We start from the raw sequence: 112,864 nt of genomic DNA, 5'->3' as shown, positions 1-112,864 counted from the left end.
TGCGGTTCATGGGCTTGGAGGAAGGAGAAGGCATGCACCAACCTGATTGCCTATAAAAGAAGGGACCACCGCTTTGGCCATTTGTCAATGAGCGTTTTAGTCAGTTTAGTCTGTGGGCTAGACCAACTTTAAAGCTTACAAACATGGAGTAATACTCGAGTCAGGTTACGGTGAAACTCGTTTTGACGTTGAGGATATAGGTTGCTTTGCCCACCTGGGTTACTCCACCGTCCGTTGTACGACCTTCCTCATTACACCCAATACTGCCTCTCCACCTTCCAAAGCAGAATATGACGCGAGCCGCTCAAGGGCTATACCCAGGACCGAGTGCCTAACAGGAACTGGCGTAGCATGGCCTCTACCTGGGGCTCATGAACGATGGCGCGGCCAATCGCTACGCGCTGGCGTTGCCCACCCGACAGCGCCTTGGGTTTGCGCTGCAGTAAGGGTTCGAGCTGAAGGATGCGCGCGGCCTCGCATACCTGTCGTCGATCTGGGCCTTGGCCACGCCACGGTCCGCGGGTTCCAAGTAGGTCACGTCGCGCCCGCCAATGTGGATGCCAGCAATGCCGCTACGCTTCGGGCCGCTTGCGCGGTAGATCAGCCTCGGGGACCTGCGCCAGATCAACAAGGTGATCGTGGTATCCGGTGGCCCCTATAAAGCCGCCATTCTCCGTGCCGTATTACGCCAGGGTATGCTTGAGGCCGCTTAGCCCTAGGAGTGCCCTTGATGCCCACTTACCCCACCACCCCGGACGGTCGTTATTTTGTTGTAAGGGGGCGCCTATGGCGCTGCAGCAACCCTGCTCTGCCAGAGTCTGAACGCCAGCACCAGGTGCATGCCTTGATGGACGCCCGGCGCGCGGTCAAGGCGGCCAAGGCCAGCGACAGCGCCGATGCCATGCGCCTGGCCAGGGCCCAGGTGCAGGCGGCCAAGGTTGCGTTGGGCGAACGCGGCCCGGCGTGGTGGAGCGACGGCGCACCTGATTTCAACCGCTATTTGGTCAAGAACAGCCCCTATGCGTCATGGTATGAACACCTGAGTTAGCCCACCATCCATTCGTCGGGCGTTCATCCGTGACGCATGAACCCTTTCAGCCCCGATCAGCCACACCTCTATGTACCGATCACTACGCTGGAGAACTTCATGAAAGCAATCGTCTACAACGGCCCCCGCGACGTCAGTGTGCAGAACGTGCCGGATGCCAGAATTGAAAAGCCTACCGACGCGTTGATTCGTATCACCACCACCAACATCTGCGGCTCCGACCTGCACATGTACGAAGGCCGCACCAGCTTCGAAACCGGCCGTGTGTTCGGCCACGAGAACATGGGCGAAGTGATCGCCGTAGGCCAAGGTGTGGACCGCGTGAAAGTAGGCGACCGCGTGTGCCTGCCCTTCAACATTGGCTGTGGTTTCTGCGCCAACTGCGAAAAAGGCCTGACCGGCTTCTGCCTCACCGCGAACCCCGGCAGCGCCGGTGCTGCCTATGGCTTCGCTGAAATGGGCCCGTACCAGGGCGGCCAGGCCGAGCTGCTGCGCGTGCCTTACGCCGACTTCAACTGCCTGGTGCTGCCGGAAGACGCCGCCGAGAAAGAAAACGACTACGTGATGCTCTCGGACATCTTCCCCACCGGTTGGCACGCTACCGAGTTGGCTGGCCTGATGCCAGGTGAAAGCATCGCCATTTACGGTGCGGGCCCGGTGGGCCTGATGGCAGCTCACTCCGCCATGATCAAAGGCGCTTCGCAGGTGTTCGTGGTGGACAACCACCCTGACCGCCTGAAGCTCGCGACCCAAATGGGCGCCATTGCGATCAACTCGGTAGAGGGCGAAGCGGTCGACCAGATCCTTAATTACACCAACGGCATGGGCACTGACCGTGGTTGCGAGTGCGTAGGCTACCAGTGCTGTGACAAACACGGCCATGAAGCCAACCACCTCACCATGAACAACCTCGTGGCCTCCACCAAGGCGACGGGCGGGATCGGGGTCGTCGGCGTGTTCGTGCCGCAGGACCCTGGCGCTCAGAGCGACCTGGCCAAAGACGGCAAGATGGCCTTCGACTTCGGCTCGTTCTGGTTCAAAGGCCAGTCGATCCGCACCGGCCAAGCCAACGTGAAGCACTACAACCGCCGCTTGGCCGAGCTGATCCACCACGGCCGCGCCAACCCCGCCCAGATCATTTCCCACAGCCTGAGCCTGGCGGAGGGGCCTGACGCGTACAAGCACTTCGATGCGCGCGACCCTGGCTGGACCAAGGTGGTGCTCAAGCCTGCTGCGTAATGCCGTAGGAGTGTGGACAACGCCGCCGCTTTAAGCGGCGTTGTTGTACGCGCTTGGGATAACCCAATGCGTACACCGGCTAGCGTTTTTTCTCTGAGGCGCTAGCGTCGCTTTCGCTTTCTACTACAGTGCCTATCACTATAGACCCGAAATCGCTGCCACTATTTCTATCCCCGTCGCTGTCGCTGTCAAACGCGCTCACGAGGTGCTGCGGTTCCTGCACAGTAGGCGCTCGACTCAGTTCAGGCGGCTTATTAACTGATTCGGAAGAGGAGCTTGGTGAAGGCTGGTTGCCTAACCTCTCCAGCTTTAAAAGTAATTCCTGATTCTCAGTCAAGGGCGCTGGTCGCGCACGACTAGAGCCGGTGAAAGGTGACGCCTCCACAGAGGCTCTGCCCCCGCTTTCCTCCTCAGTCTCTTTCTCTGTCAGTAAGTCCTGAAGTCCAGTAATGCCCGCTGGCCGAGGACGGACCGGTTGCACATCTTCGAACACAGTAGAACCTGAGGAACGTGATGATTTCGAAGACGCCCTGCTCTTGTTTTCTCCTCCATCCTCTTGTTCTTTCAGTGATTCCTGGTGCGCAATCAAGCCCGCTGGCTGAGAAAGGGTCGATCGTACAGATGAGCGCAAAGGGGAGGCCGTAGGAGGTAGCGGCTCCGCCAACGCTTTGCCTTTTTTTGGCTTTTTATCTTCTTTTTCTTCCAGAAGATGGTCTTCATAAAACTGTAAAAAACAAGCCGCTGGAAACTCATACGCCAGCCCTTTGGGTGTTGGTCTCTCAGCTACGCTGACAGGCGCCTGATAAGTAGCGGGTTGCCCGCCATCAGGGGCTCTATTCCTTTTCACAAGCTTAGCTTTCATCACATCCTTGAAAGCCAAAGCGTTGGCAGAAAATCCACTAATCTCTTTACCTTGGTCATGCGCTTCTTTGATTCGCTGGTCAGCACGTGCAGACGTCATATGAACGGTCATGGGCGTCAAATCAAATTTTTTCGCCTCATATTTAACATGCATGCGCGCTTTTCTGATTTCCCAATTTGAAAGGTTGGCGGGTTTGGTCGTGGCAGAGGTTGCGCTCAAACCTGTGTCTGTCTTCGATGCCGGCAGTTTTTTTGATTCAGATCGAGACAAAATCTTGCTTTGGCTGGCTTCACTCTCGTTTAAAGAAGACGCCTTGTGTTTTCCGGCAGAGACTTCAACGTGCTCAAGGTCCTGAGCATGCTCAAGCGCAAAAATTTTAACCGGGCCCGCGTCATTGTCTAAAAAACGCGTTTCCCGAAAACCCAATGCCATTAACTCTAGTTGGTCATCATGGGCAATGAAGTTTGCAAGCAGCACACCGGCACTGTGCTCCATCGTGGCGTCTATAGGTATGCCAAACTGCTTAACGGGCGCTTCCATCGCTGGATTGGGGATGAATGCGCCACTCGCTAGCGCCCCGATCGCACTATTGGCCATTTGTTTTTGCTGCAACGTGCCATGCGTCAACATGCGCAGCAAATAGTCTCTAGAGCGATCTGTTACAACATCGTTAAGCGCTTGACCCGGGGATTGGCTGGGTTTAGATGCGCCTGCTTGCTCCAGTCCGCTGTTAGTGAAAATGCCAGCACTGTGAGAGCGTTGAATGTCCATAACCTACCGATAGAAAAGAGTACGTATTGCCCTCTGAGTGGTCTGCTTTGGCTATCTGGTTCCTAACCCCTGGCCGGCGCCCGCACTGCTTTGAGCAGCGTAAAGCCCCTGCTGGGTAGCTCACTACCCCTCCCCCAACCGATACCCCACACCCGGTTCAGTGATAATCAACCTCGGCGCAGCGGCGTCATCGTTCAGCTTGCGCCTCAGGTGGCCAACCACAATGCGCAGGTAATGGCTTTTATCTGCGTGGGTGGGGCCCCACACCTCTGTGAGCAGTTGGTGCTGGGTAATCAGCCGGCCGGGGTAGCGCGCCAATAGCCAGAGCACGGCGTATTCCTTGCGCGTGAGTTCTACCTCTTCACCGCTCAGCGTCACCCTGCGCGCAGCGGCGTCGATGCGCAGGTGGCCTACCTCAACCTGGGCATCGCCAGTGGGCGAGCCGGTAGAGGTGCGCAGCAAGCCACGTACACGGGCTAAAAACTCCTGAATGCCAAACGGCTTGGTCACGTAGTCGTTGGCGCCGCCGTCCAGCGCTTCGACCTTTTGCGCCTCGCTGGCGCGCACTGACAGCACGATGACCGGCACCTCGGACCAGCCACGGAGTTCACGCAATACCGCCTGGCCGTCCAGGTCGGGCAACCCCAGGTCCAGCACCACCAGGTCGGGGCGGGCCAGTGCGGTTTGGCTGATGCCCTCTTCGCCGGTGGCCGCTTCGATCACCTGATACCCCTGAGAGGCCAGGCTGATGCGCAAGAACTTACGGATCTGTGGCTCGTCGTCGATCACCAGCACAGTGGCTTTTGCAGTCATGGAAAGGGTTCACGTGTCCATCGTTGGCTGGGAAGGTAAAGGCAGCCAGAGGGCGATACAAGTGCCATGGCCTTCAATCCCCGGCCCTACCTCCATGTGGCCGCCGTGCGCCCCCACCATGCCTTGGCAGATGGCCAGCCCCAAGCCCGTGCCCTGCCCGCCCCGGTCCCCTCGTGCGGCGGTGTAAAACATGTCGAAGATCTTCGCCCGCTCCTCGGCCGGAATGCCAGGGCCCTCGTCTTTTACGCTGAACACGACGAACGCCTCCTGTACCTCGGCCTGCACCTGAACACGGCCGTTGACGGGGGAAAAGCGCGCGGCGTTTTCGATCACGTTGACCAGGGCCTGTTCGATCAAGGCCGCATGGACGTACAGCAGCGGCAGCGACGCGGGAGCCTGCACCTCCACCTGCAAGGCGTGCAGTACGGTGCGCAAGCGCCCCACCGCGCTGGCAAGGATGTCCCCCGGCGCCACCCAGTCGCGTGCCAGTTTCAGCGCGCCATGGCCCAGCCGGGTCATGTCGAGCAAATTTTGGATGTAGCGGTCCAAGCGCTCAGCTTCGGCCTGGGTCCCTGTGAGCAATTCAAGGCGGTCGCCTGGCGTAATCATGTCACCCAGCGTGAGCAGGCTGTCGATGCTCCCGCGCATGACCGTCAGCGGCGTGCGCAGGTCGTGAGACACCGAGGCCAGCAACGCGCTGCGCAGTTGTTCAGTTTCGCCATGCAAACGAGCGGCTTCAAGGTCCTGGGCCAGGTTGGCACGGGCCAGGGCCTGGGCCAGGGGTTGGCTGAGCGCGGCCAGCAAACGGCGCTGCTCGCTGCTCAACCCACCGTCGCGCTGCTCAGCCACGGCGATCAATGCCAACACGCGGCCTTCGAGTGCCACGGGCCACCACCACCAGCGGCCTGCTGGCAGTGTGCCGGTGCCACGGCCCGCAGGCTGGTCATGCCGCCAGGCCCAGTCGGCGGCCGCGCGCTCAGTGTCCTGAAAGGCCAGTGCAGCGCCCCCTTCGCCCGGCGGCTGCTCCAGCAGGCGGATGTCCAGCCCGTCCCAGCCTTGCAGGTGATGGGTCGCAGCGCTCAGCACCGCCTGGCGGTCGGTGGCGGCGGCCAGGCTGCGGCACAGCTCCAGCAGCCGGGTGGTTTGCGCCTGAGCCTCGCGCAGCGCGCTCAGTTGCCGCCGCTGCCGCGCCGCCAGGTTGCCGGTGAGCGCGGCCATGAGCAGGAAGAACAGCAGCGTGAGCACGTCTTCCTCACGCTGTATGCGCAACGAAAAATTGGGCGGAATGAACAGGAAATCGTACGCCACGAAGGACAGTACCGCGCTGGCCAGCGCGGGGCCCAGGCTGCTGCGTACTGCCACCAACAGCACCGCTGCGAGAAACACCAGGGAGATGTTAGGCAGGGCCATGACACTGGCCACGCCCCAAGCCAAGGCACTGGCAAACAGGGTCGCCAGCAGGGCCAGGCCGTAGTCCCGCCAGCGCCAGGCCTGCCCGCTGTGCGTGCGGGCAGGTGCAACCACCTCCCCCCGGTTCAGCAGATTGAGTTCAAGGCCGGGCGCCTCACGCAGCAATCGCCCTGACAGGCTCCACCAGGAAGGCCGCCACCAGCGCCTGCGCGGCTGGCCCACCAACAGCAAGCTGGCCCGACGGTCCGCCGCATGCTGCGCCAGGGTGCGGGCCACGCCGCTGGCCCCCAATACCACCACATCGGCGCCCAAGCGCTCGGCCAGCTGCTGCGCCAAGTGCAGGTGCTGCCGTGCCGCCTCGCCCTGCGGATGGCCGTCGTCCACATGCACCACTGACCACGGCAAGTGACGGCTCTGGGCCACGCGGCTGGCATGGCGCACCAGGCGCTTGGCCTGGGCGTCGGCCTTTACCCCGACCAACAGCCGCCCCCGCACCGTGGGCGCGGCCTGCCCCAAGCGTCGGTAACCCTGGGCGAGGTCGGCGTCCACCTGCGCCGCAGCGGTTTGCATGGCCAGCTCGCGCAACGCGCTGAGGTTGGTCTGGGTGAAGAACGCCTCGATGGCCGCCCGCGCCTGTTCGGGTACATACACCTTGCCGTCACGCAGGCGCTCCAGCAGCTCACGGGGCGGCAGGTCGACCAGCAGCAGCTCATCGGCCCCCTGCAGCACCCAGTCGGGCACGGTCTCGCGCACCCGCACGCCGGTGATGCCCAGCACATGGTCATTGAGGCTTTCCAGGTGCTGCACATTGACTGTGGTGTACACGTCCAGGCCTGCGGCGAGCATCTCCTGTACGTCCTGCCAACGCTTGGCGTGTCGGCTGCCGGGCACATTGCTGTGGGCGAGCTCGTCCACCAGTACCAGGCGCGCCGAGGCCTGGAGCAGCCCGTCCAGGTCCATCTCGTCCATAGGCAGGTCGCGGTAGGTCACCCGCCGCAGTGGCTGCTGCGGCAGGCCGACCAGCAAGGCCTCGGTTTCAGTGCGGCCATGGGTTTCGACCACCCCCACCAGCACGGGTACGGCCTGCCGCAGCTGGGCGTGGGCGGCCTGAAGCATGGCGTAGGTCTTGCCTACCCCGGGCGCTGCCCCCAGGAACACTTTGAGCCGGCCTCGGCCGGTGTGGGGCAAGGCAGCTAGCAGGGCGTCGGCGCGGCCGGCGTCACTCATGGGGTAGGCTCGCTATGGTCAGGGCTGAGAGGTGATCGCTTGCAGGGCGATGTTCAACGCCAGCACATTAACCACAGGTGGCCCGAACAGTGAAGTGTCGGTGTGCTCGGCAATCAGCGCGCGTACCTGGTCGGCAGGCAGGTGGCGCGCGGCGGCCACCCTGGCTGCCTGGTACTCCACGGCTGCGGGTGACAGGTGCGGGTCCAGGCCGCTGCCGCTGGTGGTCAGCAAAGCCAGTGGTACCGGGCCCTGCCCCTCTACATAAGCAGCGGTTGCGTCGGCTTTCACCCGCTCGGCCAGGGCCGGATTACTCGGGGCCAGGTTGCTGGCGCCACTGGCTACGGTGGCGTACGCCCCAGCTGAGGGGCGAGGCTGAAACCAGCCCTCGCCGGTAAAGCCCTGGGCGATCAGTGTCGAGCCCTTGGGTTTATCCAGGGCGTCATAGACGATGCTGCCGTTGGCTTGCTCCGGAAAGGCTACCTGGCCGATGCAGGTGACCACCAGCGGGTAAGCGATGCCGGTGACCAGGGTCAGCAGCACGACCAGGGAACAGGCGGGGCGAAGTAAAGCGATCATGGGTCAATGCTCCAGTAAGGGTCAGGCCAGGCGCAGCGCGCTTAACACCAGGTCGATGGCTTTGATGCCAATGAAGGGCACCACCAGGCCGCCAACGCCGTAGATCAACAGGTTGCGTCGCAGCAGGTGAGCAGCACTGGCCGCTTTCACCCGCACCCCGCGCAACGCCAGGGGAATCAGCGCGACGATAATCAGGGCGTTGAAGATAATCGCCGAGAGGATGGCACTGCGCGGGCTGGCCAACCCCATGATGTTCAGTACGCCCAACTGCGGGTACACCGCTGTGAACAGCGCCGGCAGAATTGCAAAGTACTTGGCCACGTCGTTGGCGATGGAGAAGGTAGCGAGGGCGCCACGGGTCACCAGCAGCTCCTTGCCGATGCGCACCACGTTCAGCAGTTTGGTGGGGTCGCTGTCGAGGTCTACCATGTTGGCGGCCTCGCGAGCGGCCTGGGTACCATCGTTCATGGCCATCCCCACGTCTGCCTGCGCCAAAGCGGGGGCGTCGTTCGCACCGTCACCGCACATGGCGACCAGGCGCCCATCGCCCTGTTCGGCACGAATACGCGCCAGTTTCTTCTCGGGGGTGGCTTCAGCGATCACGTCGTCCACTCCGGCTTCTGCGGCGATGGCAGCCGCCGTGAGTGGGTTGTCGCCGGTCACCATCACCGTGCGAATGCCCAACGCTCGCAGCTCTTCGAAGCGCTCGCGGATGCCCGGCTTGACCACGTCTTTGAGGTGAATGGCACCTAGCAGGCGCTGGCCCCGGCACACCAGCAAAGGCGTACCGCCGCTTTGGGCGATAGCGTCCACTTCACGGGCCAGGGGCGCAGGCAAGGTGGCGCGGGTCAGGCCGATGTGGGTGAGCAGTGAGTCCACCGCGCCCTTACGGTACTGCTCTGGCCCATGGTCTACCCCCGACAGGCGCGTTTGCGCACTGAAGGCCACAGCCGTGAAGGTGCCTGCCGCGGGCTCATCCATGGTGTGCAGGCGCCGCAGAAACTCAACGATGGACTTACCTTCGGCGGTTTCGTCGCCCAGCGAGGCCAGCAGTGCGCCTTGGGCCAGCTCCATGGCACTGACGCCTGGGGCGGCATACAGCGCGCTGCACCGGCGGTTGCCAAAGGTGATGGTGCCGGTTTTGTCCAGCAGCAGCACGTGGACGTCCCCGGCCGCCTCTACCGCACGGCCAGACTTGGCGATCACGTTCAAGCGCACCAGCCGGTCCATGCCGGCGATACCGATGGCTGAGAGCAAGCCGCCGATGGTGGTGGGGATCAGGGTAACCAGGAGCGCCACCAGGAAGATCAGCGGCAGGCTGCCCCCGGAAAATCGCGCGAAGGGTTGCAGCGTGACCACAACCAGCAAGAAGATAAGCGTCAGGCCGATCAGCAGGATGTCCAGCGCGACCTCGTTGGGGGTTTTCTGGCGCTTGGCGCCTTCTACCAACGCGATCATCCGGTCAAGGGTGGACTCACCCGGCTCAGCCGTCATGCGCACCAGTAGCCAGTCGGACACCACTTGAGTGTTGCCGGTCACAGCCGAGCGATCACCGCCCGACTCCCGAATCACCGGTGCCGATTCGCCGGTGATCGCGGCCTCGTTGACCGCCGCGATGCCTTCGACCACTTCGCCGTCGCCGGGGATCATCTGGCCCGCATCCACCCGCACCACATCGCCTTTGCGCAGTTGGGTGGCCTGCACGCTTTCAAATACGCCATCAGCGGTACGACGGCGCGCCGTCAACCCTTCGCTGCCGGCCTTGAGGCTGTCGGCGCGGGCTTTGCCGCGGCCTTCCGCCAAGGCTTCGGCGAAGTTGGCGAACAGCACGGTAAACCACAGCCATAGAGCAATCTGCACAGCGATGCCAGTGGGCACGGCCGGGTCGGGTATTGCACACAGTACCGTGGTCAGAATGGCCGTGACTTCCACCACCAACATCACGGGTGAGCGCTTGAGCTGGCGTGGGTCCAGCTTGACGAACGCTTGCACCAGGGCCGGGCGCCAGAGCGCGCGCATGGACGTCTTGGCCGGTGCTTGAACAGCAGGGGTAGTCGCTTGGATATTCATGTTGTTCACGGCCTCAGAAACCCATACTCAGGTGTTCAGCGATTGGTCCCAGTGCCAGGGCTGGCAAGAACGTCAGCCCCCCTACCAGCAGGAGGGTCACGGTCAGCAGCACCGTGAACAGCACCCCATGAGTGGGGAAGCTATTGCCATTGACGGGGGCGAGGTTCTTGTTGGCCAGGCTGCTGGCCAGTGCCAGCACGGGCAGGATGTACCCGAAGCGGCCCAACAGCATGGCCAGCCCCAGCATCAGGTTGTGGTAGGGCGTATTGGCGCCGAACCCTGCGAAGGCCGACCCGTTGTTGGCGGAGGCAGAGGTGTAGGCGTACAGCAACTGGCTAAAGCCATGGGCACCAGGGTTGCTGACCGCCGCCGCCGGGCCAGGCAAGGCCGAGGCCAGCGCGCCCAATGCCAGCACGCCCAGCGGCATCACCAGCAGGGTAACCACCAGCAGCCGCACCTCTTGAGCCTGGAGCTTTTTGCCGAGGTATTCCGGGGTACGGCCGATCATCAAACCGGCGAGGAATACCGCGATCAGCACGTTAAGCAACATGCCATAAAGGCCCGCGCCTACGCCGCCGAACACCACTTCGCCCAGCATCATGTTGGCCATGGCCACCATGCCACTCAAAGGGTTGAGGCTGTCGTGCATGGCATTGACCGAGCCGTTGGAGGCAGCGGTGGTGGCGACGGACCAGAGCACGCTGGCGGTGGTGCCAAAGCGGCTCTCCTTGCCTTCCAGTGGCGCGGTTTGCTCTACCAGGGGCAGGTTGAGCGCGGGGTTGGGTTGGTATTCAGCGGTGAGGGAAACGGCGCCACCGATCAGCAGCAACGCGAGCATGCAGGCGATGATGGCGCGGCTTTGGCGCAGGTCTTTCACATAGTGGCCGAAGGTGAAGACCAGCGCTGCGGGGATCAGGATGATGGACACCAGCTCGAACAGGTTGCTCAACGCGGTGGGGTTTTCGAAGGGGTGCGCCGAGTTCACGCCAAAGAAGCCACCTCCGTTAGTACCCAGTTGTTTGATCGCGATCTGGCTGGCGGCAGGGCCCAGCGGGATCAGCTGATCCACGCCCTGTACCGTCACGGCGCTCACGTACTGGTCCAGGGTCTGCGGCACGCCTTGCCAGACCAGCACCAGTGCCAGCACCAGGCACAGGGGCAGCAAGCCATAAAGGGTGGCGCGGGTCATGTCAGCCCAGAAGTTGCCAATGGCCTGGGCGGAGCGGCGGCTGATCCCTCGGCACAGGGCCACGAGCACGGCGATCCCCGTGGCCGCGCTAACGAAGTTCTGCACGGTCAGCCCGGCCATCTGACTCAGGTAAGACAACGACGCTTCGCCGCTGTAGGCCTGCCAGTTGGTGTTGGTCATGAAGCTGACGGCGGTATTGAACGCCAGCGTCCACTCCATGCCGGGCAGGTGCTGATGATTGAGCGGCAGCACGCCCTGGCACATCAACAGCACCCACAGCAGCAAGAACCCTGCCGCGTTGAATGCCAGCAAAGCCAAGGCGTAATGACGCCAGTTTTGCTCAACGCGCGGGTCCACGCCTGACAGCCCGTAACACGCCCGTTCCAACGGCCCTATCACTGGCGAGAGCCAGGTGCGCTTGCCTTCCATCACGTTGTAATAAAAACGGCCAAGGAATGGAGCGGGCAGCAACACCAACGCCAGAAAGGCCACGATCAACGCATAGTCATAACCGTGCATGGCCTATCCCCGATCCGCGCGCATCAGCGCAACCAGCAGGTAGGCGAAAAGCCCCAGGGCCAGGGCGAGGGAAATCCAGTCCAATACAGTCATTGCAGTCTCCAGGGTGCGGGTTGCCGCTTGGCCTGAAGTGTCTGCGCCCTGCCCGTAAAGTCTCTAGATCAAGGCCGATGGGGCGCATAAAGAATGCGTAACGTTTGCTGGCCGGGTGCAGCGCGGCCGGTTTTCAAGGCTTTGGCCTTGCCAGTTGCCCAATCCACGCTATGCTGGCTGCCATTTTATGTCTTCAGATTGTGGTCGACGACACCCTTCCTGCTACTCCCACGGGCATCGCTATGACCTCACGCTGTTCCCTGTTTTTGCTCTGCACCGCCTTTGCCGCCCCGCTTCCAGCCCTCGCCAGCAGCATGTTGATGCCGGGTTGGGGGCCTATCGCCGACCAGTCGCTTAGCGATGTGCGGGCAGCCGTGGTGCGCCTTGAGCCCAGCGCTTCGCAAGCCGCCGACCGGGTCAAACCCGGCACCGCCCAACCGGTGATCGAGGCTTTTATCGCCGGCCGCGAGGTGGCCGCCCCAGGGCGCGACACCGATGCCCGCCTACAGGCCTTGATCGGCCCACTGAGCCTGGCCAATGCGCGCCAGGCCTCAGGCGAGGCCAAGGGCGCAGACCGTGTGGCGCAAGCCTTCAGGCTCGGCAATGCCACTACTCAGCTCACCAGCAGCGTGTACGGTGGCGCCCCGGGTGCCGCGGCCTATGGCGCCTGGTGGGCTTACCAGCAACCGGGAGCAACGCCAGAACAGGCCTTGAGCGTAGGGATGCTGGCCGGAGCAGGCGTGTGGGCCACTGACGCAGGCACCGATGGTTCGGGCGTGCCGGCAAAGGTGACCGAGCGCACCAGCCTGGCAGCGGCCTTGGGCGGCTTGGCGGTGGCAGCGGCCGGTGGCGACGAGCACCGTCTGCGTGAGCTGTTTTTCGACGCGGGCGCCGCCGTGTTAGTGCGGGATGGCAGGCAGCTGTACTGCATGTCCGGCACGGTGGAGTGCCAGGGGCTGCCCGCCAAGGCTGCCGTTGCCCTGGCGGGCCGCGTGCAAGGCTGGGCACTGAATACCCTGACGCCGCTAGTGCCCTCCGCCCCGGTGGCACCCTCGCCTGCGGAGTCACAGGCCAGCGCCCCAGCCGCCTTGCCTCACGCCGCTGGCGCCCTGTCGCTTGAAGGTGGCTGGACGCTGCTGTGGCAATGGCCTGAGCGCGTCGAGCCGGGGCTGTTCTACCCCTCGGTTGCCTTGGTGCAGGGCGCCGGCGGCCAACCGGCAGCCGTTCCCGACTCACCCGCCCCAACCGTGACGGCGGCCGTTGCAACGCCAGCGCCGGCACCGCACAAGGGCCCTAGCCGTTACACCTGCGAAAAAGGCGGTGATCGCCGTGCCATTTGGGTAGAAACGGGCAGCGCCAAGGCCGGCTACGTGTGTCGTACGCTGTACACCGTGGACCAGACCAAAGCCGTGCTGTGGAACGCCCGGCGCCACCCTCAGGTATGCGAGAGCAAGGCACAGGCGCAAGTGAGTGAGGAAGAGGCCCGTGGCTACCGCTGCCACCAAGAGTAACGGGCAGGCAGTACTCAGTAATTGACCTACCCCATCACCGCCAACACCGCCTTGGCAAACACCTCAGGGGCTTCCTGAGGCAGGTTATGGCCCACGCCAGTAATCACCTCACGCTGATAAGGCCCGGTGAAGTGAGCGGCACCGGTGTCTTCAACGCAAGGAGGCGCCACGCCATCGCTGGCGCCTTCCAGCACGTAAGTGGGTACGCTGATGGTGGGCTGCTGGGCCAATCGGGCCTCGATCGACTGGTAAGCCGGGTCGCCGGCAACCAGGCCGAAGCGGTGGCGATAGGAATGCACGACCACGCTCACGAAGTCGGGGTTATGGAAAGCGTTGGCGGTACGGTGGTAGGTGGCGTCATCGAATGCCCACTGCGGCGACCAGAGCTGCCACAGCAGGCGGCAGAAGGGCTCGCGGTTGGCTTCAAGCCCTGCGTGGCCACGCTCACCGTGCAGGTAATACTGGTACCACAGGGTGTGTTCCGTTTCAGGGCGGGCCGGCGTGTTGGCGTGCGCGATGTGTTGGATGTTGTAGCCGGTACCCGCACTGACCAGGCCTTTCATGCGCGCCGGCCATAACGCAGCCACCACACAGGCCGCGCGGCCACCCCAGTCATAGCCACCCACGACCGCCTGCTCGATTCCCAACGCGTCGAGGAACGCGAGTAAGTCCGCTCCCAGTGCGGCCTGCTCGCCCGACCTGAGCGTGTCGTCACTCACAAACCGGGTAGGCCCATAGCCACGTAGCCAGGGCACGAGGCATCGCAGCCCATGGCCCGCCAGTTGCGCGGTCACGGCGTCGTAGGCATGGACGTCGTACGGGAACCCATGCAACAGCACCACTGGCGGCCCATCGGCAGGGCCCACTTCAAGGTAGGCCACGTCTAGCACGCCAGCGTTAATGCGTTTCATGGGTGTTATCCTCGGCCTCGTCGCAGCTCAATGAACAGCGCTTCCACCTTCTCTCGCGCCCAGGGGGTTTTGCGCAGGAAGGTCAGGCTGGATTTGATGCTGGGGTCGCTCTTGAAGCAGCGAATGTCCACGCGCCGGGCAAGCTCTGCCCAGCCATGGTGGTTGACCAGCTCAGTGAGCAATGCCTCCAGGGTGACGCCGTGGAGGGGATTGTTGGAAGGTAAAGTCATGGTCGCCAGGCCGTTCAAAAGAGGCATGGAAGCGTAGCAGCACCGCTTGCGTGGGGCCAGCATTGCTGCGGTACCGCCTAATGGCCCTTTCGGCAGCTGCGTTGCCTCCTACAGGGGTTGCCGATCACCGCGCGCCGTGCGTTAACACCTGTCGGTAGGAGTGAACGCAGCCAACGGCGGAGTTCGCGAACATCCCCTTTCGGCAACTGGCGTTGCCTCCCACAAGGGCCGCCGATCAACGCGCACCGTGCGTTAACACCGGGCTATTGGACGCCGGCCCCATCACCCAGGTGATGGGGCGCTACACCGATCAGCTCAAGCGCGGCAACCTGCTCTTTATCGAACACGAACGCTTGAGCATGGGCGCTAACGTCGCCATCAAGGGTCAACTCGAAGCGGTGGCCCAGTAGGTCGGCGTCCAGGCTCTTGAGGTAGGTACGGGTATGGTCGGCATTGACCATCAGCTTCAAGGTGCCGTCGTGGCCATCGCCCAAACCGGTAAACCCCAGCCCGGATACATCGATCCTGTCGTGGGCACTGTCGAAGTCGGCCAGGCGATCGGCGTGGCTAGAGGTGCTGGTGCGGTAGCTGTCGACCATCGAAGTGAACTGGAACACATCAGCGCCCTTGCCGCCGAGCATTACATCCGCGCCGCTTCCACCGATCAACACATCACTGCCAGTGCCGCCATTGAGCCGATCATTGCCCTCCCCGCCCCATAACCAGTCCCTGCCACCCGCACCGCTGAGCACATCCGCGCTGGCCTTGCCGTTGAGAGAATCACCGGTGGCCGTACCGGTGAGCAGATCACCGCGCGCGCTGCCTTCCTGGGCGGGGGCATCGGTGTTGTTGCCCACGTGATCCTTACCTTGTAGCCACACATCGCTCAGGCTCAAATGAGCGAAAGTGTTGCCATGGATCGAGGTGTCGCCGTTCTGGCCGTTGAGTTCCTCTACACCATGGGTACTGTTGCCGCTGCCCGCGATCGTATTGCCTGTCACGATCACGTGGTCTGCCAAGTGCACCTTGCCAGAGCTGCCATGGCGGTCATCAAAAGGCAGTACTTCGACCTCCGGGTTGACCGCGCCTTGTGCATTTTCATGGATCAGGTTGCCGCGCACAGTGACGTCAGTGCTGCCATACACCCGCACGCCTGAGGTGCCATTGTGGTGGATGTCCACGTCGGTCACCTCCACACCGCGGGAGAGCTTGACCAGCACGCCCTCGGCACCATTGCCATACACTTCGCCACCCGACACCCTGAGGTGATACGGGGATGCAATGTCCTCACTGCCGCGCTGCACCACGATTCCGCCACCCTGGTTGTCGTGGGCCACGTTGTCTAGCAGCGCGAAGTCATGGGTAGTGGTTACGAGGTTGAAGCCGTGCCGATCATTGCCGTAGGCCAGGTTATTACGGAAGGTGCTGTCGATCAGGTAGTCGGCCACGAACCCGTCCAACCCGTTGCCATGCGCCACGCTGTTTTCGATGAGCATGTTGACCGTGCGCTCATGCGGGTCAAAGCCGTAGCCTGAACAGTCTCGGATCTCCACACCGCTCAAGGTGACGTTGCTGTCCTGGCCCGGTTGCCCCGGCGCAAAGCCGTTGTACCAGCCATCCACCTTCCCGGTGGTATGGGCCCTGTTGCCATCGAGGGTCAGGTTACTGACACCGAAATCGTGAGTGGCCTCTCCGCTCGCGGAGCGAATCAACCCGGTGACCGCATGGTTGGAGCCGTCCGCCAGCTTCAGCACGGTGTCACCCATGCCATCGCCTTTGATGAACACGTTGCTCTTGATCATCAGCGCGCCATCGGCGGGCTTTGCACCGGCCGTGAGGCTATAGGTGCCGGCCGGAATGTACACCTCGCCGCCCCCTGCGAGGGCAGCGGCGTCAATGGCTGCTTGGATGGCAGCGGTGTCGCTGGTGCGCCCGTCACCCACCGCCCCGAACTCCCTCACATCGAATTGCTGCGCCATGCCTGTCTCTCCGCCAACACCGATAAGTGACCGTTGTTGTACGGAGTGAACGAAGTGGCGTCCAGCGTTTGTGCGCGCGGGCGCCGCCGGGCAGCGCCACCACGAGCAGGTTTAGCCCGCCACAGGTGGGCTCACCCCTTCTACGACAATGACCTTGGCCGTGCCTGCGCCTTCTCGATACGCGGCGGCGGCTTGATACTCCGGCGAGCGGTAGCACGCCAGGGCCTGCTCGTAGGACTCGAACTCAATCACCACGATACGCTGCGCCGCCGGGCCGTTTTCAACCGCTTCACAGCGCCCGCCCCGCGCCAGGAACCGCCCGCCGTATTGGGCAAAGGCAGCAGGGCCGCGTTGAGTGTATTGCGCGTATTGTTCGGGGTCAGTCACATCGACTTGAGCGATCCAGTAGCCTTTCATAGGTAAACCCTGTGTTGAGTGATGGGCACTACGGTAAACCACTTTAACGTGGAGCGCTGCTGTCCACCTCCACCACACACACCTGCGCAGCGGTGGCTTCCAGGCTGTAGAGTCGCGGCAGGCCTGACGCCTGGCTAACCCGTAAGGTAGCCCACTGGCCAAGCACATACTGCCGCCCGCTGCTTACCGCCGTGACCTTGACCGGTGTAGCACAGGGGTTGAAAAACACCACCTCGGTGGCAGCAGAACTCACCGTAGTCGCGGGCTGGCAACTTACCCAACGCAATGCGGCGCGGACGCGACCAGGCTGGTAGATCAGGTTCAGGTCTTGGATCGCCGAGCCCAGCAGCCGGCAACTGACGTGCGCGGCGCCGTCGAAGCTGAAGGGGGCATAGGCCATGAGCCGCTCAGTCTCTACCCCATTCACCTCCAACACCATGCCATCCCCTTCAAGCACTGTGATGATCCGGCGATAGCCGGGGAACACCGAGAAGAGCCCGCTTGCGTCGACGCGGGCAATGGACAGGCGCCAGTCATACTCGCCGGCTGGGTTGGCCGGCGCCTGGAGGATTTCCAATGTAGTGCCCGCGCCGTTTTTCCAGGGCATGGCTGTGTAGTGGTCGGGGGTGTACACCTGTGCATGGGTCATCGGCGCGCCTCGCTGCCAGGGTGGTAATCAGCCAGGTACGAATGCAAGAAATCGCTCGATCAGCGCCCGCAGTACCGGTTGCAAACTGGCCACACGGGCGCCTTGTAGCGCGTAAGGCGCCGCTTCCTCCATGTAGGCACGCTGTGCAAGCTCAAGTTGCACAGCGTGCACCCCCTCGCCAGGGTTACCGTACTGGCGCGTGATGTAGCCGCCTTTGAAACGCCCGTTGAGCACGGCTGGTAGCGCCGGGGCCAGTTGCTCGGCCAGCGCACACAAGCCCTCCCCAATGCCAGGGGCGCAGGCGTTGCCGCTGGCCGTACCGAAGTTGAACACCGGCAGCTCCCCCTCGAACAAATGCGGAATGACCGACCGAATCGAGTGGGCCTCCCACAGCAAGGCATACCCATGAAGGGCCGTGATCCGCTCCAGTTCGCGCTGCAACGCCTGATGATAGGGGTGCCAGTAGAGCTCAAGGCGCCGCGCAACCTCGGCGTCGTCGGGTACCTGCCCTGGTTTGTACAGGGGCACACCATCGAAGGTGGTCAGGGGGCACAGGCCCGTGGTGTTTTGGCCGGGGTACAGGTTGGCGCCATCGGCCGGCCGGTTCAGGTCGATCACGTAGCGTGAATAGCGCGGGCGAAGGGTCGAGGCCCCGAGTTCGGCGGCGAAGCCGTACAGCTCATGAAGGTGCCAGTCAGTGTCATCGAGCGCCTGCCCTACCACGCTGTAGCATCCCTTGAGGTCATCCGGCAGTGCCGTACCAATGTGGGGCATGGAAATCAACAACGGGCCTGCGCCCTGCTGCAAGTTGAAGGTACGGTCGTGGCTCATGGGGCTTTCTCCAGTAAATCGGCCAGGGTGGCGCGGTAGCGGTGCAACGCGTCTGCTTGCAGCGCGTGCTGCCCGTCGTCGATGACCTGCCGGCCACCCACGAAGACATCGCGTACCGGGTTGTTGCCATGCTCGCAAAACACCAGCGAGGAAAGCAGCTGCGCGGGGTCGTGCAGGTGGGCAGCGGGGGCGTCCGGGCTGATCACCACCAGGTCAGCGCGCTGCCCTACCGCTAGCCCGGCCACCGCACGGCCGGTGGCCGCCGCGCCCCCGTTGACCGCCTGAGCGAAGAGCCGGTCGGCCACCCTCGGGGCGCCAGGGCTTGCCAATACATTGCGCCGGCGGTGCAGCAGCCGCTGGCCGTATTCGAGCAGGCGCAGCTCGGCCCACGGGTTGACCGCGACATTGCTGTCCGACCCTATGCCCCAGCGCCCATTGGCCGCCAGAAAGCGCTGCGCGTCGAACAGGCCATCGCCCAGGTTGGCCTCAGTGGTGGGGCACAGGCCCACGGTGGCACCGCTGCGTGCCAGTGCCGCGTATTCCTGATCGTCCATGTGGGTGGCATGTACAAGGCACCAGCGGTTGTTCACAGGCTGGCGATCCACCAGCCATTGCACCGGCCGCTGGCCTAGCACCGCCTTGCACTCCTCGACTTCGAGTGTTTGCTCTGCAATGTGAATATGCACCGGCGCGCCCGGATCCTCGGCGTCAAGCCCTTGAATCAGGCGCGACAAGGACGCCTCGCTCACCGCCCGCAGCGAATGCGGCGCCACACCGTAGCGCCGATTACCGTTTTGCGGCAGCGCCTGTTGCAGGTGCTGGCGAAGCTCCAGTATCCACTCGGGCGAACTGATAAACCGTCGCTGGTGGGGTAAAGGCTCGGCCTGGCCAAAGCCGCCATACTGGTACAGCACAGGCAGCAGGGTGAGGCCGATGCCCACCTCCTCTGCGGCGTGGGCCACCTGCAGCGACAATTCGGCCGGGTTTGCGTACGGCTGGCCTTTCACACCGTGGTGAACGTAGTGAAACTCGCACACCGAGGTGTAGCCGGCCTTGAGCATCTCGATGTACAGGTAGCGGCCAATGGCGTGCAGGTGGTGGGGCTGCACGCGCTGGGCGAATCGATACATCAGGCTGCGCCAGCTCCAGAACGAGTCGGCCGGGTCGCCCAAGGTTTCGGTCAAGCCCGCCATGGCGCGCTGGAAGGTATGGGAATGCAGATTAGGCATGCCGCTGATCACCGGCCCATGGGCCATCGGCGTGCCAGCCGAGGGCGCGGCGTCGCTGCGTACGGTGGTGAAGTCACCGTTGGCGTTCCAGCTCAGCAGTACATTACGGTGCCAGCCGTCAGGCAGCAGGGCGTTGGCGGCAAACACGCTGCCTTGGGCGTGGGCAGCAGACGCTATAGATGTATCCACAAACACCTCTGGGCAATGGGCCGAATGCGAGCGGTCACAGCACGGCCGCTGTATCGCGTGACAGCACGCTGTGCAGAAAGCTGCGGGTACGTGCTTCACGCGGCGCAGTGAACAGTTGTGCGGGCGGCGCCGCCTCGACGATAGCGCCTTGGTCCATCACAACCACCACGTCTGCCACTTCACGGGCAAAGCCCATCTCGTGGGTGACGATCACCATGGTCATGCCTTCGGTCGCCAGGGTTTTCATTACCTGCAACACCTCGCCCACCAGTTCAGGATCGAGCGCCGAGGTGGGTTCATCGAACAGCATCACCTTAGGCTCCATGGCCAGGGCGCGGGCGATGGCCACCCGCTGCTTCTGCCCACCCGACAAGGTGCCGGGGTACACCTGCGCTTTATGTTTAAGGCCCACTTTGTCCAGCAGGCCCAAGCCCTGCGCCTCAGCGGCATGACGGGAGGCGCCACGCAAGGCCATGGGCGCCAGGACGATGTTGTCCAGCACGCTCAGGTGCGGGAACAGGTTGAAGGATTGGAACACCATGCCCACTTGGCTGCGCAAGGCGTCAAGGTCACGCTCAGGCATCCTCTTGCCCTGTTCTACCACTGTGTGGCCGCAGGCGCGCAGGGTGCCGCCCTCGGCGATTTCCAGGCCATTCATGCAGCGCAGGAAGGTACTTTTGCCTGAACCGCTAGGGCCGATGACCACCACCACCTGGCTGGCCTGCACGCTGAAATCGATGTTGTGCAGCACTTGGTGGCTACCAAAGGCTTTGCTCAGGTTCCGAACCTCGATGATAGGGGTACTCATCACACCCTCCCGTCGGCGCGCAGCACCTGTTCAGTACGGCGCAGGATCAATGTGGTGATGCCGGTGAGCATCAGGTAGATGAAGGCAATGGCCAGGTACACCTCAAGCGAGCGATAAGACACGCTGATGATCTTCTCGCCTTCATGCATCACATCGGCGATGGTCAGCAGCGACACCAGCGCCGAGTTCTTGATCAAGGCGATAAACTCGTTGCCCAGCGCGGGGATCATCCGCACGAAGGCCTGGGGCAGAATGACCCGGCGCATGGCCAGCCTGTGCGGCAGGCCCAGCGAGCGCGCCGCTTCCATCTGGCCCTTCTCCACCGACTGGATCGAGCCGCGCACGATTTCCGACACGTACGCCGCGCTGTAAAGGCCCAGGCCCACAATGCCGCACACATAGGCCGGCAGTTGAATCCCAAAGTGCGGCAAGCCGAAGAACAGGATAAACAGCTGCACCAGCAGCGGCGTGCCACGCACCAGGGTCAGGTACAGGGTGCAGGCACCGTAGATCACGGTGCGTTTAGGGTTCAGGCGGCCCAGCCCAATCAACAGGCCCAGCACACAGCCCAGCACCAGCGCTGAAGCGGTAATTTCAACGGTGATGAGGGTACCGGAGGCAAGCGCACGCCAGCCTTCCCAGACCGGGGAAAAATCAAGATCCATGAGGTACTCCGTACGGGCTTACGGTTAGGGGCAGCGTGCGCACAGCCCTGCCAAATCACGCCGGCAGCTGTGCGACAGCGGCTTATTCTTTTGTGGTACCGAACCACTTCTGGGTCAGGGCGGCGTACTCGCCATTGCTGCGCAAGGTGTGCAAGGCCTGGTTCATCTGCTGTTGCAGCTCGGTGTCACTTTTTCGAATGGCGAAGCCGTACAGCTCGGTGGTCAAGCCCTCATCCAGCACGCGCACCTTGGGCTGGCGCTTGGCGTACTCCACCGCTGCCGGTCGACCGGTAACCGCCGCATCCACTCGGCCTATGGCCAGCAGGTCGAACATGGCCTGGTTCTTTTCCACCTCTACCACTGTCACGGCAGGGTAGTTGTTTTTCAAGAAGTCGATGGACTTGGTGCCCACCTGGGCGGAGACCTTCTTGCCTGCCACCAGATCAGCCGGTGCGTTGAGGCTGGCGTCCGCCTTGAGCACCAACACCGCAAGCCCTCCGCGGTAATAGGCGTCTGTGAAATTGACCACCTTTTGGCGCTCTTCAGTCATGTAAATCGCGGACGCAGCCACATCAAAACGGTTGGACATCAGGCCAGGAATCAGGCCCTTGAAGCCGATGTCGACCCACTCGACCTTTTTATTCAGCTGCTTGCCGATCGCTTCGATCAGTTCCACATCGAAGCCGGTGCGTTTGCCATCCTCCACGAACTCCATCGGAGGGAAGGTGGCATCGGTGCCCACGCGCATCACGTCATCGGCGGCCTGGGCCGAGGAACACAGTGAAGCAACGAGCGCACAGGCGGCGACCACAGGGGTGAACAACTTCAACGCTTTCATCACGAATTCCTTTGGCGGGGTAAGTCCTGACAGGACCCGGAAATGGAGTGAGCGGCAGTTAAAGACGATTGCATATGCGGCTGGCTGCTTTTCTGGTGAGGCTGATCAGCTCAGCCTCCCGTGGGCCAACGCGCAGCGTAGGTGCCATCAGGGTAATCGTGCCCTCCAGGGTACCGCCTGCGGAAATCAAGGGGGCACTCACCCCCCACACGCCCAGGTCGACCTCACTGTCGCTGGTGGCATAGCCATTTTTACGAATCCGAACGAGCTCCTTTTCCAGCACCGCCACCGCGTCGGCGCCCTGCGCAGCGTGCGCGTCGAGCAGTTGGCGCTGCACGGGCTCGGGCAAGAACGCCAACAAGCTTTTAGCGGAGGCACCTTGCATCATCGAATGGGAGCGCCCCCGGGTGAACGAGCAGCGCAATGAACTGCTGCTTTCTTCCATCGCGATGCAGACCATTTCGCTGTTGCTGTACACCAGAAGCCCTACGCTCTCCCCGGTGCGCTCGGCCAACGCGGTGAGTTCTTCACGGCTATGGCTGATAAGGCTGGAAGTCTGATCGAACCCCCATGCCAACTGCACGCCAGCAGCCCCTGGTTCGTACAGCCCGGTAGACAGGTGCTCTTGAAGCAAACCCCACTTTTTCAACGAAGCCAGATGCCGGTACACCGTGCTCAACGGCATCTGCACATGCCCAGCAATGCGCTTGGCCGCAATCGGTTTACCCGACTTGGCCACGCAGGTCAGTACTTGGAGAACGCGGTCAACCGTGCTCGTGCTCAGGGGGTCATTCATGCCTGCACTATAAAGGCGGCTTTCTCAATTCAGGAGAGACATTCTCATTGGGCGGGAAAAAACTTACAGATAAGTAGGGAAATGAGGACGTGGCCGCGTGTGTTGCGTGCTCATGTGGCCCACCGAGGGCGTGCGGGGCCTGTTGCCCTGCTCCCTCCGGTGGTGCTCACCCGACCACGCGGAGTGTGTCACGCCGGCGTATCCATCTGCCGCTTGAGCTGTTCCCGCGCCCGGGACAGCCTGGAGCGTACGGTACCGATTGGAATGCCCAGCGAGGAGGCGGTGTCCTGGTAGTTGCCGTCCATTTCCAGGCTGACCTCGATCACCCGCTGCATATTGAGCGGTAACTGGCCGATAGCTTTCACGGCGCGGGTCAACTGACGGTGGCCATCCACTTGGTGACCGATATCGCCACCGGCTGTCACGTCTGCATGGATCTGGTCTTCCCAGCTCTCCTGATAAGGCTGGTTGTACAGCTTACGGAAGTGGTTACGCACCAGGTTCAAGGCAATGCCACACAGCCAGGTCTGAGGCTTGCTAGTTCCTTGGAACTTATGCTCGTTGCGGATCGCCTCAAGGAAGGTGCACTGAAGGATGTCATCCACGTCGTCAGGGTTCATCACCCGTTTCTGGATGAATGCACGCAACATTTGAATTTGATCACTGGTGAGTTGGCCGATGCCGGCCGATACACGAGGAGTGAGCACAATATTGGTCTGCATGAGGTCTGCCTTCCACGGGATTTGACCTTTTACATAGCGACAGCCGTGCCAGTTCCATCAATACTTTTAAGGTTCTGATTTATAAGAAAAAACAGGTCAGCCCCGCAGAAGCTTTGTGCAAGATCTTGCAAAATCCCTCTCCCCGCCACGCGCTATTTGGCACAACAGGCCGCCCGAGCGGCGCCTGCGTTGAACGAATGGAACTGATCCCTGTACAGGTGCCACTCAAGGTCAGGTCCTAGTTCAGAAGCGCGCTATGAAAACCCTCCCGCTGACCAGCCCAGCTATCCCTCACCTGCCGCCGGTCATCCCGCCGGCAGCTCGGGGTACGCCGTCTGGACCGCAGCGCAAGCCAGCGGAGACCGATAAGTCATCGGCCCATGGCCAGGCGACAGCGGACAGCACCCGGGCGCAGGAAGGCCAGTTAACCGTTCGGCGTGACCAGGCCAGTGTCATGCGTGGCCTGCAATCTCTGCGCGAGCAGCAGGCTGAGCATCAGTGGTCGATGGAGCGCAGCTTCGAATCAGGGCAAAAAGCCGGCGCTCGTGATTTACGCAAGCAGTTCCAGAATCGGCTATCGCTTTCAGGCAAGGACGCACTTAAAGAATTACTCAGCCATAGCGGCGGTAATCTCAAGGTCGCCTCGGACCAGCTCAAAGGTGTCATGAGGCAGGTAGAGGATGAGCAAGGCAGTGGAAGCGAGGAGTTCGTCTTCTATCACGGCCTGCTGGGTGAACTGAGGGCAAGCGTCAGGCAAAACCTTAAATCGCCCTATGACAACGGCAAGGCCTCCAAGACACTCCGAGCGCTACAAACCAGAAACAGGCGCAACCGCACGGGTGAGCCCATCCACCGTGCCGCCGTTGAGGACCCGCTCAACTGGGGGGGCTTGGTGGATGCAATGCTCAGCGTGATGCGCGATCACGGCGAATTCGAAAACCCCTTCCGGGAGGTTCGATTTGAGATGGCGTCCGATATCGCCATGGCGGTGCCTAAAAATGCGCTCAAGTTTGCAATCCCAAGCATGACGGGTTTAAACACCACACAAACCGTGGCCAACTTGGTTAAAAACTGTGAGCAGCACTTGACGCGGATGCGTAACAAGAACCCCGGCATCAGTATTGAACCCATCGCGATGGCGCGGCATTTGCTAACCCTCATAGGCCAGCAAATGCCCACTGCACCCACCCGTTTGTTGGTCGATCTGGTGGGCGGTGAACAAACAAAGCATCGGCTGGCCTGTTTCAACGACCTCAACCGTATCCTCAGGCACAGCATGCCTATAAATGTCTGGAACAATAAGTTTCCGGCCGCCGCCATCAACTTGCGCAAGCTCAGTCACGAGCTCGTGCAGGAAGAACACCGACTCGTTTAGGAGAACAGCACCGTATGGAGTCTGTCATCAATGTGCTGAACAACATTGCTCTGTCGGCAATGCGTCGTTCGGAAATCGTCGGTGCCTTTGTGGTGATCGCGATCGTGTTCATGATGATCACGCCGATGCCCACCATGCTGGTGGACGTATTGATCGCCATCAACATCTGCATCTCGTGCCTGCTGATCATGCTGGCCATGCACCTGCCTCGGCCCTTGGCGTTTTCGACCTTCCCGGCCGTGCTGCTGCTGACCACCATGTTCCGCCTGGCGCTGTCGATTTCCACTACCCGCCTGATTCTCCTGAACCAGGACGCCGGCCACATCGTCGAGGCCTTCGGCCAGTTCGTGGTAGGCGGCAACCTGGCAGTGGGCATGGTGATCTTCCTGATCCTTACGGTGGTTAACTTCCTGGTGATCACCAAGGGCTCGGAACGCGTGGCCGAAGTGGGCGCGCGCTTTACCCTTGATGCAATGCCCGGCAAGCAGATGTCCATCGACAGTGACCTGCGCGCTAACCTCATTAGCGTGCAAGAGGCCCGCACCCGCCGTTCGGAGTTGGGCAAGGAAAGCCAGCTGTTCGGGGCCATGGACGGTGCAATGAAGTTCGTCAACGGCGACGCCATCGCCAGCTTGATCATCGTCGCCATCAACATGATCGGTGGTATCGCCATCGGTGTGGTTCAGCACAACATGAGCGCCGGTGACGCGCTTCAGCTGTACACCGTATTGACCATCGGCGACGGTCTGATCGCGCAGATCCCGGCGCTGTTGATCTCGGTCACCTGCGGCATCGTCATTACCCGTGTGCCTAACACTGACTCCACCACCCCGACCAACATCGGTCGCGAAATCGCTGAGCAGATCACCAGCCAGCCCAAGGCCTGGATCATCGCCGCCGTGGCCATGCTGGGCTTTGCGGCCTTGCCAGGCATGCCGACCACCGTGTTTATCGTGATTTCGATCATTTGCGGCACCGGGGGCCTGCTGCAACTGCGCCGCGCCCGCCCGGTAGCGGACGGCACCAGTACCGAAGCTGTGGCACCTGAAATGAACGGCAAAGAAGACCTGCGCGTGTTCTCCCCTAGCCGCCAATTCGTGTTGCAGTTCCACCCCACCCAAGACCAAGCCCTGATCGACGTGCTGGTCAGTGAGATCCGTCAACGCCGTAACCGCCTGGTGGTGGACTACGCGCTGACGCTGCCCTCCTTCATCATCGAGTACACCACAGACCTTGAGCCTGACGAATTCAGGTTCATGGTGTACGAAGTGCCAATACTCAGGGCCACGTTTAACCCCAGCCTGGTCGCCGTCGATCCGCGAATCTTCGAACATGAATACCCTGAACAGTCCTGGACGGGTTTGTTGGACCGTCAGGAAGCAGAGTGGCTGTGGTTGCCCGCCAGCGAGATGTTCGAGCACGACGATGACGTTGAGGTCGTTACCGCTCACACCCTCATCATCGAGCGCATGGAGCGTGCGCTGCATGCGTGCGGGCCGCGCTTCATTGGCCTGCAAGAAGCAAAAGCCATTCTGGGCTGGCTGGAATCGGAACAGCCTGAAGTGGCCCAAGAGATGCAGCGTGCGGTGCCACTGGCACGCTTCTCTGCTGTCTTGCAGCGCCTGGCCGGGGAATGCGTACCGCTGCGCTCGGTACGGGTCATTGCCGAAACCCTGATCGAACACGGCCAATACGAGCGCGAAGTGAGCGCGCTGACGGACTACGTGCGCATCGCACTCAAATCCCAGCTGTATCACCAGTACGCTGGCCCCGAGGGCCTGCTGGTGTGGCTGCTCACCCCTGAGAGCGAGAACATTTTGCGCGATGGCCTGCGCCAGACCCAGACCGAAACCTTCTTCGCATTGAGCAACGACACCAGCCAGCTGTTGGTGGAGCAACTGCGCATGGCCTTCCCTGTGCGGGCCTTGGAAAAGGGCGTGCTGCTGGTGGCTCAGGACTTGCGCAGCCCGCTGCGCACCCTGCTTCAAGAAGAATTCCACCACGTGCCGGTAATGTCCTTCGCTGAAATCGGCGCAACCGCTCAAGTGAAGGTAATGGGCCGCCTCGAACTCGAAGACGAGATGATGGCGCTGGATGACCCTTATGCAGCCTGAAGAGAGATCACGCGACATGTTCGAATTACGGGTATTGACCGGGTTGCACCAGGGCGCCGCACTGCCACTGATCGGCGATCAGTGGGTGATCGGTGCCAACGACACCCTGGACCTTGCCTTGCACGACCCAGGCGTGGCCCCGCGGCACTGCCGGCTGGAGCGAGAAGGCGATGCCTGGGCCTTGAATGCCGAAGAAGGCAAGGTCGTAGACAGCGAGGGGCACGCTCACGCACTGACCGCATTGCAGCCTAATAACCCGTTCGTACTGGGTGGAGTCTGGTTGGCGGTGTGTGAAGCCGAGCAACCCTGGCCGACGCTCCCAGCGCCTGTGCCCGATGCCTCGCCCAGCGAAGCCGAGCAGGCAGCCAGCGAGGCCGCCGGGCAGGTGCCGGTAAAGGCGCGGTCTTCCTTGTTCAACCGGGTAACCCTGATGGTAGTGGGCGCCCTGATCGGCGTGGTGGGCAGTGCCTGGAGCCTCTCTTACAGCACCCCGCCTGGCGCACACAATATGCCGCGCTCAGTCGCCGACGAAACCGTGCAGAGCACTGCACGCCCCGCCAAGGCCACCGATACGCGCGAGCGCCTGAATGCGGACCAGACGGTGCTCAAGCTCAAGGGCATGCTCAGCGACCGCCTTCTGAACGAGGTCACCCTTGAAGAAACCGCCCAAGGGCTGGTACTGCGCGGTAACCTTCAGGACGAATCGCGCCTGGTCTACAAGCGCATGCTGGAGCGCTTCAACGACCGCTACCACAGCGCCGTAACGCTGGTAGATGAGGTGTCGGTGGGTGGTTCATCGCTGCCATTCGCCATCGTGCAGATCATGTCTGGCCCGCAGGCGCATCTGGTGACCGCCGAAGGAAAGCGGATGTACATTGGCGACGAGCTTCAAGGGCTTCGCCTGACCAAAATCGACGACGGCCGGATTGAATTCGAAGGCGATCGCCACTACGAGGTGAACTGGTGAATGCAGCGCTGCAACACTGGGCGCAGGCGCAATCCAACCGCTTGAGCCACTACTCCTCTGTGCGAGTGAGTGGGCGCGTCAGCGCGGTGAGCGGTATTTTGCTCGAATGCCAGGTGCCGGCGGCCAAGGTAGGCGAGCTGTGCGAAGTCAGCAAGGCCGACGGCAGCACCATCCTGGCGGAAATCGTAGGCTTTACCCGCGACTGTACGCTGCTCAGCGCCTTGGGCACCCCGGACGGGATTCAGGTCAACGCGGCCATTCGGCCACTGGGCATCGCCCACCGCATCGGTGTGGACGAACGCCTGCTAGGCAGCGTGCTGGACGGCTTCGGGCGCCCGCTGGTGGGCACTGAGGGTGCCTTTGCCGGGCCCAACGACAGCCGCGACACCCTGCCGGTCATCGCCCCAGCCCTGCCCCCTACCCAGCGCCCGCGCATCACCACCGCGCTGCCCACCGGGATACGTGCCATCGACAGCGCCATTCTGCTGGGTGAGGGCCAGCGTGTGGGGCTGTTCGCCGGCGCCGGTTGCGGCAAGACCACGCTGATGGCGGAGCTGGCGCGCAACATGGGCTGCGACGTGATTGTGTTTGGGCTGATTGGTGAACGAGGGAGGGAACTGCGCGAGTTTCTCGACCACGAATTGGACGATACCCTGCGGCAACGCTCGGTGCTGGTGTGTGCGACCTCAGACCGCTCCAGCATGGAGCGTGCCCGGGCCGCTTTCACTGCCACAGCCATTGCCGAAGCGTTTCGTGCCAAGGGCCTTAAGGTACTGCTGTTGATCGACTCACTCACCCGCTTCGCCCGTGCGCAACGTGAGATCGGCATTGCTGCTGGTGAGCCGTTGGGCCGCGGCGGCCTGCCACCTTCGGTGTATACGCTGCTGCCTCAGTTGGTCGAGCGCGCAGGCATGAGCGAGGCCGGTTCGATCACCGCGTTGTACACCGTACTGATCGAGCAGGATTCGATGAACGACCCGGTGGCGGACGAAGTTCGCTCACTGCTTGATGGCCACATTGTGCTGTCGCGCAAGTTGGCTGAACGCGGCCACTACCCGGCGATCGATGTGCAGGCCAGCATCAGCCGGATCTTGAGCAACGTGACGGGGCGTGAGCACCAGCAAGCCAATAACCGGCTGCGTCGCCTCATCGCCGCCTACCGTCAGGTAGAAATGCTGCTGCGGTTAGGTGAGTACCAGCCCGGCGGGGACCCTATCACAGACTGTGCGGTCAACCTCAACGGGCCGATCAATGCGTTCTTGCAGCAGGACTTGCGCGAACCGGTGCCCTTGCAGGACACCCTTGAGGCCCTGATGCAGCTCACCTCGCAATTACCGGAGTAACCATGGAAGAGCCCCTGGAAGCTGACCCGCAACGTGTAGCACTCGAAGAAGTGGTGCATATCCTCACACCGCTGCGTCAGCACCGGCAGGCTTCGGCTGAGCGCAAGCAACGCCAGGCGGAGCACTCGCTGCAAGCCACCCGTGAACGCCTGGCACAGGCGCGCGAGCACTTGGCACAGGAGCGGGCGCACCAGGCGGAACGACGCGTAGCCCTCTCCACGCAGTACATGCAACAGGCGATGAACCTGACCCAGATCGACCGCTGGCACGATCAGGAGCGGAGCATGACCAATCAGCTGTCGCGCCTGCGTCAGGGCATTCATCAGCAGACCCAGGCCGTGGAAGATGAACAGCAGCACGTACAGCAGGCCCAGAGCGCCGCCAAGGCCGCGCAGCGGGCGGTCGAAAAGCTCGCGTGCCTGGCCGAGGCAATGAATGATGAAAGCTGAGCCGCGCCACCCTTCCCTACCGCCAAAGGCGCCTGTGCCTGCGCCTGCACCTTCAGCTCCCGCTCCATCTGCCAAGGAGCCGCCGCCGATGGCACCGCGCGGCCGTAGCGAGAGTGACCGGTCGCGCACGGCGTGGGCCGGCCGGGAAGCAGAGTCTGTGATAAACGCCGACGGCCAGCTGTTCGCGCAGTTGCTGCAACCGGTGACCGAAGACGGCGGCCAGGGCGGCTGGGGTGGTAGCGCCGTGGCGCTGACACCGCCCGCCGACGACGTACCTGCCGAGCTGATGAGCGAAGTGGCCCAGCGCCTGACCCAGGCCCCGTTGGGCCCACTGAACATAACCCTGTTGATGCCCAACCTGGGGCGCGTCGAGGTGAATGCCTCGTCTCAAGGCGGCCAGTGGCACGTGGAGCTGGGTTTCGCACGCCGAGAGGTGTATAAGCGCTTGCGGCCCCGAGAGCGCTCGTGCGAAACGGCGTTGGCCTGCGCACTGGGCCAGCCCGTGGCGTTGTCCATGCATGAGGCGTTCGCTTGAATACGTTGAAATTACCCAAGGTTCACCCGGCGCTCGCCAGCGTCACCCGTGCCCTGGGCGCGCGGGTCATCTTGCCCTACACCATCGAAGGCGCCAGCGGTGAGCTGGCATTGCAGCCCAGCACCACCGAGCCGGGCGATGACACCGGGCTATGGTTGAACAGCGCCGTGGGCGCCCTGTGGATCAGCGATGCGGCAGCCGTGCTCAGCCTGCTGACCGCGCAACCTGTGGTGGTCGCCGGTACGCCCCAACCCTGGTACTGGCAGTTGATCAGCCAGCAACTGGCCCCAGAAGTAGCGCACTGCCTGGCCCCCGTTGAATGCCTGGCCACTGAGCCACCCAGCGGGCCTCTGGTGCGGTGCCGCCTGCACGTCACCTTGGGCGATGACCACGTGTATGCCTACCTGAAGGCTGCGCCTGACACCCTGTTACGCTGGTTGCGCATGCCTGGCTGGCAGAGCGGGCAAAGCCCTATCGCAGACAGCTTCGCCATTCCCGCCCCGCTCGTGGTAGGCCGCTCCAGCCTTACCGCCGAGCAACTGGCCTCCCTGCGCCCGGGCGATGTGTTGCTGCCTCAGCAGTGCCTGTTCGATAGCAATGGCAATGGCCTGATCGAACTGGCCGGGCGTACCTGGGCATGTCACACCACCCTTGATCAGGGCCAGCTGTTCCTGACCCTTAGCCACGAGGAACAACCCTATGAGTAACCTTGAGCACGAGACGGGCCTGGCGCAGCACGCGCCCTCCGAGGAAGAGGCCTACGCCGAGGAGCAAGGCTGGGCTGATGAAGGCGAGTACGACGAAAACGCCCCGGTAGCCGACGCCGAGGATGAGTTTGACCACGACGAACAGGCCGAGGCCCCGCCTGCGGCGGCACTGGACCCGCTGAGCCACCTTCCGCTTGAGTTGACGCTGCGTTGCGGTCACCTGGCCTTGACCCTGGGTGAGCTGCGCCGACTCAGCAGTGGCACGGTCCTCGAAGTCGCTGGCGTCACACCTGGCTTCGCGACGCTGTGCCATGGCGAGCAAGTGGTGGCTGAAGGTGAGCTGGTTGATGTTGATGGCCGCCTGGGCTTGCACATCACGCGGACGGCGTCGCTCTCATGATCATGGACGGGGTGAACCCGGTTCTGCTGGCGCTGTTTCTTGGCGGGCTGTCGCTGATTCCGTTTTTGCTCATCGTCTGCACGGCCTTTCTCAAAATCTCCATGACTTTGCTTATCACCCGCAACGCCATTGGTGTGCAGCAGGTGCCCCCGAACATGGCCATCTACGGCATTGCCCTGGCGGCCACCCTCTTCGTGATGGCGCCGGTGGCCCATGAGATTCAACAACGGGTCAAGGCACACCCGCTGGACATGTCGTCGACCGACAAGCTACAGGCCAGTGCCGGCGGCATCATTGACCCGATACAGGCGTTCATGACGCGCAACACCAACCCGGACGTCTCGGCGCACCTGCTGGAAAATACCCAGCGCATGTGGCCCAAGGAAATGGCCGACAAGGCCACCCGTAATGACCTGCTGCTGGCCATTCCGGCGTTCGTGCTGAGCGAGCTGCAGGCAGGCTTTCAGATTGGTTTTCTGATCTACATCCCGTTCATCGTGATCGACCTGATCATCTCCAACCTGTTGCTGGCACTGGGCATGCAGATGGTCTCGCCGATGACCATCTCGCTACCGCTCAAACTGCTGCTGTTCGTGCTGGTCAACGGCTGGACACGTTTGCTCGACAGCCTTTTCTATTCGTATATGTGAGGCCGTCATGGAAGCGTTGGCGCTGTTCAAGCAAGGCATGATCCTGGTGGTGATACTCACCGCGCCTCCGTTGGCGGTCGCGGTACTGGTGGGGGTCGTCACTTCGCTGTTGCAGGCCCTGATGCAGATCCAGGACCAAACCCTTCCCTTCGGCATCAAGCTCACGGCCGTGGGCCTGACCCTGGCCATGACCGGGCGCTGGATCGGCGTGGAGTTGATCCAGTTCATCAACATGGCCTTCGACCTGATTGCGCGGTCTGGCGGAGCGCACTGAGTGGGAGCGCCGCTGCCGTTCGACGCCCAGTACCTGCTGCAGCTGATGATGGGTATAGCCCTGGCCATGGCAAGGCTGCTGCCGTGCATGATGCTGGTGCCGGCCTTTTGCTTTAAATACCTCAAGGGCCCGCTGCGCTATGCGGTGGTCATCACCGTGGCGTTGATCCCAGCACCGGCGATCAGCGACGTGCTTACCGGCCAGGAAGACATTATCGTCATCGCCGGCCTGGTGCTGAAAGAAGCGGTACTGGGGGTGCTGCTGGGTTGTTTGCTCTACGCACCCTTCTGGATGTTCGCCTCGGTGGGCGCGCTACTGGACAGCCAGCGCGGCGCGCTCAGCGGTGGCCAGCTGAACCCTACGCTCGGCCCGGACGCTACCCCGCTGGGTGAATTGTTCCAGGAGGCGCTTATCCTGCTGGTCATTCTCTCCGGCGGGCTGTCGTTGATCCTGCAAGTGATTTGGGACAGCTACCTGATCTGGCCCCCTACCACCTGGGTGCCGATCATGACCCAGAGCGGGCTGGATGTGTTTCTGGAACAAATCAACCAAACCTTGCAACACATGATGTTGTACGCCGCGCCCTTCATCGGTTTGTTGCTGTTTATCGAGGCGGCATTGGCCATCATCGGCCTGTATGCCCAGCAACTGAACGTATCGATCCTCTCGATGCCGGCCAAGAGCATGGCAGGCCTGGCGTTCCTGATCGTTTACCTACCTACCCTGCTGGAACTCGGTAATGGGCAGATCCACCAGCTGAACGACCTCAAGGCGCTGTTCGGCCTTCTGGTACAGGTGCCGCATGGCTGAAAAAACAGAAAAAGCCACACCCAAACAGCTACGCGACGCCCGCGAGAAGGGCCAAGTCGCTCAGAGCCAGGACTTCGGCAAGCTGTTGGTGCTGTTGGTGGTGAGCGAAGTGACCCTTGGCCTTGCCGACGAAAGCGTGCGCAAGCTCACGGATTTGCTGGGCCTGGCGTTGGATTCCACGGGCCGGTCGTTCGAGGCCTCGGTGGGCCAGGTGGCGATGGCAGGCTTTACGCTGCTGTGCGGGTTTGTCGTGCTCAGCGTGGGCGTGGCCGTGATCATGCGGCTGATCAGCAGTTGGCTGCAGATCGGGTTTTTGTTCGCCCCGAAGGCATTGAAATTCGACCTCAAGAAGATCGACCCCTTCTCCCATGCCAAGCAGATGTTTTCCGGCCAGAACCTCACCAACCTGCTCTTGAGTATTCTCAAGGCCGCAGCGATTAGCATCACCTTGTATGTGGTGGTCAAGCCGGAGCTGGGCACGCTGATTCTGCTGTCCAACTCAGACCTGACCACCTACTGGCATGCCCTGCTGGTGCTGTTCCGCCATATCTTGCGCTCCACCCTTGGGCTGTTGCTGGTGCTGGCGGCACTGGACTTGATCATGCAGAAGTACTTCCACGCCAAGAAGCTGCGCATGAGCCATGAAGACATCAAGAACGAATACAAGCAGTCCGAAGGCGACCCCCACGTTAAGGGTCACCGTAAGCAACTGGCCCATGAGTTGCTGAACCAGGCGCCCAGCTCGGCGCCCAGGCCTGTGGAAGAAGCCGACATGGTGGTGGTGAACCCCACCCACTACGCCGTGGCACTGTTCTACCGCCCTGGCCAAACGCCTTTGCCGCGCATTCACTGCAAGGGTGAGGATGGCCACGCGCTTGACCTGATTGCCCGGGCCAAGCGAGCGAAGATCCCGGTGGTGCAGAGCGTCTGGCTGGCCCGCACGCTGTACAAGGTTGACGAAGGGCGCTACATCCCGCGCACTACGCTGCTGGCTGTGGCCCATATCTATCAGGTGGTGAAACAGCTGGACGAGGTCACCGACGAGGTGATTCGGATAGAGAGCTGAATCGGTAGCAGCCCGCCTTGGCGGCAACCGGCCTCAATACCGATGTGAGGCCGGTCGCGAGAAAGCATTCGTAGAAAGGCCTTAAACGATATCCTTGACATCTTTTGGGACAGAAGGCTGCTTAGCGCTCGAGGACAAGGCTTCGTCCTCGGAGGGTGATAGTGGCTGAGCGTGCCATGGTCGACGTATAGACGTTTTAAACGCAGGGTCGGCACCGGAAGCCTGATGTCCGGGTTGTCGCAAAGACGCAATTGGCATGGGTGCCGCCGGAGTTGCTGGTTGTGCTTGAGGGTTGGTAGGCGTTTGCATAGGCATATTTTGCCCCTGAGGGGCCTGAGTTTGGGCGGGTAGGCGGCGTCGGGTCAGGTCATTACCGAAGCGTTGAGCGCCGGTCAAGAATGCTTGGGTGCCGGTAGCGATGGACGAACCGGCGGTTTCCAGCGCACCCGGCGTCTTTTTAGCAAGCTCGACGCCAGCCGCTGGCAGACCTGCTACAAATTTGCCACCGGTTTTAGCTCCGCTGCCCACTTTATTGACTCCACTCTCTACAGCCTTGGGAACATTGTCGTCGATCTTCTTAGACCATAGTCTAGGCAATGACTCTCCCAATGAAGCGGCGCCAGCATTAAGGGCGAAGGACGCGGTACTAAGGGCGTTTCTTACTCCTTGTGTCGCGAGTGTTGTCGCCATTGCCCCAAGGTCGTGCTTTGCAGCCAAGTCAGCGGTGGCCCTAACCCCGGCGCCCATCGCGGCAAACCCCATTGCGAGCACACTGTTGCCCACCACGCTGATGGGGTCAACCATAGCCTTTGTGACCTCGCCGGTAATCGCGGCCTTCATGGCCGTGCCTACACCCTCGCCCACTCTGGCAGAACCCATTTTCATCACACGCGTTGCATTCATAGCCCTCAGTGATTCGAGATCGTCGAGCCATTGAGTGTCTTCTTCAATGGGTTTGTGCGGCTGACCATGCTCAACGTCGTCTCGGCGGCCATAGAGCATCCCAGGGCCTGCCACATTGTTTTTGCGGTCTTTAGTAATGTTGTACTGTTCAATCGCCATACCTACCATAATGGCCGTCACCGGCCTCAAGGCAAGTTGCAAGGTCGAGTCCAATTTCTGCTTTTCAGCGGCCGTCATGATGATCGAGCCTAGGTACATGGAACCATCACGCACCAAGAACCCAACCAGCGATTTATTGAATGCGCTGAAGGCCTCACCCAGTGGCCCTTTGTCCAATGCCTCTAGCTTGTGTGCGAGTGAATCCTGCAACGCCGGGTGAAGCGTGCTGCTGTCTGGCTTAAGGTAAGAGCCTGGCTTAAAGCCCGCTAACAGCGCATTACCACCGGAGTCCGCCATACCTGCCCATAAGCAAGAAACAGCATTCTGCTTGGCAGCCTCCATCACAGCCTTGGGAGCAGTGCCCCCTAACTCCAAGATATGAGGCGCGAAATTGCCTGCTTCAGTAAGCGTTGCAAAGGGGGCATTTGCTATAAAGGCTCGAGCGAGCCCAAAGCACCTGTCAGCAGTGCCCGCCCGTGACTCAAGCTGCCTCAGTTCCTGGATCGAGAAATTGTTCTCGTCCAGGCGTTTTGCCCGGTCAAGGCACAGTGCATCGATTTGAGCATTGTGAGCACAAGTTTCCTCATCGACGGCTTGACCGGCCGGCGGTTCAGGCTTGCGGTCAGAACTGTAGATTTTTTGCAGATGGCCGTGCATCTCAGTGGCACGCTGGTTAAGCACCGTAGCCGGGGCCAACGCCTGCGTGGCCGGTGGCGCCGCTATTTCGTGTGAGTCAATAGTGTGGTGAGCTTGGGCTTGGCGTATACCTACACTTGCAGTATCCATGTTCATACCCTCTTAGTGATCGGCAGATGCAGATAGAAGGGTGTAGGCGACTCTGGTGGCCTACGTGCCCACCCGCCAATCACTGCCCGCTTTGAACACGCCTCAATCTGGACGCTGTAAGCGGCGACACCCTCGTGCTGAGTGACCGTGCAAGAAAAAGGGTTCCAATCTGGTTAACAAAACTGAAATAACCGCTACCGACGTTCGGCACCGTCAAGGGGGGCGGCGTTAATGGGGCTCTCTAGCCCAGCCAAAGCCAGCTGTGTATCGCGAATATGATTCAGGGAAAGGCCCGCGTTGGCGCCTCGGGGGAGCGCGTGCCAGATCATGAAGTCCTGGCGTGCGTCGAAGAAGAGAAAGTAGGCGCTGTAGCGCTCTGCATTGCGGAAACGCCGCGCCAGGGCCTGGCGCAGTTGCTCAGGCGACAGCACCGTGTGTTCGAGGCGTAACGCCAAGCCCCAGTGCCGGTGCTCGCGGCAGCTGACGAACGACACCCCCTTGGCTATCTCCCACACTGCGGCCCGTTCGGCCAGCAGGTGGGCATAGAAGGCGTGCTCGTCCGCCACCGTACGCATCGTCCATCAGTCCTTAAGCGGTACTACGGTGTAATCCACCTTGGGGTCGCGGTCGTTCAAGCCCTGACGCATGTCCTGAGGCCACCAGATCACCAATTGGCGATCCGTGGCATCCGGGCGCTCGCAGGCGTAACCGGTGCAGCCGGCCCGTGTGGAGCACCCGCTCAAGGTGGCCAGGCCCAGTACAGCGATGGCAATCGCGTAGAACTTCATGGTGCAGTGCTCCGTAGCAAGGAGGGACGACCCTGGCCAGTGTTAGTCACGGCCTGTGTAGGCTGACGCAGCGCGATGTACACCTCGCTTTCAGCCCCTGGCTGTAACCAGGCGTGCGGCCAGGCCGCTACCCCCATCGCCCAGCGACCGCCGCAGCGGCTCTCATCGATACGCAGCGGCTTGCTGGTCTGGTTTCTCGCCACTACCACCGCAACGCCCCAGTTTTTCTGGGCAAACCATTGCGAACGCTGCGCGTCGATTACCAATCCATTGGCCGGATCACAAAGGGTTTCCGCCTGGAATGGCAGCGCCTTGGACAAGGTAAAGCCAGGCGGTGATACCCCATCGAGCAACTGGGTGAACGCGGTGGCAATGTCTCCGCGAGTAGGCTGCACGAAGCCATCACGGCGGTTATCGATCCGCTTCATTTGGTCGTCCACGTCATGCGGGTTGCCATTTTCTACATACCGCGACGGGTTGATCTGGTCACCGATCAGCCGTGGGGTAAGGATGAACAAGCGCTCACGCTGGTTCAGCTCACGGCTGCGCGACTGGAACAGCAGCTTGCCGATGTAGGGAATATCCCCTAGCAGCGGCACCTTGCGGATCCGGTCGTTAGCCTCAAGCCCGTGGAAGCCGCCGATCACCAGCGAGCCGCGTTCGGCAATCACCGCCTGGGTGCTGACGTTACCTTTGCGCACTGCGGGCTGTTCGTCATTGATCTGCGACACATCTATCTGACCGTCCTCAATGTCAACGATCAACTGCACCTGGGTTTTCTCACCCTTTTCCAGCGCCCGTGGAATGACCTGCAAGCTGGTGCCTGCGGTAATGGGTTGGATATTGGCCACGCGCTCGGACAGTGCCGTGAGGTATTCGGTACGGCTGAAATCGATGACCGCTGGCTGGTTTTCCAGTGTGAGGATGGACGGGTTGCCAATGATCGAAGCAGAACCGTTTCCTTCCAGGGCATGCAGGTCGGCGGCGAACTTGCCCGCGTCCTGGATGAACAGGGTGGAAGTGGTACCGGTATCGAACAGGTTGGCGCCACCGCTGACGCTGCCTGCATTGAAGTTCCAACGGCTGGACAGCTCTGCCAGTTCGTTGCGGTCGATGTCGAGAATCACGGCGTCGATTTCGATGACGTTACGCGGCACGTCCAGTTGCTTGACCACGTCTTCATACATGGCGCGGCGCTTGGGCAAGTCATAGATCAGCACGGCGTTGTTACGCACATCGGCGCTGACGCGGATTTTCGCCCGGGTTGAGCTGCGCTCACCTGAGCCCTTACTCTTACCCGGTGAACCTCCGAGTACCTGGTCCAGGCCATCCTCCAGCGCGCCCATGTCCATGCTGTTGCCCAGGCCACCGTAGTTGAGGCCCATGGCGTTACCACCCGGCACACCGCTGGCCGTGCCCGTTCCGCCGGTCAGGTTGATGCCGTTGATGGATTCGCCGCGTGAGCGGTTTTCCAGCAACTCCTGAAGGATGCTGGCCACCCCGGCCACGTTGAGCTGCTGATCGCGGTAGCGGATCGTCCGGTCAGCGGCGTTGGCGTACTTGAGCGGCAGCACCACGATGTCCTGCTTCTCGGCTTTCTCGGGCGTCTCCACCTTGCGGCTGTAGTCGCGGATGAAATCCACGTATTTGGCCGGGCCACGCACCAGCACCAGGCCTTCGTCGGGCAATACACCCCAACCAAAGCGCGGGTCCAGCAGGCCCACATCGGTCAGTGCCTGCTGCATGTCATCGACGGCGTCGGAAGACACCTCGATACGCGCAGTGGTCTGATCGGAGGTCGGGCTGACGTACAGCGTCTCGTTGTAGACGAACCACTGGAAATGGTTTTCCTGGCCGAGACGGTCGAGGAACGCCTGGGGGCTGGCGGCACGAATGCGCCCATCCACCACAGCGTCCATCGCTGGCATGTCCAGGCTCATGCCAAATTCTTTAGCGAAATCGCTAAGGGTGGTATTCAAGCTGGTTTGCCGGGCGTCATACGCATACGCCGTACGCTTCCAGCTTTCAGGTACCGCTGCCCAACCTTGTTGGCTGATGAACAGTACTAACCAAGGCAGCCACATCACAGCCTTTCGCATTTAATGCTCCACGGGGCCAGGCATCGAAGAGGGGGGTGCGCGGCGAGGGTAAGCCTAAGGCAAGCCTTTCGCCGCGCGTCGAACGTGCAAGTGTATTACTGAATGCCGTCGAGGATCGACTTAGTGATGCCGTGTTTGGCACGCAGGGATTCGTTGAGCATGCTATTGGCCATCTGGGTCTGGCGCGAGGCGTCATTGAAGGCACGCATGTCTTCGATGTCACCGCTGTCGCTGGCGGTGAGTTCAGCCTGGTCCATATGTGACTGAGCTTTCTCGTAGAGGCGGTCCAGGCGGTCTTGCAGGGATTTCATGCTAAGCATGGGTGGCTCCTTACTGAGGGGTTCGGCCCTGAGTGGAGCCAAGAGGGGCTACAGTTCCATGGGCCTCGTGGTGAAGTGTCACATAGCCGCCACGGCAGGGCTAGCGGGAGCTAGGCGTCGGGCACCAACAGCCCCTCGTGCAGAGTGTGCCAGTCAACGTCAAAGGTGCCACTGGCATGGATAAGCGTGAGGCTGTGCGTGGGTAGCGTGTCGTTGCTTTGCACCTCCCAGAGCCGGGCGAAGCGGCTCTCTGCCAGCCAGGCGTGTACGGTGTCGAGTAACGCTGAATGGCACGTGAGCGTGGCCACGGCCGCCACGGGCTGGCTAGCGGCCAGCTCCCGAAGCAAGGCGCGTGTGCGTTCAGGCAACTCGGCCGCGTCGAGCAAACGTGACAGCGCCTGATTGAGTAACTGCTCCACTGCGCCGAGGGCTTGGTCACGAAACGCCTCCCGCTCCTCTTCGAGGCTTTGCAGAAAGGCGTTGGCGCCGGCCCAGAACTCACCCACCGCCTGTTCGACGTGCATTTGAGCGTCTTCATGTGCCTGGGCGCGGATCTGATCGGCCTGTTGCTCCGCCAGAGCGAGTACATCCTGTGCTTGCCTGGCCTCGGCCAGGTGCTCACGGCGCACGATTGGTTCTTCGAGCACGGGCAGGCCCAGCGACAGCGAACGTCTAGCCAGCATCGGCCATCTCCTGGTGAACCTGCTGATGAGTGGTAACCCGCCACAACACGGCCGGCCACAGGGTTTTAAGCTTTGCAGGCGCGGCGGCTCCCAGGGTGACCGGTGCGGCGATGGCCTCCCCTGCCCCGGGTGCGGGCCATTCCAGCTGCAGGCGTGGCCAATACCGCGTGCCCAGCCAGCCCCCGAGCAGCACAGGGCCACTTGGGGTTTGCCCTTCCAGCCATAAACCAGGCCGCAGGGCCTTGGCCAGGCTACGGCACCAAGGGCTGTGGTCGTCCTGGCCCTCAAGCAATGCATCGCTTGAGCCGCAAATGCGGGTGGCGAGTGACAGTGCGAGCGCACGCTGGTCCGGGCCCAAAGCCAGCCACTGCAACACGTCTGGGTGAGGCCCTGGAGGCTGCGTGTCGTGCAGGCCGGCAAAGCGCAAGAACACGTCAGGGCGGCCTCGCACAAGCCGTTCGCAGGCCGCTAACGTTAGCCCTGCCTCTTGGGCGAAGCGCTCATGCCAGCTGCCATGCGCCTGTTGCCAGGCGGTGCACCACCATTGCGCCCACACACCGTGAGCAGGGGTTAGCATCAGACTCGGCTCGGCAGGTTGGTACCCGATGAGCGCCCCGGTTTCACCCGACGTATGAGGCCTGCACGCCAGTCTGGCCGCAGCAGTACCGCCAGCAAGATGAACACCACCAACAGCCCTACCGGTACCAGCCACACCATGCGCTGCCAGAAACCGGCGTCTTGGCTTTCAATGCGGAAGGGGCCGAAGCTCACCCACTGTTGGGCTTCGCGATACTCCACAGCCGGTACGAATACGATTGAAAACTTACGCGCATCCGGCGCAGTACCGCTCAACATCCCAGGGATGCTGCTCGCCACCATCTGCTGAATGCGGCCTCGAACACTGTCAGGGTCCAGCGCGGCGGTATGTTTGATGAACACCGCCGCAGACGCCGGCTGCACGGGCTCGCCAGGGGCTACCCGTTCAGGCAACACCACATGCACGCGCGCGACCACTACCCCATCAATCTGGGACAAGGTCGCTTCCAACTCTTGAGACAACGCATAGATGTAGCGGGCGCGTTCTTCGAGCGGGGTTGAGATCACCCCTTCTTTCTTGAAGATTTCGCCCAGGCTGCTGCGCGCTCGCCGTGGCAAGCCAGCAGCGTCCAGTATGCGAACGGCGCGGTTAAGCTGCGCACTGTCCACTACCACTACCACACCGGTCTTTTCCATGTGCTTGCGGGCTTCGATGCTTTGCTCAGCCAACGAGGAAATCACTTCGTTGGCGTCCTGCTCGGAGAGCCCACTGAACAGGTCGGTCTGCTGACCACAACCGGTCAATAGCAGCAGGCAAGACAACAGTGTCGCAAGGGGCCATTTCACAGCGCGCACCTACTGCAGGTTGGTGAGTTTGTCGAGGGTCTGGCCCACCTTGTTAACCACTTTGGTGGTCACTGCGGTTTGCAGCGAGTAGGCCGACAACGCACGGCTCATCTCTGTGATGTCCATGGGGTCATCCCCCTTGGCGGCGGCTTTCATATGACGCATGGCGTCCTGCGAAAGCTTGTCGGTTGAATGAACGCGGTCACTGAGTGCGCCCGCGATCAGCGCTGGCAGCGGGCCTGCGCCGGCCACCGAGGCCACGTTCATAGCCGACGAAAAGAGATCGGCGTCCGCCTGTGAAGGCTCATGAACCAGCCCTTGGTCTAGATCGACCTTGGGCTCTTTGAATTTACCAACGTGAGAAATGGTCATGAAACCTCCAGTAGACGGTGCCGATAGGTGTTGCTTTACGCTGCAGCGGTCTGAGAACCCGAACCGAGGAGCTGTTGAATCAGCTTCATGATCAGTTCTTTGATGCTGTCGTCGATGCTGCCCTGGCCTTGCTGCGAGCCGGTACCTTGCGTAGCGCCTGTGCTGCCAGCACCCTCTTTGCCCTTGCTCATTTCAATCAACTTTTGCAGCATTTCCAGAAGCTCGTCAGTAGAGCCGGCGCTTGCCGTGCTATCTGTACCTTGCTGTGGTTGAGTCGCACCGGTCCCACCACCTACGCCACCCTGCTGTTGACCAGGCCCCGACATGCCGGAGGCCTGGGAGTCCAGCTGACGGCCAACCATGTCCATGGCCTTGTTCACCGACTCGGTCTCTGACTTGTCGAGGTAGCTGTCGCTCTCTTCACCGCCACTTTTGGTCAGCTCTTGAGCCCATGACCCTGAGTCCGGTTTTGGGAAGTCATCAGGATGCTGGTCCATGAACTCAGCCAAGGCGCTCATGATGTCCTCAGACCCTTTAGGCAAGGTGGACCCTTCGCCTTGGGGCTCCAGCGCGGCGCCGTCCAGCATGGATTTGGCCAGGCCAGCTTCTACGCGGGACTGCAGCTCCGCTTCGCCCGCCTTGCCTTCCGATGCGCTCGACGCACCGAAGCTATCACCCAGTTTTTCCTTGATCAGTGCCTTTAGCGCTTCTTCGATCGAAGCACCAGACCCTTTCGACTGACCAGACTCGCCCATCTTGTCGGCAATCATCTTGCCCAACGGTGAGCTTTCGTCGAGCTTGCCGTCTTTAGTCACGCTTTCAGCCAGTTTCGCTACAACCGCGTCCATGCCTTGAGGTTTCTCTGCACGGGCTTGAAGGAACATGTTCGCATTGGCCGTAGGCATCGTAGACATAGCGCCTTGGATGTTACCCATGGTATTTCCTCACTGGAGTGGTGATAGCCCGTTTACTGAGCGAAACGGGCGGGCTGGCTGCACTTAGAAGCTGATGCCTTTGGCGTTCTGTGCAGTGGCGCTGATGCTCTTGTTGGCCGAGTCTTCTTTGCCGGAACGGATGGCGTTGAGCACGTCCTGTTGCTGCTTGCGCTCGGTTTCTTTTTCTTGCATCGCGATCAGCGCGGCCTGGTTTTTGTCGGAGCTTTCAGACGCGGCACGCTGTGCGTCAAGGGCGCGGCTGTTACCGTCACCAGTGCCTTCGAGCAGTGCGTTTTGGTCTTTAACGCCCGCAACGCCTGAGCTACCTGACTGAAGCACTTGGCCACCCGCATTGATGGTGTTATTCATCATGCCAGTAAGCCCAGTGCTAGTATTTTGAACGCCAGCTACCATGATATGAACCTCTTCTAGTGTGACGAAAGACCAACCACATTGTTGGTTGCTCGATAGGTGGCAGGGGCATTCAAGTCAGTTCCAAGCAAATTTAAAAAAAATTCAATCCGGCCGATAACACTCAGGACGAACGCCCTCGCGTTAGCCTCGCGCCCTTAATAAACAAGGGAACCATCGCCTGCCACTCACCACTCAGCAGCTCACTTACAATTCACAGGACGGTGGCTGCTATGCGCGTATCCAACCAAACACCCGGCATGAGCGACGGCGGAGGCCTTGCGGAGCGCCTCCTGACAGGGCAGCCATCAACTGGCGCCAGCGAACCCGCAGGGAACAAGGGCGGCGTTCACTTCGGGGGCCCTAGCCCCACGTTGGCAGCATCTACTGGACGAGCCGGCTCGAACCCTACCAATAGCGAATTGAGTTCGATCGTTCAAACAGTAGAAAATATTATCGCTAAGCTCACGCCGAAACAGCCTGCGGCGGGTACCACGCCAAGTCAGGGCACGGAAAAGCCTCAAGCACCAGCGCGAACGGACAGCGTCCAAGGCCGCACGTCGATTCCTGAAGAGACCAAGTCTGAACCTAAAGCCGAGCCTAAAGCTGCCGACGCCTCCTTCCTGGATAACTCCAAGTACTCTTCCCCAGAAGAGTTGAAGAAGTACGACGCACTGGTCGCCGATCTTCCACCTGAGAAGCGGGAGCAGGCCGCCAAGGAGCTTAATCGCCCCCTGGCAGCGGCGAAGATGGCGGCCGAGGGCAATGTAGATGCCCAGAACTTCATCAAGGCTAACCCTGCCCTGCAAACTGCGCTGGATACGGCCAAGCACGGCGGCAAGCCAGACGGCGATATCTCCAAGAATGACTACAAAGCCTTTGCCAAGAACATGGAAAAGGCCGCTGGGGCCGCTACGAAGGACATTGAGGCGTACCAGAAGGACAACCCGGATGCCGATCCACAATCCTTGGCCATGGTGCGCCAGGCTGCAATGCTGCGGGCTAACGAGCCGTTGGCCAAGGCAGGCGCGCTAAATCAAGACGGCAAGGTCGATAAGTACATCACCGGCGACGCGCTAAAGGGGCTGCAAAGCGGTAATCCGGGGCTGTCACCTGCCCTGGCGGAAACCGCCAAAACCTTCTCTCAACCTGGTTTTCTGAGAATGCTGGACCAGGGCGGCTTCGAGGGCGAGAGCCTGGCAACCCACAACCCCGACAAGAAAATCAGCACCAAGAACATCGACGAGTGGATCAAGAAACAGGCACCCAAGTCCGGCAGCGAATTCGCGTCCATGATGAGCGATGCGGCAACGCGTAACGCAGTGGCCAACGTCGATATCAGCAAGCTCAACGAAGATGTCTTCAAGCACCCCGACCGATACACCGGCGATCAAAAAGCTGCCGTGATGGTCAAGCTCCAGGAAACCCAGGAGCAGGTCGATGGCGGCAGCAAGCTGCGCAAGACGCAGAAAACGTCAGAGGCCCTGCAGCAAAAAATTGCTCAGTTGCAGGCCGACCCCGACGTTAAGGCGTACATGGACAAAGCCGTCCCTGGGCAGGAAAAGGCGATGATTGAGGGCAACCCTAAACTCAACAAAGCCTTCGAAACGCATCAGGCTGAGGTAGCGTCTGGGGCGGCCTTGGGCAAGGAGATGAAAGCCGCTGAAAAGGCGGCCGAAGAGGCGAACAAAGATAAAAAACCTGAAGACCGGGTACCTGTGGATTACAGCACAGCGCTAGGCGGGCTCAATGCAGAGCTAAAACTGCAAGGCGATGTGACGGGCAAGAAGATCACCCCTGAGGACGTGCTCAACGACCCTAAGAACGCCGCGCTCAAGCAGAAGGTGAACGACTCTTACCAAGAGAGCTTCGTGCAGGGCAAGGCGGTAGAAAGCGCACTCAAGAAGGACCAGAAGTCCGACGCCAAGGATGTACTGGCTACAACTGACTCCAAGAAGATGGCCTACGACTCTGCCTTGAGCCAAGACGTCACTACAGCAGCCAACGATGGTTACGCAGCAGCCACCATGGCGGCGTTGAGCACGACCAAAAAAGGCGTCGACGTGCTCAAGGACCTGAAGACAGCCGGTACCCTGCCCAAGGATGCCGATACCACTAAAATGACCGGCAAGGAAATGTACGCAAACCTGCGCGATAACGTGGAGAAGGAAACCTCCAAGGCAGGGCTGACTGGTTCTCAAAAAGGGATGTTGATCGGTGGCTCGGCATTGAGTGTGGCTAGCTTGTTGACGGTTCAGGACAAGCTGAAGAACGGCGACCAGTCCGGTGCCGCCAAGGCCATCTACGATGGAGCACGCGGCACGGCCGAAGCTGGCAAGCTGGGCTACAACGCTGCCGCACAGGCATTGGGCAAAGATGCCTCTGCCGGTTTAGGCCGGATGGCCGGCGCTGTGGCGGGTCGGGTTGCAGGCATGGTGGCGGGTGAAGCAGTAGGGCTGGCAGCAGCGGCCTCTGTTGGCGCGGCTGCGGGCCCGATTGGCTGGGCAATCGATGCAGCATTGGCCATTGGCTTTGGCATCAAGGCAATCATCGATGCGGTGAACAAGCACAAGAAGCAGGAAAGCTTCGACCACAACGTGGACCCCACCCTGGAACAGTTCGGTATTCCAAAGGCCCACTGACACAACATACCGGCTGGCCGCAAGGCCAGCCGTTTCTCAGATGTCCAGGTCTCGCATGCGGTGGTACAGCGTGCGCCTGGGGATCGCCAGCTCACGGCTCACCGCGTCAATGGAATGCTGGTTGCGCTTGAGCGACTCCTGGATCAACACCCGCTCGATCAGCCGCAACTGCGACTTGAGGCCGGTGTTCGCGCTGCCTTCGCTGTCACCGTCACCCAACACCGAGAGCTTAAGCACGAAGCGTTTGGCAGCGGACTTGAGCTCCCGAATATTGCCAGGCCAGTCGTGGCTCAGCAGCAACTGGTGCAGGATAGGGTCTATCTCTTCACGCTCAAGGCCCATCTCCACGGCCGTGCTCTCTACGAAGCGCTGGAACAGCGGCAAAATGCGTTCAGGCTGCAAGCGCAACGGCGATAGCTTCAGCGTGAGCACATTGAGCCGGAAATACAGGTCACGGCGAAACGCACCCTGCTCCACCAATTCGTCCAGCGGCCGCTGGGCCGAGGCAATGATGCAAATGTCGAGTTTGATCGGGGTAGTGGACCCTAATCGCTCCAGCACACGGGATTCGAGCACGCGCAGCAACTTGGGCTGCAATGCCAGGGGCATGCTGTCCAGCTCGTCCAGGTACAGCGTGCCACCTTGGGCCGCTTCGATATAGCCCATGCGGGAGCGCTCAGCGCCGGTATAGGCACCGCTGACCACACCGAACAGCTCGCTTTCGCACAAGGATTCCGGGATCGCTGCGCAGTTCATGGCCACGAATGGCCCTTTGCGGCCGGACATGGCGTGTATGCGCTGGGCGAGGGTGTCCTTGCCTGAGCCGGTTTCGCCGGCCAGCAATACGTCAATACCTAGTTCGGACAGACTTTGGGCAATGACTTCAAGGTTCGCAGCGGTGCTGCCAAAGCCAAATGGGTCATTGAGCAAATCGTAGTCGCCCATTGTTCACCTCGATAGGGAAAAGATCGCCACATCGAAATCCCTTTTCGTGATCGGACGGTTCGATTAAACGCCCAGCTCCTTCATACGGTGATAAAGGGTACGTTTGGGTATTTCGAGCTCTTGAATCACCAGGTCAAGGCTGTGCTTGTGACGCTTGAGGGCATCTTGTATCAGCAACCGCTCAATGACCTTCAACTGCGACTTGAGGCCCGGTAGTTCTTGCTCACCGGGCAGGTGTATCGGCGTCTCTCCCAACAACGGAAAGCCCAGCACAAACCGTTTGGCAGCAGACTTGAGCTCCCGGATATTGCCCGGCCATGCATGGCTGAGCAGTACCTGAATCAAGCGGCTATCCAGCACCGAGACAGCAGCACGGTTCAGCTCTGCGGCACACGCCTGGGTGAACTGGTCGAACAACGGAAGGATCCGGTCACGCTGAGCGCGCAATGGCGGCAGCTTGATCGTTAGCATATTCAGACGAAACAGCAGGTCGCGTCTGAATTTCCCTTGTTCCACCAGTACATCCAGCGGTTGTTGGCTTGAGGCAATCACATGCAGGTTCACCGGGATGAATGCCGTAGAGCCTAGCCGTTCCACACCACGCGCCTCAAGGATGCGTAGAAACTTTGCTTGCAACGACAGCGGCATGCTGTCGATTTCGTCGAGGTACAGCGTGCCGCCATCCGACGCCTCTATATACCCTTGGCGCGCTCGGCTGGCGCCTGTAAAAGCTCCGCTCATCGTTCCAAACAGCTGGCTCTCTGCCAGCCCATCCGGGATTGCTGCGCAGTTGATGCCTACAAAGGCACCCGCTCTGCCCGAGAGGTCATGGATTTGCTTGGCCAAGGTGTCCTTGCCAGTGCCAGTCTCGCCATAGACGAGTAAGTCCATATCAATATTGTTAGAGTTTAATATGCCGCCGTGTATGTCTAGCGAACCTTTCTGACTACCATCCATGCAATCAGCTAAAGCGACTTTGTCCTTCATTGACATCCCTCACTTTACGGGGTGTCCGCAGTGTATAGCCGCCTCGGCAAATACGTCAACAAGTGGATCAGTTGCATAATCTATCGGACTAAACACAAATGCTGGCTCTTAGCTATCGGCCTCTTTTAAGCAAAAATTCAAACGCTCATTTTATTTTTTGTAGGACATGCGCTAAGCCAAAATATTGTAATTAATGAACAAAATTAATTTTAAAATCCTTTTAAATCAACGGGTTAAAGAAGTTAACTATTGATTAAATAATTGTCATAATTGATTTCCTTAATCCTTTAAGCAACTAAGCAATAACACTAACTTTTATAACCTTTAAAAAATACAACGTAGCTTCAGGCGCCTTAATTAAGCACCATTCATTGGATCCTTCTTAAGTCCACAGCATTGGAGCGCGTCTAATATTGAGCCTCTCGACAACTTAAACTAGCTGAAACAAGTTGCGAACAACTACCCTTTAAGATGTTTATCTTTGGTGACAACTACGCTGCTCTAATGCTTTTTTCAGAGCAGGGTCAAGAGACAGCCGTATCCCCTTGAATTCATGGGGGATTGGGCAGGGTGTTGTGATGTAGAAGGTGGCTTTAGGGGCTGGCCTGGGGATGAAACCCTGCCAAATGAGACACTACTTCGCCATGTCTGGGGCGTGTACAAAAGCGCCCTGAGGCGCCAATACCAAACGGAATGTAACAATATTCACGTGATTGATCGGAGCTTGCGAAGGCTGCCCGCAAACGTTTGCATGAATGTTTAAAAATGTAACTTAGTGAGAAGTTTTTAACACTCAAACGCCGAGGCAGATTTCAGGCGCTTTTTTTATACAAGTAAATCAGTACCTTATGGACAGAATTCTGGCGCCAGGGCGCGGGCGCCGGAATTCAGATGGCCGGCGCCCCCCTCTGACGTCGAAGCGCGGAGCGCCCTAAGGGTGTGTCTGAGTGACGGCAACAACAGGGGCATTAGGCAGGTAACCTGGCGCTACCAGGCCTTGCGGCAAGGTACTCAGCGAGGCCATCAGAGGCTGTTGCATTGACACCGGCACCAATAGGTGCCCAGGGCCTTCCTGGGTAGTGCCTTGGAGGTAAGCAGGGTTGAGCTGCCTTAGCGCCTTTTCAGATACGCCTGACGCCTGTGCCAATTGCTTTAAGTCTACTGCGTGAGGCAACGGCACCTTGACGAAGTACGGCTCATCGTTAACTGGAGTGAGGCGCACCCCATGCGCTTCCGGCGCACTCACCAGTATCGAGAGTGCCAGGAGGCGTGGAACGTACTCAGCGGTCTCCCGTGGCAAGCGTAGGTGCCAATAATCGGTAGGCAGCCCTTTGCGACGGTTGGCTTCCATCGCACGGCCCACGGTGCCCTCGCCTGCGTTGTAGGCCGCCAGGGCCAGCAACCAGTCACCGTCAAACAAGGTGTGAAGCCGTTTCAGGTAACCCATTGCGGCTGCGGTGGAAGCCAGCACATCGCGTCGGCCGTCGTAGCCTGCACTGCGTCTAAGGCCGACGTCCGTGGCCGTGGCGGGCATGAATTGCCAGAGCCCCACCGCATTACGTGTAGATACGGCAGTGGGGTTGTAGGCACTCTCGATCATTGGCAGCAGCGCCAGCTCTGCAGGGAGGCCCTGTTGCTCCAGGCTGCGCACGATGAAATGCAAATACGGGCTGGCCCGACCACTGGCACGGGTGACAAAGCCGCGATTGTCGACCAGCCACCCTAACTGTTCATCAATACGTGGATTACCGCCGGCTTTGCGCCACAGGCCTGCGTTCTGCCCAAGCCGTGCCCAGATACCCGAGCCCTGACCAGCCAGACGCGGCAGTGCCACCAGGTCGGCGCCGCTGTCTGCCGAGACAGCCGGGGCGGAATAGCCCCGCATCACCACTTGTGGCGACCGGGCATCCGGTAATTCCAAGGGGCCGTGGGCCTGGCACCCTACGCACAACGCTATTAAACAGCCCAGCCCAGGGCGCATGTGGCGCAGGGCGGAGGTCGACCACGACAATCGATGGGAAGTAAACATAACCGCAAGCACCTTGAGACGAACGATGCTATGTGGTGCGCCACGCCAGACAGTTCCTCCGCCTGGCTATCTATGCGTAGATCCTGTTGAACGATCAGCGAGGCTTAAGCTCGCGCCAGGTCTAGGGACGCGAGGCCACTTCGTCCAAGTGGTTGAGCAAATCCAGAGGATCTTCATACACCCGCAGCGCGCCGGCACGCTCTAGCTCACCGATGTCATAGCCGCCGGACAGTAGGCCAATACCGGTTGCCTTGCAGCGCCGGGCTGCGAGCATGTCCCAGATAGCGTCCCCTATGACCAGGCACTCATCGATAGGCACCTCAAGCTTACGCGCTGCCGCCAGGAACAGGTCGGGGTCGGGTTTGCCATAGCTGACATCGTCACGGGTAACGATGTTGATGTCTTTGATATCCAGGCCCAGCGCTTTGAGGTTGATCTTGGCGGTGGAGATTTCACCGCTGGTTGCGATGCACCACTTCAAGCCTTCTTTGGTTAGCTGCTCCAGCAAGGCCACGGCACCCGGCAAGGCAATGATCTGCCCCTGCAAGGCCTCATAGGCTTGCCCATGAATGTCACTCAAACGCTTGGCTTGCGCTTCGCTGATGTCCAGACCGGTTTCTCGCGACAGGCTCTTGAGCATAAGGCCGCCACTCATGCCGATCTTGCGGTGTATCCGCCACATCGCCAGCGGGATGCCCTCCTCGCCCAAGGCTTGTTTCCAGGCCGCTACGTTTTGGTAAACGCTGTCGGTCAGCGTGCCGTCGAGGTCGAACAGGAATGAAGTCTGCGGGCGCATGGCGTTACATCTCTATAAAGGTCAGTAGACAATCGAAGGCCTTTCGAAAGCTGCCAGCCTCAGGCGTTCAGTCTATGACGCCATGCCACCGTCCCTCACGGGTTGTCCTGCGAGATAAGGGCTTTCAGGGTACCGTCTGCCCTCATCGCCGCGATTGCCTGGTTGAAGGCTTGAACGACCTGCTCATGGCTGGTTGTCTTAAGGCTAACCAGGATGCGCAGGTCTGTTTCAGCCAAAGGCACCGGCAACGGCTCGATCACCCCGTGCGCAGCGGCTGGCATGCGCGATAACAGGTAATGGCCCACGCGCTCCTCTTCAACAGCCAGGCCAACCCGGTCGGCGAGCAGCATGTTCACGCCCGCTACAAAATTGCGCACGGGTACCTTCTGTAGGGCCGACGCCTTGCCAAAGGCAGGGCTGTAGGCATAGCCCCTGCTCACCGCAATGGGGTAGCTGCGCAGGCTGTCGAGGTCACAATTGAACGTGATGCCTGAGCCGCGCTTGGCCCAGAACAGAATGCGGTTAGTGAGGTAGCCCACCGAGTGCTGGCCTATCAGCGTACGGTCGTCGCTGTACCAAACGGTAAGCAGCACGTCGTAGCGGCCTTCGCCAAGGCCCTGAACCGCACGGGCCCAGGGCACGATGTCCAGGGTCGTGGTGTAGCCGGCGCGCTCCAGCGCCGTATTGACGATGCGCGCCGCCAGGCCATTACCGGTGGCGTTGGTGTCCAGGTACGGCGGCCACTGGTCGCCGGCTAGCCGCAGTGTCGTGGCCCCGGCATAGGGGGCGAGTAACAGCAGGAACAGCAGGCTACAACGGTGTAGAAAACCTTGCATACACTTCCTTGGTGCTCAGCTAGCCACGGGGAGACATCAGCCTGCCGACAATAAGCGCTGGCAAGGCGTGTGACCAGCGCGGGCGGTGCTGCCCGGCCCAATGGCATCCAGGGGTGAGACGTAGTCGCGGTGTTGACGTTTGCTTTCCATGGCAATGCTCGAAACAATGGCTTGAGCGTGACTGCCCAAGGCAGTTCAATGGACACCCGGCACTCAAGTGCCTGCCGGGGTCGCTTTTAGGGAACCGAGTATGACCGCAAGAGCCGTAATCAACGCTTCTATCAGCCCCAAAGGTAGCCTTGAAACCCTTTCGCAACGCGAAGTTCAGCAACTGAGCGAAGCGGGTTCTGGCAGCATTTACACCCTTTTTCGCCAATGTGCCCTGGCCATTCTCAATACGGGTGCGCACGTCGATAACGCCAAGACGATTCTAGACGCTTACCAGGATTTTGAAGTCCGCATTCATCAGCAGGACCGCGGCGTTCGTCTGGAGCTGGTCAACGCCCCCGCCGACGCCTTCGTGGACGGCGAAATGATTGCCAGCACCCGCGAGATGCTGTTCAGTGCCTTGCGAGACATCGTGTACACGAAAAGTGAGCTGGACAGCCAGCGCATCGACCTGAGCGACTCCCAAGGCATCACTGACTACGTGTTTCACCTGCTGCGTAACGCCCGTACGTTGCGCGCGGGGCTAGAGCCTAAAATGGTGGTGTGCTGGGGCGGTCATTCGATCAGCACTGACGAGTACAAATACACCAAGAAGGTGGGGCACGAACTGGGCCTGCGCAAGCTGGACATCTGTACGGGGTGTGGACCTGGGGTAATGAAAGGGCCGATGAAGGGCGCCACCATCGCACACGCCAAGCAGCGGCTTAACGGTGGCCGCTATCTAGGGCTGACCGAGCCGGGCATCATCGCTGCTGAAGCGCCCAACCCGATCGTCAATGAGCTGGTGATCCTGCCGGACATCGAAAAACGCTTGGAAGCCTTCGTGCGGGTTGGGCATGGCATCATCGTGTTCCCCGGTGGCGCGGGTACTGCCGAAGAGCTGTTGTACCTGCTAGGCATTCTGATGCACCCCGATAACCGTGAGCTGCCCTTCCCACTGTTGCTCACCGGGCCGCGTAGCGCCGCTGCGTATTTCGAACAGTTGCATGCGTTCATCGGCGCCACGTTGGGCGCTGAGGCGCAGGCCCTGTACAGCATCGTAATCGATGACCCCGCTGAGGTTGCTCGGCAAATGGCCCAAGGCCTGCGAACCGTGAAGCAGTTCAGGCGTGAGCGCAACGACGCTTTCCACTTCAACTGGCTGCTGCGGATCGAGGAAGGTTTTCAGCGCCCGTTCGAGCCTACCCACGACAATATGGCCGGGCTGGAACTCAATCACCAGATCGCCCCGCATCACCTTGCGGCCAACCTGCGCCGGGCCTTCTCAGGCATCGTGGCAGGCAATGTCAAAGCACAAGGCATTCGTTTGATCGAGGCGCATGGCCCCTACCAGATCCACGGTGCCCCCGGCATCATGCAGCCGCTCGACAAACTCTTGCGTGCCTTCGTAGACCAGCACCGCATGAAACTGCCGGGCGGTGAGGCATATGTACCCTGCTACCGCGTGGTCCAGTAACGCCCGAAGCCTTTCGACACGGCGCCCGCCAGGCGAGGCGCCTTACCCCTGCAGGACGTTTTGATGATTCAGATCCGCCCCATGACCCCTGAGGACTTTCCTCACTTCTGGCCCACGTTCCACGCAACGGTTACTGCACGCGAAACCTATGCCTATGACCCGGCGCTCACCCAAGCCCAGGCCCAGACGTTGTGGCTTGAAACACCCGCCCATACCCTGGTCGCTGAAGAGGACGGTGTGATACTGGGCAGTTATTACCTGAAGGCCAATGCCGCAGGGCCCGGGAGCCATGTGTGCAACTGTGGCTACATGGTCACTGAAGCCGCGCGTGGGCGTGGCGTTGCGCGCCTGATGTGTGAGCACTCGCAGGCCCTGGCACGGGAGCAAGGGTTTCTGGCAATGCAGTTCAATTCAGTCGTAGCGACCAATAAGGTTGCCGTTGCGCTGTGGCAAAAGCTGGGCTTTGACGTGGTAGGTCGCCTGCCCAAAGCCTACCGTCATGCACGCAAAGGGCTGGTCGATTGCCTGGTGATGTTCAAGTGGTTGCAGCCCGAACTTGAAGCCGCCAGCCCTTCCAGCACGCTGCTAATTGGCCGCAAGAATATCGAAAACCTGGTGTCTAGCCAGCGCAAGCGATAACCACCACGCAGGCGCCACTGGCAATCAGTGCGAACAGTTAGATACCACCAGCGCCCTGCAGCGGCTCTTAGGGTGGCGGTCCATCCACCACGGACCCTCGCCATGCCCACGCCATCACTTCCGTTCTTTCATGCGTCAGCCTTGGGCCAGCAATTTGCCGATGGCCTGCCGACCCTCCTCCAAACCGGTGAAATTACGCTGGCGCAGCAGCAGGCCCTAAGGGCGTTGACCGCTCAGGCTCATACCCCAGCGCTTGGCCAATGCAACCGCTTCGTGCCCGCGCCGGGTAAGGTACTGGATGCGCGCCTGCACGGGGCGCTGCTGCTGACGTTGCCTGGCGAGCCGCAGGTTTATGTGTTCACGCCCATGGCTGGGCTTACCTGCTACGACAGCCATGCGAAGCTGACTCAAGCCCTTACTGCTCGTGGAATCGACACTGAGGGGCTGTCGCTAGAACTCATCGAAGGCAAAGCCTTTGAGGCGCAAATGGAGCACTACGTGCTACACCGCGCCACAGGCCTTGCCCAAGCCGCGCAGGCCTTGAGCGCCCTGCCAGTGCTGAGCACTGAATACGATCGAGGGGGCGCTGAAGCTGTCACTACCTTCCTCAAGGCGTTAGACACGTTCTGGGACGCCGGCCCTAGCCAGGCTACCCGCCTCGTCCTGCTCCAGCAGGTCTACGCGGCGGGGTTCTGGCAGGCGCTATTGGAAGCTCGCCAATCACCCGCAATCGGCGCGCGCACCTTGCTGGAAACCGACCTCGCAGCATCTGGCATACAGTGGGCGAAGGTATGCCTGGACGATGAGCAAGGCCAGTCCACCTTCGCCGGGGTGCTGGTGTGGTACGTACAAGGGCACCCCCAACGCGCCCTGTATAGCCCTCACGCTGGCCTGTTGCTGTATGCCAGTGAGGAAGCACTGCTCCATGCCCAGGCCATGCAAACGCAGCCCCCTGCATCCCTCCCCGCGCCCAGTCAAGCGCGTTGGAGCGTGAATGGGCTGCCTCGGCTGACAGTGCAGCCCCTACAGGGCGACCCGTTCATCCAGGCCATCGATGCTGTGCGGGCAGCGCAAAACATCAATGCCTACACGGTTTTACGCCGTTACCAGGGCGTCTCCCGTGAGCGCGTCATGATTGCCCTGGAAGACGCGCTGGACATTCGCGCGCTTCTGGATCGACGTCTTGCAGCCCTGGACCCTGCCGCACGTTGGTCAAACCTGGTCGTGCCTGAGCGCTCCCCGGTACCTGACCCAAGCCGCCTTCCCACACAAGTAGGTGAGCTGCTCGCGCAGCTTTCGACCGTGCAGGACAGCCGCAACGACATGGCCTTAACCCAGCCAGGTGTGGATTGGGCAACCGATAATCTGCTAGCGCCCTGGCTGGTGGTGTTTGGAGAGCATGTGGACCCCAGGCAGTTAAGCATTCGGGTTGGTAGCAGCAACCCGGCACGCGCCTTGTCCCTTCAGGACCTATTGCTGGAACGCCTGACCGGGCACCAGACGCGGCAACTGCCACCGACAGCTGCCTTGGACTGGAATGGCTACCAACCTATCTCCGGCTTCGATGGCCTTAGCCTTGAGGCCTGCCTCAATTACGGCGTCGTACACTTCGCTGAGCGCTACCAGGCTCAGTTGGATCGCCTCTACCACCACGGTGTTCGCCTCAATGGTACGTGGGTCGATACTGCCAGCATTCTGCGACGAACCCTTGACTGGGTGCTACGCGCCGAGCTGGCCTTGGCAAGGCGCCAGGCAACCGTACCCGCCTCTGCTCTGGATCTGTTACAGCGTGCGCTGGACGGCAGTGACGCCATTGAAGCCTATGGCATTGACCTGGAGGCACTGGAACACGACGCCTCTGTTCGTTTGAGTGACGTGGCGGTGCTGCAACGCAGGCCAACGCCGGACACCCCCCTGGAGGGAGAGCCGGTCCTGTTCTGGTCAGCAGCCTTAGGTTTCAGGAACGCTGACAACCTCCAGGCGTTGAGCGCACATATTGCCGAGCAGATGAGCCAGCACGCATCAGGCAACCCTTGGCTTGGCCTATTGCCAGGCGTCGACAAAGCGGTGTTGCGGGTGTTTTATGGCAAGCGCGGGCGAGCCAAGGTGAAGGTAACCTTCTGGCCGATGGAAGGCAGCCTCATCCATCGCCTGGACAAGAGCACGCATGGTCAGCGTCTACAGCGGTGCACCAGGGTAATGCGTTTGCTGCGTACCGGGCGGTTCGGCCCAGCCGTCACGCGGGTCTTACTTGACGGGATCGCCACCAATGACGGCCTGTGGCGCCCCATGAGCCGCCTTGCGCAAGGCTGGGTGGATCAACAGGCACGGGACGTACTGCCACGCTGGGTACAAGATGCGTCAGGGGTGGACCAGCAGCGCTTTATCGATTACCTGCGCGACTGCACCCGCGTGGCCTCGCCGAGCGTGGACTACCTCAATGGCTTGCCTTCTCTGGAAACCTTCGCGAGCCTGCAAGTGCGACGTAAGCTGACTGACGACGGTTTTGACCCCAGCCTGAACCCAGATAATGTGCGGATCCTTAGCCGTGCTTATGTGGCCGCGCCTGTGGCCATCGGCAGCCTGCCTTCAGCGATTCCAGCGGCCGTCCGAGAACACGAGCAAAGCCTGAGCGAAGCGGCGCTGCAACCTTCAGCCTGGCTAAGGGAAACCATGATCCTTAGCCACAGTGAAGGTATAGAGGTGCCCGCCGCGCTCACCCCTGCGTATGTGCGTTCACTCGTGCGCCAGCTTGATTGCGGCGGGCATTATCGCGCATTGCTAAACAATACCTTGGGACGCAACAGCCCAGAATTCGGGCTGCGCCGAGGGCGGTTTATCCAGCAAATACGCCGCCAAATGCTAATGACTGGATTTGCGCTCAAGCTCAAGGGCTCGCTCGGGGCAGCCGCTTTCAGCCTGATCGAACAGGTGGCCCAGGCGCCAGATGCCCAGGCCAGGCGCAATGCCGGGCTTGATAGCGTAAGCCTCTCTCTGTTGCAGGTACGGGCCCGACCGGGTGATAGCGCTGATACCTGCGAAGGCGTTTATGTGCTTGAACAACGCCCAGGGCAAGGGCCAGTGGTGCTGTTCATGTTGTATGCACGCGACGCAGGCTTCGTGGAATATACCAATCGGCAAACCTTCGAACAGGCTCTGCGTACAGACGCTCGGTTGCAAGATAGCCTGCTTGAACGGATTGCCCCCCAGCGTCGCGCTGTCTATGCCGACGGCGGCTTTAGCAGGCCTCATACAAACCGCGTGCTGCCAGAGGTGATCAGTGACTTGGTAACAACGGTAGCGCCAGCGCAATGGCTAACCCCGCCCGTGGCCGGTAATGCGTTTCACCGCCTGTACGACGATAACCTGGAGCTTTTGCAACGTATGGCCAGGGCGCAGACCGTGAGCACCGAGGAGGCCCGTTGGCAAGACTTACGCTACTTGATAGGCCTTGGGCTGGAACAAGGCAGCATGTTCTTGCCAATACCGTTCGCGGCTGTGATCGGCTTGTGGCAAAGCCGTCAACTGGCGGGGGCGGCGTTAAGCGCCGCGCGCAACCGCAAATGGGGGCAGGCGTTATCGGAAATGGTCGCCGCCATGGCCAACCTGTTGTCCCTGGCGGGGCCAACACACCTTGCGGAGACACCCCTCGAGGCCTTCGCCTGGAGCCCCGGTAGCCAATTGTCCGCTGAGCTGCGCCAGCGGTTGGGGGCGATGGAAGTCATGGATCAGGACCTGGCTCAATTAACGCCCGTGCCAGCTCTGGCGCTGTATGAAAAAGGTACGCAGCAGTATGCCAGTGTGGAGGGCAAAGTCTTCCGGGTAGGGCAGCAGGCGGGCCGGTGGCACATTCTCGATACGGACTTGCGAGCAGGCCCGCCTATCACGCTGGGCCACGATCAGCGTTGGCGGTTAGACCTTGGCCTGCGCGGAGGCGGCCCGGTACCCAGCCGGTACCGTCGCGAGCGAATACTCGACTCGCTGAAGTCACAATTTGTGGTGACTGAAACTGGCCTTCGAGAGATTCGCCGCTTCAAACCCAACCATGCCGCGCGGCTGGAAACCAGCCTGACGCACGCGCAAGAGGTTTTGCATCGGGCGGAACAACAATTGGCGAACCCAACCGCTCTGACACCACAGGCCCGCGCCGTGCTGGAAGACACCTTCGGCCCAGGCGAGGTGACGCCCACGCTGATTCGCCGCGTGCACCAGAGCCTCGAAAGCATTTATGCCGAAGCCGTAGGGCCCACCTTGCGCAACGGCAGCCGGTGGGTACTCGGCACGCCAACCCCGGGTAATGAATTAAGCGTGGCGTTCATTATCCAGGCCGACCCCAAGCGCCGCATTTTCTTGAGTGACGCCTTTTTCGATGCCACTGCCGTTACGCCAGTGTCGTTCGCAGCATTGCAGGCCGGCTTCGATCCCTTGCGTTACCTGCAGTCAACCGTGTTGATACACGAGTTGTCGCATTGGAGCTTGCGCACGGATGATTACACTTACTTGGGCTTGGATACACCCTATCTCGACCTGGTAAACCCCACGGTGTGGCGCAGCCAGCAGGCCCACATCGAATCCGAACGGCGTAGCTTAAGCCACGACACACCGGCCAGCCGCCTGTTTCGAAACCTGGCAGCACCAAACCTGCCGCCCTCCGACGGCGCAACCCTGAAGCGCTTACTCAGGCTGACCCAGGCCAATGACCTGAATGGGGCCATTACGGTGTACCAGACCAACCCTGCCGTTCGTAACGAGATCATCCTCAACAATGCCGATTCGATCACGTGGCTGGCGTTGCAGTTAGGCCGCGAGCTGCCTGCCGCACGCGAAACCGAGGTATAGCCAGGCGTTTGGCGGGCAGCTATTGGAGCCACCCGCCAACCCCTACACAGTCGACCAAGGTAGCACCTATGTAATGCACCGAGTACTCATGGCGACCTTAGCGTAGCGGCCCGATCCTAGCCGGAACCGCACCATGCCCACGCCTACCCTTCCATTTTTCCACGCTGCCGCGCTGCAACAGCAGTTTCTGAACAGCATTGAACAACAGGTCAATAACGGAACCCTGTCACTGCTGGAGCAGTCCGCCCTCGTTGAGTTGGCCGGCCATGAGCACGATCCCACTCTGGGCCGCTACGACCAATTTGTACCGCCGCAGAACCAGCTCCTCGATTGCCGACTACAAGGTGCGCTGCTGTTCAGCCTTGCCAACTCACCTTTGGTTTACCTCTTTACACCCCTCTATGGCGTGGTGCCTTACGCCAACCATCAGGGGTTGACCCAAGCCCTGGCCAGTTGGGGTGTCGACACCGAAGGGCTGTCACTGGAATTGATCGAGCGCGAACCCTTCCGGGCGCAGATGACACAGTACCTGACACACCGTGTGGAAGGATTGGAGCACGCCGCACAAACGCTGGCGACAGTGCCATCGTTGAACAGCACTTCAGGTAGAGCTGACCTGGCAGCGGCCACGGCGGTGCTCGTCGCGCTCGATGCGTATTGGGAGGCCGGGCCCGTGGGGCGAACGTCGAAACAGGTGTTACACCACGCGTACGCACAAGGGTTTTACCAAGCGTTACTTAGCGCGCGACGGGCACCACCAGAGGCCGCTGCCCCGGTACTGTTGAGCATAGACCCTCACGCCACTGAGGTTCGTTGGGCGCGCCTGGCGACCAAAGAGGATGAGCAAAACGTGCAGAGGACCGTGGCAGGGTGGCTGGTATGGTACTTGCCGGGCAGCCCTGAGCGCTGTCTGTATCGACCTGAGCGCGGCTTGAACTGGTTCGCGGACGAGGCAGCGCTGTTGGGCCTTGCACAGGACCCTGTTGCACCGAGGGCCCTGCCTGCGGCGAGCCGGGCCCGGTGGAACCGGGGCGATCCAAGACAGTTGATCGTGGTCCCCCTCTTCGGCGCGCCATTCGAAAGTGCTGTGGATGACCTCCGTTCCACCCAAAACGCTGACGTGTACAGTGCACTGCTCAGATACCAGGACGACCCGGTGCTATCGATGATGGTGCCGCTGGAAGACGCGCTGGATATCCGTCAATGCGTGGACCGGCGTCTCTTCCAACTTGATCCTACTGCCCGTTGGGCCACCTATGATGTGTCTGATCCGGCTCCCCTACCCAATCCTAAGGCCATTCCCGAGCATGAAAGCGAGATGATTGTGCTGCTGGAGCAGGTAAGTACCAGCCGTAGCGATGCGACCTTTGCCCAACCAGGGGTTCAACAGGTGACCGACAGCCTACTGTTGCCCTGGTTGATACTGTTCCACGAGACGTTGACCCCCCAAACGCTGCGCGTGACCTTTTCGGCCAACGGCGCGCAACGCACCGCCGCGCTGGATGACCTGCTGCTGGAGCGCTTCAGTGGCCGCCAACCGGGCCCGCTTCCAGCGGACGCTACCTTGCAGTGGGGTATGGACCCCGCGCCAGGGGGGTTGGATATCCGCAGCCTTGAACGCTGTCTGGCACAGGCCACCCCACGCTTCACCGAGCGCTATCAAGAGCAGTTGGAGCGGCTTTACCATCAGGGCCGCCGCCTCAATACCCGGTGGGTAGAGCCCCAAGCCCTCATGAAAGCAACATTGGAATGGGTGATACGGGCAGACATGGCCCTCGCGGCGCGTGAAGGCTCCGCACCCGTCGCGGGCCTGGGGCTGCTGCAGACCGCGCTGGACACCCAAGCGGCCACTCAGGCGTTCGGTATTGATGTCACCTTCCAAGAGGCGGGGCTCTCCCTTCGCTTGGCAGACGTGGCGGTGCTTCGTCTTCAGCCCGCATTGAGCACAGGCCAAGCCGAAGACACCACGGTGTTGTTCTGGTCCGCCGCGCTGGGCATTCGCGTCGCTCCCTCGCTTGAGGTATTGACTCAACGCATCATCGCCGGGCTGCAGCGGCCAGCTGTCAACAATCCCTGGGTAGGGCTATTACCGCTCTTCGGCAGCGCATTGCTGCAAGCCCGATACGATAGCCGTGCGCCAATGACGTTGAACGTCAGCTACTGGCCCATGGAGGGCGCGCTGCTTCATCGCTTGGACAAAAGCGCGCACGGCCAACGGGTACAACAGAGCAACGAAGTACTACGCCTTATCCGTGAAAGCCACTTCAGCGCACGCATCGCCAGTGTATTGCTTGACGGCATAACCACCAGTGACAACCTGGCCGCCGGGTTAGCGCGCCTCGCCATCCGCTGGGTAGGCCATCAGGCGTCTACCGTTTTGCCCGCCTGGCTGCTGAAGGCCCAGCCGAGTGACCAAGCCAAATTCACTGAATACCTGCGCGATTGCGCACAAGTGGCCTCCCCAGAACAGGACTACCTGGAGGGGCTGCCCGCCCTGGATGCGTTTGCCCGGTCAAAGGTTAGGCAAGGCTTGCTAGAGGACGGCTTTGACAACAACCTTGACCCCGACAACGTTCGTATTACCAGCCGGGCCTATGTACCTGCGCTGGTACCGATCGGTAACTTGCCATCCGCCATCCCCGCGGCGAGCACGACCCACGTACAAACCTTAAGCCAAGCAGCGCTGCAACCCACCGCGTGGCTTCGTGAAAGCATGACGCTCGGCACACAAGACGGCACGGCATTGCCATCTGGCTTGGATGCACTCTACGTCCGCTCATTGATTCGGCGGCTCGACTGTGGGGCGAGTTACCGGCAGTTGCTAGAGCACACCTTGAGCGCCGAGAGCCCCGACCATGAAAAACGCCGCGGCCGTTTCATCCAGCAGCTTCGCCGGCAAATGATGATGACCGCCTTTGCGCTGAAGCTGCAGGGGGTACTAGGCACTGTTGCTTTCGAGATGATCGAGCGGGTGGCGCAGACCCCTGACGATCAGGCTCGCCGCGATGCAGGCCTTCAAAACACTGCAATTTCCCTGCTGCAGGTCAGGGCTGCGCATCACCTTGCGCCCGATACCTGTGAGGGGGTTTACGTTCTGCACGACCTAGCGGGCGAAGGGCCTTTGGTGCTGTTCACACTGTATTCAAAAGAGGCCTCGTTTGGGGAATACACGCACCTGGCTGAACTACAGGATGCCCTGCGCACCCGTGAATCACTACAGGCAGCGCTTCTGGAGCGCATAGACGTGTCGCGCCAGCCGGTTTATGCCGAAGGCGGCTTCACCCGCCCCCACTTGAATCGGTTCATTCCAGAGCCCATCACCGACTGGGTGGGCAAGCCAATACCTGCAGAATGGATCATTACCCCAATCATGGGTAATGCCTTCCACCAGCTCTACAACGACAACCTCACGCTGCTGCGCGCCATGGCCCACGCTCAAACCGCAACCGCCGAAGACAGGCGGTGGCAGGACTTTCGCTATCTGATAGGGCTGGCCGTAGAACAGGGGTCCATGTTTCTGCCCATGCCGTTTGCCGTCATCATCGGCTTGTGGCAAAGCCACCAGCTGGTAGGCGATGCATGGGCGGCGGCGAGCCAACGCAAATGGGGCCAAGCGTTATCGGAAATGATCACCGCGATGGTTAACCTGTTCTCGGTGGCGACGCCCCGCCATCTTGAATTTCCAGCCGAAACCCTGTCATGGCGGCCGGGCAGCGAGCTGCACCCTACGCTGCGGCGGCGCCTGGCAGCGATGGAAGTGACTGCCTTTTCTCTCAGCGACCTGACTGCACTGCCCACCTTGCGTCTTTACCAACAAGGCGCTCACTACTATGCCAGCGTTGAGGGCAAGGTATTTCAGGTCGCACAGCGAGGTGAGCGGTGGCACATCGTTGACCGCGACCTGTCATGGGGGCCGCCCATCCGCATTGGTGCGCACAATCGGTGGCAACTGGACCTTGGTCTGCACGGTGGCGGCCCAGTCGCCAGCCGCTATCGACGAGTGGAGGTGTTGAATTCGCTTAAAGGCGAATTTGTAGTTACCGAAACGGGCCTGCGTGAGATCAGGCGTTACAAGCCTGCCCATGCGGCGCACCTGGAGGCCAGCTTGATCGAAGCACAACGCATCTTGCATCGCGCCGAACGCAAGCTTGCCTCGCCTTCCATGATTACTGCCCATACCCGCGCGGTGCTCGAAGACACTTTTGGGCCAGGCCAGGCGACCCCCAGGCTGACAGAGCGCTTGCACGCTGCGATCGAGACCCTGTATGCCGAAGCGGTGAGTACGTCCTTGCGGGAAGGCAACCGTTGGGTGTTGTGCACACCTGCGCCGGGCAACGACATGAATGTGGCGTTCGTAGTAACCACCGACCCTAAGCGGCGGATCTTTTTGAGCACGACCTTTTTCGACCCCTCAACGGTAACCCCTGTGGCGGCCAGCGCCCTGCGCAGTGGTTTCGATCCGCTGCGCTATCTGCAATCGATGGTATTGATCCATGAGCTTTCTCACCTGAGCTTAGGGACCGAGGACTTCGCTTACTTGGGCCTGCAGACGCCGTATTTCGACCTTCTGGATGCCAGCTTTTGGAACAGTGAGCAGGTAAGCCTGGAGGCCGACCGGAGAAGCCTCAGCCACGATACGCCAGGCAGCGGATTATTCACCCTATTGACCGCGAACCGTGTTCCCAATGCAGAACGCGCCAGCTTAAGGCGGTTGCTGCGGCTTACCCGGATGAATGACTTGGCTAGCGTGATTGCGGCGTACCAAGGCGATCCGGCAATACGCGCCGATGTCATCCTGAACAATGCCGATTCGGTCACCTGGCTTGCGTTGCAACTGGGACGCCATGACGTGGCTGCAGGCTGAAGCCGCATTAGCCTAATACCGGCGTGGCAATGTTCCCGCCGGTCCGCTTTTTGTCTATAGAGGGCTGACCTGGCCTGAACCCACCACGGTTGTACCAGTCTTATACACAATCGAGCGAACCGGAGTTTTCATGACCTCACACGCCCCGGCTTGGCAGCCTCCCTTGACCTTTAGCGAGGCCACAGGCCCGAATGCGGGTGGCGTGGCCATTGAACAGCATTTACGCAGCCTGATTAAAGGGGGAGGCACTCAACTGCCTCAGCCTGGAAGCGGTGCTACGCTGCAACGTTGGCGAGCGCTGGCCGATGTGGCCGCGGTAGACCTGTCGCTTGCCAAGTTTTTCGAAAGCCATACCGATGCGCTCGCCATCTTGGCTGAGGTGTCACCAGGCACCGATCCAGGACATGACTTGTGGGCAGTTTGGGCAGCCGAGCCACCTATGGCAAAGGTACTGGCCGAGCTTCAGGGCGACGGCACCTTGCTGCTCACCGGTACGAAGGCATGGTGCTCTGGCGCTGCACAGGTAGACCGCGCATTGATGACGGTATGGGGCGCCCAGGGGGAGCCCTGGCTCGCGGCTGTCAGGCTCGATCAACCTGGCATAGAGATTCTTGAAGGGAGCTGGCACGCAGTGGGCATGGCTGCCACTGCCACTCTGGACATACGCTTGGACAACGTGATCGCTGAAGCGGTCGTGTCTGGGGATGGGTATCTCAGCCGACCTGGCTTCTGGCAAGGCGGCGGCGGCATCGCAGCCTGCTGGTATGGCGCTGCGGCGCGCCTGGGCGAATATGCACGTGAGGCCACCCGCGACGACCCCCATGCCCTCGCCCACTTAGGTGCCCTTGACGTAGCGCTGGCCTCGGCGGCAACGGCCCTGCGTGAGTGCGCGCGCTGGATTGATAGTCACCCGCAGGACAATGCCGAATTGCCCGTACGACGGGTACGTGCCCAAGTGGAACATGCCGTGGAGCAGGTCCTGCACCATGTAGGCCGCACCCTGGGCGCAGCGCCCTTTTGCCGTAACCGACATTTCGCTCGGCTGGCCGCCGACTTGCCTGTTTTCGTACGACAAAGCCATGCAGAACGCGACCTGGCCGCACTCGGGGCGCTGACCCGTGACCTTCCTCACGCTGCGGGCTGGTGCTTATGAACGATGAGCCTGAAAACCTGATACGCACCGCTGGGACGCCGCTTGAGGCCTGGCAGACCTCACGCAAACTAGCTGAGGTCGCCCCTATCAGCGTGCACGAGCTGGCCCCCCCTGACCGCAGAATCGTAGTGGTAGCGCCCCATCCTGACGACGAAGTGATCGCCTGTGGCGGCTTACTGGCAGCGGTGGTAGACCGTTCGGCAGCGGTACTGCTTGTTTCCGTTACGGATGGCGAAGGCAGCCACCCCGACTCAACCCAGTGGCCACCTGAGCGGCTGCGGGTAGTACGTGAGGCTGAAAGCACTGCAGCCCTACGCGCGGTCGGTCTTGAGCGCGATACGATCAGTTGGGCGCGCCTGCAGTGGCCGGATAGCCGAGTAGCTGCTGATGAACAGGGGTTGATTGCACGGTTGCAGAGCTTGTTACGCCCGGGGGACCGCATCTTCACCACTTGGCGCCATGACGGCCATTGTGACCACGAGGCTGTCGCCCGTGCATGCCTGGCAGCAGCAGCGGCTGTGGGTGCCGAGGTCGTAGAGATTCCGGTGTGGGCCTGGCACTGGGCTGCACCTGAGGACCCCCGCTTACCGTGGGAGCGCGCACGTCGATTGACCCTTGATCCCGACTGGCTGATGCGCAAGCAACAGGCCATCCATGCTCATCAGAGCCAATTGCACGCGGACCCTACCACGGGGGCCGCGCCAGTGCTGAGCCAGGCCGCCATACAGCGCTGGCTACAGCCCTTTGAGGTGGTATTTCTGTGACCGACCCTGAAAGCTACTTCGACGACCTCTATAAGGGCAACACAGACCCTTGGGCTTACCGCCGCCGTTGGTATGAAAAGCGTAAGCGGAGCTTGGTCATGGCGAACCTTCCGCAGCAGCGTTATGCGCATGCGTTCGAACCCGCCTGCTCTAACGGTGAGCTGAGCCTGGCCCTGGCGGACCGCTGCGACCGTTTGCTGTGTACCGACTTTAATGAACGGGCCGCAGCCCTGGCACAACAGCGGCTGTCAGGGCTAACACACGTGAGCGTGGAGCAGGCCGCTGTGCCTCAGGACTGGCCTGAAGGCGAATTTGATCTGATCGTCTTAAGCGAATTTGGGTACTACCTTCCCCCGGACGCCTGGCAAGCCGTAAGCGACCGGGCACGGCGCAGCTTGGCGCCTGGCGGTACCCTGGTGGCCTGCCACTGGCTGCATCCTATCGAGGGCTGTGCACTGGATGGCATGGGTGTGCACCGGGTGCTGACCGAGGCGATGGGCCAAGCGCCCTGGATTCATCATCAGGAAACGGATTTTATTCTAGAACTCTGGGGCCAGCCGGCTGGCTTCGATTTAAGCGAGGTGGTCGAATGATCGGTGTTCTGGTCCCCGTACATAACGAAGAGCAACTACTGGGTGCCTGCCTGGCCTCAGTGCTCAAGGCCGCCAGACACCCTGGCCTGGCGGGCGAGCAGGTTGAGGTGCTAGCGGTCCTGGATGCCTGCACGGATGGCTCTGAAGCCGTCGCCACCGCATTGGGCGTACCCACCCTCAGCGTCAATAGCCGTAACGTAGGCCATACCCGCAGCGTAGGCGCAAGCTACCTGCTAGGCCGCGGCGTTCGCTGGCTTGCCTGTACGGATGCTGACAGCCTGGTAGGCGAAGACTGGCTGTTCAAGCAACTCCAATTTGGTGCGGAAGCGGTGTGTGGCACCGTGCATGTAGCGGACTGGGGCGAGCATTCCGCCAGCGTGCAAGCGCGTTACCTTGCCAATTATCAGGACCGTGAAGGCCACCGGCACATCCATGGCGCCAACCTGGGCGTCTGCGCGCGGGCATACCGCCGGGTAGGTGGCTTTCGCCCCCTGAGCGCTCATGAAGATGTTCACCTGATCGAAGACCTGGAGCGCAGCGGCGCTCGAATCGTATGGACCAGCCTGAACAGGGTGACTACCAGCTCACGTTTCGACTGCCGGGCACAAGGCGGGTTTAGTGACTACCTCAAAGAGCTGGCCGAGGGTATGCAGTCCTGACACAACCCATTGCACGCTAACCTTATAACCACTCAATGGAAGGCTGGCTATGCCCCTATGGGGCTAGTCGATTACCGCGTGTGGAAGGAACCGGCTGGTGTCCTTCGTTATAAGGGTATCGTCCTCTCGAATGCCGATACCCGAGGCCATGTCGCCGATCATCCATGAGCCGATAATGGCGTAGCTGTCATCGAACCGTGGTAAAGCCTTGTATTGCTGCAGTACCTGCGGCACGTCGACATAAGGCCCGTCTTCTACATAACGCGTGCCGTCTGCAGCGCACATGTCCACGTTTGCCCCCTCTCTGGAAAAGTAAGGCTTGCGCACCCAACCAGGGGGTACAGGCTGGTCGATAGTTGTGTCCACGTACGCTGGTAGCAGATTGGGGTGCCCTTCGAAGCGCTCCCAAAGCAGGGGTAATATGCCCTTATTGCTGACGATAGCCTTCCACGGCGGCTCGTAGAACTGCGCCCCCGAGTGCTGGATAGCAGGGCCAAATGCTTCACGGAAAATATCTTCCCAAGGGTGAAGTTTGAACAGCCGTCGAATAAGGCCGCCGGCTTCGTCGACAAAGCGCCCTTGGGCATCCAGCCCGATGGCTTGCACATCGATGTGCAGTGTATCGATGCCGGCCAGCTCAGCCATTTTCCTCAGGAAATCAGTTGTTCCCCTGTCTTCGGTAGAGCCGGCAATTGCCGAAAAATGAAAAACCGAAGCGGTGTCGAAACGTGAGAAGCGCTGAACCAAATCTTCAGCGATGCTGTTGTACTGGGTAGCACCCGGTGGCAAGCCGCCATGGGCCAGCTGGTCTTCCAGCCAAAGCAACTGTACGGCAGCGGCCTCCAGCAGCGACGTACAGGTGTCTGCGTTATATTCCGCGCATTTGGCAGGGCCGTTGCCGTCATAGATCAGGTCGAACCGCCCATAGAGGTGAGGCTGCGCCTGCTTCCAGGAATCGCGGACCAGATCAAAATACGCAGGTGGTATGGCCAGTTGGGTAAGTAGCGCCTCGCTGTCGACTACATCGGCGACCACGGCCATGCACATCTCATGCAGCTCCTTGGTGGGTGCCTCGATATCCTGTTCTATCTGCGCCTGGGTAAAGCAGTAGTAATGCCGCTCATCCCAATACCGTTCACCCTCGATGGTATGGAAGTCAAAGCCTTGGCTTTCTACCTGGGCCTGCCAGTTGGGCCGTTCGTTGATTTTGATCTTTTTCATACTCGACAACCTGAGCCCACGCTTCGCTATGCAACACCCGTACTTGCCCGCACGCGCTGACGGATCTCGCTAGCCGCCACCGCTGTAGCCTCCAGCGCTACGGCCGCCCCAGCCGCTGCGCGCGGTAGCCTGCTGGCCGAAACCGCCGCGCGACACGGTGGAGCTTACGTTGCCGCCCTTACTGCCTAAACTGCGGCCTAGCGTGCTGGCGGGATAACCACCCGTGCCGCTGCTGCGTGCCTGGGTAGACCGACCAAAGGTTTTACCCTGTTCGATCTGCCGCGCCAATGTGGACCGGCTATACCCTCCTCGGCCATCGCGCGTGTCATAAACCGGCTGGCTGTAGTATCGGTTGTTGCCCATGCCTGAAATCATATGGCCGATCAGCAACCCTGTAAGCAGATTGTTGCCACCGTTCCAGAGGCTGCTGCCTTGCGCCTGGGCTTGAGCCTGCTCTACTTCTGCTTTAGGCAAGTTGCCTGACAACGCAAGCTCGAAGCCGCCCATCTTGGGCATGAATTTGCCGTCTGAGGTGGCTTGGCAATAATCCTGCACGAAATCGGCGTCGCACGCTGCCTGGTCGTCATAGGTAGGTGCGGTCTTGCGGTGATCCGACAGCGCTTGGATATAGGCTTCGGAGCAGACATCCACGGGGACCTTGGTTTCGGCGCATTCCTGAACGGACTGGAACGTCTTCTTTACCGAATACGGCACGGTTTCGTCAGGGTTGCTACAGCCTGCCAGCGCCAGAGGCAATGTACCGGCCAGTACCAGGTGTACCGAACTGCGAGCTCTCATCGATCTCTCCTTGTGCTCAGGCTGACGGTGTCATGCAGGCCGAGTTCAGCAAGCCCACGCTCACAGCGACACAGGCGGAATAAATAGCCGCAGCCAACTCACCCTGGGCGATACGTGTCGCCAGGCCTTTGAGTACACGGCTGGTAACGAAGAAGGCAAGCAACTGCACCACACCGGCGATAAGCACCCATACGACGAAGTCCAGCACGCTGACGCTGTAGGAAATGATGCTGCTGGCAGGCAACGCGAAGCCGATCAATGAACCGCCTAACGCGATAGCCGCCGCCGGGTTGTTGCTCCGGATCAGCTCGAATTCCTTATGCGGGGTGATCCGGGTGTAAACAAACTGAAACAAAGCGAACAGCAGCGCCGCTACGACGATGTACAGCAGAAAACCAAACACGGCAGTGGCGTTGAGTGACATTCGGAGCGCGTCAAGCATAGAGAGAATTCCTTATCAGAGGACGGTGATGTCCGTAGGTTGGAGCGATACGCCGACGGCGGTAGTCAGTGAGACATTGCCTTCTGCATCTTCCTCGACCGAAAACAACAGGAACTCACGTCGATTGGTCAGGCCCATGTCGCGGGCGTACAGCATGCTGTTGTGGTTCACACGGTAGGCCCCTTCCGGATTGACAACCTGCTCCACCAGTGGCACCAACTCGGTTTGCCCATCTTCACTGCCCCACTGACGACCGTACTCGGCGCCTTCAAGGTCATAGTAAGGCATGCCAATCTTCGCGTGTTCACCTACCAAACGAAGCAGTTCGGCCTCGCTCGCAATGGTTTTTACGTCGTAGTAACCGAAGAGGATAATGTCCTCCATGTCGTGGGCACCCGGCCCGTTCATCACGAACTGGACGAAAAAGTCTTCGTTGTCCAGATAGGCCCGTACCAATCGTTTGGCCTGGCCCAGCTCAAGCGTGCCCAGCGCCCAGACCTTATCGTCAGCCGGTATGACCAGATCGGATTCACCTGCCAGAAGCCCTTTAAGATTGGGGCTGAAGCAGATCATCCGCTCCGGTGCCAGCCCAAGGGGTAAGCCGTGCGCCTGGGCCGTATCTGGCAACGCGCTTGAACCCTTTGGCGCTTCCAGGCCAAGTGCCCGCTTTAACCAACTCATTGAAAACTCCTGATTGAATGCTCTGGGTAGGCAGGCCATGGCTTGCCTAGGCGTTTGCCACCAAGGCCTTTGAATGCATCAGCCAGCCGACTATTGCCCCCGCAAGCGCACCAAACAGGTGGCTTTCGAATGACACGCCTGGCACCGGGATGAAACCTATGATCAGACCGCTGTAGGTCAAGACTACCAAGATTGCGATCAATACACTGACGATACTGCGCTCGTACCACGCCCGCGCCAGCAGGTAAGCCCACAAACCGAAGACCAAACCACTGGCACCTACATGGAGGCTGGTACGCCCAAACGCCCACACCAGTAAGCCACCGATCAGACAAATCAGCACGGTGACCCTGAAGTAACGCTCTACCCCTTCGCTCATGACCAACCAACTGAGTACGACCAGTGGTAGAAGGTTACTGAACAGGTGCCGGAAGGAGCCGTGAAGCGCCGGGGCGAAGACAATGCCCTGCAAGCCGTACAAAGTACGCGGAAGAATGCCATGGTGAACGAGCGCGTTGCCGCTGACCGTGTTGAGCACTTGGACAACGACCAATAGCCCAACCAAGGCAGCTATCACCTTAAACCGCATGCCCATGCGCGCTCCCCGCCTCCAGTGTTGGGCAGGGCAAGCACGCAATGCCTGCTTGCCCTCTTTAGCAATTACTGCGCAGTACCGTTCTGCTTGGCCTTGAGGCGGGCCAGTACATCATCGGCACCGCTGGCTTTGGCACCAATACCGGCTTGCTGCAGGCGACGCTCCAGGTCTCCACCGTTTGCGGTGTCGGCCAGCTCTTGGGCAGCCTCCAGGCGAGCGTCCTGAGCATCTTGGCGCTCCTTGATACGCGCCAACGAACCTACGGCAGTTTCAAGCTTGCCATTGGCACCGCCCGTAGCGGCAGCGGTGGCCACGCGTGCTTGCTGCACGGTCTCACGCGCCTTGGCCATTTCAATTTGCTGCTTCAAACCCTTGATTTGGGCATCAGCCTTGGTGACCTGCGCCTGCAACGTATCGACTTGCTTGCCGAACTGTTCTGCCAGCAGTTTCTCTTGGTCACGCAGGCCTTCGAGTTCAGCCACCTTGCCCGCGCATTCCGCGGCCAGGTTCTCTTCGCCCTTGTTCAGCGCGGCCATTGCCTTGCTTTCCCAACTGGCGATATCAGAGGCGTAGCCCTCCAGGCGTTGCAGTGACAGCTTTTGCCGCGCCTTGATTTCAATCAGCCCATTGCGGGCCTTAAGCACAGCGGTATCAGCGTCGCGGTGTTCCTGCTCCAAGATACGGATGGCATTGGCGTCGACGATGGCTTCGCCTACTTCAGAAGCGCCACCACGAAGGGCGGTTGCAATTTTTTTCCAGACACTCATTGAAATACTCCTGCCCGCAAAGGGGGCTTAAGCGTTGAAATAGTCTTCGAAAGCGTCGACTGCACGGATCACGTTGTCCGCCAGGGTCAGCACTTCTTGCACGATTACAGTGAGGTCTGATGCCGCGCTCAAAGCGCCGAACATGCAATACACCTCAGTGCCGGCACCCAGGGTTTCGATACCTACCGAGGACAGCGGGAATAGGTCGCGACTGCGCAGTACCACGTTGTTGAAGGCTGCAGGCTCCTTGACTTTCGAGACTTCCACCAAGGTGGTATCCACCAGAATCTGGTCACCTGACACGGCAATGTAGACAGGCAGGTCGCCGTGCTCGGTCATGGTCAAAGCAATGCTGTCACCCGCCCCATGCGCCAAGCGCACCTGGCCGGAGGTCACGATTTCCAGCTCTTCAAGCGCCTTGTGTAACGATTCAATCGTCCAGTTGCTGTTTTGCGTCATGAAATGCTCCAGTTTTATCCGTTCGCCTAGGAAGGGTTGCCGCAGTGCTTTCTCCATACCCCGAAGTGCATCTGCGTTTTCAGGAAGAATCCAGAACTCGCGCTTTACCAGCCCTGCCTCAGCCAGCCGCTGCCGCATGCTGCGGACATAATCGGTACTGGTTTTAGCCTTCGAAGCAGGGGGTACCGCGGTGGATTCAGCTTTCTTTCTGGGCGGCATGCGGTGGGCCTCGGTGTCTTGCATGAGCAGCACCCTACGCCCGCCGAGAGGGTCTTGCAATGTTTCATGTAAGGTTTTTAAAATATTACATGTAAGGATTTGTGACTGCTGCAAACCTTTGTCAGGGTGAAAAACCTGGCCGCTCTATTGAGGTCATGGATCATCCTCTAAAGGATTAACCTATGACGACTTCCAACCGCACCACCGCAACCACGCATACCGTCAGAACTGGCCCTGGCACTGTTCAGGTCGACCTTACCTGTCAGTTTGATGCTAACCAGAGCCTCGTTATCCAACCTGATGGCAAGATTCTGGTGGGGGGTTATACCGACTACCTAGCGTAGGGTGACCCCGATGCACCAGGCGAGGAGAGCTATGGCTACGAGCAGGATCATTCGGTCATCCGCCTGAACGCAGGCGGCAGCCTGGACACCCGCTTCCATGAAGGGGGTGTGGACATTGTTCCCACCGCAAGCCCCCGCGTCGCGCTACGAAGTAGCAGCGGTGCAACCCGACGGCAAGGTACTTGTTGCTATAGATGAACCCGAAGGTGTACGAATGGAGCGCTTCAACAGCAATGGCAGCCGTGATCTTACCTTGGCAAGAACGGTGCTATTACCGTAGACACTGTCGCTTACTTCGTAGGGATGGAGCTGAAGGTCGCGACAGACGGCACCTCCCTGCTCAGCGTTCGCGGATTTGACGAAGCGGCAGTGATCAAGATCGCCAATGACGGCTCGTTAGTTGAGAGCTTTGGCAATAAAGGCACCTTAACCCTGGCTATCCCCATTGACGACGACTACTACACCGAAGAGATTTCCACCGCAGTGCAAGCCGATGGCAGTGTCGTGTACGGGGCTCGTATAGCCTTCTGCTCCTTCAAGACCCCTTCTTTATCCTGAAGCGCTTTAATCCTGACGGCCAACTCGATACCCGTTTCGGCGACAAGGGCTTCTGTTTCTAACCCCTAGGATGGGGTTTGGCGACGACTCTGTGCTTACCGTGCAAGACGATGGCAAGATCATCGTCATGGGCCACGGCGGCAGCGATACCGCAGCCACCGTAGTGCGGCTCAATACCGATGGCTCCTATGGCAAAAGTTTCGGCGATGACGGCAAAGTAACTTTCGTAACCGACGCACCGATGGCGGTGACGGTGCAGGCCGATGGAAAGATCCTCGCCACAGGCACGACTAACGGCGATTTCAGCATTATCCGCTTCAATGCCGATGGCAACGTGGATAGCAGTTTCGGCAGCCAAGACGGCAAGCTACATATCGACGGCTACACCGGCGCAGACCTCCTGAAAGGCGCCGATGTGGCTGAGGTGATTCATGGCTTGGCGGGCGATGACGTACTCCAGGCCGGTGGCGGCCGCGACTTGCTCCAAGGCGGCGCTGGCGCGGACATCTTCCGTTTCAGCGCGCTCAGTGACAGTTACCGCACTGCGTCGCAGAACGTCAGTGACCGCATTCAGGACTTTGACCCTGCCCATGACCGTATCGACTTGATCGGCCTAGACTTCACCGGCATCGGCGACGGCCACGACGGCACCCTGGCCGTGCAGGCAAGCGCCGACGGCAGCCGTACTTACCTCATAAGCTACGATGCCGATGCCTCCGGGCAACGCTTCGAGCTGGCCCTGGACGGCAACCTGGTAGACCAATTGAACAGCGGTAACCTGGTGTTTACCCCGCCTACGTTTGAATGCACATCTGCCAAGGACACCATTACGGGCGCTGCCACGGAACTGGTGGCGCTTCTGCATGGTCATGCCGGCGCTGTCAGTGGCGGGGAGCGTTCACTATGGCAGCGAGTTGGATAGGAGAAAGCAGCAATGCCCACACCGAAAAAATCATCACCTATCAAATCGGCGCAGGTGTCTAAGCCTACGGTGGCCAGCGCTCGGAACCCGCGCTGGGCCAACCCTGAGCAGACGGCCATAGACTTGTTGGTGAGATTCAAAGGGCCCTTGAGCGCGCTCGGCGAGGTGCCGTTTACAGCCTCGCCGGATGCCCCTGAGGTGCATGGCGGGAGCGTTTGATCGAGCGAAGGCAAGCGAGTATGGCACCGTCAATGCACCCTCAGCAGCCTCAGCAGCCTATCTTCGAGCTAGCGCTGAAGCTGAGTGGGAACAGCTCATTCACGAGGCCACTGCCCATATAACGCAGCTTGAGATGCAGCTGGATACGCTTCAGGACGCAGAATCGAGGGGCTTGATTAACGAAGCAGCCAATAGGCGCCGCGACGAGCTGAGCAGCCAAGTGGAAGCATGGCGAGGGTACAGGGCATCGTTAGGCGTATTGCCTGATCAGGCTGGGTTTCCAGCTCAGATAACATGGCCTGAACAGCCCCAGGCAGCTCTATAGAGCAAGACAGCCAGGCACGATGCCCGTGAGAGGCCAGCAACCGTTTATTACGCCTTGCGGTGTCGGCCTGTAGGGTTTGTGTCATCGTCGCTGGCCACTGTCTTTCTTCGCGTGGAAGGGACCTTTTTCACAGCCTTGGCGGCGGCTTTCTTGGCCTTGGGCTTGGCCTGACTGGCCGATATGGCGAGGCGTGGGCGCCCGCCCAGTTTGCCGTTTGCGCGAGCAGCCGCCGCTTTCACTTGAGAGGTACTAGAGCCGCCTTTGGCGCCCAGTGTTTTAGCCATCCAGGCGCTGCTACCCAGGGTGCCTTGCAGCAGCGCTGGCACGTAAAGGTCTGCATCCAGGCTGGGAAAATGAAGCCCCAAGCCGGTTGGTGTTATCTCAATCTCGTCCAGGTCGTCGGGCTGGGCGTCACTCAAACCCTCGGCAAGGCGAGGCGGAAACGCTAGCTCCACACCACTGCTCAGCGCAATCACGATCCTAGAGGCTCGCCGGTCAAAACGTGCCGCAATGGCTCGCGGCCCTGCAACAAGGCGAGCTTGCATACGTGCCTCAGCTTCGTGCAACTCACGTTCGGATATGTCAGCCATGAATTTCCCTCCACTGTTTGCACAAGGTCGCCAACTCGGCTACCAGACTGCTCACCACCGTGTTCAGCTTAGGTCTGCTAAAGCCATAGCTTTCTCGCAGTTCAGGTGGCCCATCGGGGCAGTTCACAATAAATACTGCTTCGCAGCCATTACCAATCACATGCACATGGGCAGGCCTGTAATCGTTGGGATAAATGACAACTCGAAGGCCGCTAATACGGATTATTGTAGGCATGTGCGCATAATAACCTATGCGCTTGGGTTTTCAACCACCGTCCCCGATTGTGCCCCCACGGGGCAGTGACATATGCAGGGCGGGCCAGGGCTTTACTGTGTGGTCACACAACACCAAGTTATGTTCTGACGGCATTTGACTGAGCAACCTATGTGTAACACGCACACATAGGTACGCCCATGTCCACTACCTACCATCATAGGCGGCAGCAGCCCGACTGGGCAGTACACGGGGCTGAAGGCCCTCCTGGCGGCAGAGGCTCAGCTAGGGTGAAGTCGCGAGTTCTGGCGTACCTGGGCTGGATAGCCAGTCATGAAGACGGTCGGCAATGAAACCTATGAGCCACCTTTCAGGGGCACCATTGTTATCAGCCAAAACGCCGCCGTGGACGCCTCCGAAGCGATCATGACGCGCATTATCAAGCTGCACTTTGCGCGAAGCGTGGTCACCGAGCAGAGCCGCCAGGCCTTCGACGCGCTGGCCCAGCTGAAGACGGCGACCTTGAGTCACTTCCTGGTGATGGCAGTAAAGAAGGAAAAGGCAGTGATGGACACGCTTGCCGAACGCATCCCCGTGCATGAGGTAAGGCTGCGTCGCCTCAACACACATTGCGCCAGTTGCGACCAGCCCTTCCCGGCCGGGCAGAAAAGCGGCGGCTGTGCGTGTGGCGCGACCGAGCAGGGCTATATCCGCGTGGAGCGGATCATCACCAACCATGCTCAGTTAATGGCCTGCGTGGATGCCCTCCGCCTTGTGGGGCCCCTTACGGATGAGCAAGTGACGACCACCCCTAAGCGGGGCATGTGAAGCGAGCTTGGGCGGCGCTCTAACATGGCGAAGAAGTGCTGAAGGAGTGTCTCCAACTCATCCAGCGTTGGCCGTCAGGTCCACTCTCGGCTGCGGCTCACCATACCCAACTTGCGCAACACTGCGCGAGCGCCGGTCATAGCGTGCGGATCAATCTGGTACCCCCAAGCCGGTTTGGCCACGCTAAGTACCGTACCCAAGTGGGAAAGGTCGTTCCCCACTGTCTGTGCCTGTACCCCACCGCCTTCTGCACTCATGCGCCACTGGGCAAACTCAACCAGCTTTTGGCTGGTGAGCTGGGTCTCGCTTAACTCCCCTAGCCAAGAAGCCCGCAAGGCTTGAAGCGTAGCGCGCTTGGTTTTACCCAGGGGGCGGATGCGCTCGTACTCTTCCAGGTAACGCTTGATGATGTCCGAGAGCATGGCTTCACCGCCTCGCAAGGCTCGGGCGATACTTCCAGGCGCTGCTAGCTCCACCTCCCGACGCGCAGCCCATCCCCTAGCGGCCAGCAAGCGATCAAAGGTTTGGCATTCTTGATAGACTATCGCCCCACTCTTCTTTATTCGGATCTGCGCTGTGTATACCGCCGTTCCGTCCTTTTTCTTACGCTTACGTATCGTTGCCATGAGCCGGTGGTAAAACTCGATTTTCGGGTGGTAAATTTTACCACCGACACCTCAAAAACGAGCGGAAAGTGGTAAAAATAGCCTAGAACTTGATTCCTGATATGACACCCGAAACCATTCCAACCCCAGTAACCACGCGGCCTGCACTGTCTCGCCGCTTCAGTGTGGCACCCATGATGGATTGGACTGACCATCACTGTCGATACTTCCTGAGGCAGTTGTCCAGTCGCGCGTTGCTGTACACGGAAATGGTGACCACCGGCGCCTTGCTCAATGGTGATACTGGGCGGTTTCTTCAGCATGATGCAGCGGAATACCCACTGGCCTTGCAGTTGGGCGGCAGCAACCCGGCAGATCTGGCAGCCTGCGCCAAGCAGGCCCAAGCCGCCGGTTACGACGAGGTGAACCTCAACGTAGGTTGCCCCAGTGATCGCGTGCAGAACAACATGATCGGCGCCTGTCTGATGGCCCACCCTGCACTGGTCGCCCAGTGCATCAAGGCCATGCAAGATGCAGTAAGCCTACCGGTCACCGTCAAGCACCGTATTGGTATCAACGGCCGGGACAGCTACGAACAGTTGTGCGACTTCGTGGGCCACTTGGCAGAAACAGGTTGTACCAGCTTTACCGTGCATGCGCGTATCGCAATCCTTGAAGGCCTGTCGCCCAAGGAGAATCGCGATATTCCCCCCTTGCGCTATGACGTGGTCGCACGGCTCAAGGCCGATTACCCTAATCTCGAAATCATCCTCAATGGCGGGATAAAAACCCTGGAGGACTGCCTGGCTCACCTGCACACGTTCGATGGCGTGATGCTGGGTCGGGAGGCTTACCACAACCCGTACCTGCTGGCCCACGTTGATCAGCAGCTGTTTGGTAGCACTGCCCCTGCGATCAGCCGAAGTGAAGCGCTCGCGCGCATGCGGCCTTATATCGCTGCCCATCTCGCCGCAGGCGGCGCCATGCACCACGTCACTCGGCACATGCTAGGGCTGGGCCAAGGGTTCCCCGGTGCCCGACGCTTTCGCCAGTTGCTGTCGGTGGATATTCATAAAACCACGACACCGCTCGCACTACTGGATCAAGCCGCCGTGTTGCTCGAAGGTCGTTAAACAGGAACCCGCCGTGACCGGCGCACTCGAACGCCTACACCCCGCGCTCGACCATTGAGGGCCAGACGCCGCTGGGGTAATGTCGTCAATCCGTATAGGACAGAGAACGCTTATGACTTCCAAGCTGGAACAACTGAAACAATTCACCACCATTGTGGCTGATACCGGCGACCTGGACGCCATCAAGCGTCTGAAGCCACAAGACGCAACCACCAACCCATCATTGCTCCTCAAGGCCGCCAGCCTGCCAGGCTATGCCGAAGTCCTTAAAAAGACCATTGGTGATGCGAATGGGGACGTAAGCGTTGCCGCCGACGCATTGTCGGTTGCGGTAGGGGGCGAAATCCTCAAATTCATTGATGGCCGCATCTCCACCGAAGTTGACGCACGTCTGTCATTCGACACCGAGGCCATGCTGAACAAGGCTCGTCATATCATCGAACTGTATGACAAAGCCGGCGTTAGCAAGGACCGCGTACTCATCAAGCTAGCCTCCACCTGGGAAGGCATTCGCGCTGCGGAGCAGCTTGAGAAGGAAGGCATTCAGTGCAACCTCACCCTCCTCTTCTCGTTTGCCCAAGCCGCAGCGTGCGCCGACGCAGGCGTCTTCCTTATTTCGCCGTTCGTAGGCCGCATCTACGACTGGTACAAAAAGGCCAATGACACCGATTACACCGGTGCCGAAGATCCAGGCGTGCAGTCTGTGACGCGCATCTACAACTACTACAAAGCCAACGGTTACAACACGGTGGTGATGGGCGCAAGCTTCCGCAACACTAGCCAGATCGAGCAGCTCGCTGGCTGCGACCGCCTGACCATCAGCCCTGACTTGCTGGACAAATTGCTCCAGGATGAAGGCACCCTCGAACGTAAGCTCGCGCCAGGTAACGGCGGTGAAGCCAAGCTGCAATTGGACGAGACTAGGTTCCGCTGGATGTCCAACGAAGACGCCATGGCCACTGAAAAACTGGCTGAAGGTATTCGTCAGTTTGCACGGGACCAGGAAAAGCTCGAGAAGATCATCCGCGAATACAAAGCCTGAAATGAAGGCAGCGCTGGCCCTTCCTGTGGGCCAGCGTCTTCAGTAATGAGAGGATTGCGGTGATTCCCAGCTGTGTATGGGGCAGCATCGGCCATTCGGCCTAACTGCGCTCCAGCGCATTGACCAGATCGTGGAAGGCTTCACGGTTAGAGTCATTCAAGCCCATGAGAATCCGGTGCGCCTCCAGGACCTTGGACCGCACCACATCCTCAGATTGATCCTGTGACGGAAGATCCGTTAGGCAATCCGAACAGGGTATAGGCCGGTCAACAATGTTGAAGACCTGATCAAAGCCCATAGAGGCTAGCAGCCGAGTGATGTCCTCGTGCGTGGTAACCAACGTAGGCAACAAGCCGATCTTCTGCCGTGACAAGATTGACAGCTTGGCCAATAGCCCCAGCGTAGTGCTGTCAATGCTGCGCGTCTCGGTCAGGTCGATGACAATGGCTGAAAAATCCAGAGCGGAGAATATCCGCTCGATGGTTGCATCCAGCGCCGAACAAAGCGTGAGGCGTACTTCCCCAACAAACTTGAGGACAAACGTCCCGCTCTGCTCGGCAAACTGGATTCTACCGGTACTCATTCAAAATTCCTGCTAAGCACCAACATGGCGATGTCATCCGGCATCTCTCCAAGGGTGGCCAATCCAAACTTCTTGCGCAAGCCATCCAGGCTTCCGCCCGCTGCCTTGACGATTTCCGGCAAGGCAGCTTCTTTATGTTTGAGCGTTTCACCTGGTAAAAGGTCCAGGATGCCATCTGAGAACAACGTGAGGCTGAACCGCTCCGGCAGCGCGATCACGTGATTTGTGTAGCTGGCCTCATCGAACAGGCCTACGGGTAGGCCACGCCCTTCCAGATAATGCGCCTTGTCACCGGTAAAGAACACCGGCAAGGGCAAGTGGCCGCCTATGCTGTACGTCAGCAGGCTGGTTTCCTCGTCGATAACGCCGCCCACCATGGTCACATGCTTGCCCAGCTTGCAATTGATCAAGCCACGATTGATGTGGGAGAGCACATCGGATGGCCGGAAGTCAGGCATCAAACCATTACGGCGTGACTCGAACATCAGGCGGGTGGTCATGAATTTCAAGAGCACCGTGACAAAAGCCGACGAAGCGCCGTGCCCGGACACATCGGCCAAATAAAACGCCAGTCTGTGATCATCCACCCTGAAACAGTCGACGAAATCCCCAGACAGGTAGAGCGATGGAATGATCTGGTGCTCGAAGCGAAAGCCGCCGCTTGCCCAAGGGTTGACCGGCAGCATATTCATCTGCACTTGTCGGCCTGCGTTTTGGTCCTCCTGAAGCAGGTGAAGGCTGGCCTCAAGCTCCCGGTTGGCCGTTTCGAGCTTTTCGCGGTACCGCTGGTTTTCTCGCATCAGGCGCGAGCGGTCCAGGGCGCGGTGAACGGAGTGCTCAAGGACAGCAAGGTCTTCCAGAGGTTTTATGAGGTAATCCGCAGCGCCTAGGCGCAGGGCCTCAACGGCATCATTCATCACACCCGCACCTGACACCACGATAATGGGCACTGTGGCGCCACGCTCGGTGATCTGACGGATAATGTCCAGGCCACCAACCTGAGGCATGCGCAGGTCGCAGATCACCAGGTCCGGGTTAGCCTCTTCGAAAACATCCAACCCCTTCTGGCCGTTGTTGGCTTGAAGAACGTGGAAACCGCTGTCTTCCAGATAGGCCGCCAGGCTGGCGCGCACTACATCGTCATCGTCGATTATGAGCAGCGTTGCACTGGAGTTTTGCATGTGGGCAAACGGCGCCAGAAATGGGTTGGCATCAGGGAGGCTCGGCCGGGGCAGACAGCATCGCTGGTTTCTTTTCTGGCCCCTCTCCTGCGGTACAGGTGTATAACCGCGACCGGCAAACAACAGAGGTGCCCTGTAAGGCGCAGACGGTACTCCCATCCGCCTGGGGTTTCAAGCAGGCACCGATGGTCGAAAGAACCCTTTACACCTTAATTGGCACAGCGTTATAAATCCGTGGAAGCTTTTTCACCCATCAAAGGAAGAGAACATGGGCCAGCTGGATCAGCAGTACAGCGAAAAACGGGATTTCATCCGCATGACAGTCGACGCTGAAGTCGAAGCGACCATGGGGAATGAAAAAATCCAGGCCATCTGTCATGACCTTTCCGGGAATGGCATCGGGTTGAAAGCAACCTGTACATGGAAGCTGGGTGACCGAGTAGGTGTTCACCTGCCGTCCCACTCAAAGGACCTTGATGACTACAACGCCATGACTGAAGTGGTGCGTGTTGAAGACCTGCCCGATGGGTCCCGCCTGCTGGGCCTGAGCGTTATCAAGCAGTAGCCCCGCGAGGGTGGGGATCACAAGAGCCCCACCCTTGGTCTACGGCTAGAAGTCGTCTTCTACCTGGCCGTCCCTTACCTTGAATTCCCGGTTTTGCAAGTAGGCATTGCGCAGGAAAAGGTATTTATCTCCATTGATGAGCTTCTCGGCCGGCAGCAGGCTGGCGCGGGTATCTATGATGTCGGTCGCCAGGATCGTGTTGCGCGTTGGCACGTGATCGATGTAGCGGTAGGGCCGAGCGTAGGTGTCAGGGTACTTGCCCAAAGCGTCACGCACCGTGCTAGGGCCAAAGAACGGCAACATTACGTACGGCCCGCTGGAGACGCCCCAATACCCCAGGGTCTGCCCAAAGTCTTCGTCATTACGCTGCAGGCCCATGCGAGAGCCCACATCGAAGAACCCCAACAGGCCGAATGTAGTATTGAAAATCAACCGTGCGGTATCGGTACCTGCCGCAGCAGGTTTGGCCTGCAGCACGTTATTTAGCAGATTTGTGACGTCTCCCACATTCCTGAACATATTGTGGATGCCGTCTTCCAGAAACTGCGGCGTAACGGCTTCATAGCCCTTGGCGAGAGGCTTGAGGGTGTAAGTATCCAGCGTATCGTTGAAGCGGAAAATCGCTCGGTTCACGCCTTCCCATGGATCGTCCTCCGCTGCCTGGCTGACTGCCGGTGCAACGACCAGGCCCGCCATGAGGCAAGCACCCGCGAAACGATTTAACAGGGCCGCACCCTTGCAACGCATAATCAGATCCTCATGGAGTGGGCAAAAAGCATCTCGCCTGCCCTTATCAAAACGCTTGGAGTATAAAGCCTAACCGGCCCCTTGCGCAGACCACATCCAGGGGCCTGCGGTTCGCTATGCGGCAGCCGTCAGCGGGTAAGGGATTTTTTAGGAGCCCCAGGTGGTCAATGCCTGTGCTGACTCATTAGGAGAACGTTATGCCAGCCCTTGAATTGCAACGACAACTCGCGGAACTGCGTGAAGAATACGACCGCAACCCCCCTGCCACGCAGGAGGAGCAGGCTGAACTCCAAGACTTGATGACCCAGATCCAGGCACGCCTGGAACTGGAAAATGCTCACGCCACTCAGGGCGAGAGCCTGGTGGATGGCGTGAACCTTGCGGCGGAACGCTTTGAAGTCAGCCACCCCGGCTTGGCAGGTACGCTGCGCAACATCATGCAGACGCTCGGCAGCATTGGTATTTAAAACACTCCGTGGCGCCTACTGACGCGCCACTCGAGCGTTATCGAACGCCTGTTCATGGGTACTGCGGTAGGGGTTGATATCCAGCCCCCCGCGGCGCACATAGCGGGCAAACACTGTCAGCCGTTCAGGCTTGAGCAAGCGCTGCAAATCAAGGAACACCCGTTCTACGCACTGTTCGTGGAAGTCGGAATGTTCTCTAAAGCTTACCAGGTACGCCAACAAGCTTGCGTGGTCCAATGCAGCGCCCGTGTAGCACACCGCAAGGCTGCCCCAATCAGGCTGGCCCGTCACAGGACAGTTGGAGCGCAACAGGTGACTGTGCAGTTTCTCTTCCACTACGCGCGTAGGGTCGCAGCGCAGCAGCTCAGGCCGCGGGTGACTGTAGTCGGTGGGGGTTATTTCTAGAGAATCCACGCAGACACCTGGCAAGGGCTTCATGCCCCGCGCTTCTACCTCGGCCACGCTCATGAGGCTCACCTGCACAGGCTTGCCTGCCGCTGCACTCAAGTCTCTCGCCAGGCACGCTTGAACCTGCTCTTCATCCTCAAAACAGCTTTGATTGAGCGAGTTCAGGTACAGCTTGAAGGATTTGCTCTCGATGATATTGGGCGAATCTGCCGGAACACTGAACGTGCCAATGGCGATCACAGGCTTCCCGGAGGGCAGCAGCCACGAGAGCTCGTAGCAATTCCAAACGTCTACCCCTACGTACGGCAGGGTATCGGCGGTGAGCCCCAGCTCAGCCCATTTGACGAGCCGTGGAATAGGGAACAACAAGCCTGGTGTGTACGTCGAGACGTACTGGCTGGCTTTACCCAGAGGAGAATCTTCAGCGGCGGGATGCATCGGGCGACCTGAATACGATGAACAGGCGGCTATTCTACCGACACCTCTGCGCCACTCCTACCCTTAACCTATCGTCAGCGTGCGACGTCCATGCGCTTGATATCGGCAGCGGGCTTGTCGCCTTGCAGAGGGTGAACGATGCTTAAGCCGCCCACGCCACTCATAACAACGAGGCTCACCATGAAAACCGTCGCGCAGTTGATCAAGCTCAAAGCCCATGTGGACGTCTATACCATCGGTCCCGAGCAGATGGTGCTCGATGCGCTGAAATTAATGGCAGACAAAAACGTAGGGGCGCTGCCCGTGGTGGAAGACGGCCGGGTGATTGGCGTAGTGAGCGAGCGCGACTATGCGCGCAAGGTGGTGCTGGCCGGCCGCTCTTCTGTGGGCACACCCGTGCGCGCCATCATGAGCGCCCCAGTCATTACAGTCGGGCCCGGCGAGGACATCGACCACTGCATGAACACCATGACCAATGGCCACTTGCGCCACTTGCCTGTGGTTGAAAACGGCGCGCTGGTGGGGCTGCTTTCCATTGGCGATCTGGTCAAGGAGGCTATCGCCGAGCAGGCTAGCCTCATCAACCAGTTGGAGCAGTACATCCGTGGCGAATGAACGCATGCCGAGCGGTGGCTATTCGTAGCGTAGCGCGTAGGCCGGCTGAATCTGGGACGCCCGCCAGGCAGGGTACAAGGTTGCAAGGAAGCTCAATACCAGCCCGGCACCGCTGACCAGTACGACATCCGCCCACTGCAACTGGGATGGCAAGTTGCTGATGAAATACACGTCCGAGGTAAAGATGTGCTGCCCTGTCACGCGCTCAAGCCACCCTACGAGCGTGCTGACGTTGAAAGCCACCACGACCCCCAGCACACTGCCTACCAGCGTCCCGATGACCCCAATGATGCTGCCCTGCACCATGAAGGTTGCCATGATCTGCCTCGGCGTAGCCCCCAGGGTGCGCAGGATGGCGATGTCGGCACCTTTCTCGTTTACCACCATGACCAGCGTCGCGATGATGTTGAACGCCGCCACGGCGACAATCATCAGCAGCAGTAGGCCAATCATGGTCTTTTCCATCTTCATGGCACTGAACAGGCTGCCCTGGGTGTGGGTCCAGTCGTCAGGGTGGTACCCCTGCCCCAGCTGACCCACGATAGTCTGCGCGACCTCAGGCGCCGACCACAGATCACGCACTTTCAGGCGCACGCTTTGCACCTGCCCAGGCTGCCACTTATTGATCTCAGCAGCGTCGGCCATGTTGATCAGTGCCAACGAACCATCGATCTCTGCGCCCACGCGGAAGATGCCGACGACGTTCAGACGCTGCATACGAGGGGTGATACCGCCAGGGGCGGTGCTTTTTTCCGGCACGATCAGCGTGATGCGATCACCTACGCCCAAGCGGAAACGACGCGCAGTAATCTCACCGATCACCACGCCAAACTCTCCAGGGACCAGCTGTTGAAGGCTCCCCTGGGTGATGTGGCTGGCTACGATCGAAACCTTGGCCTCCTCAGCGGGGTCGATGCCACTAAGCTGGATAGGCTGCATCGCGCCTCGGTACGAGAGCATCCCGTCCAGCTCGGTGAAGGGCGCTGCGCCAACCACTTCGGGGTTGCGCAGCGCGGCCGCTGCCAGCGTGCGCCAGTCATCGATAGGCGCATCGCCCACCAGGGCAGCGTGAGGCACCATGCCGAGAATGCGCGTACTCATCTCGCGCTGGAAACCATTCATGACCGAAAGCACAACGATCATAGCCATGACGCCAAGGCCCAGGCCGATCATGGACGTCATGGAGATGAACGAGATGAAGTGGTTGCGACGCTTGGCCCGGGTATAGCGAGCGCCGATGAAAAGAGGCAAGGGTCTGAACATGCGCGACACCAGAAAAAAAGCAGGCGGCGCCAGGCGCCACCGGGGTTCAGAGCGGGACCAAACGGCCCTCGTCCAATTTCAGCACTCGGTCCATTTGCCCGGCCAGCGCCGGGTCATGGGTAACTACCAGGAACGCGGTGCGCAGCGAACGGCTGAGTTCCAGCATCAAATCCTGGATACCCTGGGCGGTGTGCTGATCCAGGTTGCCCGTGGGTTCGTCCAGCATCACCAACCCAGGCTGATTCACTAGCGCCCGCGCAATGGCCACGCGCTGGCGCTCACCACCGGACAGCTCAGCCGGCTTGTGGGCCAAGCGATGCCCCAGGCCTACCCTTTCCAGCAGCTGGGTAGCGCGCTGCCGCGCGTCAGGAATCGACGTACGCCCGATCAGCAGGGGCATGCAGACGTTTTCCAAGGCAGTGAACTCGGCCAGCAGGTGATGGAACTGATATACGAAGCCCAACGCCCGGTTACGGAGCAGGCCACGGTCGCGCTCACTGAGCGACGACAGCTGCTCCCCCGCCAGCCACACGCTGCCTTCGGTCGGCGTATCCAGCCCGCCCAGCAGGTTGAGCAAGGTGCTTTTACCGGAGCCGGAGGTGCCCACGATGGCAACCCGCTCGCCGGCATGCAGTTCGAGCTCAAGGTTGGACAGCACCACCACCGACTCAGGGCCCTCGTCGTAGGCCTTGCCCAGGTTCCGGCAACTTAATACGGCTTGTTCAGTCATGGCCAACTCACTCATAACGTAGCGCCTCCGCAGGCTGGGTGCGCGCCGCACGCCAGGCCGGGTACAACGTGGCTAGAAAACTCAAGGCCAGCGCCGCGCCGCAGACCAAGAGCACGTCTTGGGCCATCAGCTGGGACGGGATGTAATCGATGAAGTAGACGTCCGGGTTAAGGAATTTATGCCCGATCAACCGTTCGAGCCCTGCAATGGCCCGGCTGACGTTCAACGCGCCCAGCATCCCCAGCACGCCACCTACCAAGGTGCCGATCACACCAATGATCGTACCCTGCACCATGAACACGCCCATCACCTGACGGGGCGTCATGCCCAACGTGCGCAGGATGGCGATGTCGCCGCGCTTGTCGTTGACCACCATCACCAGCGTGGAAATGATGTTGAACGCCGCGACCGCGACGATGAGCAACAACAACAGGCCAATCATGTTTTTTTCCATGCGGATGGCCTGATAGAGGTTCCCGTGGGTGCGGGTCCAGTCACGGGTGTAGTAATCGGTGCCCAGTTGCTGGGCCAACTGGTAAGCGCCACGTGGGGCCTGGAACAGGTCGTGGAACTTCAATCGCAAGCCTTGTACCTGCCCAGGCGCCCAGCGGTGCAGACGGCCCAAGTCTTCAAGGTTGGCCAGCCCCAGGTAGCCGTCGATCTCGCCAGCCCCTACATGGAAGATGCCGGTGACGGTGAAGCGCTTCATGCGAGGGAACATACCAGCAGGGGTGACCGTGACTTCAGGTGCGACGAACGTGACTTTATCGCCCACTTTCACGCCTAGCCTGCCCGCGGCCTTGTCACCCAGCATGACCCCGAAGCCGCCTGGGGCAAGGTCGGTGAGGCGGCCTTCACGCAAGAAGGCGTCGATGATCGACACCTTGCCTTCCTGGGCAGGGTCGATGCCATTGAGCAGCACCTTCTGCACCTGACCCTCGTGCGTAAGCAGCCCTTGCAATTGAGTGAACGGGGCTACCGCAGCCACGCCTGGATAGCGCGCCGCTTTGGCGGCCAGCGCTTGCCAGTCGGCAATCGGCTGCCCGGCCTCGATGGTCGCGTGGGGGACCATGCCCAACACGCGGTCGCGCATCTCACGGTCGAAGCCGTTCATGACCGATAACACCACGATCATCACGATCACACCGAGGGCCAGGCCGGTCATGGACGTAAGGGAAATAAACGAAACAAAGTGATTCCGACGTTTGGCACGGGTATAGCGCGCGCCTACGAAGGCAAAAAGAGGTCTGAACATGTGAGTGCTTGTTCGGAGTGAAAGAAACATCCGTGTGGCGACGCCGACGCAGCGGTCGTACACTCGGACTTCAACCGCCAACTTGGGTTCGCCATGCCGACACCAGATGAAGTAGAGCGCCGCGAATACTACCGTATCGAGGACCGCATCGCACTTGAAATAACCCCCTTGGACGACACCCACGCGTTGTCGCCGGAAGGGTCTCCCCTCTTCAACCTGTTGAGCGAGCTGCACCTGAGTGAGTTCGAATCACAGCACCTACTGCGTCAGCTGGGGGAAAACAATCGACCCTTGAGCGGTTTTCTCAAGGCCCAGAACAAGCGCATAGACCTGCTTAGCCAAGTGGTCGCGCAGATGCTGCTGGGGTCACTCGGCGAACCGCGACCTGTGGTCATTTCGGAGGCCGGGCTGGATTTCCAAGACCCAAACCCCTTGCCGCCGAATACACGCCTGGACCTCAAGATGGCCTTCATGCCGCAGGCACTGGGCATGATGCTCAGGGCACGGGTGGTGCACTGCAACACCCTGGCCGAGGGCGGCTACGCCATTGGCGTGGAATTCGAGGGCACGACCGATGCCCAGCGCCAGTTGATGGCCCGTTACGTGCTGCAAAAGCAGGCCATGGAACGTCGCCAGGCCCGCGATCAAGCCACAGACACGCTCTGACCCTCTCTTTTAAGGAACCTGCTGTGACCTTGATCTACGGCCACCGTGGCGCTAAAGGTGAAGCGCCGGAAAACACCCTGGCCAGCTTCAAGCAGTGCCTGGCGCATGGCGTGAAACGCTGCGAGCTGGACCTGCACCTGGCCCGTGATGGCGAACTCATGGTGATCCATGACCCTACGCTCAAGCGCACCACCGACCTACGCGGCAAGGTGAGCGACTACACCGCAGCCCAGCTGGAGGCCACCGATGCACGCAAGGGAGGGCCGGGCTGGCAACAACCCTGCCCGGTGCCACGGCTTGAGACACTGTTCGAGCAGTGCGCCTTCGAACACTGGCAGCTTGAGGTTAAAAGCGCCTCGCGTACGCGAGCAGCGACCATGGTGCTGAACATCCGTGAGCTTGCCCAGCGTCACGGTGTGCTGGACAAGGTCACGATCACCTCGAGCTCACGTGAGGTGCTACGGGCGGCGGCCGATCTGGTCCCGGACATCTCCCGAGGCCTGGTCGCTGAATACGCGTGGCTCGATCCGCTGAAGATTGCCCAAGGCTATGGCTGTCAGTACCTGGCGCTGAATTGGACACTGTGCACCCCGGAGCGCTTGCTCAAGGCGCAACGCCAAGGGCTGCACGTGTCGGTATGGACGGTCAACGACCCGGCCCTGATGCGCCGGCTCGCTGACTTTGGTGCAGACAGCCTTATTACAGACTTTCCCGGTTTGGCCACCGCCACGCTCGGGACTCGCTGAAGGCTTGCGCCCCGGCCGGCTCGGGCCACCGGCCGGAGCCGCTTAAAAAAGCCGGTTCAGACCATCGTAGGCGGCAACCCGGTAGGCTTCGGCCATGGTGGGGTAGTTGAAGGTAGTGTTCACGAAGTACTTCAGGGTATTGAGCTCACCGGGCTGGTTCATGATGGCCTGGCCAATATGCACGATCTCTGAGGCCTGGTCTCCGAAACAGTGCACACCCAGCACTTGTAGCGTTTCGCGGTGGAACAGGATCTTTAACATGCCCACCGGCTCATTGGAGATCTGGGCCCGCGCCATGCCCTTGAAGAAAGCTTTGCCCACTTCGTAGGGTATTTTATCCTTCGTCAGTTCTTCTTCGTTCTGGCCAATGGAGCTGATTTCCGGAATGGTGTAAATACCGGTGGGCACGTCATTAACGAAGCGCCAGCTGCCGTTGTCGACAATCGTACCTGCCGCAGAACGCCCCTGGTCATAGGCAGCGCTGGCCAGGCTAGGCCAGCCGATCACGTCCCCCGCTCCATAAATGGTCGGCACGCTGGTACGGTAGCCCTCGTCTACTTCAATCTGTCCACGGCTGTTGACCTTGATGCCGATGTTTTCCAGGCCCAACTGGTCGGTGTTGCCCGTACGGCCGTTGCACCACAGCAAGGCGTCAGCCTTGATCTTCTTGCCTGACTTCAGGTGCAGCACCACACCGTGGTCTACGCCCTCTACCCGCTCGTATTCTTCCTGATGCCGCACCATCACGTTGTTGTTGCTGAAGTGGTAGCTCAGGCCTTGAGAAATCTCGGAATCGAGAAAACTCAACAACTGCTGGCGGTTGTCTACCAGCTCCACTAACACCCCCAGGCCACTGAAGATGGAGGCGTACTCGCAGCCAATGACACCCGCGCCGTAAATGATCAGTTTGCGGGGGGTATGAGTGAGGCTAAGGATGGTGTCGCTATCGTAGATGCGCGGGTGGCTGAAGTCGATGTCCACCGGGCGATAAGGCCGCGAGCCGGTAGCAATGATCACCTGTTTGGCGACCAGTTTTTCCTGTGCACCATTGGCGCAAATGACTTGCACGGTCTGTTCGTCAGAGAAGCTGCCGCTGCCGAAGAACACATCCACGCGGTTGCGTGCGTAATAACTGGTGCGAGAGGCCACCTGCTTGGCAATCACCCGCTCGGCACTCTTGAGCACGTCGGGGAAGGAGAACCAGCGGGGCTCGCCAATGATCCGGAACATCTCGCTGGTGTTGAACTGGATGATCTGCTTGACCGAGTGGCGCAGGGCCTTTGAAGGGATGGTCCCCAAATGAGTGCAGTTGCCGCCGACCTGCCGACGGTTGTCCACCATGGCGACCTTGCGCCCGGCCTTGGCGGCGTTCATGGCCGCCCCTTCACCCGCGGGGCCTGAACCCAGCACCACTACGTCGTAGTTGTAGACAGCCATGCGTACTCCTTCAGAACAGGCCGCTGCGCTCACAGCGCAAGCAGCTCGAAATACCTGGGCCGGCGCCAAGTCAATGTGCAATTTGGCCTAGCCTGCAAGGCGCGAACATTACCCGTTAGGCGTGCAATTGGCTATCTCGACCTCACCCTCAACGCCGCTGCGCCTCATGGTGCAGACCACACTGCAGCCGATTTTGCCTCAATGGAATGCTATACGGCACTCCCTGTCCGAACGGATTTCATTTGCCTGTGTCCACAGCTAACACATATGGTTACAAATGCGCCAAGGTGCGTACGCACGCTTTGCAGCAAGCACGCCAAAGGCGTCTGGCACAGGGCTTTCCCTCTAATAAAACGGTCAATTGGGTACCTTTATGGCTTCTCCACCAGGCAAGGGCAAAGCGATATTTCGCGTTGTCAGCGGCAACTTCCTTGAAATGTTTGATTTCATGGTCTATGGCTTTTACGCCACTGCCATCGCCGCCACCTTTTTCCCCACCGACAGCGAGTTCGCCTCGCTGATGCTATCGCTCGCAACCTTTGGCGCCGGCTTCCTCATGCGCCCACTGGGTGCCATCGTGCTGGGAGCTTACATTGATCGCCACGGGCGCCGTAAAGGCTTGATCGTGACCCTGGGCATGATGGCCATGGGTACACTATTGATCGCGCTGGTGCCCGGCTATGCCAGCATTGGCGTCGCGGCACCGGTGCTCGTGTTGCTGGGCCGGCTGCTGCAAGGGTTCTCGGCGGGCGTAGAACTAGGCGGCGTCTCAGTGTACCTGGCAGAAATCGCCACACCGGGCCGTAAAGGCTTCTTCGTCAGCTGGCAATCGGCAAGCCAACAGGTGGCGGTGATTGTCGCTGGCCTGCTGGGCGTCATCCTGCACCACTTCCTGTCACCACAGGAAATGAGCGAATGGGGCTGGCGCGTGCCCTTCCTTATCGGCTGCCTGATCGTACCGGTGATTTTCTTCATTCGCCGCTCACTGGAAGAAACGCCCGAGTTCCAGGCGCGTACCCACCGCCCTACTCTGCGTGAAGTCCTGGCGTCCATCGGGCAGAACTTCGGCCTAATCATCGCCGGCATGGCCATGGTGGTAATGACCACGGTGTCCTTCTACCTGATCACAGCCTACACCCCAACCTTCGGCAAGGCTGAGCTGCACTTGTCGGAGTTCGACGCCTTGCTGGTGACCATGTGCATCGGCCTGTCGAACTTCATCTGGTTACCCGTGATGGGCGCGGTGTCCGACCGTATTGGCCGCAAACCCTTGCTGGTCAGCACCACGGTGCTGGCAATCATCACCGCCTACCCACTGCTTGCATGGCTAGTGGGCTCGCCCAGCTTCGGTCACTTGTTGATGGTGGGGCTGTGGCTGTCCTTCCTGTATGGCTCTTATAACGGCGCCATGGTCGTGGCCCTGACCGAAATCATGCCCAAAGAAGTGCGCACCACTGGCTTCTCCCTGGCCTACAGCCTGGCCACTGCCACCTTCGGTGGGTTCACCCCGGCAGCCTGCACCTGGCTGATCCATGTTCTGGATAATAAGGCAGCGCCTGGCCTGTGGCTAAGTGGTGCAGCGGTGATGGGTTTAATTGCGACGCTGGTGCTGTTCCGCACTAACCCGCACTTGCGTACAGCGCATGCGGTGTGAGAAGTAGCAGCGTGGCTTGCCAGCGACCGGGCGCATTACCTCTATGAGCCTCAGTCGCTGCCAAGACGCCCTGCTACCGGCGCAAAAAAAGCCCCGGGGCCATTAGGCACCGGGGCTTTTTTACATCACAGGCTATCGCTTACTGGGGAAACGCAGGCGGGTTGACCCCGGCCATGTCTTCCATTACACGGATCACCTGGCAGCTGTAGCCAAACTCGTTGTCGTACCAAACATACAGAACAACGCGGTTATCGTTGCAGATGGTGGCCTCGGCATCGACCACACCGGCGTAGCGCGAACCAACGAAGTCGGTAGACACCACTTCGGTGGAGCTGACGAAGTCGATCTGGCGGGAGAGTTCGGAATGCAGGGCCACATGGCGTAGGTATTCGTTCATCTCTTCGCGGTTGCTAGGCGTGTCCAGGTTCAGGTTCAGGATCGCCATCGAAACGTTCGGCGTAGGCACGCGGATCGCATTGCCGGTCAGCTTGCCGGCCAGCTCAGGCAACGCCTTGGCTGCAGCGGTAGCAGCGCCGGTCTCGGTGATGACCATGTTCAGCGCAGCACTGCGACCACGGCGTTCGCCCTTGTGGAAGTTATCGATCAGGTTCTGGTCGTTAGTGTACGAGTGAACGGTTTCGACGTGACCGTTGGCGATGCCGAACTTGTCATTGATCGCCTTGAGCACCGGCACGATGGCGTTGGTGGTGCAAGAGGCCGCCGACACGATCTTGTCGTCGGCAGTGATCGTCTGGTGGTTGATGCCATGCACAATGTTCTTCAGCTTGCCTTTGCCCGGCGCGGTAAGAATCACGCGGTCAATGCCAGGGCACGCCAGGTGCTGGCCCAGGCCCTCGGCATCCCGCCACACACCGGTGTTGTCTACCAGCAGCGCGTTCTGGATACCGTACTGGGTGTAGTCCACCTCGTTGGGCGCCTTGGCGTAGATCACCTGAACCAGGTTGCCGTTGATGTTCAGGGTATTGTGCTCTTCGTCCACCATGATGGTGCCGTCGAACGAACCATGAACCGAGTCGCGGCGCAGCAGGCTGGCACGCTTGCTGAGGTCGTCCGTAGAGCCTTTGCGCACCACGATGGCACGCAGGCGCAGGCCATCGCCGCCGCCGGTTTTTTCGACCATGATGCGCGCCAGCAGGCGACCGATACGGCCAAAGCCGTACAACACCACGTCTTGGCCCTTGCGGTGACCGGCTTCAGTGGACTGCTTGCCCACAACGTCTGCCAATTCGTCGCGAACGAAGGCCTCGGCATTGCGACCATTGCCCTCAGCCTTGAATTTGACCGCCAGCTTGCCCAAGTCTACCGAGGCCGCGCCCAGCGTGAGCTGGCTCATGGCCTGAAGCAGCGGGAAGGTCTCGTGAACCGACAGTTCGCTGGAGTCGACCTGACGATGACGGGCAAAGCGGTGGGCCTTGAGCAGCGCAATAACAGAGCGGTTGATCAGGCTGCGGCCATAAATCGAGGTCACCACGTTATTGTTACGATAAAGCTGACCGATCAACGGGATCATCGCCTCGGCGAGTGCTTCACGATCGATCCATTCACCAAGACACTGGTCGGGCTTCTGATTCACGGTAACCTTCCACATGTAGGGGTAATAAAAAGGGGCTACATTATGACTTCGGCGGCCCGGCCAACGCAACGAGCACCCGGCAGCACGGCTGCATAGACCGTTGCGCTGCGGTGAAGTTCGAACAATCCACCGCGTTCTTTTTGCCTCCTGCACCACTGACAGGCGCCCCGCTCCACCGCTACAATCCTCGTTTGACTCAGTACCTGGAGCTTTACCTCACCGTGCCAGTTCTGCGCCTTCCGCCGTTACCCTCCATGGCAAGTTCCGCGTCGCCGGTCAAACAGACCTGGGGCAACCTGCCCGGTGCCGCCCTGAGCCTGGCCATCGCCGAGGCTGCCAGCACCGCCAAGCGTTTCACGCTGCTGCTTACACCTGACAGCCAGGCGGCAGACAGGCTCGAACATGAGCTACGCTTCTTCGCCCCCGAACTGCCCGTGCTGCATTTTCCCGATTGGGAAACCCTGCCCTACGACCTGTTTTCCCCCCACCAAGACATCGTTTCCCAGCGCATCGCCAGCCTGTACCGGCTGCCAGAGCTAAGTCACGGCATTTTGGTAGTGCCCATCACCACGGCCCTACACAGGCTGGCGCCCACCAAGTTTCTGCTCGGGGGTAGCCTGGTGCTGGATGTGGGGCAAAACCTAGATGTAGAGGCCATGCGCGGGCGGCTGGAGGCTTCAGGCTACCGTTACGTGGATACCGTCTACGAGCACGGGGAGTTCACCGTACGCGGCGCCCTGATCGACTTGTTCCCCATGGGCAGCAAACTGCCCTACCGGATAGACCTGTTCGATGACGAAATCGAAACGCTGCGCACCTTCGACCCAGATACGCAGCGCTCCATCGACAAGGTGGATTCGGTGCGCCTGCTGCCGGCCCGGGAATTCCCGCTGAAAAAAGAAGCCGTCACGCAGTTCAAGGCACGCTTTCGTGAGCGTTTCGACGTAGATTTTCGCCGTAGCCCGATCTTCCAGGACCTCAACAGCGGCATCACGCCAGCGGGCATTGAATACTACCTGCCGCTGTTCTTCGAGCAGACCGCTACGCTGTTCGACTATTTGCCCCAAGACACCCAAGTGTTTTCATTGCCCGGGATCGAACAGGCGGCCGAGCAGTTCTGGGCCGACGTACGCAACCGCTATGAAGAACGCAGTATCGACCACCTGCGCCCGCTGTTGCCGCCTGCCGAACTCTTCTTGCCAGTTGAGGACTGCTTCGCCCGGCTGAAAAACTGGCCGCGCGTCGTCGCGGGCAGTGAAGACCCAGGCACGGGTGCGGGCCGTGAGCGCTTCCCTGCCAGCCCGCTGCCAAACCTGGCCATCGAGGCCAAGGCCAGCCAGCCCATGGCAGCCCTGGCGCAGTACCTCGACCAATTCCCCGGCAGGGTGTTGTTCACTGCCGAATCGGCAGGCCGCCGCGAAGTGCTGCTCGACATGCTGGCGCGTTTTCAGCTCAAGCCGCAGACCGTGGACGGCTGGCCGGGCTTTGTGGCCAGTGACGCGCGCCTGGCGATCACCATTGCGCCGCTGGACGAGGGCCTGCAACTGGATGACCCTGCCCTTGCCCTGATTGCTGAAAGCCCGCTGTTCGGGCAGCGCGTGATGCAACGCCGCCGCCGCGAAAAGCGCAGCGACGCAGGCAACCATGACGCGGTGATCAAAAACCTGACCGAGCTGCGTGAAGGCGCCCCGGTGGTGCACATCGACCACGGGGTGGGCCGCTACCTAGGCCTGGCCACGCTGGAAATCGAAAACCAGGTGGCCGAGTTCCTTACCCTGGAATACGCCGAGAACGCCAAACTCTATGTGCCGGTGGCCAACCTTCACCTGATCGCACGCTACACCGGCAGCGACGACGCTCTGGCCCCACTGCATCGGCTGGGTTCGGAAGCTTGGCAGAGAGCCAAGCGCAAGGCCGCCGAGCAAGTACGCGATGTGGCGGCCGAGCTGCTGGACATCTACGCCCGCCGCGCCGCACGCAAGGGCTATGCCTTCAGCGACCCGGCGCTGGATTACGAAACCTTCAGCGCAGGCTTCGCGTTCGAAGAAACCCCCGACCAGCAGTCCGCGATCGAAGCCGTGCGGGAGGACATGCTGGCGCCGCGCCCCATGGACCGGCTGGTGTGTGGGGACGTCGGGTTCGGCAAAACCGAAGTGGCCATGCGTGCGGCCTTCATTGCCGTGCACGGCGGCCGTCAGGTGGCCATTCTGGTACCCACGACCTTACTGGCGCAGCAGCATTACAACAGTTTCCGCGACCGCTTCGCCGACTGGCCGGTACGGGTCGAAGTGATGAGCCGCTTTAAGTCCACCAAGGAAGTGGCCGAGGCCGTGAAAGAGCTGGCCGACGGCAAGATCGATATCGTGATTGGTACCCACAAGCTGCTGCAAAGCGATGTGAAGGTGAAGAACCTGGGGCTTGTCATCATCGATGAGGAACACCGCTTTGGCGTTCGCCAGAAGGAAGCGCTCAAGGCGCTGCGCAGTGAAGTGGACATCCTTACCCTTACGGCCACGCCTATTCCCCGGACCTTGAACATGGCCATGTCCGGAATGCGCGACCTCTCCATTATCGCCACCCCACCCGCTCGGCGGCTGTCGGTGCGCACATTCGTGATGGAGCAGAACAAGAGCACGGTCAAGGAAGCGCTGCTGCGCGAGCTGCTGCGCGGCGGCCAGGTGTATTACCTGCACAACGATGTGAAAACCATCGAAAAATGCGCAGCAGACCTGGCCGAGCTGGTGCCCGAGGCACGTATCGGCATTGGCCATGGCCAGATGCGCGAGCGTGACCTTGAGCAGGTGATGAGCGACTTCTACCACAAACGCTTCAACGTGCTGATCGCCTCGACCATCATCGAAACCGGCATCGACGTACCCAGCGCTAACACCATCATCATCGAACGCGCAGACAAATTCGGCCTGGCCCAGCTTCACCAGCTTCGCGGTCGTGTAGGTCGTAGCCACCATCAGGCCTATGCCTACCTGCTTACGCCGTCACGCCAGCAAATCACGACAGACGCCGAAAAGCGTCTTGAAGCCATCGCCAATACCCAGGATCTGGGAGCAGGCTTTGTGCTGGCCACCAACGACCTTGAAATACGCGGCGCAGGCGAGCTGCTGGGTGAGGGCCAAAGCGGTCAGATTCAGGCTGTCGGCTTTACCCTGTACATGGAAATGCTTGAACGGGCCGTGAAGTCCATCCAGAAGGGTGAACAGCCCAACCTGGACAAGCCCCTGAGCGGCGGCCCTGAAATCAACCTGCGGGTGCCGGCCCTCATACCTGATGACTACCTACCAGATGTGCATGCGCGACTGATTCTGTATAAGCGCATCGCGTCGGCCACGGATGAGGAAGGCCTCAAGGATCTGCAAGTCGAAATGATCGACCGCTTTGGCTTGTTGCCCGACCCTACCAAGAACCTGGTGCGCACGACGCTGCTCAAGCTCCAGGCCGAGAAACTGGGAATCCTGAAGATCGACGGCGGCCCTCAAGGCGGGCGCATCGAGTTCGCTGCAGAAACCCCGGTAGACCCCATGGTGCTGATCAAGCTGATTCAAGGGCAGCCCAAGCGGTATAAATTCGAAGGCGCAACGCTGTTTAAATTCCAGGTGCCCATGGAGCGGCCCGAGGAGCGCTTCAATACGGTTGAAAGCCTGCTCGAGCAACTGGCCAAGGCTACCCAGCCCAATGGTTAAGCGCTGGGCCTATCCCTGTGCCGGTGCGTGCGTGCCATGTACGCCAACGTAGGCGCAGGGGTGGCACGCCCACGGCTATGGCTTGGCAGCGTTGAGTTCAGCGCGTTCGAGCCACGCAACGGGCGGATGCAGCGGCACGTGCAGCACCGTGCTGCCTTGGCCTTCGGCTACGGTGATCGGTACGTTTCCCCCGCCTCGTCCCCTCCTTCGCGCAGTAGCAGTGCGCCGTACGTGGAGCGCGACCTGGGCAGCGAGCGCCAAGCGCGCGAGCGGCTGCTGGGGCTAGGGTTTCGCACCGCTACCCGGCAAAGCAAGGCGCTGCCAGAAAGCGCGGGCGAACCTTATGAACTGCCGTCCGACAGCGCCTGGTTGCGCTTTGTGCTGCATCAACTGCCCGGCCTGCGTGAAGCGGGTTGGGAAATCGAATACGGCGATCATTTCAACTTCCACCTGGTGCCCGTGGAGGACTGGTATGCGGTCGTCGATGAAGCCGACGACCACAACTGGTTTGACCTGGAGCTGGGCATACGGGTCAACGGCGAGCGGCACAGCTTGCTGCCTATCCTGTTGAACCTGATGCGCACCCACCCTGACCTGCTCAAACCCGGCACCCTGGCCCGGCGCAAGGATGACGAACTGCTGGTGGTACCTCTGCCCCACGCGCCGCATAGCAAGGCTGTTGCCCAAGTGGCGCTACCCTACGCACGCCTCAAGCCCGTGCTTGCCGCCCTGGGAGACTTGTACCAGCACGAGGCTGGCGTAAGCCGTTTACGCGTGCCCACCCCGGACGCTCTGCGCCTCAATGCCTTGGCAGGCTTGCCCTTGCAGTGGGAAGGGGGTGAACGATTGCGCGAACTCGCCTCGCGCCTTGATGGCCTGAACACTGCGCATAGCCCGGCACCGTGCGGGCTGAACGCAGCCTTGCGTGGCTATCAGCAGGAGGGGCTGAGCTGGATGCAGAGCCTGAGGGCACTGGAAGTGGGCGGCATCCTGGCCGACGACATGGGCTTGGGCAAAACGCTACAAGCCCTGGCGCATGTGCTGACCGAAAAAAACGAGGGCCGCCTGGATCGCCCCGCAATGGTAGTGATGCCCACCAGCCTGATCCCCAACTGGCAGGATGAAGCCGCGCGCTTTGCGCCGTCGCTGCGGGTGCTTGCGCTACAGGGTGCAGGCCGCAAAAAACATTTCGAGCAACTGCATACTTATGACCTGCTGCTGACCACCTATGCCCTGCTGCCCAAAGATATCGAGCGTATCAGCGGGCTGAAGCTGCACCTGCTGATTCTGGATGAAGCTCAGTACATCAAGACCCCGAACAGCAAGGCGGCGCATGCGGCGCGGCGCTTCGAGGCCAGGCAGCGACTGTGCTTGAGCGGTACCCCGCTGGAAAACCACCTTGGCGAACTCTGGTCGCTGTTCCACTTCCTGATGCCTGGATGGCTGGGCGACAGCAAGGCGTTCAACGCCCAGTACCGGGTGCCCATCGAGCGGCATGACGACCAGGCGCGGCTTCAGCACCTGACCACGCGCATCAAGCCGTTCCTGCTGCGTCGAACCAAGGAGCAAGTGGCCACTGAGTTGCCGGCCAAGACAGACATCATCCAGTGGGTCGAGCTCAACGACGCACAGCGCGACCTCTACGAAACCGTACGACTGGCCATGGACCAGAAAGTACGCGCAGAAATCAGCCGTAAAGGCATGGCACGCAGCCAGATCATTATCCTTGAAGCACTGCTCAAGCTACGCCAAGTGTGCTGCGACCTCCGCCTGGTAGACGCCGCCCGGCCAGTGAGCAGCTCTGGCAGCTCCGGCAAATTCGACACGTTGATGGTCATGCTGGAACGGCTGATGGCCGAAGACCGCCAAGTGCTGGTGTTTTCTCAGTTCACGTCCATGCTTGAATTGATCCAGCGCGAACTCGAACACCGCGGCATGGAGTACGCCCTGCTTACCGGCGCCACGCGGGACCGCCGCGCCCCCGTGGATGACTTCCAACAAGGGCGCAAACGGATCTTTCTTATCAGCCTGAAAGCCGGTGGCGTAGGCTTGAACCTCACGGCAGCTGACACCGTCATTCACTACGACCCCTGGTGGAATCCGGCCGCCGAGCAGCAAGCCACTGACCGTGCTTATCGCATCGGCCAGCACAAGCCGGTGTTTGTGTTCAAGCTCATTACCCGAGGTACGGTAGAAGAGAAGATCGCTCAGTTGCAGCGGGAAAAAACGGCGCTCGCCGCTGGCGTACTGGATGGCGAACGTGCCGGAGACTGGCGCTGGGCGCCGGAAGACGTTGACGCGCTGCTGGAGCCCCTTCCGAACAAGCGTTAGAGGCGCAACAGTATGCAGTTACCCGGCGAGGACGTCAGCCAATACGCCTCGCACCTTGCCAATGCCCTCAAGCAAAGCGGCTTCGATCTCCGCCATGGTAATCACTGCGGTGCTCTTGCCTGCCGCCGGGTTGACCACCAGGGCCAGGCTCGCATAAGCCAGGTCGATTTCGCGAGCCAACGCGGCTTCGGGCATACCCGTCATACCCACGATGTCGCAGCCGTCGCGTTCCAACCGCGCGATTTCAGCTGCAGTCTCCAGTCGAGGCCCTTGCGTGCAAGCGTATACACCAACGTCACTGAACGCGTGACCTCTGGACACCAGCGCTGCGATCAACTGCTGACGCAGCGCCTCGCTGTAGGGGTAGCTGAAATCGATATGAGTCACTTGCTCAAGGTCTTCAGCGAAAAAGGTGTGGTCCCGCCCGCTGGTGTAATCCACTAACTGATGCGGCACACACAGGTGACCGGTACCCATGGCCGGGTGTATACCCCCCACGGCGTTGACGGCCACTACCGCCGTTGCCCCTGCCTGCTTCAACGCCCACAGGTTGGCGCGGTAATTCACCTTGTGTGGGGCCACACGATGAGGGTGGCCGTGGCGTGCAAGGAACAACACTTCCTGGCCTGCATACAGCCCTACCAGAATAGGCGCCGACGGGGCGCCATAGGGCGTTTCTACGTCTACGGCACGCTGGATCTCCAGCCCTTCGAGCTGGGTGAGGCCGGTGCCGCCAATAATCGCGTACGTGGTCAAGGTCAAGCTCCTGGTTCAAGCAGCCCGGCCTGGCGAAGCACGGTGAGTGCTTGTAGCCAGCCAGGGCGCTGACGGTAATCGGGGGTCACGAACGAACGCCTGCGCATCCGGGCCAACCGCGGCGAGGGGCTCACCCCCAACCGCTGGGCAGCGCTCAAGGCCAGCTCGGCCGCCGCACGGTCGTTGCACACCAGGCCCATGTCGCACCCCGCCACAAGCGCAGCCTCGATACGGGCCGCTGCATCACCTACCACGTGAGCGCCGGCCATCGATAGGTCATCGCTGAAGATCACGCCCTCAAAACCCATTTCGCCGCGCAGAATGCCTTGCAGCCATCGCGACGAAAACCCCGCCGGGCGCTCATCTACTGCCGGATAGATCACGTGAGCCGGCATAACGGCAGACAACTGCTGACGCAGGGCCATAAAGGGTTGCATATCCATGGCGCGCAATTGCTCGAGGCTGCGATCATCCACGGGAATGGCCACGTGAGAATCAGCCTCTGCCCAGCCATGCCCTGGAAAATGCTTGCCACAGGCTGCCATGCCTGCCTGGTCGAGCCCCTGGATAAAGGCCCCAGCCAGCGAGATCACACTATCAGCGGTAGCGCCAAACGCACGCGTGCCGATCACCGCACTACGCCCATGATTGAGGTCCAGCACCGGCGCAAAGCTCAAATCAAGCCCTGCGGCTAGTACTTCGGTTGCCATGATCCAGCCGCACGCCCAGGCCAGTGCTTGAGCCTGCGCGCCTTGCGCCACCTCACCAATACGCCCCATGGACGGCAGGCGCACGAAACCCTGACGCAGGCGCTGTACCCGACCGCCTTCCTGGTCTACGGCCAGAATGAGGTCTGGGCGCACCGCCCGAAGACTGGCGCACAGGTCCGTTACCTGACGGGGGTGTTCAATGTTGCGGGCGAATAGAATCACGCCGCCCACTTGAGGCTGGCGAAGCAGCTGACGGTCTTCGGCGGTTAGCCAGGTGCCGGCAATGTCCACCATCAGAGAGCCTTGAAGGCTGGCGCTCATGGATAATCCTTGGGTAAACGCTGGGGGCCGCTACTGTACCCAATCCATGACAAACTGTCTCGGCACTCAGACCTTGGCCGGGACCTTGGTGCGTGGACGTGGCTGGGCTGTGCTCATGGCAGGGTCTTTCAAGCCGCTATCGGCGCGCATACCGGCAGCGAGAAAGGGCACCATCAAGCGCATCACGTGTTCGATAGAGGTGTCTACGCCGAACTCGGCCTCTCCGATTGCCCTCATCGCCTTGATGCCAGACATACTAAAGGCCGCTGCGCCGAGCATGAAATGCACACGCCAGAACAGCTCCAACGCCGGGATGCGAGGCGCGGCCTGGTGAACCAGTAACATATAGCGGCGAAACACCTTGCCATACATGTCTTCGAGGTAACGCCGCAGGTGGCCCTGACTCTCGCTGAACGCAAGCCCCAGAAGCCGCATGAAAATCGACAGGTCATTGTTGCTGCGCGGCTGCACGGACATCGCCTGGTCGACCAGGATTTCAAGCAGCTCCTCAAGTCCCGCCTTGTGTTCAGGGCGCGCACTTCGGCGCTCCAGTTCACGGTCAAGGCTTGCGCAGAACGGCCCTAGAAAACGAGAAAAAACCGCTTGGATCAGAGCCTTCTTGGACCCAAAGTGGTAGTTCACCGCTGCCAGGTTTACCCCGGCTTTTCCGGTAATCAGGCGCAGGGACGTTTCGGCGAAGCCCTTCTCCGCGAACAGTTGTTCAGCGGCATCGAGGATGCGCTCTACGGTTTCCGACTGTGCCATGACTGCTCCGGGTGACAAACAAGTGTTTGAAACATACGTTTGGCTTATCTGGCTTGTCAAGCCAGCCGGGCATTTTCCAGCCATACGGCCCAAGGTTCAAGCCTGGTCAGCATCGGCATGGGGATTGCCAATCGCGGAATACTGTATATAATCCCAGTCACTGTACAAAAATCCAGAGCCAACGCCATGCAGAAACTTACGCCACGCCAGGCCGAAATACTTGCCTTCATCAAGCGCTGCCTCGACGACAACGGCTTCCCGCCTACCCGTGCAGAAATCGCTCAAAAGCTCGGCTTCAAGTCACCGAACGCCGCGGAGGAGCACCTCAAGGCCCTCGCACGTAAAGGGGCTATCGAGATGACGCCTGGGGCGTCTCGGGGCATTCGCATCCCCAGCACCGAGCCCCGTCCCGCGAATGACACCACCTTGCCTATTATCGGGCGCGTCGCTGCCGGTGCGCCCATACTCGCTGAGCAACACATCGAGGACGCCTGCAACATCAACCCCGCGTTCTTTCATCCCAAAGCAGACTACCTCCTGCGTGTCCACGGTATGAGCATGAGGGATGTTGGCATTATGGATGGCGATCTGTTGGCCGTGCACACCTGCCGCGAGGCCCGCAATGGCCAAATCGTGGTAGCGCGCATTGGTGAGGAGGTTACGGTCAAGCGCTTCAATCGCAACGGCAACAAAGTTCAGCTGCTTGCCGAAAACCCGGAATTCGCCCCTATCGAAATCGACCTGCAAACGCAGGAATTCGTGATCGAGGGGCTTAGTGTTGGCGTCATCCGCCGATAATCAGGAGGCGACATGCAGTTTTCCCCGGTAATGCCTACAAGCGTTCAGCATACTCAGCTGTCATTGTTCGAAGCGTTCATCGCCCCTTGCAACCAGGTTTTTCAACGGCCACCTGCAGACACCTGGCCAAGCCAGTGTCCAGACGTGTTTAGTGAATTAAGCCTGCGTGGCGCAACGGGAAACTGCCTGAGCCTGTTGGCACCCATGCTGCGAGAGCTGAGTGAAGGCGAACACATGCGGTGGCTTACATTGATAGCCCCGCCCAGCAGCCTGACTCAAAGCTGGCTGCGCGACGCGGGGCTTAATCGCGAACGAATTCTGTTGCTTCAACCCAAGGCCAATCAAACGCCTTTCCAACTAGCCTGCGAAGCATTGCGGCTTGGTAAAAGCCATACAGTGGTGAGCTGGGTAAATCCATTAAATGGTAACGCGCGTCAGCAGCTGATCAACGCTGCATTGGAAGGCGATGCGCAAAGCCTGAACATCCGATTGGGCTAAAGCTCAATGCAAAACTCGGGGGCCGTCCTCTTGGTCGAGTTCCCCTTCAACTAACTTGCCCGCCATTTGAACACCAACACTGAGCATAGCCTTCGCTACTTCAACATGCTGGCCTTGCAGGAACACCTTGGCGTCCTCGGAAAAATTCAGGGTGACCAACGAGCCCTCATCGTCAGCACGACGCAGCTCGATCTGGCCGTCTGGCAGTTCGACAATTTCAAGAAAAGACGTAGACATACGTGAGGGTTCTCCAGTAAAGGCCATCATTGTAACAGCCACTGAACGGATCAGCACTCACTTAGCCCTTCCCTAAACCTCATTGCGAGCGATTTGAGCGCCTGACGCCAGCGTTCCAGCTCCTCATACCCCAATACAGGTGCAGCCGGATTATCAAGGCTAATGGCCTGGATCAACGGCTGGGTCACGTCCTGTTTTGGCTTTCTCGGGGCACGTGGTGGATACCACAACTGTGCGTAAGCTTGGAGTAATGACGCCAGCCAAGTGGAGCGATGAGTGGCAAGCTCTACCAACTCACCCAGTTGAGGGTTAGGTGCCGCGGCTAATGCTTCGGCGGTTAAAAACCGCTCTGCACGCACGGCTTCCGCGTCGGGTAGGCGGTAATACCCCGCAATTTCATGACAGAGGCCCAACAAGGCACCGTAGAGGTGGAACAGCGCCGCTTCCCGGTCAGCCTGCGCAATGCCAGGCGCGTTCAAGGCCGCGCCTGCTTCACTCCGCTTCAGCGCATCCAACGCCAAGCCCGCGAAGTACAGCTTCTGATTGGTACGGGTATATAACTCATAGGCCATGATAGTCTCCGGGAAAACCGGGCCGAAGCCCGGTAGCACTCAGCGCTTGTCTTCGACTTTCCATGCCTTGCCGTCGAAGAAGGCGCGCCAACCCGTCGGCTTGCCGTCTACTTCGGTCTGCACGTACTGCTCCTTGGTTTTACGGCTATACCGTATTACCGAAAAACGGCCCTCGGGGTCTTTTACCGGAGCGTCGAACAGGAAGTGGTACTTAGGATCGATCTCGTCCTTGTGAGGCAACAGCTCCTTGACCAAGGGCGCGCGCGTCTCGCGGTTTTTGGGGAACTGGCTGGCCGCCAGGAACAACCCAGAAGCGCCATCGCGTAGTACGTAGGTATCCTCTACCTTCTCGCACTTAAGCTCCGGCATCTTGACCGCATCCATCTTGGGCGGCGCGGCCTCACCGTTTCTCAGCAATTTACGGGTATTCTTGCAGCTCGCGTTGGTACACCCAAAGAACTTGCCAAATCGGCCGGTTTTGAGCTGCATCTCGCTACCGCACTTGTCGCACTGGATGCTGGGGCCTTCATAACCCTTGATCCGGAACGTACCTTGTTCGATCTCATAGCCCACGCAGTCTGGATTATTACCGCAAATGTGAAGCTTACGGCTTTCATCGAGCAAGTACGCATCCATCGCCGTTGCGCAAATAGGGCAACGGTGCTTGTTCAGCAATACGCGCGATTCAGATTCGCCTTCATCGTCGGCTGCGATTTCATCGCCAGGGACCAGGTTGATGGTGGCCTTGCAACGCTCCTTGGGTGGCAGGCTGTAACCCGAGCAGCCTAGGAACACACCCGTGGACGCTGTCCGGATCATCATGGGGCGCCCACATTCCTTGCAGGAGATGTCGGTCAAGGTGGGCTGGTTGGCGCGCATGCCGCCGTCAGCCGCTTCTGCCACCTCCAGCTTGGCGCGGAAGTCCGTATAGAACTCGTCCAGGACGTTTTTCCAGTCGCGCTCCCCGTGAGCGACGTCATCAAGGTGCTCTTCCATGCCGGCCGTGAAGCCGTAGTCCATCAGGTTTGCAAAGCTTTCGCCCAAACGCTCGGTAACGATGTCGCCCATTTTTTCAGAGTAGAACCGACGGTTGTGAAGCGTGACGTAACCGCGGTCCTGGATAGTGGAGATGATCGCAGCGTACGTGGACGGTCGGCCGATACCGCGCTTTTCCATTTCTTTGACCAGGCTTGCTTCCGAGTAACGCGCCAGCGGTTTAGTAAAATGCTGGGTTGGGTCGAGGGCGAGCAGCTTGAGCACTTCACCTTTGGCCATCTCGGGCAAGACGTCGTCTTCGCCTGGCTTGGTGACCTGAGGCAGTACCTTGGTGTAACCATCGAATTTGAGAATGCGACCCTTGGCACGCAGCTCATAACCGCCTGCGGTCACCGTGAGGGTAGTAGACAGGTACTGGGCAGGCGGCATCTGACAGGCCAGAAATTGCCGCCAGATCAACTCATACAGCCGCTCCGCGTCCCGCTCCATCCCGTTGAGCTGCGAAGGGTGCAGGTTGACATCCGACGGACGGATGGCTTCGTGCGCTTCCTGAGCCCCTTCTTTGCTGCCGTACACATTAGGTGTGGCAGGCAGGTACTGCTTACCAAAGTTACTTTCGATATAGCTGCGCGCCATGTCCAACGCATCCATCGAGAGGTTGGTAGAGTCAGTACGCATATAGGTGATATAGCCCGCTTCGTATAAGCGCTGGGCCATCATCATCGTCTTTTTCACACCAAAGCCCAGGCGGTTACTGGCAGCCTGTTGAAGCGTGGAGGTAATGAAAGGCGCAGAAGGTTTGCTGCTGGTGGGCTTGTCTTCCCGCTTGGCCACGGTAAAGGCCGACGCCTTGAGCTTTTCCACAGCAGCCATGGCGTGGGCTTCGTTCAGCGGCTTGAAGGCTTCGCCGTTCTCACGAGCGACCTCGAAATGCACCTTGGCCTTGCTACCTGAAAGGTCGGCATGCAACTCCCAGTACTCTTGCGGGATGAACGCACGGATTTCACGCTCGCGCTCTGCTACCAGTTTTACCGCAACGGACTGTACGCGACCCGCAGACAGCCCTCGCGCAATCTTTTGCCATAACAGTGGAGAGACCATATAGCCCACCACACGGTCCAGGAAACGCCGGGCCTGCTGGGCATTGACGCGGTCGATATCCAGCTCCCCCGGCTGCGAGAACGCTTCCTGAATCGCCTTTTTGGTGATCTCGTTGAATACAACGCGCTTATAGCGTGAATCATCGCCGCCAATCGCTTCCCGCAGGTGCCAGGCAATGGCCTCCCCTTCGCGGTCAAGGTCGGTTGCGAGGTAGATGGTGTCAGCATCCTTGGCGAGCTTGCGCAGCTCCTCGATGACCTTCTCCTTGCCAGGAAGGATCTCGTACTTGGCTTTCCAGCCCTGATCCGGGTCCACACCCATGCGTGACACCAACTGCCGGCGCGCTTTTTCGCGCGGTGACAACGCTGGCGCTTCACCTGCCGCCTTGCCCTTGCGGGCAGCGGGCTCCTTGGATGTGGAGGAACCGCTGGTAGGCAGGTCACGGATATGGCCGATGCTAGACTTCACCACGTACTGGTTGCCCAAGTACTTGTTGATGGTCTTGGCTTTGGCCGGGGATTCCACAATGACCAGCGATTTTCCCATGGATCGGAAGGTTCCTAAAAAGCAGAAATAGAAGGCGACGACGCCTTTGAGGCACCGCTATATATAGTGGCTACCGGACGAGGTCAAGCACAGTGCTTAAATGGCATCACTCATCGGAGGGGTAAAAAGGCTATCCTCCTTTTGCACCAAAGCAAAGCGCGGGACTTGTTCGCCGTCAACCTCTACTGACTCCAGGAACATGTCCAGAGGCCGCACCCAGAGCCCGAACTCACCATATAAAGCCTGATAAAAAACGACAGCCTGCTCGGTTTCAGAATGACGCGCCACCCCGAATACCCGGTACTCAGGGCCTTTGTAGTGACGGTACACGCCTGGCTGTAACAACATCAGCTGCCTCGCTTGTACGAATGCTAAAAAAAACCGGGGCCTGGGCCCCGGTCTTTGCGACACGCAGGAATCAGACCCGTTCAAACACCGTGGTGATGCCTTGTCCAAGGCCTATACACATAGTCGCGACGCCAAGGGTTGCGCCCTTTTGATGCATGACATTGAGCAGAGTGCCGGAAATACGAGCACCTGAGCAACCGAAAGGATGCCCAAGCGCAATCGCACCACCATGCAGGTTGACCTTTTCGTCCATCTTATCGAGCACTTTCAAGTCTTTGAGCACAGGTAACGCCTGCGCTGCGAAGGCCTCATTCAGTTCAAAGCAGTCGATATCGGCAATCGTCAAGCCGGCCCGCTTGAGCGCCTTCTGTGTTGCCGGCACTGGCCCGTAGCCCATGATGGATGGGTCTACCCCCGCTACGGCCATGGCGCGTATTACCGCCATCGGCCGCACGCCGAGGTCTTGAGCGCGCTGAGCAGACATGACGATCATGCACGACGCACCGTCAGTGATTTGTGAGGAGGTGCCCGCAGTAACCGTACCGCCCTTGGGGTTGAACGCAGGCTTGAGAGAGGCCAGGCCTTCCAACGTGGTTTCTGGGCGAATGGTTTCGTCGTAGTCGAAAACCTTCAGGAAACCGTTCTCGTCATACCCTTCCATGGGGATGATTTCATTCTTGAACAACCCTTCCACCGTGGCCTTATGGGCCAATTGGTGGGAGCGTACGCCAAAGGCATCCTGCTGCTCTCGGCTGATTCCGTGCATTTTGCCCAACAGTTCGGCGGTCAGGCCCATCATGCCGGAGGCCTTGGCGGCGTGCAGCGACAGCTGTGGGTTAGGGTCTACGCCATGCATCATGCTCACATGACCCATGTGCTCGACACCGCCGATCACGAACACGTCACCGTTGCCCGTCTGGATCGCCTGCGCGGCGGTATGCAAGGCGCTCATGGACGAACCACACAACCGGCTCACCGTCTGCGCCGCGGCCGTATGGGGGATACGCGTCATCAGCGACGCCATGCGAGCGATATTCCAGCCCTGCTCCATGGTTTGGTTCACGCAGCCCCAGATCACGTCTTCGACTTCGCTGGGGTCGACCTTGGGGTTACGCGCCAGCAACTGGTCGATCAAGTATGCCGACATGTTCTCGGCGCGGGTATTGCGATGCATGCCGCCCTTGGAGCGGCCCATGGGCGTACGACCGAAGTCGACAATCACCACATCTCTTGGATTCAGGCTCATTGTGCAAATCTCGCTCTATTGTCGGGCGGCTCAACCAAAGAAACGCTGGCCGGTACGGACCATTTCGCGCAGCTTCTCGGTGGGGTAGTACAGCGGCCCCAGTTCGGCGTAGCGGTCGGCAATGGCAACGAATTCGGCCACGCCTATGGCGTCGATGTAACGCAAGGCGCCGCCTCGGAAAGGAGGGAAGCCAATGCCATAGACCAGCCCCATGTCAGCTTCGGCGGCGGTTTCGACGATCCCGTCCTCAAGGCAGCGCACGGTTTCAAGGCACAGCGGGACCATCATCCAGTTGATAATGTCCTCGTCCGACACCTCACGCTGTTCGTGGACGATCGGCGTCAGCACCTCAAGCACGGACGCATCAGCGACCTTCGCAGGCTTGCCCCGCTTATCGGTTTCGTAGGCATAGAACCCCTTGCCGTTTTTCTGGCCGAGGCGGCCAGCGTCGTACAGGGCGTCGATAGCAGTACGGCGGTCATCTTTCATGCGGTCTGGGAAGCCCTCGGCCATCACGTCGCGGCCGTGGTGCCCCGTATCGATCCCGACCACATCCATCAGGTAGGCCGGGCCCATGGGCCAGCCGAACCTTTCCATCACTTTATCGATACGGACGAAGTCCACGCCTGCCCCAACCAGACGAGCAAAGCCGCCGAAATAGGGGAACAGCACGCGGTTCACGAGAAAGCCTGGGCAGTCGTTGACCACGATGGGGTTTTTACCCATTTTCTTGGCGTACGCAACCGTGGTGGCCACGGCTTGCTCGCTGGACTTCTCACCTCGGATCACCTCAACCAGCGGCATCATGTGCACCGGGTTGAAGAAGTGCATGCCTACGAAGTTTTCCGGCCGCTTGAGGACGTTTGCCAGCAGGCTGATGGAAATCGTAGAGGTGTTGGACGCCAGGATAGTGTCGTCCTTCACCTGGGCTTCTACTTCGGCGAGTACCGCTTGCTTGACCTTGGGGTTTTCTACGACAGCCTCCACCACCAGGTCGACATGGCCGAAGTCACCGTAAGAAAGCGTAGGGCGGATCGCATTGAGGGCCACGGCCATCTTGGCGGGTGTAAGCCGGCCTTTCTCGACCTGCTTGCCCAGCAGTTTGGACGCCTCCGCCAAGCCCTGCTCGATCCCCTTTTCGTTGATATCTTTCATCAGGATAGGGGTGCCTTTGTAGGCAGACTGGTAGGCAATGCCGCCCCCCATGATACCCGCCCCCAGCACAGCGGCCTGTTTGACTTCCCGGGCTTGCTTGTCATAAGCCTTGGCCTTGCGCTTGAGCTCCTGATCATTCAGGAACAAACCGATCAGGCTCTGGGCTGCGGACGTCTTGGCCATTTTAACAAAGCCCGCGGCTTCGATTTCCAGTGCCTTTTCACGGCCAAAATTGGCGGCCTTTTGAATCGTTTTGATCGCTTCGACCGGCGCCGGGTAATGCGGCCCGGCCTGCCCTGCCACAAAGCCCTTGGCGGTCTCGAAGGTCATCATTTGTTCGATGGCGTTGAGCTTGAGCTTTTCGAGCTTGGGCTGGCGCCGTGTCAGATGGTCAAGCTCGCCGCTGATGGCGCGAGCGAGTAGATCCAGCGCCGCTTCACGCAGGTGCTCAGGCGCAACCACGACATCTACCGCACGGGCCTTGAGCGCCTCTTCGGAGCGCTGCTCCTTGCCTGCGGCAATCCACTCGATGGCATTGTCGGCGCCAATCACGCGAGGCAGGCGTACCGTACCGCCAAAGCCTGGGTAAATGCCCAACTTGACCTCAGGCAGGCCGATTTTAGCGGTGGTGGCCATTACCCGGAAGTCAGCCGCCAGTGCCATTTCCAGGCCACCGCCCAATGCGATGCCATTGATAGCAACCACGGTAGGGAACGGCAGGTCTTCGAAGTCACTGAAAATGCGGTTGACTTCACGGTTCCCGGCGGTCAGCTCGGCTTCGGGCAGCTTGAAGCTTTCAACGAATTCGGTGATGTCTGCGCCGACGACGAACACGTCCTTGCCGCTGGTGACCATTACCCCTTTGATGGAGGTGTCGGCCCGGAGCGCGTCGACTGCCTCACGCAGCTCGTTGAGGGTGAGACGGTTGAACTTGTTGACGGACTCGCCCTTGAGGTCGAAGTTGAGTTCGACGATGCCACTTTCAAGTGCCTTAACCGTGATGGCTTTACCTTCGTAAATCATCAACTGATCTCCAGGAATGGAAGCTTAACGTTACGTGCCGAAGCGGCCTTGGGGCCTACCCACCAGCACGCGAGGGGCCATATGCACCGCGCCAAACGCTTGATTCATACGCCCGTTTGATTGGGGTGCGCACACCTTCAGCGAAAAGCGCAGGATTGTCAATCGCCCCCAGCCACGGCACTTTTTAGACTGCCCAGTCACTGTAGATGAGCCGGTCAGGCGGCGTGATTACACCTGACAAGGCTAACGCTCAGCACCCTAGGCCACGGCCAGGGCCTTCAATACGCGGTCGATCACCTGAGCTTGCTCCGGTTCGCCCCGCTCACCCCAGACAGCGCTCACCATCCTTCCTTCGGCTTGCACTTTCCAGACATCCCCAGGCAACTGAAGCAACTGCTCCCTGACCGCTGGCAACTCGCAGGGCTCTCGCCACCGGTTCACCCATACCCCTGGCTCGGGCTGCCACCACGTCCAGGCTTTATCAGCGATGGCAGCCCGAGGGCGATGGTATTGAGCCGCCGGAGACGGCAGCCCAAAAGGCATCCAGTGAGGCCACTCCTGCGGTGCCAGTTGCATCCCCATGCCCAGCGCCCTTGCCGCCATGCGACAGGCCATACGCCCACTCTGACGCCGAGACGGGCGTAGCCATGCCAGAGGGCTGAGGACTACTGCAAGGATTGACACCACTATCCAGACCGTCATAGAACTCTCCACGCTTTTTTACAAACAACCCCTTGGTGGGCTGCACGGCCACCCTGAAAGGGCCATAATCACGCCAACACCTTTGCTGGAGCACTGTGCCATGCACTATCAAAACATCCTCGCCGCCGTGGACCTGACCGAAGAATGCGACCCGGTCATCAAGCGTGCCAAGGCCTTGGCCGAGGCCACTGGCGCCACGCTCTCTCTGGTACATATCGTCGAGCCCATGGCGATGGCCTTTGGCGGTGACGTGCCCATGGACCTGTCGCAACTGCAGCAGCAGCAGTTCGACCAGGCCAAAGAGCGCATGAAGACCCTACGTGTCAAACACCCCGAGGTGAGGGAAGAATACTGCCATCTGACGTACGGGCAGCCACGTCAGGAGATCCACAAGCTGGCCAAGGACAAAGGGTATGACTTGATCATCGTGGGCAGCCATGGCCGTCATGGCTTGGGCCTGCTATTGGGCTCGACCTCGAACGATGTGTTACATGGCGCGCCCTGTGATGTGCTGGCCGTGAAACTGGACAGGGCCAAGCCTGAGAAGGTTTGACCCGATTCGCGGCGGTTAGCCGTCCAGTTCTGCCCAGCGGTCGAGCAAGCCATCGAGCCGGGCCTGGAGCGCTTCCAGGCTCGCCAGCACGGCCGCCGTTTCACTGGCGGGGCGCTGATAGAACGAGGCGGCAGCCGTTTGCGCGGTCACGGCTTCAATCTCGGCTTCCAACGCTTCGATCTGTGCAGGCAGCGCTTCTAGCTCACGTTGAAGCTTGTAGCTGAGCTTTTTCTTCGCGGCAGCTGGCACAGGAGCCACGCTTGGCGCCACAGCCGTTGCAACGGGTGCGATTTCTGCCTTGGGCGCCTTGGCTTCCTTCACCCCCAGCAGCTTGGCCGAGCCGCCCTGGCGTATCCAGTCCTGATAGCCGCCTACGTACTCGCGTACCGCGCCATCGCCTTCGAATACCAACGTACTGGTCACGACGTTATCCAGGAACGCACGGTCGTGGCTGACCATCAATACCGTACCCTTGAAGCCTGACAAGACTTCTTCAAGCAACTCCAGCGTTTCTACGTCCAGGTCGTTGGTCGGTTCGTCCAGCACCAGCAGGTTGGCCGGCTTGCTGAACAACTTGGCCAGCAACAAGCGGGCGCGCTCGCCGCCAGACAACGCTTTTACCGGTGTACGCGCCCGTTGCGGGCTGAACAGGAAATCGCCCAGGTAGCTGAGCACATGACGGCTCTGCCCGTCGATCTCGATGAAGTCGCGCCCTTCGGCAAGGTTGTCGATCACGGTTTTTTCAAGGTCCAGCTGCATGCGCAACTGGTCGAAATAAGCCACTTCAAGCCGCGTGCCACGGTCCACGGAGCCCGCGGTGGGTTCCAGGTCGCCCAGCATCAGCTTGAGCAAGGTAGTTTTGCCGGTACCGTTGGCGCCCAGCAGACCGATGCGGTCTTCGCGTTGCAGCACCATGGAGAAGTCTTTCACCAGCAGCGGGCCGCCTGGGTGGGCGTAGCTGACGTTCTCCAGCACGATCACCTGCTTGCCGGATTTATCGGCGGCGTCGAGCTGGATGTTGGCTTTGCCCTGACGCTCGCGACGTTCACCACGCTCCGTGCGCAGGGCCTTGAGCGCCCGCACGCGGCCTTCGTTACGGGTACGCCGGGCCTTGATCCCTTGGCGTATCCAGACCTCTTCCTGGGCCAGGCGCTTGTCGAACAGCGCGTTGGCGGTTTCTTCGGCCGCCAGCTCGGCTTCCTTGTGGACCAGGAAGCTTGCGTAATCGCCGTTCCAGTCGATCAGGTTACCCCGGTCCAATTCCAGAATACGGGTGGCCAGGTTTTGCAGGAAGGCCCGGTCGTGGGTGATGAACAGCACCGCGCCACCAAAGGTAGTCAGCGCTTCCTCAAGCCAGGCGATAGCACCGATGTCAAGGTGGTTGGTAGGCTCGTCGAGCAGCAGCAGATCAGGCTCGGACACCAAGGCCTGGGCCAGCAGCACACGGCGACGCCAGCCACCGGACAACTCGGCCAGGGTCTTATCGGCCGGAAGCTGTAACCGGCTCAGTGTGCTGTCTACCAGCTGCTGCAAACGCCACCCGTCGCGGGCCTCAAGCTCTTGCTGCACGTGCATGAGCGCGTCCAGGTCGGCATCGGTAACGATGTTCTGGCTTAGGTGGTTGTATTGCGCCAGCAGCTCGCCAACACCGGACAACCCCTCGGCTACCACATCGAAGACCGTCCGGTCGTCGGCTCGTGGCAATT

General features: G+C 60.3%; 106 protein-coding genes and 2 pseudogenes (1 of these 108 running past the window's edge). 42 read left to right on the top strand and 66 right to left on the bottom strand.

The genetic code is table 11. The annotated features are described in order from the left end of the window. Positions 1-359: 359 nt before the first annotated feature. Positions 360-491, bottom strand: a pseudogene (locus AC4LE2_RS07755) (ATP-binding cassette domain-containing protein); the annotation flags it as partial. Between the two features lie 239 nt (positions 492-730). On the opposite strand from AC4LE2_RS07755, the gene AC4LE2_RS07750 reads away from it, so the two are divergent. Then, positions 731-1,048, top strand: a complete 318-nt coding sequence (locus AC4LE2_RS07750) for a hypothetical protein (RefSeq protein WP_491825205.1) — start codon at positions 731-733, stop codon at positions 1,046-1,048. Positions 1,049-1,147: 99 nt separating this feature from the next. After that, positions 1,148-2,287, top strand: coding sequence for a glutathione-independent formaldehyde dehydrogenase (locus AC4LE2_RS07745; RefSeq protein WP_491825204.1), 1,140 nt, complete (start codon positions 1,148-1,150; stop codon positions 2,285-2,287). A gap of 79 nt (positions 2,288-2,366) precedes the next feature. On the opposite strand, the gene AC4LE2_RS07740 is transcribed toward AC4LE2_RS07745, so the two are convergent. From AC4LE2_RS07740 to AC4LE2_RS07710, 7 genes are all read right to left on the bottom strand, one after another. Further along, positions 2,367-3,920, bottom strand: coding sequence for a hypothetical protein (locus AC4LE2_RS07740; RefSeq protein WP_491825203.1), 1,554 nt, complete (start codon positions 3,918-3,920; stop codon positions 2,367-2,369). 123 nt (positions 3,921-4,043) lie between these two features. After that, positions 4,044-4,733 (bottom strand): response regulator, encoded by a 690-nt coding sequence (locus AC4LE2_RS07735; RefSeq protein WP_491825202.1) that lies wholly within the window; start codon positions 4,731-4,733, stop codon positions 4,044-4,046. A gap of 9 nt (positions 4,734-4,742) precedes the next feature. After that, positions 4,743-7,370: a DUF4118 domain-containing protein gene (locus AC4LE2_RS07730; RefSeq protein ID WP_491825201.1), complete on the bottom strand. Its 2,628-nt coding sequence runs from the start codon at positions 7,368-7,370 to the stop codon at positions 4,743-4,745. A gap of 18 nt (positions 7,371-7,388) precedes the next feature. Next, positions 7,389-7,946 carry a potassium-transporting ATPase subunit KdpC gene (gene kdpC / locus AC4LE2_RS07725; RefSeq protein WP_491825200.1) on the bottom strand — a complete coding sequence of 186 codons (558 nt, stop codon included), beginning with the start codon at positions 7,944-7,946 and terminating at the stop codon, positions 7,389-7,391. A 21-nt stretch (positions 7,947-7,967) separates the two neighbouring features. Beyond that, on the bottom strand, positions 7,968-10,016 hold the full coding sequence (kdpB, locus tag AC4LE2_RS07720) for a potassium-transporting ATPase subunit KdpB (RefSeq protein WP_491825199.1): 2,049 nt from the start codon (positions 10,014-10,016) through the stop codon (positions 7,968-7,970). Between the two features lie 13 nt (positions 10,017-10,029). Further along, complete coding sequence (gene kdpA, locus AC4LE2_RS07715; protein WP_491825198.1) at positions 10,030-11,724, bottom strand: potassium-transporting ATPase subunit KdpA; 1,695 nt, start codon at positions 11,722-11,724, stop codon at positions 10,030-10,032. Positions 11,725-11,727: 3 nt separating this feature from the next. After that, positions 11,728-11,817: a K(+)-transporting ATPase subunit F gene (locus AC4LE2_RS07710; RefSeq protein ID WP_491825197.1), complete on the bottom strand. Its 90-nt coding sequence runs from the start codon at positions 11,815-11,817 to the stop codon at positions 11,728-11,730. A 242-nt stretch (positions 11,818-12,059) separates the two neighbouring features. Between AC4LE2_RS07710 and AC4LE2_RS07705 the strand changes: the two genes are divergently transcribed. Beyond that, positions 12,060-13,328 (top strand): hypothetical protein, encoded by a 1,269-nt coding sequence (locus tag AC4LE2_RS07705; protein ID WP_491825196.1) that lies wholly within the window; start codon positions 12,060-12,062, stop codon positions 13,326-13,328. Positions 13,329-13,354: 26 nt separating this feature from the next. Here the strand turns inward: AC4LE2_RS07705 and AC4LE2_RS07700 are convergent, their stop codons facing one another. The 12 genes from AC4LE2_RS07700 to AC4LE2_RS07645 all read right to left on the bottom strand — a co-directional run bounded on the left by AC4LE2_RS07700 (position 13,355) and on the right by AC4LE2_RS07645 (position 23,592). Beyond that, positions 13,355-14,239 carry an alpha/beta fold hydrolase gene (locus AC4LE2_RS07700; RefSeq protein ID WP_491825195.1) on the bottom strand — a complete coding sequence of 295 codons (885 nt, stop codon included), beginning with the start codon at positions 14,237-14,239 and terminating at the stop codon, positions 13,355-13,357. 5 nt (positions 14,240-14,244) lie between these two features. After that, positions 14,245-14,469 carry a VF530 family protein gene (locus AC4LE2_RS07695; protein ID WP_491825194.1) on the bottom strand — a complete coding sequence of 75 codons (225 nt, stop codon included), beginning with the start codon at positions 14,467-14,469 and terminating at the stop codon, positions 14,245-14,247. Between the two features lie 263 nt (positions 14,470-14,732). Continuing rightward, positions 14,733-16,448, bottom strand: coding sequence for a right-handed parallel beta-helix repeat-containing protein (locus AC4LE2_RS07690; RefSeq protein WP_491825193.1), 1,716 nt, complete (start codon positions 16,446-16,448; stop codon positions 14,733-14,735). Between the two features lie 111 nt (positions 16,449-16,559). Then, positions 16,560-16,865, bottom strand: coding sequence for a DUF1330 domain-containing protein (locus AC4LE2_RS07685; RefSeq protein ID WP_491825192.1), 306 nt, complete (start codon positions 16,863-16,865; stop codon positions 16,560-16,562). A gap of 43 nt (positions 16,866-16,908) precedes the next feature. Beyond that, positions 16,909-17,514, bottom strand: a complete 606-nt coding sequence (locus AC4LE2_RS07680) for a HutD/Ves family protein (RefSeq protein WP_491825191.1) — start codon at positions 17,512-17,514, stop codon at positions 16,909-16,911. Positions 17,515-17,541: 27 nt separating this feature from the next. After that, positions 17,542-18,345 carry an N-formylglutamate deformylase gene (gene hutG, locus AC4LE2_RS07675; protein ID WP_491825190.1) on the bottom strand — a complete coding sequence of 268 codons (804 nt, stop codon included), beginning with the start codon at positions 18,343-18,345 and terminating at the stop codon, positions 17,542-17,544. Further along, positions 18,342-19,763, bottom strand: coding sequence for a formimidoylglutamate deiminase (locus AC4LE2_RS07670; protein ID WP_491825189.1), 1,422 nt, complete (start codon positions 19,761-19,763; stop codon positions 18,342-18,344). The genes hutG and AC4LE2_RS07670 overlap by 4 nt, the downstream gene beginning before the upstream one ends. A gap of 34 nt (positions 19,764-19,797) precedes the next feature. Then, entirely contained in the window at positions 19,798-20,559 is a 762-nt protein-coding gene (locus tag AC4LE2_RS07665; protein WP_491828081.1) for an amino acid ABC transporter ATP-binding protein, read from the bottom strand. An 11-nt stretch (positions 20,560-20,570) separates the two neighbouring features. Next, on the bottom strand, positions 20,571-21,236 hold the full coding sequence (locus AC4LE2_RS07660; protein WP_491825188.1) for an amino acid ABC transporter permease: 666 nt from the start codon (positions 21,234-21,236) through the stop codon (positions 20,571-20,573). 82 nt (positions 21,237-21,318) lie between these two features. Then, the gene (locus AC4LE2_RS07655; RefSeq protein WP_491825187.1) at positions 21,319-22,074 is read right to left on the bottom strand and encodes a transporter substrate-binding domain-containing protein; all 756 of its coding nucleotides are present in this window, start codon (positions 22,072-22,074) and stop codon (positions 21,319-21,321) included. 58 nt (positions 22,075-22,132) lie between these two features. Further along, complete coding sequence (locus AC4LE2_RS07650) at positions 22,133-22,870, bottom strand: IclR family transcriptional regulator (RefSeq protein ID WP_491825186.1); 738 nt, start codon at positions 22,868-22,870, stop codon at positions 22,133-22,135. A 188-nt stretch (positions 22,871-23,058) separates the two neighbouring features. Further along, positions 23,059-23,592, bottom strand: a complete 534-nt coding sequence (locus AC4LE2_RS07645) for an RNA polymerase sigma factor (protein ID WP_491825185.1) — start codon at positions 23,590-23,592, stop codon at positions 23,059-23,061. A gap of 256 nt (positions 23,593-23,848) precedes the next feature. On the opposite strand from AC4LE2_RS07645, the gene AC4LE2_RS07640 reads away from it, so the two are divergent. From AC4LE2_RS07640 to sctU, 12 genes are all read left to right on the top strand, one after another. Further along, a complete protein-coding gene (locus tag AC4LE2_RS07640) occupies positions 23,849-24,967 on the top strand; it encodes a hypothetical protein (RefSeq protein ID WP_491825184.1) in 1,119 nt (372 codons plus the stop codon). A gap of 14 nt (positions 24,968-24,981) precedes the next feature. Continuing rightward, complete coding sequence (gene sctV, locus AC4LE2_RS07635) at positions 24,982-27,081, top strand: type III secretion system export apparatus subunit SctV (RefSeq protein ID WP_491825183.1); 2,100 nt, start codon at positions 24,982-24,984, stop codon at positions 27,079-27,081. Between the two features lie 16 nt (positions 27,082-27,097). Continuing rightward, positions 27,098-28,048, top strand: coding sequence for an FHA domain-containing protein (locus tag AC4LE2_RS07630; RefSeq protein WP_491828080.1), 951 nt, complete (start codon positions 27,098-27,100; stop codon positions 28,046-28,048). Beyond that, the gene (locus AC4LE2_RS07625) at positions 28,045-29,391 is read left to right on the top strand and encodes a FliI/YscN family ATPase (protein WP_491825182.1); all 1,347 of its coding nucleotides are present in this window, start codon (positions 28,045-28,047) and stop codon (positions 29,389-29,391) included. The genes AC4LE2_RS07630 and AC4LE2_RS07625 overlap by 4 nt, the downstream gene beginning before the upstream one ends. 2 nt (positions 29,392-29,393) lie before the next feature. Next, positions 29,394-29,840: a type III secretion system stalk subunit SctO gene (gene sctO, locus AC4LE2_RS07620; RefSeq protein ID WP_491825181.1), complete on the top strand. Its 447-nt coding sequence runs from the start codon at positions 29,394-29,396 to the stop codon at positions 29,838-29,840. A gap of 88 nt (positions 29,841-29,928) precedes the next feature. After that, on the top strand, positions 29,929-30,375 hold the full coding sequence (locus AC4LE2_RS07615) for a type III secretion system HrpP C-terminal domain-containing protein (protein ID WP_491825180.1): 447 nt from the start codon (positions 29,929-29,931) through the stop codon (positions 30,373-30,375). After that, positions 30,372-31,082, top strand: a complete 711-nt coding sequence (locus tag AC4LE2_RS07610) for a type III secretion system protein (protein WP_491825179.1) — start codon at positions 30,372-30,374, stop codon at positions 31,080-31,082. Before AC4LE2_RS07615 ends, AC4LE2_RS07610 begins: the two co-directional genes overlap by 4 nt. Beyond that, positions 31,075-31,482, top strand: a complete 408-nt coding sequence (locus tag AC4LE2_RS07605) for a FliM/FliN family flagellar motor switch protein (RefSeq protein WP_491825178.1) — start codon at positions 31,075-31,077, stop codon at positions 31,480-31,482. The genes AC4LE2_RS07610 and AC4LE2_RS07605 overlap by 8 nt, the downstream gene beginning before the upstream one ends. Next, positions 31,479-32,132, top strand: coding sequence for a type III secretion system export apparatus subunit SctR (sctR, locus tag AC4LE2_RS07600; RefSeq protein ID WP_491825177.1), 654 nt, complete (start codon positions 31,479-31,481; stop codon positions 32,130-32,132). The genes AC4LE2_RS07605 and sctR overlap by 4 nt, the downstream gene beginning before the upstream one ends. A gap of 7 nt (positions 32,133-32,139) precedes the next feature. Continuing rightward, on the top strand, positions 32,140-32,406 hold the full coding sequence (sctS, locus tag AC4LE2_RS07595; protein ID WP_491825176.1) for a type III secretion system export apparatus subunit SctS: 267 nt from the start codon (positions 32,140-32,142) through the stop codon (positions 32,404-32,406). Positions 32,407-32,418: 12 nt separating this feature from the next. After that, on the top strand, positions 32,419-33,216 hold the full coding sequence (gene sctT, locus AC4LE2_RS07590) for a type III secretion system export apparatus subunit SctT (protein ID WP_491828079.1): 798 nt from the start codon (positions 32,419-32,421) through the stop codon (positions 33,214-33,216). Beyond that, positions 33,209-34,282, top strand: coding sequence for a type III secretion system export apparatus subunit SctU (gene sctU / locus AC4LE2_RS07585; protein WP_491825175.1), 1,074 nt, complete (start codon positions 33,209-33,211; stop codon positions 34,280-34,282). The genes sctT and sctU overlap by 8 nt, the downstream gene beginning before the upstream one ends. An 81-nt stretch (positions 34,283-34,363) precedes the next feature. On the opposite strand, the gene AC4LE2_RS07580 is transcribed toward sctU, so the two are convergent. From AC4LE2_RS07580 to AC4LE2_RS07530, 11 genes are all read right to left on the bottom strand, one after another. After that, positions 34,364-36,001 (bottom strand): RopAA-2, encoded by a 1,638-nt coding sequence (locus AC4LE2_RS07580; RefSeq protein ID WP_491825174.1) that lies wholly within the window; start codon positions 35,999-36,001, stop codon positions 34,364-34,366. Between the two features lie 323 nt (positions 36,002-36,324). Then, positions 36,325-36,705 carry a type III secretion protein HrpV gene (locus AC4LE2_RS07575; RefSeq protein ID WP_491825173.1) on the bottom strand — a complete coding sequence of 127 codons (381 nt, stop codon included), beginning with the start codon at positions 36,703-36,705 and terminating at the stop codon, positions 36,325-36,327. A 6-nt stretch (positions 36,706-36,711) separates the two neighbouring features. Next, positions 36,712-36,918 (bottom strand): HrpT family type III secretion system protein, encoded by a 207-nt coding sequence (gene hrpT / locus AC4LE2_RS07570; protein WP_491825172.1) that lies wholly within the window; start codon positions 36,916-36,918, stop codon positions 36,712-36,714. Continuing rightward, positions 36,915-39,017, bottom strand: coding sequence for a type III secretion system outer membrane ring subunit SctC (gene sctC / locus AC4LE2_RS07565; RefSeq protein ID WP_491825171.1), 2,103 nt, complete (start codon positions 39,015-39,017; stop codon positions 36,915-36,917). Before sctC ends, hrpT begins: the two co-directional genes overlap by 4 nt. A gap of 95 nt (positions 39,018-39,112) precedes the next feature. After that, positions 39,113-39,337 carry a type III secretion protein gene (locus AC4LE2_RS07560; RefSeq protein WP_491825170.1) on the bottom strand — a complete coding sequence of 75 codons (225 nt, stop codon included), beginning with the start codon at positions 39,335-39,337 and terminating at the stop codon, positions 39,113-39,115. A 110-nt stretch (positions 39,338-39,447) separates the two neighbouring features. Further along, the gene (sctL, locus tag AC4LE2_RS07555; RefSeq protein ID WP_491825169.1) at positions 39,448-40,020 is read right to left on the bottom strand and encodes a type III secretion system stator protein SctL; all 573 of its coding nucleotides are present in this window, start codon (positions 40,018-40,020) and stop codon (positions 39,448-39,450) included. Beyond that, the gene (locus tag AC4LE2_RS07550) at positions 40,010-40,597 is read right to left on the bottom strand and encodes a type III secretion protein (protein ID WP_491825168.1); all 588 of its coding nucleotides are present in this window, start codon (positions 40,595-40,597) and stop codon (positions 40,010-40,012) included. The genes sctL and AC4LE2_RS07550 overlap by 11 nt, the downstream gene beginning before the upstream one ends. Beyond that, a complete protein-coding gene (gene sctJ / locus AC4LE2_RS07545) occupies positions 40,597-41,403 on the bottom strand; it encodes a type III secretion system inner membrane ring lipoprotein SctJ (RefSeq protein WP_491825167.1) in 807 nt (268 codons plus the stop codon). The genes AC4LE2_RS07550 and sctJ overlap by 1 nt, the downstream gene beginning before the upstream one ends. A 9-nt stretch (positions 41,404-41,412) precedes the next feature. Next, positions 41,413-41,775, bottom strand: coding sequence for a type III secretion system inner rod subunit SctI (gene sctI, locus AC4LE2_RS07540; RefSeq protein WP_491825166.1), 363 nt, complete (start codon positions 41,773-41,775; stop codon positions 41,413-41,415). 35 nt (positions 41,776-41,810) lie between these two features. Beyond that, positions 41,811-42,710, bottom strand: coding sequence for a hypothetical protein (locus AC4LE2_RS07535; RefSeq protein ID WP_491825165.1), 900 nt, complete (start codon positions 42,708-42,710; stop codon positions 41,811-41,813). A 63-nt stretch (positions 42,711-42,773) separates the two neighbouring features. Next, entirely contained in the window at positions 42,774-43,124 is a 351-nt protein-coding gene (locus AC4LE2_RS07530) for a type III secretion system major pilin HrpA (RefSeq protein ID WP_491825164.1), read from the bottom strand. Positions 43,125-43,354: 230 nt separating this feature from the next. On the opposite strand from AC4LE2_RS07530, the gene AC4LE2_RS07525 reads away from it, so the two are divergent. Beyond that, entirely contained in the window at positions 43,355-45,763 is a 2,409-nt protein-coding gene (locus tag AC4LE2_RS07525) for a type III effector HrpK domain-containing protein (RefSeq protein WP_491825163.1), read from the top strand. 36 nt (positions 45,764-45,799) lie between these two features. Here the strand turns inward: AC4LE2_RS07525 and AC4LE2_RS07520 are convergent, their stop codons facing one another. The 5 genes from AC4LE2_RS07520 to AC4LE2_RS07500 all read right to left on the bottom strand — a co-directional run bounded on the left by AC4LE2_RS07520 (position 45,800) and on the right by AC4LE2_RS07500 (position 51,356). Beyond that, entirely contained in the window at positions 45,800-46,708 is a 909-nt protein-coding gene (locus tag AC4LE2_RS07520) for a sigma 54-interacting transcriptional regulator (RefSeq protein WP_491825162.1), read from the bottom strand. 63 nt (positions 46,709-46,771) lie between these two features. After that, positions 46,772-47,665 carry a sigma 54-interacting transcriptional regulator gene (locus AC4LE2_RS07515; RefSeq protein WP_491828078.1) on the bottom strand — a complete coding sequence of 298 codons (894 nt, stop codon included), beginning with the start codon at positions 47,663-47,665 and terminating at the stop codon, positions 46,772-46,774. Between the two features lie 961 nt (positions 47,666-48,626). After that, complete coding sequence (locus AC4LE2_RS07510) at positions 48,627-49,724, bottom strand: transglycosylase SLT domain-containing protein (RefSeq protein ID WP_491825161.1); 1,098 nt, start codon at positions 49,722-49,724, stop codon at positions 48,627-48,629. A gap of 121 nt (positions 49,725-49,845) precedes the next feature. Beyond that, a complete protein-coding gene (locus AC4LE2_RS07505; RefSeq protein WP_491825160.1) occupies positions 49,846-50,520 on the bottom strand; it encodes an HAD family hydrolase in 675 nt (224 codons plus the stop codon). Positions 50,521-50,615: 95 nt separating this feature from the next. Further along, positions 50,616-51,356, bottom strand: coding sequence for a substrate-binding periplasmic protein (locus tag AC4LE2_RS07500; protein WP_491825159.1), 741 nt, complete (start codon positions 51,354-51,356; stop codon positions 50,616-50,618). A gap of 250 nt (positions 51,357-51,606) precedes the next feature. Here AC4LE2_RS07500 and ppnN point away from each other — a divergent pair, with 250 nt between their 5' ends. The 8 genes from ppnN to AC4LE2_RS07460 all read left to right on the top strand — a co-directional run bounded on the left by ppnN (position 51,607) and on the right by AC4LE2_RS07460 (position 66,491). Next, positions 51,607-52,980, top strand: a complete 1,374-nt coding sequence (gene ppnN / locus AC4LE2_RS07495) for a nucleotide 5'-monophosphate nucleosidase PpnN (RefSeq protein WP_491825158.1) — start codon at positions 51,607-51,609, stop codon at positions 52,978-52,980. 63 nt (positions 52,981-53,043) lie between these two features. Next, positions 53,044-53,619, top strand: a complete 576-nt coding sequence (locus tag AC4LE2_RS07490; protein WP_491825157.1) for a GNAT family N-acetyltransferase — start codon at positions 53,044-53,046, stop codon at positions 53,617-53,619. 102 nt (positions 53,620-53,721) lie between these two features. Further along, positions 53,722-58,458 (top strand): dermonecrotic toxin domain-containing protein, encoded by a 4,737-nt coding sequence (locus AC4LE2_RS07485; RefSeq protein ID WP_491825156.1) that lies wholly within the window; start codon positions 53,722-53,724, stop codon positions 58,456-58,458. 133 nt (positions 58,459-58,591) lie between these two features. Then, positions 58,592-63,322 carry a dermonecrotic toxin domain-containing protein gene (locus tag AC4LE2_RS07480; RefSeq protein WP_491825155.1) on the top strand — a complete coding sequence of 1,577 codons (4,731 nt, stop codon included), beginning with the start codon at positions 58,592-58,594 and terminating at the stop codon, positions 63,320-63,322. Positions 63,323-63,452: 130 nt separating this feature from the next. Then, the gene (locus AC4LE2_RS07475) at positions 63,453-64,475 is read left to right on the top strand and encodes an acyl-CoA dehydrogenase (protein ID WP_491825154.1); all 1,023 of its coding nucleotides are present in this window, start codon (positions 63,453-63,455) and stop codon (positions 64,473-64,475) included. Further along, a complete protein-coding gene (locus AC4LE2_RS07470) occupies positions 64,472-65,239 on the top strand; it encodes a PIG-L deacetylase family protein (RefSeq protein WP_491825153.1) in 768 nt (255 codons plus the stop codon). The genes AC4LE2_RS07475 and AC4LE2_RS07470 overlap by 4 nt, the downstream gene beginning before the upstream one ends. Continuing rightward, complete coding sequence (locus AC4LE2_RS07465) at positions 65,236-65,832, top strand: class I SAM-dependent methyltransferase (RefSeq protein ID WP_491825152.1); 597 nt, start codon at positions 65,236-65,238, stop codon at positions 65,830-65,832. The genes AC4LE2_RS07470 and AC4LE2_RS07465 overlap by 4 nt, the downstream gene beginning before the upstream one ends. Continuing rightward, positions 65,829-66,491, top strand: coding sequence for a glycosyltransferase family 2 protein (locus AC4LE2_RS07460; RefSeq protein ID WP_491825151.1), 663 nt, complete (start codon positions 65,829-65,831; stop codon positions 66,489-66,491). The genes AC4LE2_RS07465 and AC4LE2_RS07460 overlap by 4 nt, the downstream gene beginning before the upstream one ends. A gap of 63 nt (positions 66,492-66,554) precedes the next feature. On the opposite strand, the gene AC4LE2_RS07455 is transcribed toward AC4LE2_RS07460, so the two are convergent. The 7 genes from AC4LE2_RS07455 to AC4LE2_RS07425 form a co-directional block, all read right to left on the bottom strand. Then, entirely contained in the window at positions 66,555-67,712 is a 1,158-nt protein-coding gene (locus AC4LE2_RS07455) for a glutathionylspermidine synthase family protein (RefSeq protein WP_491825150.1), read from the bottom strand. A 69-nt stretch (positions 67,713-67,781) separates the two neighbouring features. Then, positions 67,782-68,510, bottom strand: a complete 729-nt coding sequence (locus tag AC4LE2_RS07450) for a DUF1190 domain-containing protein (RefSeq protein ID WP_491825149.1) — start codon at positions 68,508-68,510, stop codon at positions 67,782-67,784. Positions 68,511-68,526: 16 nt separating this feature from the next. Further along, the gene (locus AC4LE2_RS07445; protein ID WP_491825148.1) at positions 68,527-68,952 is read right to left on the bottom strand and encodes a DUF350 domain-containing protein; all 426 of its coding nucleotides are present in this window, start codon (positions 68,950-68,952) and stop codon (positions 68,527-68,529) included. A 15-nt stretch (positions 68,953-68,967) separates the two neighbouring features. Continuing rightward, on the bottom strand, positions 68,968-69,633 hold the full coding sequence (locus tag AC4LE2_RS07440) for a DUF2491 family protein (protein WP_491825147.1): 666 nt from the start codon (positions 69,631-69,633) through the stop codon (positions 68,968-68,970). Between the two features lie 46 nt (positions 69,634-69,679). Next, a complete protein-coding gene (locus tag AC4LE2_RS07435; protein ID WP_491825146.1) occupies positions 69,680-70,228 on the bottom strand; it encodes a rhomboid family intramembrane serine protease in 549 nt (182 codons plus the stop codon). Between the two features lie 65 nt (positions 70,229-70,293). Beyond that, a complete protein-coding gene (locus AC4LE2_RS07430; RefSeq protein ID WP_491828077.1) occupies positions 70,294-71,001 on the bottom strand; it encodes a PspA/IM30 family protein in 708 nt (235 codons plus the stop codon). A 21-nt stretch (positions 71,002-71,022) separates the two neighbouring features. Then, entirely contained in the window at positions 71,023-71,673 is a 651-nt protein-coding gene (locus AC4LE2_RS07425; RefSeq protein ID WP_491828076.1) for a YjfI family protein, read from the bottom strand. 182 nt (positions 71,674-71,855) lie between these two features. Between AC4LE2_RS07425 and AC4LE2_RS07420 the strand changes: the two genes are divergently transcribed. From AC4LE2_RS07420 to AC4LE2_RS07405, 4 genes are all read left to right on the top strand, one after another. Continuing rightward, a complete protein-coding gene (locus AC4LE2_RS07420; protein WP_491825145.1) occupies positions 71,856-72,017 on the top strand; it encodes a hypothetical protein in 162 nt (53 codons plus the stop codon). Between the two features lie 303 nt (positions 72,018-72,320). Continuing rightward, positions 72,321-72,575 carry a hypothetical protein gene (locus AC4LE2_RS07415; RefSeq protein WP_491825144.1) on the top strand — a complete coding sequence of 85 codons (255 nt, stop codon included), beginning with the start codon at positions 72,321-72,323 and terminating at the stop codon, positions 72,573-72,575. Between the two features lie 91 nt (positions 72,576-72,666). Beyond that, entirely contained in the window at positions 72,667-73,497 is an 831-nt protein-coding gene (locus AC4LE2_RS07410; protein WP_491825143.1) for a M10 family metallopeptidase C-terminal domain-containing protein, read from the top strand. 187 nt (positions 73,498-73,684) lie between these two features. Next, positions 73,685-74,041: a phage tail assembly chaperone gene (locus AC4LE2_RS07405; RefSeq protein WP_491825142.1), complete on the top strand. Its 357-nt coding sequence runs from the start codon at positions 73,685-73,687 to the stop codon at positions 74,039-74,041. A gap of 47 nt (positions 74,042-74,088) precedes the next feature. On the opposite strand, the gene AC4LE2_RS07400 is transcribed toward AC4LE2_RS07405, so the two are convergent. After that, positions 74,089-74,631: a DUF2442 domain-containing protein gene (locus tag AC4LE2_RS07400; RefSeq protein ID WP_491825141.1), complete on the bottom strand. Its 543-nt coding sequence runs from the start codon at positions 74,629-74,631 to the stop codon at positions 74,089-74,091. After that, positions 74,624-74,866: a DUF4160 domain-containing protein gene (locus AC4LE2_RS07395; RefSeq protein ID WP_491825140.1), complete on the bottom strand. Its 243-nt coding sequence runs from the start codon at positions 74,864-74,866 to the stop codon at positions 74,624-74,626. Before AC4LE2_RS07395 ends, AC4LE2_RS07400 begins: the two co-directional genes overlap by 8 nt. Before the next feature lie 312 nt (positions 74,867-75,178). Between AC4LE2_RS07395 and AC4LE2_RS07390 the strand changes: the two genes are divergently transcribed. After that, the gene (locus AC4LE2_RS07390) at positions 75,179-75,673 is read left to right on the top strand and encodes a hypothetical protein (RefSeq protein ID WP_491825139.1); all 495 of its coding nucleotides are present in this window, start codon (positions 75,179-75,181) and stop codon (positions 75,671-75,673) included. Here AC4LE2_RS07390 and AC4LE2_RS07385 read toward each other — a convergent pair. Beyond that, a pseudogene (locus AC4LE2_RS07385) lies at positions 75,658-76,299 on the bottom strand (site-specific integrase); the annotation flags it as partial. The gene AC4LE2_RS07390 and the pseudogene AC4LE2_RS07385 overlap by 16 nt on opposite strands. Positions 76,300-76,400: 101 nt before the next feature. On the opposite strand from AC4LE2_RS07385, the gene dusA reads away from it, so the two are divergent. Continuing rightward, positions 76,401-77,411 carry a tRNA dihydrouridine(20/20a) synthase DusA gene (dusA, locus tag AC4LE2_RS07380; RefSeq protein ID WP_491825138.1) on the top strand — a complete coding sequence of 337 codons (1,011 nt, stop codon included), beginning with the start codon at positions 76,401-76,403 and terminating at the stop codon, positions 77,409-77,411. 112 nt (positions 77,412-77,523) lie between these two features. Next, positions 77,524-78,453, top strand: coding sequence for a transaldolase (gene tal, locus AC4LE2_RS07375; protein ID WP_491825137.1), 930 nt, complete (start codon positions 77,524-77,526; stop codon positions 78,451-78,453). A gap of 100 nt (positions 78,454-78,553) precedes the next feature. On the opposite strand, the gene rssC is transcribed toward tal, so the two are convergent. Beyond that, positions 78,554-79,036 (bottom strand): anti-sigma factor antagonist RssC, encoded by a 483-nt coding sequence (rssC, locus tag AC4LE2_RS07370; protein WP_491825136.1) that lies wholly within the window; start codon positions 79,034-79,036, stop codon positions 78,554-78,556. Next, positions 79,033-80,217 carry a two-component system response regulator RssB gene (gene rssB, locus AC4LE2_RS07365; protein ID WP_491825135.1) on the bottom strand — a complete coding sequence of 395 codons (1,185 nt, stop codon included), beginning with the start codon at positions 80,215-80,217 and terminating at the stop codon, positions 79,033-79,035. The genes rssC and rssB overlap by 4 nt, the downstream gene beginning before the upstream one ends. 268 nt (positions 80,218-80,485) lie before the next feature. Between rssB and AC4LE2_RS07360 the strand changes: the two genes are divergently transcribed. Next, positions 80,486-80,782 (top strand): PilZ domain-containing protein, encoded by a 297-nt coding sequence (locus AC4LE2_RS07360; RefSeq protein ID WP_491825134.1) that lies wholly within the window; start codon positions 80,486-80,488, stop codon positions 80,780-80,782. Positions 80,783-80,827: 45 nt separating this feature from the next. Here AC4LE2_RS07360 and AC4LE2_RS07355 read toward each other — a convergent pair whose 3' ends face one another. After that, positions 80,828-81,529 carry an MlaA family lipoprotein gene (locus AC4LE2_RS07355; protein WP_491825133.1) on the bottom strand — a complete coding sequence of 234 codons (702 nt, stop codon included), beginning with the start codon at positions 81,527-81,529 and terminating at the stop codon, positions 80,828-80,830. Between the two features lie 197 nt (positions 81,530-81,726). Here AC4LE2_RS07355 and AC4LE2_RS07350 point away from each other — a divergent pair, with 197 nt between their 5' ends. Beyond that, positions 81,727-81,996 (top strand): DUF4404 family protein, encoded by a 270-nt coding sequence (locus AC4LE2_RS07350; protein WP_491825132.1) that lies wholly within the window; start codon positions 81,727-81,729, stop codon positions 81,994-81,996. A gap of 15 nt (positions 81,997-82,011) precedes the next feature. Here AC4LE2_RS07350 and queF read toward each other — a convergent pair whose 3' ends face one another. Next, positions 82,012-82,842, bottom strand: a complete 831-nt coding sequence (queF, locus tag AC4LE2_RS07345) for an NADPH-dependent 7-cyano-7-deazaguanine reductase QueF (RefSeq protein ID WP_491825131.1) — start codon at positions 82,840-82,842, stop codon at positions 82,012-82,014. A gap of 180 nt (positions 82,843-83,022) precedes the next feature. On the opposite strand from queF, the gene AC4LE2_RS07340 reads away from it, so the two are divergent. Next, positions 83,023-83,457 (top strand): CBS domain-containing protein, encoded by a 435-nt coding sequence (locus AC4LE2_RS07340; RefSeq protein ID WP_491825130.1) that lies wholly within the window; start codon positions 83,023-83,025, stop codon positions 83,455-83,457. Between the two features lie 18 nt (positions 83,458-83,475). Here AC4LE2_RS07340 and AC4LE2_RS07335 read toward each other — a convergent pair whose 3' ends face one another. From AC4LE2_RS07335 to AC4LE2_RS07325, 3 genes are read right to left on the bottom strand one after another with little or no spacing between them, the layout of a single operon-like run. Further along, positions 83,476-84,720: a lipoprotein-releasing ABC transporter permease subunit gene (locus tag AC4LE2_RS07335; protein WP_491825129.1), complete on the bottom strand. Its 1,245-nt coding sequence runs from the start codon at positions 84,718-84,720 to the stop codon at positions 83,476-83,478. Between the two features lie 46 nt (positions 84,721-84,766). After that, positions 84,767-85,450: a lipoprotein-releasing ABC transporter ATP-binding protein LolD gene (gene lolD / locus AC4LE2_RS07330; RefSeq protein ID WP_491828075.1), complete on the bottom strand. Its 684-nt coding sequence runs from the start codon at positions 85,448-85,450 to the stop codon at positions 84,767-84,769. A gap of 7 nt (positions 85,451-85,457) precedes the next feature. Next, a complete protein-coding gene (locus AC4LE2_RS07325) occupies positions 85,458-86,705 on the bottom strand; it encodes a lipoprotein-releasing ABC transporter permease subunit (RefSeq protein WP_491825128.1) in 1,248 nt (415 codons plus the stop codon). 93 nt (positions 86,706-86,798) lie between these two features. On the opposite strand from AC4LE2_RS07325, the gene AC4LE2_RS07320 reads away from it, so the two are divergent. Together AC4LE2_RS07320 and AC4LE2_RS07315 are read left to right on the top strand one after the other, a co-directional pair. Next, on the top strand, positions 86,799-87,371 hold the full coding sequence (locus AC4LE2_RS07320; RefSeq protein ID WP_491825127.1) for a PilZ domain-containing protein: 573 nt from the start codon (positions 86,799-86,801) through the stop codon (positions 87,369-87,371). 23 nt (positions 87,372-87,394) lie between these two features. Beyond that, on the top strand, positions 87,395-88,117 hold the full coding sequence (locus tag AC4LE2_RS07315; RefSeq protein WP_491825126.1) for a glycerophosphodiester phosphodiesterase: 723 nt from the start codon (positions 87,395-87,397) through the stop codon (positions 88,115-88,117). Positions 88,118-88,159: 42 nt separating this feature from the next. On the opposite strand, the gene sthA is transcribed toward AC4LE2_RS07315, so the two are convergent. Continuing rightward, on the bottom strand, positions 88,160-89,554 hold the full coding sequence (gene sthA / locus AC4LE2_RS07310) for a Si-specific NAD(P)(+) transhydrogenase (RefSeq protein ID WP_491825125.1): 1,395 nt from the start codon (positions 89,552-89,554) through the stop codon (positions 88,160-88,162). 373 nt (positions 89,555-89,927) lie between these two features. Between sthA and AC4LE2_RS07305 the strand changes: the two genes are divergently transcribed. Next, positions 89,928-91,208: an MFS transporter gene (locus AC4LE2_RS07305; RefSeq protein ID WP_491825124.1), complete on the top strand. Its 1,281-nt coding sequence runs from the start codon at positions 89,928-89,930 to the stop codon at positions 91,206-91,208. A 139-nt stretch (positions 91,209-91,347) separates the two neighbouring features. On the opposite strand, the gene AC4LE2_RS07300 is transcribed toward AC4LE2_RS07305, so the two are convergent. Beyond that, positions 91,348-92,817 carry a glyceraldehyde-3-phosphate dehydrogenase gene (locus tag AC4LE2_RS07300; protein WP_491825123.1) on the bottom strand — a complete coding sequence of 490 codons (1,470 nt, stop codon included), beginning with the start codon at positions 92,815-92,817 and terminating at the stop codon, positions 91,348-91,350. A gap of 206 nt (positions 92,818-93,023) precedes the next feature. Between AC4LE2_RS07300 and mfd the strand changes: the two genes are divergently transcribed. Both mfd and AC4LE2_RS07290 read left to right on the top strand, forming a co-directional pair. Next, positions 93,024-96,500, top strand: a complete 3,477-nt coding sequence (gene mfd / locus AC4LE2_RS07295) for a transcription-repair coupling factor (protein ID WP_491828074.1) — start codon at positions 93,024-93,026, stop codon at positions 96,498-96,500. A gap of 36 nt (positions 96,501-96,536) precedes the next feature. Next, on the top strand, positions 96,537-98,831 hold the full coding sequence (locus AC4LE2_RS07290) for a DEAD/DEAH box helicase (protein ID WP_491825122.1): 2,295 nt from the start codon (positions 96,537-96,539) through the stop codon (positions 98,829-98,831). Positions 98,832-98,849: 18 nt separating this feature from the next. Here the strand turns inward: AC4LE2_RS07290 and AC4LE2_RS07285 are convergent, their stop codons facing one another. The 3 genes from AC4LE2_RS07285 to AC4LE2_RS07275 all read right to left on the bottom strand — a co-directional run bounded on the left by AC4LE2_RS07285 (position 98,850) and on the right by AC4LE2_RS07275 (position 101,383). Then, on the bottom strand, positions 98,850-99,587 hold the full coding sequence (locus AC4LE2_RS07285; protein WP_491825121.1) for an S-methyl-5'-thioinosine phosphorylase: 738 nt from the start codon (positions 99,585-99,587) through the stop codon (positions 98,850-98,852). A 2-nt stretch (positions 99,588-99,589) separates the two neighbouring features. Continuing rightward, positions 99,590-100,618 (bottom strand): beta-N-acetylhexosaminidase, encoded by a 1,029-nt coding sequence (gene nagZ, locus AC4LE2_RS07280; protein ID WP_491825120.1) that lies wholly within the window; start codon positions 100,616-100,618, stop codon positions 99,590-99,592. Positions 100,619-100,684: 66 nt separating this feature from the next. Then, positions 100,685-101,383, bottom strand: a complete 699-nt coding sequence (locus AC4LE2_RS07275; protein ID WP_491825119.1) for a TetR/AcrR family transcriptional regulator — start codon at positions 101,381-101,383, stop codon at positions 100,685-100,687. A gap of 186 nt (positions 101,384-101,569) precedes the next feature. On the opposite strand from AC4LE2_RS07275, the gene lexA reads away from it, so the two are divergent. Further along, positions 101,570-102,181, top strand: a complete 612-nt coding sequence (lexA, locus tag AC4LE2_RS07270) for a transcriptional repressor LexA (RefSeq protein ID WP_491825118.1) — start codon at positions 101,570-101,572, stop codon at positions 102,179-102,181. Between the two features lie 12 nt (positions 102,182-102,193). Then, complete coding sequence (gene sulA / locus AC4LE2_RS07265; protein ID WP_491825117.1) at positions 102,194-102,679, top strand: SOS-induced cell division inhibitor SulA; 486 nt, start codon at positions 102,194-102,196, stop codon at positions 102,677-102,679. A 3-nt stretch (positions 102,680-102,682) separates the two neighbouring features. Here sulA and AC4LE2_RS07260 read toward each other — a convergent pair whose 3' ends face one another. The 7 genes from AC4LE2_RS07260 to AC4LE2_RS07230 form a co-directional block, all read right to left on the bottom strand. Further along, positions 102,683-102,916, bottom strand: coding sequence for a hypothetical protein (locus AC4LE2_RS07260; protein WP_491825116.1), 234 nt, complete (start codon positions 102,914-102,916; stop codon positions 102,683-102,685). A 50-nt stretch (positions 102,917-102,966) separates the two neighbouring features. Further along, positions 102,967-103,488: a DUF6586 family protein gene (locus AC4LE2_RS07255; protein WP_491825115.1), complete on the bottom strand. Its 522-nt coding sequence runs from the start codon at positions 103,486-103,488 to the stop codon at positions 102,967-102,969. A gap of 39 nt (positions 103,489-103,527) precedes the next feature. After that, positions 103,528-106,131, bottom strand: a complete 2,604-nt coding sequence (topA, locus tag AC4LE2_RS07250; RefSeq protein ID WP_491825114.1) for a type I DNA topoisomerase — start codon at positions 106,129-106,131, stop codon at positions 103,528-103,530. A gap of 96 nt (positions 106,132-106,227) precedes the next feature. Further along, positions 106,228-106,479: a DUF1653 domain-containing protein gene (locus AC4LE2_RS07245; protein WP_491825113.1), complete on the bottom strand. Its 252-nt coding sequence runs from the start codon at positions 106,477-106,479 to the stop codon at positions 106,228-106,230. Positions 106,480-106,549: 70 nt separating this feature from the next. Beyond that, positions 106,550-107,725, bottom strand: a complete 1,176-nt coding sequence (gene fadA / locus AC4LE2_RS07240) for an acetyl-CoA C-acyltransferase FadA (RefSeq protein ID WP_491825112.1) — start codon at positions 107,723-107,725, stop codon at positions 106,550-106,552. A gap of 30 nt (positions 107,726-107,755) precedes the next feature. Continuing rightward, positions 107,756-109,903, bottom strand: coding sequence for a fatty acid oxidation complex subunit alpha FadB (gene fadB, locus AC4LE2_RS07235; protein WP_491825111.1), 2,148 nt, complete (start codon positions 109,901-109,903; stop codon positions 107,756-107,758). Between the two features lie 258 nt (positions 109,904-110,161). After that, on the bottom strand, positions 110,162-110,605 hold the full coding sequence (locus tag AC4LE2_RS07230) for a hypothetical protein (protein WP_491825110.1): 444 nt from the start codon (positions 110,603-110,605) through the stop codon (positions 110,162-110,164). 100 nt (positions 110,606-110,705) lie between these two features. Between AC4LE2_RS07230 and AC4LE2_RS07225 the strand changes: the two genes are divergently transcribed. Further along, the gene (locus AC4LE2_RS07225) at positions 110,706-111,158 is read left to right on the top strand and encodes a universal stress protein (RefSeq protein WP_491825109.1); all 453 of its coding nucleotides are present in this window, start codon (positions 110,706-110,708) and stop codon (positions 111,156-111,158) included. Positions 111,159-111,173: 15 nt separating this feature from the next. On the opposite strand, the gene AC4LE2_RS07220 is transcribed toward AC4LE2_RS07225, so the two are convergent. After that, positions 111,174-112,864, bottom strand: partial view of an ATP-binding cassette domain-containing protein gene (locus AC4LE2_RS07220; RefSeq protein ID WP_491825108.1) — the 3' portion only. The gene runs 220 nt beyond the window's last position; the window shows 1,691 of its 1,911 coding nt (coding positions 221-1,911); its start codon lies beyond the right edge, outside the window; the stop codon is at positions 111,174-111,176.

The sequence above is a fragment of the Pseudomonas sp. 9.3L genome (assembly GCF_058536285.1).
This window is presented reverse-complemented; position numbering and strand designations above follow the sequence as displayed.

What these genes read in the sequence shown, in the direction of transcription:
- AC4LE2_RS07515 (WP_491828078.1), bottom strand. Translation starts at nt 47,665, where the DNA reads ATGGATGGTAGTCAGAAAGGTTCGCTAGACATACACGGCGGCATATTA.
- AC4LE2_RS07420 (WP_491825145.1), top strand. Translation starts at nt 71,856, where the DNA reads ATGACGACTTCCAACCGCACCACCGCAACCACGCATACCGTCAGAACT.
- AC4LE2_RS07735 (WP_491825202.1), bottom strand. Translation starts at nt 4,733, where the DNA reads ATGACTGCAAAAGCCACTGTGCTGGTGATCGACGACGAGCCACAGATC.
- AC4LE2_RS07700 (WP_491825195.1), bottom strand. Translation starts at nt 14,239, where the DNA reads ATGAAACGCATTAACGCTGGCGTGCTAGACGTGGCCTACCTTGAAGTG.
- AC4LE2_RS07630 (WP_491828080.1), top strand. Translation starts at nt 27,098, where the DNA reads ATGTTCGAATTACGGGTATTGACCGGGTTGCACCAGGGCGCCGCACTG.
- AC4LE2_RS07520 (WP_491825162.1), bottom strand. Translation starts at nt 46,708, where the DNA reads ATGGGCGACTACGATTTGCTCAATGACCCATTTGGCTTTGGCAGCACC.
- AC4LE2_RS07740 (WP_491825203.1), bottom strand. Translation starts at nt 3,920, where the DNA reads ATGGACATTCAACGCTCTCACAGTGCTGGCATTTTCACTAACAGCGGA.
- AC4LE2_RS07530 (WP_491825164.1), bottom strand. Translation starts at nt 43,124, where the DNA reads ATGGTAGCTGGCGTTCAAAATACTAGCACTGGGCTTACTGGCATGATG.
- AC4LE2_RS07225 (WP_491825109.1), top strand. Translation starts at nt 110,706, where the DNA reads ATGCACTATCAAAACATCCTCGCCGCCGTGGACCTGACCGAAGAATGC.
- AC4LE2_RS07605 (WP_491825178.1), top strand. Translation starts at nt 31,075, where the DNA reads ATGAGTAACCTTGAGCACGAGACGGGCCTGGCGCAGCACGCGCCCTCC.
- AC4LE2_RS07705 (WP_491825196.1), top strand. Translation starts at nt 12,060, where the DNA reads ATGACCTCACGCTGTTCCCTGTTTTTGCTCTGCACCGCCTTTGCCGCC.
- AC4LE2_RS07355 (WP_491825133.1), bottom strand. Translation starts at nt 81,529, where the DNA reads ATGCGTTGCAAGGGTGCGGCCCTGTTAAATCGTTTCGCGGGTGCTTGC.
- AC4LE2_RS07650 (WP_491825186.1), bottom strand. Translation starts at nt 22,870, where the DNA reads ATGAATGACCCCCTGAGCACGAGCACGGTTGACCGCGTTCTCCAAGTA.
- AC4LE2_RS07455 (WP_491825150.1), bottom strand. Translation starts at nt 67,712, where the DNA reads ATGAAAAAGATCAAAATCAACGAACGGCCCAACTGGCAGGCCCAGGTA.
- AC4LE2_RS07260 (WP_491825116.1), bottom strand. Translation starts at nt 102,916, where the DNA reads ATGTCTACGTCTTTTCTTGAAATTGTCGAACTGCCAGACGGCCAGATC.
- AC4LE2_RS07660 (WP_491825188.1), bottom strand. Translation starts at nt 21,236, where the DNA reads ATGGATCTTGATTTTTCCCCGGTCTGGGAAGGCTGGCGTGCGCTTGCC.
- AC4LE2_RS07580 (WP_491825174.1), bottom strand. Translation starts at nt 36,001, where the DNA reads ATGCACGGCCATCTGCAAAAAATCTACAGTTCTGACCGCAAGCCTGAA.
- AC4LE2_RS07305 (WP_491825124.1), top strand. Translation starts at nt 89,928, where the DNA reads ATGGCTTCTCCACCAGGCAAGGGCAAAGCGATATTTCGCGTTGTCAGC.
- AC4LE2_RS07615 (WP_491825180.1), top strand. Translation starts at nt 29,929, where the DNA reads ATGGCACCGCGCGGCCGTAGCGAGAGTGACCGGTCGCGCACGGCGTGG.
- AC4LE2_RS07340 (WP_491825130.1), top strand. Translation starts at nt 83,023, where the DNA reads ATGAAAACCGTCGCGCAGTTGATCAAGCTCAAAGCCCATGTGGACGTC.
- AC4LE2_RS07335 (WP_491825129.1), bottom strand. Translation starts at nt 84,720, where the DNA reads ATGTTCAGACCCTTGCCTCTTTTCATCGGCGCTCGCTATACCCGGGCC.
- AC4LE2_RS07685 (WP_491825192.1), bottom strand. Translation starts at nt 16,865, where the DNA reads ATGAAAGGCTACTGGATCGCTCAAGTCGATGTGACTGACCCCGAACAA.
- AC4LE2_RS07470 (WP_491825153.1), top strand. Translation starts at nt 64,472, where the DNA reads ATGAACGATGAGCCTGAAAACCTGATACGCACCGCTGGGACGCCGCTT.
- AC4LE2_RS07535 (WP_491825165.1), bottom strand. Translation starts at nt 42,710, where the DNA reads ATGGGTAACATCCAAGGCGCTATGTCTACGATGCCTACGGCCAATGCG.
- AC4LE2_RS07710 (WP_491825197.1), bottom strand. Translation starts at nt 11,817, where the DNA reads ATGACTGTATTGGACTGGATTTCCCTCGCCCTGGCCCTGGGGCTTTTC.
- kdpA (WP_491825198.1), bottom strand. Translation starts at nt 11,724, where the DNA reads ATGCACGGTTATGACTATGCGTTGATCGTGGCCTTTCTGGCGTTGGTG.
- AC4LE2_RS07405 (WP_491825142.1), top strand. Translation starts at nt 73,685, where the DNA reads ATGCCCCTGAGGTGCATGGCGGGAGCGTTTGATCGAGCGAAGGCAAGC.
- sthA (WP_491825125.1), bottom strand. Translation starts at nt 89,554, where the DNA reads ATGGCTGTCTACAACTACGACGTAGTGGTGCTGGGTTCAGGCCCCGCG.
- AC4LE2_RS07440 (WP_491825147.1), bottom strand. Translation starts at nt 69,633, where the DNA reads ATGAGTTGGTTAAAGCGGGCACTTGGCCTGGAAGCGCCAAAGGGTTCA.
- AC4LE2_RS07275 (WP_491825119.1), bottom strand. Translation starts at nt 101,383, where the DNA reads ATGGCACAGTCGGAAACCGTAGAGCGCATCCTCGATGCCGCTGAACAA.
- AC4LE2_RS07255 (WP_491825115.1), bottom strand. Translation starts at nt 103,488, where the DNA reads ATGGCCTATGAGTTATATACCCGTACCAATCAGAAGCTGTACTTCGCG.
- dusA (WP_491825138.1), top strand. Translation starts at nt 76,401, where the DNA reads ATGACACCCGAAACCATTCCAACCCCAGTAACCACGCGGCCTGCACTG.
- AC4LE2_RS07450 (WP_491825149.1), bottom strand. Translation starts at nt 68,510, where the DNA reads ATGAGAGCTCGCAGTTCGGTACACCTGGTACTGGCCGGTACATTGCCT.
- AC4LE2_RS07640 (WP_491825184.1), top strand. Translation starts at nt 23,849, where the DNA reads ATGAAAACCCTCCCGCTGACCAGCCCAGCTATCCCTCACCTGCCGCCG.
- AC4LE2_RS07525 (WP_491825163.1), top strand. Translation starts at nt 43,355, where the DNA reads ATGCGCGTATCCAACCAAACACCCGGCATGAGCGACGGCGGAGGCCTT.
- AC4LE2_RS07695 (WP_491825194.1), bottom strand. Translation starts at nt 14,469, where the DNA reads ATGACTTTACCTTCCAACAATCCCCTCCACGGCGTCACCCTGGAGGCA.
- sctV (WP_491825183.1), top strand. Translation starts at nt 24,982, where the DNA reads ATGGAGTCTGTCATCAATGTGCTGAACAACATTGCTCTGTCGGCAATG.
- AC4LE2_RS07290 (WP_491825122.1), top strand. Translation starts at nt 96,537, where the DNA reads ATGTACGCCAACGTAGGCGCAGGGGTGGCACGCCCACGGCTATGGCTT.
- AC4LE2_RS07480 (WP_491825155.1), top strand. Translation starts at nt 58,592, where the DNA reads ATGCCCACGCCTACCCTTCCATTTTTCCACGCTGCCGCGCTGCAACAG.
- hrpT (WP_491825172.1), bottom strand. Translation starts at nt 36,918, where the DNA reads ATGAAGTTCTACGCGATTGCCATCGCTGTACTGGGCCTGGCCACCTTG.
- sctC (WP_491825171.1), bottom strand. Translation starts at nt 39,017, where the DNA reads ATGCGAAAGGCTGTGATGTGGCTGCCTTGGTTAGTACTGTTCATCAGC.
- AC4LE2_RS07730 (WP_491825201.1), bottom strand. Translation starts at nt 7,370, where the DNA reads ATGAGTGACGCCGGCCGCGCCGACGCCCTGCTAGCTGCCTTGCCCCAC.
- AC4LE2_RS07425 (WP_491828076.1), bottom strand. Translation starts at nt 71,673, where the DNA reads ATGCCGCCCAGAAAGAAAGCTGAATCCACCGCGGTACCCCCTGCTTCG.
- AC4LE2_RS07300 (WP_491825123.1), bottom strand. Translation starts at nt 92,817, where the DNA reads ATGTGGAAGGTTACCGTGAATCAGAAGCCCGACCAGTGTCTTGGTGAA.
- AC4LE2_RS07680 (WP_491825191.1), bottom strand. Translation starts at nt 17,514, where the DNA reads ATGACCCATGCACAGGTGTACACCCCCGACCACTACACAGCCATGCCC.
- AC4LE2_RS07510 (WP_491825161.1), bottom strand. Translation starts at nt 49,724, where the DNA reads ATGTTTACTTCCCATCGATTGTCGTGGTCGACCTCCGCCCTGCGCCAC.
- lolD (WP_491828075.1), bottom strand. Translation starts at nt 85,450, where the DNA reads ATGACTGAACAAGCCGTATTAAGTTGCCGGAACCTGGGCAAGGCCTAC.
- AC4LE2_RS07230 (WP_491825110.1), bottom strand. Translation starts at nt 110,605, where the DNA reads ATGACGGTCTGGATAGTGGTGTCAATCCTTGCAGTAGTCCTCAGCCCT.
- sctR (WP_491825177.1), top strand. Translation starts at nt 31,479, where the DNA reads ATGATCATGGACGGGGTGAACCCGGTTCTGCTGGCGCTGTTTCTTGGC.
- AC4LE2_RS07505 (WP_491825160.1), bottom strand. Translation starts at nt 50,520, where the DNA reads ATGCGCCCGCAGACTTCATTCCTGTTCGACCTCGACGGCACGCTGACC.
- AC4LE2_RS07325 (WP_491825128.1), bottom strand. Translation starts at nt 86,705, where the DNA reads ATGTTCAGACCTCTTTTTGCCTTCGTAGGCGCGCGCTATACCCGTGCC.
- sctU (WP_491825175.1), top strand. Translation starts at nt 33,209, where the DNA reads ATGGCTGAAAAAACAGAAAAAGCCACACCCAAACAGCTACGCGACGCC.
- nagZ (WP_491825120.1), bottom strand. Translation starts at nt 100,618, where the DNA reads ATGAGCGCCAGCCTTCAAGGCTCTCTGATGGTGGACATTGCCGGCACC.
- AC4LE2_RS07320 (WP_491825127.1), top strand. Translation starts at nt 86,799, where the DNA reads ATGCCGACACCAGATGAAGTAGAGCGCCGCGAATACTACCGTATCGAG.
- AC4LE2_RS07575 (WP_491825173.1), bottom strand. Translation starts at nt 36,705, where the DNA reads ATGCGTACGGTGGCGGACGAGCACGCCTTCTATGCCCACCTGCTGGCC.
- sctO (WP_491825181.1), top strand. Translation starts at nt 29,394, where the DNA reads ATGGAAGAGCCCCTGGAAGCTGACCCGCAACGTGTAGCACTCGAAGAA.
- AC4LE2_RS07460 (WP_491825151.1), top strand. Translation starts at nt 65,829, where the DNA reads ATGATCGGTGTTCTGGTCCCCGTACATAACGAAGAGCAACTACTGGGT.
- topA (WP_491825114.1), bottom strand. Translation starts at nt 106,131, where the DNA reads ATGGGAAAATCGCTGGTCATTGTGGAATCCCCGGCCAAAGCCAAGACC.
- fadB (WP_491825111.1), bottom strand. Translation starts at nt 109,903, where the DNA reads ATGATTTACGAAGGTAAAGCCATCACGGTTAAGGCACTTGAAAGTGGC.
- hutG (WP_491825190.1), bottom strand. Translation starts at nt 18,345, where the DNA reads ATGAGCCACGACCGTACCTTCAACTTGCAGCAGGGCGCAGGCCCGTTG.
- sulA (WP_491825117.1), top strand. Translation starts at nt 102,194, where the DNA reads ATGCAGTTTTCCCCGGTAATGCCTACAAGCGTTCAGCATACTCAGCTG.
- kdpC (WP_491825200.1), bottom strand. Translation starts at nt 7,946, where the DNA reads ATGATCGCTTTACTTCGCCCCGCCTGTTCCCTGGTCGTGCTGCTGACC.
- AC4LE2_RS07415 (WP_491825144.1), top strand. Translation starts at nt 72,321, where the DNA reads ATGGAGCTGAAGGTCGCGACAGACGGCACCTCCCTGCTCAGCGTTCGC.
- ppnN (WP_491825158.1), top strand. Translation starts at nt 51,607, where the DNA reads ATGACCGCAAGAGCCGTAATCAACGCTTCTATCAGCCCCAAAGGTAGC.
- AC4LE2_RS07655 (WP_491825187.1), bottom strand. Translation starts at nt 22,074, where the DNA reads ATGAAAGCGTTGAAGTTGTTCACCCCTGTGGTCGCCGCCTGTGCGCTC.
- AC4LE2_RS07400 (WP_491825141.1), bottom strand. Translation starts at nt 74,631, where the DNA reads ATGGCTGACATATCCGAACGTGAGTTGCACGAAGCTGAGGCACGTATG.
- queF (WP_491825131.1), bottom strand. Translation starts at nt 82,842, where the DNA reads ATGCATCCCGCCGCTGAAGATTCTCCTCTGGGTAAAGCCAGCCAGTAC.
- kdpB (WP_491825199.1), bottom strand. Translation starts at nt 10,016, where the DNA reads ATGAATATCCAAGCGACTACCCCTGCTGTTCAAGCACCGGCCAAGACG.
- AC4LE2_RS07435 (WP_491825146.1), bottom strand. Translation starts at nt 70,228, where the DNA reads ATGGGCATGCGGTTTAAGGTGATAGCTGCCTTGGTTGGGCTATTGGTC.
- fadA (WP_491825112.1), bottom strand. Translation starts at nt 107,725, where the DNA reads ATGAGCCTGAATCCAAGAGATGTGGTGATTGTCGACTTCGGTCGTACG.
- AC4LE2_RS07245 (WP_491825113.1), bottom strand. Translation starts at nt 106,479, where the DNA reads ATGTTGTTACAGCCAGGCGTGTACCGTCACTACAAAGGCCCTGAGTAC.
- AC4LE2_RS07560 (WP_491825170.1), bottom strand. Translation starts at nt 39,337, where the DNA reads ATGCTTAGCATGAAATCCCTGCAAGACCGCCTGGACCGCCTCTACGAG.
- sctI (WP_491825166.1), bottom strand. Translation starts at nt 41,775, where the DNA reads ATGACCATTTCTCACGTTGGTAAATTCAAAGAGCCCAAGGTCGATCTA.
- AC4LE2_RS07390 (WP_491825139.1), top strand. Translation starts at nt 75,179, where the DNA reads ATGAAGACGGTCGGCAATGAAACCTATGAGCCACCTTTCAGGGGCACC.
- AC4LE2_RS07550 (WP_491825168.1), bottom strand. Translation starts at nt 40,597, where the DNA reads ATGCTAACCCCTGCTCACGGTGTGTGGGCGCAATGGTGGTGCACCGCC.
- AC4LE2_RS07500 (WP_491825159.1), bottom strand. Translation starts at nt 51,356, where the DNA reads ATGCAAGGTTTTCTACACCGTTGTAGCCTGCTGTTCCTGCTGTTACTC.
- AC4LE2_RS07350 (WP_491825132.1), top strand. Translation starts at nt 81,727, where the DNA reads ATGCCAGCCCTTGAATTGCAACGACAACTCGCGGAACTGCGTGAAGAA.
- rssB (WP_491825135.1), bottom strand. Translation starts at nt 80,217, where the DNA reads ATGCAAAACTCCAGTGCAACGCTGCTCATAATCGACGATGACGATGTA.
- sctS (WP_491825176.1), top strand. Translation starts at nt 32,140, where the DNA reads ATGGAAGCGTTGGCGCTGTTCAAGCAAGGCATGATCCTGGTGGTGATA.
- AC4LE2_RS07690 (WP_491825193.1), bottom strand. Translation starts at nt 16,448, where the DNA reads ATGGCGCAGCAATTCGATGTGAGGGAGTTCGGGGCGGTGGGTGACGGG.
- AC4LE2_RS07475 (WP_491825154.1), top strand. Translation starts at nt 63,453, where the DNA reads ATGACCTCACACGCCCCGGCTTGGCAGCCTCCCTTGACCTTTAGCGAG.
- AC4LE2_RS07485 (WP_491825156.1), top strand. Translation starts at nt 53,722, where the DNA reads ATGCCCACGCCATCACTTCCGTTCTTTCATGCGTCAGCCTTGGGCCAG.
- AC4LE2_RS07745 (WP_491825204.1), top strand. Translation starts at nt 1,148, where the DNA reads ATGAAAGCAATCGTCTACAACGGCCCCCGCGACGTCAGTGTGCAGAAC.
- lexA (WP_491825118.1), top strand. Translation starts at nt 101,570, where the DNA reads ATGCAGAAACTTACGCCACGCCAGGCCGAAATACTTGCCTTCATCAAG.
- AC4LE2_RS07750 (WP_491825205.1), top strand. Translation starts at nt 731, where the DNA reads ATGCCCACTTACCCCACCACCCCGGACGGTCGTTATTTTGTTGTAAGG.
- AC4LE2_RS07490 (WP_491825157.1), top strand. Translation starts at nt 53,044, where the DNA reads ATGATTCAGATCCGCCCCATGACCCCTGAGGACTTTCCTCACTTCTGG.
- AC4LE2_RS07445 (WP_491825148.1), bottom strand. Translation starts at nt 68,952, where the DNA reads ATGCTTGACGCGCTCCGAATGTCACTCAACGCCACTGCCGTGTTTGGT.
- rssC (WP_491825136.1), bottom strand. Translation starts at nt 79,036, where the DNA reads ATGAGTACCGGTAGAATCCAGTTTGCCGAGCAGAGCGGGACGTTTGTC.
- AC4LE2_RS07645 (WP_491825185.1), bottom strand. Translation starts at nt 23,592, where the DNA reads ATGCAGACCAATATTGTGCTCACTCCTCGTGTATCGGCCGGCATCGGC.
- AC4LE2_RS07395 (WP_491825140.1), bottom strand. Translation starts at nt 74,866, where the DNA reads ATGCCTACAATAATCCGTATTAGCGGCCTTCGAGTTGTCATTTATCCC.
- AC4LE2_RS07360 (WP_491825134.1), top strand. Translation starts at nt 80,486, where the DNA reads ATGGGCCAGCTGGATCAGCAGTACAGCGAAAAACGGGATTTCATCCGC.
- tal (WP_491825137.1), top strand. Translation starts at nt 77,524, where the DNA reads ATGACTTCCAAGCTGGAACAACTGAAACAATTCACCACCATTGTGGCT.
- sctL (WP_491825169.1), bottom strand. Translation starts at nt 40,020, where the DNA reads ATGCTGGCTAGACGTTCGCTGTCGCTGGGCCTGCCCGTGCTCGAAGAA.